The organism is Leisingera sp. NJS204, assembly GCF_004123675.1.
Taxonomy (GTDB): Bacteria; Pseudomonadota; Alphaproteobacteria; order Rhodobacterales; family Rhodobacteraceae; genus Leisingera.
On sequence record NZ_CP035417.1, the window covers coordinates 2,064,797 to 2,178,906 of the forward strand.

Here is a 114,110-nt window from a genome sequence, read left to right on the forward strand (position 1 = left end):
TTCTATGGAAAGTTCAATATTTAGAAGTGTTTGACTAAGACAATCAAACTCAATACCAAACCGTCAGGTTTACTTACTTCTGGCAGGGCGGCCCTGCGCACGCATTTGCAAACGCCCTCTGCCAGCTGACTATGGGATTGGTGACATGGAACTCTTGATCTTGCTCGGTATCGGCCTGACCATCGGCGGCGTTGCCATTGCCCTGGATGATGACGACGATGGCATTACCAAGGGCGACACCACCGCCGACGCCACAGAGGATAACGACGACCTGGCGGGCGGATCCGGCGAGGACACAATATTCGCCAAGGACGGCGACGACATAGTAGACGGCAATGCCGGAAACGACCGGCTGTTTGGCCAAGGCGGACAGGATCTGCTGGTTGGCGGCGAAGGTGACGATTTCCTGCGGGGAGGCTCCGACCATGATTCAATCATTGACGGCACGGGCAGCGATACTCTGATCGGGGATGCAGGCAACGATTTCATTGTGTCGACCAGCGCCTTTGATCCGGACAATGTCGTAGAAGCCGGCAGAGAAAGGGCCGCCAACGATGATCCGGATGTTGACGTGCAACTGGAACCTGAGCTGAACCACGATACCGACGAAGATGCGGATGTGATCCAGGCGGGCGGCGGCAATGACGATGTTATCGCAGGCAACGGCGACACAGTGAGCCTGGGAGAAGGCCTGGATGAACTGATCCTCGGCGATTGGATCGAGGCCGGCGATGAACCGGTCGTTCTGACAGACTACAGCCGCCTTGAAGATGTTATCGTCTATTCTCACGATGGCGAAGGCACGCCGCCAGAAATCACAGTTGAGAACACTCTTGACCAATTCGGTGATGAGGATGACGCTCTGCTGCTGGCAGATGGCGAGGTTTTTGCTCGTATCCAAGGCGCCGGTGGTCTGATTACAGCAGGCAACGTTATGGTGCTGACCCGCGCCTGAAATGAAATGCCGGAGACACTCCCCGGCATTTTCTTTCAATTCTCAGCCGGCCTGAAACTGCTCAGCGCCCTTCGAATTTCGCGGGGCGCTTTTCCATGAAGGCGGTGACGCCTTCCAGGAAATCGCGGGTCTTGCCGCATTGGCCCTGCAGATGCGCTTCTTCCGACAGCTGCTCGGCCAATGTGCGGCCAAAGCTTTCGCGCAGGGCGGATTTGGTGGCGGCAAAAGCCTTGCTGGGGCCGCTGGCCAAATATTCCGCGCGCTTCCGCCAATGGGCGTCGAACTCTGCATCCGGCACCGCTTCCCAGATCATCCCCCAGTCACAGGCCTGCCGGGCGCTGACGCGGTCGGCAAACAGGGCTGCCCCCATTGATTTGGCTAGGCCGATCTGGCGCGGCAGGAACCAGGTGCCGCCGGCGTCCGGGATCAGGCCGATTTTGCTGAAGGCCTGCATGAAAAACGCGCTTTCAGCGGCGATCACCACATCGGCGGCCAGCGCCAGATTGGCCCCTGCCCCGGCAGCGGCACCGTTGACGGCCGCCACAACCGGCACCGGGCAATCATAAATCGCCTGCAGCATCGGCAGGTACTCGTCGCGCAGCGTGCGTTCCAGATCCAGCTGGCCGCCGTTGCTGCCTGCGTCGCTCAGATCCTGGCCCGAGCAGAACGCATCGCCCGCCCCGGTCAGCACCACAGCGCGGGCCTCGGAAGACGCCATGCGCATCGCATGGGTGATCTCGGACCGCATCCGGCTGTTAAGCGCGTTCTTGCGCGCTTCTCGGTTCAGGGTGACAACCGCCAGCCCGTCCTGCAGAGAAAACAGGATTTCCTTATAGTCCATCGGAGTGCCTCACGTAACTTGCGTTCAGGGGCCAGAAACACGTGTGCCTGGCCATTTGCCGGTATGGTGACGGAAAGCCCGCCCGCCGGAAAGCCGGACCCGGCGTCAATCCTTCAGGATTTTCCGCAGCCGCTCCTGCTCGTCAGCGCTCAGCCCCTGCTCGGCGGCCTTGGGCGCGCGGGCGCGTCCCCGCACATAGAAGACGGCGATCACAAGCGCGGCCAGCAGCATCAGCGGGCCTGCAGCCCACAACAGCCAGTTGGCGCCGCCGGTGGTGGGGCGCAGCAGCACATACTCACCATAACGGTCGACGATAAAACTCATCGCCTCGCTGTCGCTGTCACCCGCAACCAGCCGCTCGCGTACCAGGACACGCAGATCACGGGCCAGTTCGGCGTTGGACTCATCAATGCTTTCATTGCGGCAAACCAGGCAGCGGAGATCCTTGGACAGCTCCCGCGCGCGGCTTTCAAGTGCTGGATCGGCCAGCACCTCATCCGGCTCCACTGCCAGCACCGGAGCGGGCGCGATGACAGCGACAGCAGCAAATCCGGCCAGTGCCAGGATCAAAAGGCGCAAGGTTTTCATTCCGCGGGCACTCCTGTTTCCGGTGCCTTGCGCGCGCCTGCAGCAACGCGGAAACGCCGGTCGCTAAGGCTCAGCAGCCCGCCAAGCGCCATCAGGATAGAGCCTCCCCAGATCCAATTGGCAAGGGGTTTGATATAGGTGCGCATGGTCCAGCTGCCATCGGCCTGCTGATCGCCCAGCACCACGTAAAGGTCGCGAGTGACACGGTAATCAATCGCGGCCTCGGTGGTTGGCATCCGGCTGACCGGATAGTCGCGCTTTTCCGGGAACATCACCGCTTCGGGCTGCCCGTTGCGTGTCACCTCGACCCGGCCTTTGGTGGTAAAGTAGTTCGGGCCCTGTTCCCGGCTGACATCCGTCAGCATCAGGGTAAAGGCACCAACGTCAAAGGGTTCGCCGATGCGGGCCACGCGGATATCTTCCTGTTCCCAGGCGGTCAGGCCGGCGATGGCAAAGATGGTGATGCCCAGCCCGCCATGGGCCACGGCCTTGCCCCAATCGGCACGCGGCAGCCGCAGCATCCGTTGCAGGCGGCCCGATTTGCCACTGCGCAGCCACAAATCAGCCAGCGCCCCGAACACCATCCAGGAGCCCAGGAACAAACCCACCGGCCCCAGCGCGGACTTGCCGGTCTGCAGAGCCCAAGCCAGCACACCCAGCGACACCGCCAGAACAAAAACATAACGCAGCTGCCAGGCAGTGCGACCGATCCGGCCGCGTTTCCACGGCAGCATGGCGCCAACCGGCATGATCAGCCCCAGCGCGATCATGAAAGGGGTAAAGGCAGAATTGAAGAACGGCGGGCCGACGCTTAGCTTTCGGTCCAGCAGCATATCCGCGAGGATCGGCCAGACAGTGCCGAAGAAGACCACAAAGCAGCTGACCGCCAGCAGGATGTTATTGGCCACCAGCGCGCTTTCTCGGCTGACCATGCCAAAGACGCCCTTGGCCTCCATCGCCTGGGCGCGGGCCGCAAACAGCGTCAGCGCGCCGCCGGTGAAAAACGCCAGGATGAACAGAATGAACACGCCGCGTTCCGGGTCGTTGGCAAAGGCATGCACACTGGTGATGATGCCCGAGCGCACGATGAATGTGCCAATCAGCGAGAAGCCAAAGGCCAGGATCGCCAGCAGGATGGTCCAGCTCTTCAGCGCCTCTCGTTTCTCCACCACAATGGCGGAATGCAGCAGCGCCGCCGCCAGCAGCCAGGGCATGAAGGAGGCATTCTCAACCGGGTCCCAGAACCAGAACCCACCCCAGCCCAGCTCGTAATAGGCCCACCAGGAGCCCAGCCCGATACCGATGGTCAGGAAGATCCAGGCCGCCAGCGTCCAGGGCCGCACCCAACGGCCCCAGGCGGCATCAATGCGGCCTTCGATCAGGGCAGCAACGGCAAAGGAAAACGCCATGCTCAGCCCGACATAACCGAGGTATAGAAACGGCGGATGGAAGGCGAGGCCCGGATCCTGCAGCAGCGGGTTCAGATCCTGCCCGTCAAACGGCGGCACTGCCAGACGCAGGAACGGATTGGACGTGAACAGGATAAAGGCATAAAAAGCCACGCCAATGGCTGCTTGCACCGCCAGAACCCGCGCCTTGAGCGTGGGCGGCAGCCCGCCGCCGAACACCGAGGCCATCGCCCCGAACAGGGCAACGATCAGCACCCACAGCAGCATTGAGCCCTCGTGGTTTCCCCAAGTGCCGGAGATCTTGTAGAGCATCGGCTTGGCCGAATGGCTGTTCAGCGTCACCAGCTTCAGCGAAAAATCAGAGGTGATGAACGCCCAGGTCAGCGCCCCGAAGGCAAAGGCGGTGAACAGGAACTGCGCCTGTGCCGCGGGTTCCGCCACGGCCATCCAGCCGGGCCAGCGTTTATGGGCGCCGATCAGGGGGATAACGGCCTGCACGATGGCTATCATGAAGGCGAGGATAAGGGCGAAGTGGCCAAGCTCTGTAATCATGTATTTTCCTATACGCCTGTCTGCTGCGGGCGCCAATGGCATTCGCCGCGCCATGCCGCCGCAGCCGCTAAAATGTGATCAGCCGCGACGGGCTTTCCAGGCTTCCAGCGCCGGATTTGTGTCCCCAGCCGTGGCCTGAAACCGCGCTGCGGCGTCGGTGCCGGTAGAGGCCGCCGCAGGTGAATCGGCCCGCAGCCTGTTCAGCGCGGCGATGTTTTCGACGGCCTGGGGAACCCGCGCCATGCTGGCCGCCAGACCATGCTGAAACTCCTGCGCCTTCACCTGATGCCGCGCCCCGAAATAGAAGGAGACAATAACGCCCAGCAGCCACCACAACGGTTCCGGCACCAGCGCGAGCCCCTGCATCCGGGCGGCGAACCACACCGGGTCGCTCAGCGCAGACACCATCAGCGCCAGCGTTCCCAGGGCCAGCAGAGGGCGCGGCAACCGGTTCACCCCATCCATAAGGTGGTCAAACCAACCTTTTGCGGGCTGGTGAAATTCGGTGCCAAACTGGCCAAGCGCTGCAATCTGAACGTCATGGGCACGGGCGGCACCGGCTTCAGCGTTTTCGCGAAAGACTTCGGCAGTTTCCCGCAAAACATTACGCTGGCTGCCAAAAATAAGCCCCAGAATGTCAGAGATTACCCCCATGCCGCGATCCTTTCCTGAAAGGCCTGCTGGTTCAGATGGTAGTTCGGCGAGATGAATTCCTCGGCCCGTTTGATCCAGCCGCCTTTGCCGCCCGCGCGGGTGCGGGCGTATTTGCGGCTGGCCGGCCGGCGGTCTGCCAGACGGAAGTAATAATTGCGCCTCGCGATGCCATAGGCGTCGCGCAGGCCCGTCGCATCAACGGTGGCAGCATCGGCGGCGGCGCCTGCCGTCTGCGGTCCGATTGTGCCGTCCACCGCAACCCTGTACCCCATATCGCGCAGCAACCGCTGCAGGATGCGCACAGCGTTGCTGCCGGCATTCACATACATATCAAAGACCGTGGCCTGGAGGCACTCCGGCAGGCTGGCAATCCGGGGCGCGTCGAAATAGTGGCGGATGAAAATGGCCACGGCTTGCGCGCGGGTCAGCGCCTTCACATCCCCGGCGTCCACATCCCCGTCGCCGGTCACATCCAGCCCCAGCCGCCGCAGGGTCCCGATGGTCACACCGTATTTGGTCGCGCCGCCGGGGTCATCCGGATCATTCACAAAGCCGCCTTCCCGCGCCACAATCTCAGCGGCGATTTCCTTAACACTCTGCATCGAACCTCACCCTTTTCTGGTGAGGCAATCATCATGAAAATACGAAAAGATCTCCTGACAGCGGCGTACGCATGCTGCGCAACACCGCCTCAGGAACGCTGCCGCGCCGCGCACCGCGCGGCGCCCGGCCCAACGCAAAACGCCTCCCCGAAGGGAGGCGCCTTTTGGGCGGGAGCCATTTGGTCAGAAACCGGTCTCAGGTTTCGGGTTCCTGATAGACCCCCTGCTCCTTCAACGCATCCATGACTTCTTTGGGCATATAGGTCTCGTCATGTTTCGCTAGAATTTCAGAGGCTTCAAAGACGCCATTCACGTAACGCCCGGTGCCGACCATGCCCTGGTTCTCTTCAAACAGATCCGGCAGCACACCGGTATAGGCGACCTGCACCGTCGCACCTCCATCAGTAACCGCAAAACGCACGGTTTCACCCTGGCCGCGCTGCAGCGTGCCTTCCTCAACCAGTCCGCCGATGCGGAACACTTCCGACGGTTTCGGCGGTGCCTCGGCCACCTGGCTGGGCGAGCGGAAATAGTTGATCCCGTCACGCATGGCATAGCCGATCAGGGCGGTTGCAACCACCAAAGCCACTGCGGCAACGGCAATGACCTGGATCCGGCGCTGTTTCTTCAGGTTCTTCATGGTGTCCTCATTTCAAGGTCCCTGCCTGCGCCGCCTCCCGGATCAGGGGAACAGCGGCGCCATCATCAGACCTTCGGTCTCAGTCTCACCTAACATCAGGTTTGCGTTCTGCAAGGCCTGGCCGCTGCTACCTTTTGTCAGGTTATCAAGTGCTGCAATCACAATGGTCCGGCCTTCGATCCGGTCCTGCGCCACACCGATATGGCAGAAGTTGGAGCCGCGCACATGGTGGGTGCTGGGGGCCTCGCCAAAGGGCAGCAGTTCGATAAAGGGCTCATCTGCGTAAGCCTTGGCAAAGGTGTCATGGATCGTCCGCGCGTCGCCTTTTACATAAACGGTCGCCAGAATGCCCCGGTTGACTGGCAGCAGATGCGGGGTGAATTGCACCTGTACGGGGCGGCCCGCGATCTTGCTGAACTCCTGGTCGAATTCGCCCAGATGCCGGTGGGTGCTGCCGATGGCATAGGCGTTATAGCCCTCGCTCAGCTCTGCATGCAGCAGGTTTTCCTTGAGCGACCGGCCGGCGCCTGAGACAGCGCATTTCAGATCCAGAATAATGTCGTCCAGATCAATGACCCCAGCCGAAATCAACGGGCGCAGGGCAAACTGACCGGTGGCTGCGTTGCACCCCGTGCCGGCCACCAGCCGCGCGGATTTGATCTCATCCCGGTAGAACTCGGTGAGGCCATAGACCGCCTCCTCCTGCTGTTCCAACGCGGAATGGGGATTACCGTACCATTTCTCGTACTCAGCCGGATCACGCAGCCGGAAGTCTGCCGACAGATCCACGATCTTCAGGCTTGCGGGCAGCGCCGCAATCACTTCCTGGCTGGTCTTATGCGGCAGAGCGCAGAAGCACAGATCAATGCCGGCGAAATCAATCTCGCCGATCTTGCACAGTACCGGCAGTTCCATATGGCGCAGATGCGGGAAAACTTCCGCCATTGTCATGCCGGCCTTGCGGTCGGCAGAGAGCGCCGCAATTTCGAGGTTCGGATGCTGGGCGATCAGCCGCACCAGTTCTGCGCCAGTGTAGCCGGAAGCGCCAAGAATAGCCACTTTATGGGTCATGTCAGACCTCGTCTTTCAATGTGATTTGCCGTTCCGCAGCCATCTGCGGAGAGAATTAGGAGGAAATGCGCCCGTGCACTTTGACCTGGAACAAGGTTCCGCGCGGTCTGTTCTCAGGCGGCCTGAAAGGTGATTTCCCGTCGGAGAAACTGGGTCGCCCGGTCGCTGACGCGGCCCGGGTTTCCGGTGGTGAAGAAACCGCCGGCACCAGTGCCGTGCATGTCGGGATGCCGTGTCAGGTAATCCGCCAGACTGTCCGCAACCAGGTTGCCCTGGCTGAACACTTTGACCCCGGGTCCCAGTGCCGCCTGGAAAGTCTGTTCCATCAGCGGGTAATGGGTGCAGCCCAGAATGGCGGCTTGCGGATGCGGCATTTTACGTTGCAGGGCATCCACATGGGAGCGCACCAGGGCCTCGGCGAGGATCATGTCGCCGTCCTCGATTGCGTCCACCACACCGCCGCAGGCCTGGGCCTCGACATCCACACCAATGGCGCGGAAAGCCAGCTCCCGTTGAAAGGCGCGGCTGGCGACAGTTGCAGGCGTGGCAAACAGCGCAACGTGTTTCACTTCGACTTCGCGCGGAGGCGAATTGTCGCCCCACTGGCGCTCTGTCAGCGCTTCAATGAGAGGGACAAAAACGCCCAGCACCCGTTTGCCCTTGGGCAGCCCGCCCTCCTGCATCCGGCGCAGTGCCGCAGCAGAGGCGGTGTTGCAGGCCAGGATCACCAGATCGCAGCCTTTGCTCCACATATCTTCGACCGCAGCCCTGGTCAGCTGATAGACATCTTCGGCATCGCGCACACCGTAGGGCGCGCGGGCGTTGTCGCCGTAGTAAAGGAAATCCAAATCCGGCAGACGTTTCTGCACGGCGTCAAGGACGGTCAGCCCGCCCAATCCTGAATCAAAGATGCCTACAGCCATGTCGCCTTCTCACGCGTGGTGTTTCTCTTCGAACTCAAACCCATACCCGTGGGATTTGAGCGGTACTGAAGAAAGCTCATACGTCGCTTTGCGAAAGAAATCCATAAGTGCTTTTGTCTCTTTGGCCATTGGCGCCGGAACGCTGCAAGTATCGTTGCGGCAAAGGCAGACCGGGGCGCTGCCCCGGACCCCGGGGTATTCAGGACCAGAAAGAAGCGGCGGAACGGCAAACGCCGCGCGTCAGCGCGGCGCCGGGCCCAACCGGGAAGGACCATCCTGCGGATGGCCCGGAACGGGCGGGAGTGTCCCGCCCGGCCCCTGGTTACTCTGCCGCGTGTTTCAGCGGCACGCCGCCCTGGCGCAGGGCTGCCAGCAGCTCCTCACGGCGCTTCGCGGCTTTCTGCTCATTTGCCATCTTCACCGGACCGAAACCGCGGATCGAGAGCGGCAATTCAGCCAATGCCAGCAGAGGCTCCATGATGTCCGGCGCCGCTTTCGGCAACCACTCCATCATGTCCGCTTCATATTGCTTGATCAGGGCGCGCTCCATCTTGCGTTCCTCGGTGTAGCCGAAGATGTCGAGCGGTGTGCCGCGCAAGCGTTTCAGCTTGGCCAGCAGGCGGAAACCGCGCTCCATGCTTGCACTGAACTTGCGTTTTTTCGGACGCCCGTCCGCATCGGTGCCGCCCAGCATCGGCGGCGCCAGGTGATAGGACAGCTTGAGGTCGCCTTCAAACTCCGCCTCCGCCTTGGCGCGGCTGTCGAGCAGCAGGCGGGCGACTTCGTATTCGTCCTTGTAGGACAACAGCTTGTGATAGCCCTTTGCCGCTGCCTCTTTCAGCGCGGGATCGCTGATACCGTCGAGCAGCCTAGCATAACGCCTGGCCAGCCCTTTGCCCTGATATGCCACCAGATGATCGGCACGGAAGGCGATCTTCTCCTCGAGGGTTTTCGGCTTTTCTGATGTGTCCGGCCGGCTCAGACGGGCCGCGTCTTCGGGGTGCAGCACCGCCCAGCGGCCGATATCGAAGGCGCGCAGGTTGCGCTCCACAGCGGCGCCGTTCAGCGTGATCGCCTGCTTGATCGCCTCAAAGCTGACAGGCACCAGGCCGCGCTGCCAGGCGCCGCCGAACACCATCATATTGGAGAAGATCGAATCCCCCATGGTGGCGCGGGCCAGTTCGGACGCATCGAACAGATCGACCCGGTCACGCAGGCGGGCCTGCAGCGCCACTTCCAGGCGGTCGGTCGGCACCTTGAACTCGGTGTTCTTGGTGAACTCGCCGGTGATGATTTCATGGCTGTTCACCACGGCGCCGGTCTGGCCAGTAGAGGTTAGGCCCAGGGTCTTGGCCCCCGCACTCACCACCAGGTCGCCGCCGATCAGCGCATGCGCCTCGCCGGTGGCGACGCGGATCGCCGAGATGTCATCGGGGGTGTTGGCAATCCGGCAGTGGATATGCACCGCGCCGCCCTTTTGGGCGAGACCCGCCATTTCCATCAGTCCGGCGCCCTTGCCGTCAATCTGTGCAGCTTGCGCCAGAATGGCGCCGATGGTCACAACGCCGGTTCCGCCAACACCGGTGATTACCACGTTGTGGGTGCCGTCAATGGCCGGCAGTTCCGGCTTTGGCAGATGCGGCAGGTCGATGTCGGCGGTCGCCTCCTTGCGGATCTTGGCACCCTCGACCGTCACAAACGAAGGACAGAAACCGTTGACGCAGGAGAAGTCCTTGTTGCACGACGACTGGTCAATCGCCCGTTTGCGGCCCAGTTCGGTGTCCTTGGGCACGATGGAGACGCAGTTGGATTGCACCCCGCAATCGCCGCAGCCTTCGCAGACATCGGTGTTGATGAACACCCGCTGGTCCGGGTCCGGGAACTGGCCCTTCTTGCGGCGGCGGCGTTTCTCAGCCGCGCAGGTCTGGATATAGATAATCGCAGAAACGCCTTCGACCTCTTCAAATTCGCGCTGGATCTTCATCATTTCGGCGCGTTCGTGCATCCGCATGCCGGCCGGGAACAGCGTGGCGTCGACGTCTTCCTTCTCGTCATAGACCACGGCCATGGTTTTAACGCCCATCGCGGTCAGCTCATGCGCGATCTGCTGCGCGGTCAGCCCGCCCTCGGCCTGCTGGCCACCGGTCATCGCCACCGCGTCATTATAGAGGATCTTGTAGGTGATGTTGGTGCCTTCGGCCAATGCGGCACGGATCGCCTGCACACCGGAGTGGTTATAGGTGCCGTCGCCCAGGTTCTGGAACACATGTTTGCGGTTGGAGAACGGAGCCTCGCCCACCCAGTTGACGCCCTCGCCGCCCATATGGGTGAAGCCGGTGGTCTCGCGGTCCATCCATTGCACCATAAAGTGGCAGCCGATGCCGGCATAGGCGCGGGAGCCTTCCGGCAGTTTGGTTGACGAGTTGTGCGGGCAGCCCGAGCAGAAGTAGGGCAAGCGGGATGCGATTTCCTCGGCGTTGTCGGCGCGGCGGGCCTCTGACAGGTTTTCGAGGCCGGCCCGGATGGCCTCGGTCTCGCGGCCTTCCTCAATCAGGATGCCGCCCAGTTTTTCGGCGATCATGATCGGGTCCAGCGCATAGCGGGTCGGGAACAGCTCCTCGCGGTGCATGCTGCCGGCGCCGCCCTTGTACCAGCCATAGACCCGGCGGCCCTGGCGGTCGTCAAAGATCGCTTCCTTGATCTGGATCTCGATCAGCTTGCGCTTTTCCTCGACCACAACGATCAGGTCCAGGCCTTCGGCCCAGTCGTGGAAACCCTTCATGTCCATCGGGAAAGTCTGGCCCACCTTATAGGTGGTAATGCCCAACCGCTCGGCCATGTTTTCGTCGATGTTCAGCAGCTTCAGCGCGTGCACCAGATCAAGCCAGTTCTTGCCGGCGGCAACAAAGCCGATCTTGGCGCCGGGTTTGCCCCACATGCGCTTGTCCATCTTATTGGCGTGGCTGAAAGCCTCTGCCGCGAAGCGCTTGTAGTCGATGATCCGGTCTTCCTGGCGGAAGCGGTCGTCGTCCAGGCGGATGTTCAGCCCATCTGCCGGCATGTCGAATTCCGGCGTGACCAGCTGCATCCGGTCCGGGTTTGCATCCACAACCGAGGTGACTTCGATCGTGTCCTTCATGGTCTTGAGGCCGGTCCACAGGCCCGAAAAGCGCGACAACGCATAGCCATAGATGCCGTAATCAAGGATTTCCTGCACACCCGCCGGGCTGACGATTGGCAGGTAGCAGTCCAAGAGCGACCATTCCGACTGGTGCAGCACGGTGGAGCTTTCGCCGGTGTGGTCATCGCCCATCGCCAGCAGCACGCCGCCGTGTTTTGACGAGCCGGCCATATTGGCATGGCGGATCGCATCGCCCGAGCGGTCAACACCCGGCCCCTTGCCGTACCACAGGCCGAATACACCGTCGTATTTGCCTTCGCCGCGGACCTCGGCCTGCTGCGCCCCCCACAGGGCGGTCACGGCCAGATCTTCGTTCAGACCGTACTGGAAGGTGACATCCGCCGCCTTCAGATGCTTCTCGGCCTTGCTCATCTGCAGGTCGACAGCACCCAGGGGCGAACCGCGGTAGCCGGTGACAAGTCCGGCGGTATTGAGACCCGCCGCCCGGTCGCGGTGCTTTTGCATCAGCATCAGCCGCACCAGCGCCTGGGTGCCATTCAGCAGCACCGGCGATTTCGTCAGGTCGTACTTGTCATTAAGTGAGATTTTCGGCGTGCTCATCGTGGCCTCCTCAACCGGGATTAGCTTGCACTTTCTGACCCCAAGAATAGGTCATAATTACTGACCTGAATAGCCGCTTTTTTTTCGTTTTTGCTCGCTTGCGTCACGGAAACTGATACATAACTAAGATTTCATACAGTCGGCCCCAAACGCACAGAAAGTAACGCATATGGATTGGGATAAGCTCAGAATATTTCACGCGGTGGCCGATGCGGGCAGCCTGACCCATGCCGGTGACAGGCTGAATCTGTCGCAATCGGCGGTCAGCCGCCAGATCCGGGCACTGGAAGAGAGCCTGAATGCGACGCTTTTTCACCGCCATGCGCGCGGACTGATTCTCACCGAACAGGGTGAGCTGCTGTTTGACGCCACCCAATCCATGTCCACCCGGCTTGAAGCCGCCTCTGCCCGCATCCGCGACAGCGAGGAGGAAGTGTTCGGCGAGTTGCGCGTCACTACCACTGTGGGTTTCGGCACCCTGTGGCTGGCGCCGCGGCTGACCAAACTGTATGAGCAGTATCCCAATCTGAAAATCGACCTTATGCTGGAAGAACGTGTTCTGGACCTGCCGATGCGCGAGGCCGATGTGGCCATCCGCATGAAAGAACCCAGCCAGGCCGATCTGGTGCGCAAGCGGCTGATGACGGTGCGGATGGGTCTATATGCCTCTCCGGCCTATCTGGAACAGCGCGGCACTTTGGAAACCGCTGAAGACATTTCCCAGCACCGGCTGATCTGTCAGAACCAGCGCTCCGCCCAAGTGGGTTCAGCCGCGGTTCTTGGTAAAATGCTGATGGCCCATAACCCGGGGTCGCTGCTGACCGTCAACAACTATTTCGGCGTGCTGCAGGGCGTGCTGCACAATCTGGGGGTCGGCATTCTGCCGGATTATGTGACCGAGGAATTCCCGCAACTGGTCGAGGTGCTGCCGGAAGAGGATCAGCACAGCGTGCCGGTCTACCTCGCCTACCCCGAAGAACTGCGCCATTCCCAGCGGGTCGGCGCGTTCCGCGATTTTGTGCAATCCGAAATCATGGCGCACCGGAAGCATATGAAAGAGCTGGGGAAACTCTGACCCGCGCCGACGCATCAGCGGGCCAAGTTCGCGCTGCAATGCAGCGTCGTGGCCGGTTTTGATTTGTCCGAACCGGTGCAGCGCCCCAAGCCATGCAATTTCCGCATACCAGCATTGACCCATCTTTGACATTAATCCCCTTGAAGGGGCAGGCCCGGCGCCCTAAATGAAGCTCATGAAGGCGGCGGCTTCGCCCCCCTTCATACCTCCCTGTTGGACTTCGGCCGAGCTTAGTGCTCGGCCTTTTTTTTGGCCGTAACACATTGACCCCAAAGGGGTATTGATCGACAGACGATCTGGACAAGCGTGCCCTGGTCCTGACAGCTTGCGGCGGCCCGCCAATGGGGCTGGACATGCCCTTGGATAGCAGCGCGGAAAAAACAAAGTCTTTTCTTTTCTTTTTCCAAACACCGCAGACTTTCGTCATGCTTGTAATTTCAGCGCTTGGCCAACCGCACGCCCGCAAATCTACCGCTTTGAAAAGACTAAAGCTTAACCCAGTTCAGCGGATCAGCCGCTGCGGCGCAAAGACGCCTCTGCCGGCATCTGGCCGGGAGCCGGCTGATTCCGCTTCCCCCGCGCCCCTCCTTGCCCTAAAAGGCGCGCAATCGCAGCCATTGGGGACGTTTACGGATGCAGGAACCCGCCATCACGCCTGAACTGATTGCCAATCACGGGCTGAAGCCCGACGAATACGATCTGATCCTGGAAATCATCGGGCGCGAGCCGACCTTCACCGAGCTGGGCATTTTCTCGGCGATGTGGAACGAGCACTGCTCTTACAAGTCCTCCAAGAAATGGCTGCGCACCCTGCCGACCGATGGCCCGCAAGTGATCTGCGGCCCCGGCGAAAACGCCGGCATCGTCGACATCGGCGATGGCGACGCGGTGGTGTTCAAGATGGAAAGCCACAACCACCCCTCTTACATCGAACCCTATCAGGGTGCGGCAACCGGGGTTGGCGGCATCCTGCGTGACGTCTTCACAATGGGCGCGCGGCCCATCGCCTCGATGAACTCGCTGTCCTTTGGCGAGCCGTCCCACCACAAGACCCGCCAGCTGGTCAACGGCGTGGTTGAGGGCATCGGCGGCTACGGCAACTGCTTTGGCGTGCCCTGCGCGGGCGGTGAAGTCCGCTTTCACCCCGCCTACAACGGCAACTGCCTGGTGAACGCCTTTGCTGCGGGCCTGGCAAAAACCGACGCCATCTTTTATTCCGCCGCGTCAGGCGTTGGCATGCCGGTTGTGTATCTGGGCGCCAAGACCGGTCGTGACGGCGTTGGCGGCGCCACCATGGCGTCGGCAGAATTCGATGACACCATTGAGGAAAAGCGCCCCACCGTTCAGGTCGGCGATCCCTTCACCGAAAAGCGCCTGATGGAAGCCACGCTGGAACTGATGCAGACCGGCGCGGTGATCTCGATCCAGGATATGGGTGCGGCTGGCCTCACCTGCTCGGCCGTGGAAATGGGCGACAAGGGCAAACTGGGCGTCAAGCTGAACCTGGAAGACGTGCCGCAGCGCGAAGAGAACATGACAGCCTACGAGATGATGCTGTCGGAATCTCAGGAACGCATGCTGATGGTGCTGAAGCCGTCGCTGGAAGCCGAAGCGCGTGCGGTGTTCGAAAAATGGGACCTGGATTTCGCCATTGTCGGCGAGACCATTGCCGAAGACCGTTTCCTGATCCTGCATAACGGCGACGTGAAGGCGGATCTGGTACTGTCCAAACTGGCCTCCACCGCGCCGGAATACGACCGCCCCTGGGTCCCGACCCCGGCGGCTGAACCGCTGACCGACGCCGACGTGCCCACCATTGATCCGATTGATGGCCTCAAGGCGCTGCTCACCTCGCCCAACTATGCGGGCAAGCAGTGGGTTTATGAGCAGTACGACACCACCGTGATGGGCGATACCGCCCGCCGCCCCGGCGCCGGTTCCGGTATTGTCCGGGTGCACGGCACCGGTAAAAAGCTGGCATTCACCTCGGACGTGACCCCGCGCTACGTGATGGCGAACCCCTTTGAGGGCGGCAAACAGGCGGTGGCCGAAGCTTACCGCAATCTGACAGCTGTGGGCGCCAAACCCTTGGCAACAACGGATAACCTGAACTTCGGAAACCCCGAAAAGCCCGAGATCATGGGCCAGTTTGTCGGCGCCATCAAAGGCATCGGCGAAGCCGTGGCCGCGCTCGACATGCCGATCGTCTCCGGCAACGTATCGCTGTACAATGAGACCGACGGCAAGGGCATCCTGCCGACCCCGACCATCGGCGCCGTGGGCCTGATTGCGGCGGGCGAGGAGCCGATCACCGGCGAAGCCCGCGACGGCCATGTCGCCCTGCTGGTGGGGGAAACCATTGGCCACTTGGGCCAGTCGGCACTGCTGGCCGAGGTCTTTAACCGCGAGGACGGCGACGCCCCGGCGGTCGATCTGGAGACGGAGAAGCGCAACGGCGAATTCATCCGCGCCAACCGCGATTTCATCAAAGCCTGTACCGACCTTGGCGACGGCGGCCTGGCGCTGGCGGCGTTCGAGTTGGCCGAGGAAGCCGGCGTCGGCGTGCAGATCGACGCGGGCGACACCCAGACCGTGTTCGGCGAAGACCAGGCGCGCTACCTGATCGCCTGCAACTTTGATCAGGCCGAGGCGCTGATGCTGGCTGCCGGCCAGGCCGGTGTGCCGTTGGTTACCGTCGGCAAGTTCGGCGGCGACATGGTTAAGATCGGCGGCTCCGAAGCACCGCTGGCAGAGCTGAAGGACATCTTCCGCTCCAGCTTTGCCGCTGCTGTCGCCTGATAAAAACACGCAATGCCCGAACCGGGCACCGTGGCAGACTGATGCATAGGGTGGGATGGCACAGCCGTCCCGCCCTTTGTTTTGAACCGGGGACCGGCCCATGACCCTTCCTGAGCTGACAGAGGATTGCAGCCGCTGCGCAGGTCTGTGCTGTGTGGCCTATCCGTTTGAGGCGCATGAGGACTTTGGCCTGCTGAAACAGGCAGATACCCCCTGCCCCAACCTCGCTCCGGATTTCCGCTGTAGCATTCATTCCGGCCTGGCTGCGTGCGGCTTTGGCGGCTGCGTCGCCTATTCTTGCGCCGGGGCCGGCCAAAGGGTCACGCAAGTGCTGTTTGACGGCGAAACCTGGCAGGATGACCCGGACCTGCTGACCCATATGACCTATGCGCTGCGGGTGCTGCGGCCCATCCACGAAGCTTTGCTGGTGCTGCAGGAGGCCGCCGCCCTGCCCTTGCCGCCGGAACTGCAAACCCGCTGCGCAGATCTGACCGCAGCGCTCTGCCCGCACAACCCCACCTCTGTTTGGGATTTTGAGGAAAACAGCGTGCAGAACGCCCTGGCGGCGGTGCCGGAATTTGTCGAAACCCTTGCGCCTTTTGCGCAGGACCGCGGTTAATCCCGCTTGCACAGCCCCCGGCGCCCACCTACATTTTTACCAAACAAGACAAAGGACTTCCCCGGATGCCCATGCAAGCCCACGAAATCGAAGAACTGCTGCGCGAAAGCTTCCCTGACGCTGAAATCCAGGTGGCCGGCACCGACGGCGTTCACATGTCGGCGATGGTCGTCGACGAAAGCTTCCGCGGCAAGAACCGCGTCCAGCAGCAGCGCGCCGTCTATGCCGCGTTGAAAGGCAAGATGGACGGCCCCGATGGCGAACTGCACGCCCTGGCACTGACGACAAAAGCGCCGGAGTAGGCCGGTTGGGCTGACTGCTTGAATTTGCGGGAAATCAAGTTTCTCCGGCTGCGGCCCTTTTATTGCTGCCCATTGTGGCATATCTCGCGCTCAACGACTTTCTGCCGGTCCACCCAAGGCGGCACGACGAAAAGGACATGAACCAATGACCGACGTAAAAACCCGCATCGACGAAACCGTCAAAGCCAGCGACGTGGTGCTGTTTATGAAAGGCACCAAGGAAATGCCGCAGTGCGGCTTCTCCTCGCGCGTGGCGGGCGTGCTGAACTACATCGGCGTGGACTACACCGATGTGAACGTGCTGGCGGATGAGGACATCCGCTCGGGCATCAAGGAATACTCCGACTGGCCGACCATCCCGCAGCTTTACATCAAGGGCGAATTCGTCGGCGGTTGTGACATCATCACCGAGATGACCCTGTCAGGCGAGCTGGACGGCATGTTCGAACAGAACAGCATCGCCTTTGACAAGGATGCTGCCGACAAGATCCGCGAAGCCAACGGTTAAAAGCTGAAAGCTCTTTTCATTACAAAGGCCTGCCGCATTCAGTTGCGGCAGGCCTTTTTTGTTTCGTGACCGATGCGGGGTTTTACGCCGCGTCGATCAGCACCAGGTCATCGGCGGTAAAGCTTTCGCCGGCCCCCTGCAACCGGGCCACAACCTCGCCCTGCTGCAGGATCAGCGCATCGCCTGTTTCCGCATCGTTTTCAACGCTGTAGTCGTCGGCATTCACGGCTTCGCTGCCATTGTCAAAGACCAGCTGAACCACGTCTTCGCCCGGTGTGTAATCGGTGATGGTGATGACACCGGTTGCGTCCTGCGACATATACAGGCTGAAGTCATCCTGCCCCTCGCCGCCGGTTCCGGTATCGCCGGCGCCCATCAGCAGGAAGTCATTGCCGGCGCCGCCATCCAGCGTATCCGCGCCGTCGTCCGCGTTGGAGAAGCCGACGTCCTCAAGCGTTGCACCCTCATCCTGGTCGCGCAGGCTGACAACCTCTTCCGGTGTCAGGTCCCGCGTCAGGTTTACCCCGCTCAGGGCATCATTGCCGGCGCCGCCATTCAGAACATCCGCGCCATCGCCGCCGATCAGGTCGTCATCCCAGGTGCCGCCATCCAGCGTATCGTCGCCAGCGTCGCCGAACAGAACGTCAATGCCGCCATCGCCCGACAGGGAATCGTTTCCGGCACCGCCATAGGCGATGTCGTGAAATTCGCCGCCGGAGATGGTGTCATTGCCCTCGCCGCCATCGGCCACGTCTTTTCCTGCGCCGGCAATCAGCACGTCGTTTCCGATGCCGCCTGTCAGGCTGTCATAGCCCAGGCCGCCAACCAGCGAGTCGTTCCAGTCGCCGCCGTCCAGCGTATCGTTGCCGCCTTCGCCGAAAATTGTGTCGAGGCCGCCGTCGCCGGACAAAAGGTCATTGCCGTTGCCACCGTAAATCAGATCATGAAACGCGCCGCCGGACACCGTGTCGCTGCCGTCGCCTGCCAGCACAGTGTCTTTGCCCTCGCTGCCCGAGATCTGATCATTGCCGCCCCCGGCCTGCACCCGGTCGGCCCCGGTTCCTGCGTCCAGAACATCGTCTTCATCCCCCAGGATCAGATCGTCCGGCCCATCCGTAGGAAGGGTCCCTGGCAGTACAGGTTCAGGGTTTTCATCAATGGGATCCGGCTCGGGCGCGTTATCATCGCCGTCATCAAAGCTGATCGCCAGGCCGGCAACTGCCAATGTGCTTAGAACAAGTGCGCCAATCATTTAGTCCCCCAAAAGTAGAAAGCAGAAATACATCACAACTCAGCTACGGGAATTCTTCAAATTGGTCCAGAATTTGTTGTTATTTTGCCTAAAAATTGCCTTAAACAATTTGTCCCCCAATGAGAAACAGTGAAGTCAGGTCTGCAATCGCAGGCGCGAAACCGGTGGCGCTTCAGGCCGGGTCAGCCTGAATTCGCGGGTGCATTGCCCGAAAAGCCCAGGTTTTCCAAGGCAAAACTGTCGCCGGCCCCCAGCAGCCTTGCAACCAGTTTGCCGTTTTCCAGGACAAGCGCATCGCCGCTGTCTTCCTCCCGCTGAATGCTGAAACCGCCGGTATTGCCGCCAGCAACCCGAACGGTATCGGTTCCGGCCTCAAAATCCTCAATCGTGATTACGCCGGTTGCATCCGGATCACGGTGCAGCTCAAACACGTCCTTGCCGCTGCCGCCAATGGCGGTATCCCCTGCCCCCAAGGCCAGGAAGTCGTTGCCATCGCCGCCGTCCAGCGTGTCAGCCTCATCATCCGCGGACAAAGCAAAAATATTCTCCGCGGATTCCTCGCCGTCGCGCAGGGATTTCAGCGTCCCGGCATCCGGCTCCGGGTCAACACTGACACCGAAAAGGTTGTCGTTGCCGCGCCCGCCGGACAAGTCGTCCGAACCTTCGCCGCCTGCAAGCACATCATCCCAGTCCCCGCCCATCAGCGTGTCGTCGCCGGTGCCGCCGAACAGGATATCCTTGCCGCCTTCGCCGTCCAGCACATCCGCGCCCGCACCGCCCAGCAAAATGTCGTGGAATTCGCCACCAGACAGCAGATCTGCGCCGCCTTCGCCTTGCAGTATGTCCAGCCCCGGGCCGCCGGACACCGTGTCATCGCCATCGCCGGCGCGCACCTGATCATTGCCTCTGCCGGCATCAATACTGTCAGCCTCATCGCCAAGCTGCAGGCGGTCGGAATTTTCCGTGGGTTCTGTATCGGGCTGCTCGTCTTCCGGCAGCGGCAGGTCAAAGTCATAAGCACTTGCCGAGGCGCCGGCCAGCAACAAGACTCCCAGGATCAAGGCTTCGTACATTCTGTGCTGCTCCACTGCGTCAGGACTTCTGCCCGTGCGGTGAAGCTATCGTAAACACCCGCCGCGGACGAGCGCCGGGCGGCCTGACTGCATGAAAAACAGTGTTTCCAACGGGTCCGGCAAAGGCCGGAAAAGGAACAATATTTTGCCGTTTTCCTTTACCCGGGCGCAGGCGCGGGACAATCTCAGCCCGCCGGCTGTGCTTTTTCTTCGATTTCCTGGGCCAGCGCCTCGGTCCGGGCGGCCAGTTCAGCCAGGCTCTCAGTAACCTGCGGCGGCACGATCGGGACTTCGATCCGCTCGGGTTCCGGTGCCGGCATGGCGCGCAACTCCGCCAGCTCCTGGTCGCGTTCGGCGAGAACGGCCTCAACCTCTTTGATCCGGTCCTCGACCGCGGCGGTCTTGTCAGCCAGCATCAGCCCGGCCATCAGCAGCATCCGGGCCTCGGGCATCCGGCCGATCTGGTCCGACAGCACCTGCGCCTCGTCATCCAGCATTTTGGCGGCGGAATGCAGATAGCTTTCCTCACCTTCCTGGCAGGACACCTCAAAGCCGCGGCCGCCGATCATTATGGTCACTTCGGGCATCAGACTTCCTCCCCTTCCGGCAGGTTGCGGGCATTGGCCAAGAGCGGCTCCAACTTGGCCAGCACCGCGTTGACCTGGGCCTGGTCGCTGGCCTGCGCCGCGCGCAGCCCCTCGATCTCGGCTTCCATAGCCGTGTTGATCAGCCCGGCATCGCCCAGGCTTTGGGCATTTGCATCGCGCAGCGCTGTGTTGGAGGCACGCAGCTCCTCGTTGGCCTGGCGCAATTGCTGCAGTTCGGTATCAAGCCGCAGCAGGGTTTCATTCTGGCGTTCAATCTCTGCGCCCCTGTCCTGGGCCGGGGCCGTATCCGCCGGTGCTGCCGCAGCAGCCGACGCCTCCTCCAGCTGGGCCTTCAGGCTGTCATTGGCAGCCCGGGCCTCAGACAGCTGGTCTTCCAGCGCTTCCTTGTCACTGGCGGCGGTATTTGCCGCGGCTTCCAGCTCCCCCTTCAGCCTTGCAACTTCACCGCGCAGGGCTTCTTTTTCCGCCGGATCCCCGGCTTCGTTGCGCAACAATTGCAGCTCGGCTTCCATCGCCGCGATATCTTCATTTGCGGCGGGAGCCTGGTTTCCGGCCTCCTGCAGACGTGCGCGCAACACCTTCACACGCTCCTCAAGCTGGGCGTTGGCGAGCTTTTCTTCTTCCAGCGCCTGTTCGATCTCAGCCGTCGCAGCCCCGGCAGCAGCCGCTTCCGCCGCCTTAGCGGCCTCGGCAGCAACCTCTGCGGCCTTGACCTTATCCGCTTCGCGCGCCTCCTGCAGCGCAGCCGTGCCGGTGCCGATACGCTCAAGTGCGGCCTGAATGCGGCCTTGCAATTCTTCAATCTGGTTCATGCCTGTCCCTCACCCGTCCACATCAGTGCCATATTCGTTCCGGCGCCCGCGCGAATCGCGCATCTGCCGCCGACATGGGCCAGTTCTTCCCTTTCAGGGATAAAACACCCCCCCTTGTGTTTCAACCACTTGCCGCGCCAACTTCGCGCAACATAGAAGACATAGGCGCAACCATGCTTGATCTTTGCGGCATCGCTGTTATTGAGCGCAGCAATTGCCTGTTAACGCCAAAGGACGATCCAAGTGGACCTGACAGCCCTGCGCACCGCCAATCCCGACCATTGGAACAAGGCCGCCGCCATTCGCGCGCTGGCTCTGGACGCCGTCGCCGCCGCCAATTCCGGCCACACCGGAATGCCGATCGGCATGGCCGACGTGGCGACCGTGCTGTTCGAAAAGCACCTCAAATTCGATGCATCCAACCCGCAGTGGCCGGACCGTGACCGGTTCATCCTGTCGGCGGGCCACGGCTCGATGCTGATCTATTCGCTGCTGTATCTTGTTGGCGACCGCCAGGTGACTCTGGATCAGATCAAGAACTTCCGCCAGACCGGCGCGCTGACTGCGGGCCACCCGGAAAACTTCCTGCTGGATGCGGTTGAAACCACCACCGGCCCGCTGGGTCAGGGTATTTCCAACGCTGTCGGCTTTGCCATGGCCGAGGAAATGCAGCGCGCCCATTACGGCCGCAAGGTCGTGGATCACCACACCTATGTGATCGCCGGCGACGGCTGCCTGATGGAAGGCATCAGCCAGGAGGCCATCGGTCTTGCCGGCCGCCACCAGCTGGGCAAGCTGATCGTGTTCTGGGACAACAACAACATCACCATCGACGGCACCGTTGATCTGTCCGACCGCACCAACCAGGTGCAGCGCTTCAAGGCGTCGGGCTGGCAGGTGCTGGAAATCGACGGCCATGACCCCAAGGCCATCGACGAGGCCATCGAGGCCGCCAAGAAGTCCAAGAAACCGTCGATGATCGCCTGCAAGACCCATATCGCTCTGGGCCACGCCGCACAGGACACCTCCAAGGGCCACGGCGCCCTGACCGATGCGGACCAGCTGAAGGCCGCCAAGGACGCCTATGGCTGGACCGGCGGCGCGTTTGAAGTGCCGAGCGAGATCAAATCCCAGTGGGAAGAGATCGGTGCGCGCGGCAAGTCCGAGCGCGAAGCCTGGGAAGCCCGTTTTGCCGAGCTGTCGACGCAGAAACAGGACCGTTTCAACCGTGCCTATGCACTGGACGCGCCCAAGAAACTGTCCGCCGCCATCAAGGCGCTGAAAAAGCAGGTGAGCGAGGAGCAGCCAAAGGTTGCCACCCGTAAATCCTCGGAAATGGCGCTGGCCGTCATCAACCCCTTGATGCCGGAAACCGTGGGCGGCTCTGCCGACCTCACCGGCTCCAACAACACCAAGACCGGCGATCTCGGCACCTTCGACACCGACAACCGCAAGGGCCGCTATGTCTATTGGGGCATCCGCGAGCACGGCATGGCCGCAGCGATGAACGGAATGGTGCTGCACGGCGGCGTGCGCGCTTACGGCGGCACCTTCTTCTGCTTCACCGACTATGCCCGCCCGGCGATGCGCCTGGCCGCCCTGTCGAAGATCCCGACCGTGTTTGTGATGACCCACGACTCGATCGGCGTTGGCGAAGACGGCCCGACCCACCAGCCGGTTGAACACCTGGCAATCTGCCGCGCGACCCCGAACACCTATGTGTTCCGCCCGGCCGACACCGTCGAAACCGCCGAGGCCTGGGAAATTGCCCTGACCACCAAAGACACCCCTTCGGTGATGACCCTGACCCGTCAGAACCTGCCGACCGTCCGGACCGAGCACAAGCTGACCAACATGGTCGAAAAAGGCGCCTATGTGCTGGCCGAGGCCGAGGGTAAGCGCCAGGTGATCCTGATCGCCACCGGCTCCGAAGTGTCCGTCGCGATGGAGGCCAAGGCCAAGCTGGAAGCCGAGGGCATCGGCACCCGCGTTGTTTCCATGCCCTGCATGGAGCTGTTTGCACAGCAGGACGAAGCCTACCGCCGCAAGGTCCTGCCCGCAGGCCCCGTCCGTGTCGGCATCGAGGCCGCCATGCGCGCCGGCGGCTGGGACCGCTGGCTGCTGGGCGAGCGCGGCCAGGAGAAGAAAGCCGGTTTCGTCGGCATGGACCGCTTCGGCGCCTCTGCCCCGGCAGGCGAACTGTTCGAGCGTTTCGGCATCACCGCCGAGGGCACAGTGGCCAAGGTGAAAGAGCTGCTGGGCTAAGTCTGGCTAAGACCCAAGAACGAAAGGGGAGCCTCCGGGCTCCCCTTTTCCATTACAGCACGTCTGTGGAACTATTAGACTCAAACTTGAAGGAAACACCTAGTGAACCAAAACCACAGAAGCGCCGCTGCGTTTGGCTAGTTCCTTCATCGAATACTGTCGCTTCTTTTTCAAAGGAAACGGTATTCCGCTCTCGCGTAAGTCAAAAGGATCTCCTCGAGTATACTCTTCTTCAGCCAAAATGTGTCGATTTGCGTTAACGCAACTGAACTCCCCGCCCGGTCTCTGCGTAACCGGGTTGTAAGTCAGCAGTCCGTATTTCCAGCATAGTCGCGCATATTTCGATCCGCCCACGGGTGGTTTCACGGTCCATTGCCCAATGACAACAGCCGTATTTCCCGGGTACCAAAGAAAGGTTTTACCGTCCGGGGCGAGGTACTCCACCTGCGTTCCATGCTGAACGCTGTAATCTAGAAACGTAGCCCCGGAGTAACGCTTCCGCATTCCTGCAACAGAAAAAGTTTCAGCTGGGTAACTCGCAATCTCAGCTGCCGAGCGTGATTGGAATTCTTGAACTTTTGCTTGGAACTGTTCTGGGGACAAGCCGGGAGAACACCCGCAAACAAACACCGTCACACCGGCCCAAACTACATGCTTTATCACCGGCACCACAGGTTCACACTCCACCCAAACTTTGAAAACTCAGCCGCAGGAATGGGTCTTCCTGCAGTTCCTTTCGGAACAGGCTGACCAAGAATTGGGCCGGGTGTAGTCGGCGCAGCATATTGACGGCCGACGGTGTTTCTTGTCACTTTCCGACCCTGGCAGACCGTTTGGCGCGCGATGTCCTGCCCCATCATAAAGGCAATGCTAGGATTCTCTCCGGTGCCATAAGCCGCAGCAAACTTTTCTGCAGTGTCGCGGTTTAGTGGCGACAAAAAAACGTTGGACTTGGTGTACGAAGTTCCCTCTGAAACTCTGAGGCCAACTTTTACTGGATAACCCGCGTGCGGACCGTTGTTTGAGCGTTTTGAGACCGTGGCGCTAATGTAACGCAGCCTTTGCTGTTCGGTTGGCATCTTAATGATCACACCAGTGCTAGCCAGGCCAGTGTTTGAGAAGGTCGGTGCTGGTGTGCTCGCTGTGTGTTCTGAGGTCGCACAAGCCGAAAGGAAAGAAGCTGAAACAACCAGTGCAGTGACTGCACGCTTTGATATTTTCCTTAACATTTTTTTCCTTGTGAAAACTGAGTGTTTGATTGTTCGTCTTAATGAGTAGGGTGTTGTTGTCGGTATTGGCCAATTGGCGGGGCAGCCTTCAGGACTTGGAAATCAAGGGCCCAATCACCTTGGTCGCCAGCGGGATCAGCACCAGGCCCCAGGCAACCCCAAACACCCCGTCCATCGCCGCCTTGGCCGTCCACTCTGCAAAGCCGGTCCAGGCGGCAGGCACTGCGTGGCCCACGGCATAGGCCCAGTCGTGGATCAGATGGCCCAGCCAGCCAAAGCCCAGTACCTCCAGCCCGTGAATGATGATGGAGCCGCCAACCCACAGCATCGCTGCGGTGCCGACCACGGACAGGATCCACATCAGAACCGGCATGAATTTCACCAGCCCGCGCCCCAGCCCGCGGCCGATGGGTGTCGGGGCATTCTCAGCCATATACAGCCCCACATCATCCATCTTCACGATCAGCGCGACAGAGCCGTAGACCGCCAGCGTCACCCCAATCGCCACCACCGCCAGCGTCGCCCCTTGGATCCAGACGTTTGGCGCCTCAATGGCAGCCAGCGCGATTGTCATGATCTCGGCGGACAGGATGAAATCGGTCTTGATCGCGCCTTTGATCTTCTGCTCCTCCAGATGGCCGGGGTCCTTGACGCTCATGTCTTCGTCAATGGCGTGACTGGCATGGGGGAACAGCACGTGAAAGATCTTCTCGGCCCCCTCAAAGCACAGGTACGACCCGCCCAGCATCAGCAAGGGCGTAATGAGCCACGGCGCAAAATTCGCCAGCAGCATCGCCACCGGCATCAACAGGATCAGCTTGTTGAACAGAGACCCGCGGGTGATGCGCCAGATGATCGGCAGCTCGCGCGCAGGCGCAAAGCCCTGCAGGTACTTCGGCGTCACCGCCGCATCGTCGATGATCACGCCCGCGGTCTTGGCGCCGGCCTTGCCCGCCGCCGCCGCCACATCATCGACCGAGGCCGCCGCAACCTTGGCAATCCCCGCCACATCATCCAGAAGCGCCAGCAAACCGCTCATACCCAATCCCTCAAATCCTGTCCGCGTTCGGGGGCAATCTGCCCGCTTCCGCGCCGCAGCACAAGCGTTAGCGCCACCGTCCGCACCCAGCCGATTTCCGTTAACGCCACCGCCGCAAACCGTTAGCGCCATCGTTCGCTTTTTGCGCTAACAGTTTCATTTAATGACGCTTTTACCTCTTTAGACCACATCTGCACCGGTCTATATGGCGATCAAAGGTTTTTGCTCGCTTGGAGACGTAACTCATGACCATCAAAGTCGGGATCAACGGTTTTGGCCGCATCGGACGCTGCACCCTGTCGCATATCGCAGCATCGGGCCGCGACGACATCGAAGTGATCAAGGTGAACGCCACCGGCCCGCTGGAGACCGCAGCCCACCTGATCAAATACGATAGCGTGCATGGCCGTTTCCCCGGCGAGGTCACCATTGGCGAAGGCACCATGAACCTGGGCCGCGGCGACATGCAGATGTTCTCGACCTACGACATGGCTGAGCTGGACTGGTCGGGCTGCGACGTGGTTCTGGAATGCACCGGCAAGTTCAACGACGGTGAAAAAGCCAAAGCGCATCTGGAGCGCGGTGCGAAGAAAGTACTGCTGTCCGCCCCCGGCAAAAACGTCGACAAGACCATCGTCTTCGGCGTCAACGACGACCAGCTGACCGCCGCCGACACCATGATCTCCAACGGCTCCTGCACCACCAACTGCCTGGCGCCGCTGGCCAAGGTGCTGGACGAGGCGTTCGGCATCGAGCACGGCATCATGACCACCATCCACGCCTACACCGGCGACCAGCCGACTCTGGACCGCCGCCACAAGGACCTGTACCGCGCCCGCGCCGCTGCCATGTCGATGATCCCGACCTCGACCGGCGCCGCCAAGGCCCTGGGTGAGGTGCTGCCGAACCTGAAAGGCCGCCTTGATGGTTCCGCCATCCGCGTGCCGACCCCGAATGTCTCCGCCGTGGACCTGACTTTCCGCGCTGGCCGCGATGTGACCCCTGAGCAGATCAACGCCGCCGTCAAGGAAGCCGCCGAAGGCCCGATGAAGGGCGTTCTGGGCTATGAGCCGGCACCGCTGGTCTCCTGCGACTTCAACCACTCGCCCGAGAGCTCGATCTTTGCACCGGATCAGACCCGGGTGCTGGACGGCCGCATGGTACGGGTTCTGGCCTGGTACGACAATGAATGGGGTTTCTCGGTCCGCATGGCCGATGTGGCCGTCGCGATGGGCAAACTGGGCTGATCCCGGCCTAACCTCTTGAGACTTCACGCCCGCTCAGGTTATCTGGGCGGGCGTTTTCTATTGCGGCGGAGCCCCGATGACCAACCGGATTGCCATTTCCCTCGGCGTGTTCCTGATTGCCGCCGCGGTGATCGACATCGCCATGTTCGGCGATCAGCACATGATCTTCCTGGGCAAGAAACTGTTTGCCCTGATCGACTGGGTCGCCTTCTGGCGCTGACCGGTCTGTGGCCGCCTGCCACAGGTTTCGACGCCGCCTGTGCCGGTTTTGCTTCTTTCTGGTCTAAAATACCCCGGGGTGAATTGGCCTGCGGCCAAGAGGGGCAGCGCCCCTCCCGCGTCAGCCTGCGGCCCGCACTGCACTCAGCGGGTTTACCCCACGCCGGTTCATGCGGTCTTGCCCAAACGCTCCAGCAGCTTGTCGTTGACCAGCGGAGTGACGAATTTCGACACGTCGCCGTCCAGCCGGGCGATTTCCTTGACCAGTTTTGATGCGATCGCCTGGTGCCGTGCCTCTGCCATCAGGAACACGGTCTCGATCGAACTGTCCAACGCCCGGTTCATACCGACCATCTGAAACTCATACTCGAAATCGGCAACCGCCCGCAGGCCGCGCACGATGATTTGCGCGCCGACGTCGCGGGCGCAGTCGATCAGCAGGTTTTCAAACGGATGCGCAACAATTTCGGTCCCGGTTTCGGTGCTGAGCTTGGCGCATTCCGCCTCGATCATCTCAACCCGCTCTTCCAGGTCAAACAGCGGCCCCTTGTCGCGGTTGATTGCCACGCCGATAACCAGTTTATCCACCATCGCGCTGGCGCGGCGGATAATGTCGATATGCCCGATGGTGATCGGGTCAAAGGTGCCGGGATACAGACCCACACGCATCGGCGGCCTCCTGCTTTGTCAAATTTCTGCACAGGCAAACATATTTGCAGCCGTCATTGCAAGAGGGCAGAAATACGGACACCGCCGCTGCGGCTTAGTGCCCCATGATCATGCCTTGCAGGGCATCTTTCTCCATTGCCACCTGCGCCAGCTGCGCTTTGACCAGATCGCCAAGCGTTACGATCCCAACAAGTTTTCCATCTTCGACAACCGGCATATGGCGGAAACGCCCTTCGGTCATCTGCTGCAGCACACCGCCGACATTCGACTGGCTGGTGCAGGTCACCAGCTTGCGCGTCATGTATTCGCTGACAGGTTTGCTCAGGCAGCCGGGCCCGCTGACGGCAAGCTCACGGACAATATCGCGCTCGGACAGAATGCCATCGGGTTTTTCTCCATCCGCGGAAACTACAACGGAACCGAATTTGTTCTCGGCCAAAAGCTTTGCTGCTTCCGACACGCTGGCATCCGGCTTGATCGTGACCACACCGTTGGTGGCTTTGGACTTCAAAATGACCTGAACGAGCACGTTGCAGACCTCCATAATATTGGCGCGTTTCGATTAAGTGTGCCGCAACGCAGCTTTAAGTCAAGGCTTCCAGCCGGGCCACCTCGTCGCGGATACCTTTCGACAACGCCTGGGCAAAGCGGTTCAACCGCTCGCTGCGCTGGTCGCCCTGGTGGCGCACCAGATGGAAACTGCGGCTGAGGCTGACCTTGTCGGTCAGGATCTTGCGCAGCATCCGATGCGCCGGCAGGCTGAAGTCATGCGCAATGCAGATCGCCGTGCCCTGGGCGGCCATCTTGATCTGCACTGACACGGAATTCGATGCCAGCGCCACCCGTTCGACCCCGATGTCGTTCAGATAGTCCAGTTCCTTGTCGAAAATCATGTCGGGGATGTAGCCGATCATCTTGTGGCCCTTCAGATCCGCCAGCCCGGTGATCGGCGGATGGTTCTTCAGGTAATGACGCGAGGCGACCAGATGCAGCCGGTAGTCGCAGATCTTCTGCACCAGCAGCTTGCCCGCTGTCGGCGCGCTGACGGTCACTGCCATATCCGCCTCGCGGCGGCTGAGGTTGATCACCCGCGGCAGCGCCACGATCTGGATGTCCAGATCCGGGTTTTCCTCGGCGATCCGGGCGCAGACCTGCGGCAACAGATAGTTGGCGCTGCCGTCCGGGGCGCCGATACGTATCTGCCCGGACATGGTGTCGCTGGGGCCGCTCAGCGCTTCGGTCCCGGCGCGCATGGCCTGTTCGGCCGCTTCGGCATGGACCAGCAGACGGTCGCCCGCGGCACTCAGCGCATAGCCCTGCGGCGATTTCACAAACAGCGGTGTTTCCAGTGCGGCCTCAAACCGGGCGACCCGCCGTCCCACCGTTGCGGGGTCCATTTTGAGGATACGGCCGGCGCCTGACAGGCTCGCCTCCCGTGCCACCGCCAAAAACACTTTCATATCATCCCACTGCGGATCCATTGGCCCGGGTCCTCCGTCTTGCTGCTAACGTTCTGTTAACCTTTTGCGTTCCTGCAAAGCCTCTTTGAAATCTTTCCTCTTTTCCGATGATTTTTGCAAGCCTAGGATTAAGGCAAGATGAACAGAGGAGGATCCGATGAAAGAACTCGGCCATTTTATTAACGGCGCACTGATCTCCGGCACCTCGGGCCGTTTTGACGATATCTTCAACCCTGCAACCGGCGAAGTGCAGTATCTGTGCCCGATGGCCAGTGTTGTGGAAACCACTGACGCCATTGAAAAGGCAGCGGCGGCACAGCCCGCCTGGGGCGCCACCAACCCGCAGAAGCGCGCCCGCGTGATGATGGCCATGGTCGGCCTGATGAACCGCGACATGGACAAGCTGGCCGAGGCGCTGAGCCGTGAGCACGGCAAGACCATTCCCGACGCCAAGGGCGACCTGCAGCGCGGTTTGGAAGTGATCGAATACTGCATCGGCGCGCCGCAAATGCTGAAGGGTGAATTCACCGACAGCGCCGGCCCCGGCATCGACATGTATTCCATGCGCCAGCCGCTAGGCGTCGTTGCCTCGATCATGCCGTTCAACTTCCCCGCCATGATGCCGCTGTGGCACGTCGGCCCGGCCCTGGCCTGCGGCAACGCCGTAGTGCTGAAACCCTCCGAGCGCGACCCCTCGGTGCCGCTGATGCTGGCCGAGCTGTTTGTCGAAGCCGGCCTGCCCGCAGGCGTGTTCCAGGTAGTGAACGGCGACCGCGAAGCGGTTGATACCCTGCTCGACAGCGAGATCATCCAGGGCGTGTCCTTTGTCGGCTCCACCCCGATCGCGCAGTACATCTATTCCCGCGCCACCGCCAACGGCAAGCGCGCCCAGTGTTTCGGCGGCGCCAAGAACCATATGATTGTTATGCCCGACGCCGATCTGGACCAGGCCGCCGACGCGCTGGTCGGTGCAGGCTTCGGCGCGGCTGGCGAACGCTGCATGGCGATCTCGGTTGCGGTGCCGGTGGGTGAGGAAACCGCCGACAAGCTGATCGAAAAGCTCATCCCGCGCATTGAGAAGCTGAAAGTCGGCCCCTACACCGCAGGCGACGACGTGGACCTGGGTCCGGTTGTGACCGCGGCCTCCAAAGAACGCATTCTGGGCCTGATCCAGTCCGGCGTCGATCAGGGCGCGGAACTGGTGGTCGACAACCGCGACTTCAAACTGCAGGGCTACGAGGACGGCTTTTTTGTCGGCGCCCATCTGTTTGACCGGGTGACCCCGGACATGGATATCTACAAGCAGGAAATCTTTGGCCCGGTTCTGTCCACCGTGCGTGCAGACAGCTATGAGGACGCGCTGAAACTGGCGATGGATCACGAATACGGCAACGGCACCGCGATCTTTACCCGCGACGGCGACACCGCCCGTGATTTCGCAAGCCGCGTCAACATCGGCATGGTCGGCATCAACGTGCCGATCCCGGTGCCGCTGGCCTATCACACCTTCGGCGGCTGGAAGAAATCCATGTTCGGCGACCTGAACCAGCACGGCCCCGACAGCTTCAAGTTCTACTCCCGCACCAAGACCGTGACCTCGCGCTGGCCCTCGGGCATCAAGGAAGGCGGCGAGTTCAACTTCAAAGCAATGGACTGACCTTCCGGCCAGGCCGGAAACAATCAGAGGCTCCGGATTTCCGGGGCCTCATTTTTTTTGATCAGACTTCAAAAATCCGGGGCCAATCGATCACTATTTCGCAGTTTAGGCTGAATTGACCCTGTTTTGGCGGGCCTGCGGCAGAATTTCACTTGCCCCACGCGTCTGGTAGTCTATCCGGTCTGCATCAGACAAATAAAACGGCAGGCGTATGAGCAACTCCCCAGACTCCACCAGGCCGCAGGCGGCCGAGAAAACGGCGCGCGACTGGGTGAAGGTCCTCGCGCAATACAGGGAACCCGATCACAGGCGCAGCGCGTTTGAACTGGCGGTCACGGTTGTCCCCTTTCTCCTGCTCTGGGCTCTGGCCTGGTGGTCGCTGTCGGTCAGCTATTGGCTGACGCTGGCGATCTCCATTCTGATCGCGGCTTTCCTGTTGCGCCTATTCACCATCCAGCATGATTGCGGTCACGGTTCCTTCTTCCGCAACCGCCATGTCAGCGATTGGGTCGGCCGCATCATCGGCGTTCTGACCCTCACCCCGTATGACGTTTGGCGCCGCACCCATTCAATCCACCACAGCACCCATGGCAACCTGGGCAAGCGCGGCATGGGCGACATCCACACGATGACCGTGGCCGAATACCGGGCGCTGGGACGCTGGGACCGGCTGATGTACCGGATCTACCGCCACCCCGTGACCCTGTTCGGGTTTGGCCCCGGCTACCTGTTCTTCCTGCAAAACCGCATTCCCTACGGTCTGATGAACCAGGCCCGCTATTGGATCAGCGCGATGGGCACCAATGCGGTGATCCTCACAGCTGTCGGCATTATCTGGTACTTTGGCGGGCTGATGCCGCTTCTGCTGATCTTTGTGCCGGCAACATTGGTCGCCGCAACAGCAGGCATGTGGCTGTTCTATGTGCAGCATCAATTTGAGACCACTCAATGGGAACAGGAAGAAGACTGGCAGCTGCATGACGCCGCCCTGCATGGCAGCTCGCACTATGTGCTGCCGCCGGTTCTGCAGTGGATCAGCGCCAATATCGGCATCCACCATGTGCATCACCTTTACAGCCGCATCCCGTTCTACCGCCTGACCGAAGTGCTGCGCGATCATGCGGAACTGTCCGAAGGCAACCGGATGACCATCCGCGAAAGCCTGGCCAATGCCCGGCTGCACCTGTGGGATGAAGACAGCAAGCGCCTGCTGTCCTTCGCCCAGGCCCGGCCGCTGTACTCCTGACGCCTCATAGGGCGGTATTGCGGAGGTGGCGGTGTTCCGCCGCCCCCCGCAACACAAGCTTGTGAGGCGCCGCAATTCCGCTATGCCGCCTCTAGGAAAATCCGTGCGCCAGCTTATCTTGCTGTGGAGTTTTAGAGCAGCACGGTTGAGGAAAAATGACCAAACTCAAAATCACCCGCCGCGCCACCCTGATGGGCCTTGGCGCCACTTTGGCCGCTCCGGCCGTCCTGCGGGCGCAATCGACGGATGCCTTCCCGCAAGACGAGCCCCCCATTCGCGAAGAGGTAGCGGTGCAGCGCAATCTGTCCGCCTTCACGCAGCAGGACTGGCAGGATCATTTCGACACGCTCGGCGCCGGCTGCTTGCTGGCCGATATCAGCTCCCGCGCGCTGCATTACTGGGGGCCGGACGGTGAAACCTACCGGCTGTTCCCCTCCTCTGTGCCGATGACCGAGGATCTGACCAAACGCGGCTACACCAAAGTGGTGCGCAAACGGGAAAACCCAAGCTGGACTCCGACCGCCTCCATGCGCGAGCGTGATCCAACCCTGCCCGTCCGGATCGAGGGCGGCGTTCCCGGCAACCCGCTGGGCACCCGGGCAATGTATCTGGACTGGCCGGCCTATCTGGTGCACGGGACCCACGACACCCGCAAGATCGGACGGCAAAGCTCCTCCGGCTGTATCGGCCTCTACAATCAGCACGCCGAGGAGCTGTTTGAAATGGTGCAGATCGGCACCCAGGTCCGGTTGCTGTAGCCAGAAGACCGGGTTTAAAGCTGCAAAACAAAACGGAGCGCAGACGTGACTACGCTCCGTTGCATTCCGCTAACCCGAGATCAGGTCAGGCTGATGTGTTCCGGCTTCAGACCTGCATTGACCCTCTCGAGGGTTTTTTCCATCAAGGCCTCGAAATTCCGAGTGAACTTTTGAGTGTCATACAGAGGCCCTTCTGCGATCCCCTGTTTGACCCTTGCTTTCACATCTGCAAGATACTTTTGATCCCGCGCCAGTTTGAGTGCAAGAGCCTGATATTTTTGAGGCGAACTGGCCACAAGTTCCTGCATTCCAACGTTATGGAGTAGACTGGCAGCGACACGCGCCGCAAACTGTTTGCCGATTTTGGTGACAACAGGCACCCCGGCCCACAAAGCGTCGCTTGCGGTGGTATGCGCGTTCACTGCAAAAGTATCCAAAAAGATATCTGCAAGAGGCAAGCGGGCCAAGTGATCACTTTGATCTGCAAATCCGGCGAAAACTATCCGGTCGGCGGGAACACCTCGCCTCTTAGCTTCTTTGACAATATTTTTCTGAGCTCCACCTTCATTGCAGTAGAACCAAAGGACGCTGCTCGGTACCTTCTTCAGGAGTTTCATCCAAATATCGAACTCTTCAGGCGATACCTTGTACGGACTATTGAAGGAGCAAAACACGAACGCATCCTCCGGCAATCCAACATCGGAACGGGATGGCTTGTTCGCTGATGCGGAGCGTTTATCGTCATTTGGCTGATAGCAATCGGGCATATACAAGATTTTTTCGGTATAGTGCTTTCGCAATTGAGCCGGGATCGTGACGGGATCAGCTACCATGTAGTCCATTTCCTTGACACCGCAGGTGCCGGGGTAACCCAAATAAGTAACATGCACAGGAGCCAGCCGCTCATTAAAGATGTTCAGGCGGTTGTCCCTTGTATACCCCTTCAAATCTACGGCAATATCCAGCCCGTCCATTCGCGCGATTTCCGCAATTTCATTGTTTTCTTTGTCGGCCACATGCCTATATGTGTCTGCCGCTTTTTCTGCTCTCCGCTTGCCCTCTTGATCTCTGTCCCTACCGTAGTCGTAAATATAAATTTCGAAACGCTCCCGATTGTGCATCTCAAATTGCCGGCCGATCAAGAACATTGTGGCATGATCAAAGAAGTCGCTGGAGAAGTATCCCAACCGGATCTTTCTGCCATTTGCACGCGGCCGGGCAAAGTCAACGTCTCCGGCCACCGTTTTATGTGTCATGGCAACTTTTACAGAGAGTTTCTTCTGGAGTTCCGGATCGTCAACCACTGACAAGGAGGCAAACGGATCAACGACCGCTTGTGTCTCTTTCAGCAGCTTCAGCTTTTTGTCCAGGTTAGCAAGATGTGTCCAATCGCACCTTCTTCTCTGCAAGAACAGCATCCTTGCAAATGCGGTCGCATTCTTTGGATCGAATTGATAGGCAGCCTCAAAGTAATTGATTGCTTCCTCATCCTGGTGAAGACGCATCAGATAACTGCCGATGTACGACATGCTGTTTGAGTCCGAAGGATCAAGGCGGAGTGCATCAAGATGAACAAGAAGCGCCTTACTATGCTGGTTTGTCATCTCCAGCGTCTCACCAAGAGCCGCGTGGATCTTCCGGTTCTTTCCGTCGAGCTCCAACGCCTGACGCAACAGGTATTCAGCATCACGGTATTGCCGTTTCAAGGCAAATTTTCTCGCCCGGTCGTAAAGGGCCATCGCCTGCGCCTCAGGGGTTCCCTCAGATTGCTGTACCATTCCATGCCGAATACCCAAGGCAAGAGCTGCACGTGCGTTGCCTGGTAAAACCTCAGGAAGTTTTTTATTCGATTTGGCGATGGCTTCGGAGGCCAGAAAATGCTGAGCGCCTGAATTCGACACTGATAGAACTCCTTTTGGAATACGTCCTGCAGGATTCACCTGCATGCTGTCTGTTTGGAACAGAGTGTCGCCGAAGTTTCTTAATTTTCTCCTCATCAGCACCACTGACGGCCTGCTATCCCAAATGTCAGGAGACGTTTGACATGGCTGTAATGCCGATGCGGTGGGCACAGGCTTTGCAGCGTTCAAAGATGACTTCCGGGCCATTGTGCAACGGCACGGCTGGGCTGGGGAGCAGAGCGAATAAGGCCGGTACTGGCGGATGCGGACCATTTACCGCACCAATATCCCTGCCAACCCTTCACCCTCAGCGGCGACCGTAAGCGCGGCCAGGATCCCCGGCACCTCTGACCCGACGTTGCCCGCATCATCCGCGAAGTGCAGCCGGAATGGTGCTTCTTTGAAAACGTCGCCGGCCATCTCACCCTTGGCCTGCAAGACGTCGTCGGCGACCTTCAAGGCATGGGCTGCCGGGTTGCAGCGCGCGTGCAATCGGCGGCTGAAGCCGGCGGGTCTCATATCAGGCAAAGGCTCTTCATTCTGGCCCACGCCGACCTACAAGCAGGGCGGCAACCGGACCTCGATCCGGATGGGGCCCGGCAGCTTCCTGTTTGTGGCGGATCAGAATCAGACCGGGGGTCAGGTCTCGCTGAGGACGGCGGGGCTGTGCTGGAAGGTGATGTGGGATCTGATGAAGGCCACCGGCTGGACGCCGGGGCCGCTGGCCTCTTCGCCCCGATGCCTGGTGACCTTGCTGGCTGGGGACGCGCACTCGAAGGGGGCAGCCCTGCTGCAGCAGAACCCTGCCTTCACCGACTGGATGATGGGCTGGCCTGCGGGGGGGACCGATCCGCTGCAGCCGGTAACGGGGTGGTCCCAATGGCTGCAGCGCGCGCGTATCTCGAATTGAGGAAGGAGTTCGAGGTGTGAGGCAAACCGTCTCGAACCCTTCAAAAATCGCAAAGCCCCCCATTAAATAGGTGTTCGAAACCCTCTGCCGCCCGGCGTTTTTTAACGTTTTGGGCGGCGGATTGCCGCGTTTTGCAACGGCAAGTGTCCCGCACTGCAACGCGAAGTGTCCCAAAACCGCAGCGTCAAAACGCGGAACCGGCGCGGATCCCGACTGGCAATACCCCGGTTTTGGGCTTGAAAATAAGGGATTTCGCGAAAATGAGTTGCTGCAGCGGGAAATGTCCCGAAATTCAACGCGAAGTGTCCCGCTACACCCGCCACAAACTGCACGGTGGCTTTGCATTTGCGCAGCTTGCCTCAGCCACGCGCGCCCGCTATTAAATAAACAACTGTTCAATTCATCTGAGCGACGGGAGGCGCGGCTCATGGATTTCGCACTGACAGAAGAACAGCAGGCCATTTTCGACATGGCCCATGCATTCGGCCAGGACAACATCGCACCGCATTCCCGCCAGTGGGAAAAAGACGGCACCATCCCCAAATCCCTGTGGCCGCAATTGGCGGAACTGGGTTTTGGCGGGCTGTATGTGTCTGAGGAATACGGCGGTTCCGGCCTCTCGCGTCTGGATGCCACCCTGGTGTTCGAAGCACTGGCGATGGCGGACCCCGCCATTGGATCGTTCCTGTCGATCCACAATATGTGCGGCGGCATGATCGACAAGTTCGGCTCGGAAGAGACCAAGCAGAAATGGCTGCCCGCACTCTGCACGATGGAGAAGATCTTCTCCTATTGCCTGACCGAACCCGGTTCCGGCTCCGACGCCGCGGCCCTGAAAACCCGCGCCGAGCGCAGCAACGAGGGCTACATCCTGAACGGCACCAAGGCGTTCATCTCCGGCGGCTCCTACTCCGACGCCTATGTCGTGATGTGCCGCACCGGCGAGGATGGCCCCAAAGGCATCTCCACCGTGGTGGTCGAGGATGGCAACCCGGGCCTGTCGTTCGGCGCGCTGGAGGACAAGATGGGGTGGAAGGCGCAGCCCACCTCGCAGGTGCAGTTCGACGATTGCGCGATCCCCGCGGACAACCTGATCGGCGAGGAAGGCAAGGGCTTTTCCTACGCGATGGCCGGACTTGACGGCGGCCGTCTGAACATCTCAGCCGGCGCGCTTGGCGGCGCCCAGACAGCGCTGGATCAGACCGTGCAGTATATGTCCGAGCGCAAGGCCTTTGGTAAATCCATCAACCAGTTCCAGGCACTTCAGTTCCGGCTGGCGGAATATGAAACCCGCCTGCAGGCCGCCCGAACCTTCCTGCGCCAGGCGGCGTGGAAGCTGGACACCGGCGCCCACGACGCCTCCAAGTTCTGCGCCATGGCCAAGCTGATGGTCACCGACACTGCCTTTGACGTGGCCAACGGCTGCCTGCAGCTGCACGGCGGCTACGGGTATCTGGCGGACTACGGGGTTGAGAAGATCGTGCGCGACCTGCGGGTGCACCAGATCTTGGAGGGAACCAATGAAATCATGCGCCTGATCGTCGCCCGCCAGCTGATTGCCGCGTAAACTGCAGCCGACATAATTACCCCGGCGCAACACCACGATGGAGCACCCAGGATGAGTGATATCCATATCCGCAAATCCGGCCAGGCCGGCCGCATCACCTTCACCCGCCCCAAGGCGCTGAACGCGATGAGCTATGAGATGTGCATGGCCATTGATGCAGCGATGCGGGAGTGGGCCAAGGATAACAGCGTCAAGCTGGTGGTGATCGACGCCGAAGGCGACAAGGCCTTTTGCGCCGGTGGCGACATTGCCGAGCTGTATGATACCGGCACCAAAGGCGATTACAGCTATGGCCGTACCTTCTGGCGCGATGAATACCGGCTGAACGCGCTGATTTTTGAATACAAGAAACCGGTGATCAGCTTCATGCAGGGCTTCACCATGGGCGGCGGCGTTGGCATCGGCTGCCATGGCACCCACCGGGTTGTGAATGAAACCAGCCAGATTGCCATGCCTGAGGTCGGCATCGGCCTGGTGCCGGATGTGGGCGGCTCCTTGATGCTGGCGCTGGCGCCGGATCATTTGGGCGAATACCTTGGCATGACCGCGGCCAGGATGGGCGCCGATGACGCGATCCTTGCGGGTTTTGCTGATTTTTTCATCCCGCAAGAGCAATGGCCCGCGATGATATCCGCGCTGGAAGAAACCGGCGCCGCCAAACTGGTCGAGGACGCCGCCCTGCCCGCTCCGCAAGGAAAGCTGCGCCCGGCGCTGGCGGATATCTCCCGCCACTTCGCCAAGGAGACGCTGGAAGACATTCAAGCCAGCCTCCAGGCTGAGGACAGCGATTTTGCCGCCGCGACGTTGAAATCCCTCAGCCGCAACTCGCCGCTGTCGATGGCCTGCACGCTGGAAATGCTGCGCCGCCTGCGCGCGGATGGCCCTGCCATCCGCCGGGCGCTGGATCTGGAATACCGCTACACCTTCCGCGCCATGGACAAGAGTGATTTCCTGGAGGGCATCCGGGCCCAGATCATTGACAAGGACCGCAATCCGAAATGGCAATATGCAAACCAGGCTGTACCTGCGCAGGCGATTGAAGACATGCTGGCGCCCTTGGGCGCAGATGCGCTGACATTTGAGGAGGAACTCACATGAAAATCGGATTTATAGGACTGGGCAACATGGGCGGGCCGATGGCCGCCAACCTGGCCAAAGCAGGCCACGAGGTCACCGGTTTTGATATGGCCGATGTCAGCATCGAAGGCGTGACAATGGCCGCCTCCGGCCCCGAGGCCGCAGCAGGCGCCGACGCCGTCATCACCATGCTGCCCAACGGCGCCATCCTGCGCCTTGTCGCGGCTGAGATCATCCCGGCAATGACCAAAGGCGGCGCCTTCATCGACTGCTCCACCGTCGACGTGGACTCCGCCCGCGCGGTTGCCGAACAGGCCGACGCCGCAGGTCTTTTGTCCGTGGACGCCCCGGTCTCCGGCGGCATCGGCGGCGCGGCCGGCGGCACGCTCACCTTCATGGCCGGCGGCTCGGCTGATGCCTTTGCCGCCGCCGAACCGCTGTTTGATATCATGGGTCAAAAGGCTGTGCATTGCGGCGAGGCCGGCGCCGGTCAGGCGGCCAAGATCTGCAACAACATGATCCTCGGCGTGACGATGATTGCCACCTGCGAGGCCTTTGCGCTGGCCGACAAGCTGGGTCTTGACCGGCAGAAGATGTTCGATGTGGTCTCCACCTCCTCCGGCTACAGCTGGACCATGAACGCCTATTGCCCGGCACCGGGCGTCGGCCCGCAGTCGCCCGCCGACAACAATTACCAGCCCGGATTTGCGGCTGAGCTGATGCTGAAGGACCTGGGCCTTAGCCAGCAAGCCGCGGCCAGCGCCGACGCCGACACGCCGATGGGGGAACTGGCCATGGCGCTGTACAAGAAATTCGTCGAGGACGAAGACGGCAAAGGCATGGATTTTTCTGCCATGCTGCCGCGGTTCGAGACACGCGGCCGCGACGGCTGAGGCTTGCCTCCTCAAACGCAGGCTTTGAACAAATGACCTGTCAGGCGGCCTGTTCCGGGCCGCCTGTTGTGCCCGGCGTTTTTAAAATACCCTTAAAATTCGAGTAAACTCCAGGATTTCGGCACCAGCCCGCCACAGTTCTGTCTCAGTTCCCCAGCATTCCGGTAAGCGATCGTAAATTCTCGCACACCCGGAGGCGCGCTGTCTGTTATGGCCACGGCAACGGAACTGAACATCAACTCCTCTGCAACCGCCACCCAGATGGCAGAGGAAATCTTTGGCGACGGCGTCACGGTTGAAAGTGCCAGCTACAGCGGCGACAGCCTGTCATCGGGCATCTACACTGGCGCTGATACAACCACACCAGGCGTAGCACCTGCAGATTCCGGCGTGATCCTGTCGACAGGTTACGCCCGCGACTTTACCAACAGCGACGGCAGCACCAACACAAACGTCCGCGGCAACACCAGCACCAATACCACCGGCGCCAACAACGACGCGGATTTCAACGCCCTCGCCGGTGCCGCCACCCGCGATGCCTCGTTTCTGGAAATCGACTTCACCCCGGACGGCGACCTGCTGACCATCGACTTTGTGCTGTCCTCCGAGGAATACCCCGAGTTCGCCAATTCGCAATACAATGACGTGGTCGGTGTCTGGGTGAATGGAGTAGAGGCCCAGGTCTCCATCGGCAACGGCACCGCGTCGATCGGCAATATCAACGATGGCACCGAAAACGTCTATGTCGACAACACCGGCGACCAGTTCAACACCGAAATGGACGGGTTCACCATCACCCTGACCTTTGTCGCTCCGGTGAATGCAGGGGAGATCAACACCCTCAAGATCGGCGTCGCCGATACTGTAGACAGCAGCTATGACACCAACCTGCTGATTGCCGGCGGCTCAGTGCAGACAGCGGTGGTCGCGCAGGATGACCAGGAAGATATCGCGATCAACAAGACCCGTGTGGTGGATGTACTGGAAAACGACACCACCACCGGCGGCACGCTGACCATCACCCATATCAATGGCCAGGAAGTGTTCGCAAATGATACCGTCACCCTGGCAACCGGACAGCAGATCACTCTGAACGCCGACGGCACCTTGACCGTCGTCACCGATGGCGACCTGGAAACCGTCTATTTCAACTACACTGCAGACAACGGTCTGGGCAACTCCGACACCGGCCTGGTCGAGATCAACCAGACGGTTCCCTGCTTCCTGCGCGGCACCCTGATCCGGGTGCCCGGCGGTGAAATCCCGGTCGAGGACCTGCGCCCCGGCATGGAGGTTCTTACCTACGACAACGGCCCGCAGCCCCTGCAATGGACCGGCAGCCGCCGCATCGCCTGCACGCCCGGGACCGCTCCGATCCGCTTTGCCAAAGGCAGCTGCGGCAACAGCCGCGACCTATATGTGTCGCCGCAGCACCGGATGCTGGTTTCCGGCAGCCGCGCCGAGCTGCTGTTCGGCGAGGGTGAGGTTCTGGTCAAGGCCAAGGACCTGGTGAACGACAGCACCATCCGCCCGGCGCTGGAGATGCAGGAAGCGCAGTATGTCCACCTGCTGTTCGGCCGCCACCAGATTCTCTGGGCCGACGGCGCCCTCAGCGAAAGCTACCAGCCCGGCCCGCAAACAGCGGCAGGATTTGACGCTGGCACCTTGGCGGAAATCCGCGAATTGTTCCCGGAACTCTGCGCTGAAACCGGCCGCGGGTACGGAAATGCGGCGCGGCTGGCCCTGCGCAGCCATGAAGCGCGGGTTCTTGCCGCTGCGTAACCGGCTGCAGGCGGGCCGCCGCCGCCGGCTTTACCGCCCTCTTGGATTTTGCGCCTGGCCCGTTATGTCAATGGCGACCAGGAAAGGACCCGCCGTAAATGGTACGCCGTTATTTTGTTTCCATCATTGTTCTCGCCGCCACTTGTGCAGTGGCTATTCCGCTTGCTGCAGGCAATGGCATCGGACATGGCAAGTCGGACCAGGCAGGCTTGCACTGCCCGGCAGGCCTGGCCAAGACCTCATCGCATTGCGTGCCGCCGGACCATGCCAAGAAGTTCTACCGCCGCGGCGACCATATTCTGGATGAGTACATCTGGATCGGGTCTCCCGGCGAATGGGCACCGGACCCATTTGGCAGCTATGTTCAGGCCGGCGGCTATGTCTATCAGGTGAACCGCGAGACCCAGAAAGTGCTGCGCCTGATCGGTGCCGAGGCGGACCTGGCGAACTGACCCGCCGCACTGCCTGCTAGCGGCCGCCCATAGCGGCCATCGTCTCCCGCGTGGCCTCATCAGCCGGAAACAGCATTTCGATCCGCAGCTCCGCCATCGCCAGATCCCCTGTGCCGCCGAACTGGGTAATGGTGGAAAAGAACGACAGCACCTGCCCGCCCATCCGGTAGCGGGCCGGGATCACCGCGGGCAGCTCCCCCTCAGGTGCGCAGCCCGAGGCCGCCACCATCCGCTGCAGCCGCTCTACCGCCTGTTCCAGCACCGGATCCTCGCCGAAATGGGCCAGCTCGGTTCTAAGCCGGGCCAGGCTCAGCCGTTCAACATCCTGCAGGTTCTCCAGCACTTCCCGCAGACCGGCGTTCTCCAGCAGAGCCTCAATCAGGCTGCAGCCCGCACTGATCCCTACGCCTTCAAGCATTAGGGCCGCAGGCCGGTTCAGGCGCAATAGCCGCCAATGCCGGTCGATCATCAGCGCCGGATACGGCTCATGCGCGATCATCATCTGTTCAGCGGCCTGCTTCAGCGGCGCCAATTCCGCATCGTTCAGATTCCTCCGTGAAAACACAGGTGCCAGACCGGCAGCCGCCAGCAGCTGATTGCGCGCCCCGCCCGGCACCTGCAGTTCATCGCTTAAGCGCAGCACCATGCCGCGGCTGGGCCGCGACCTTCCGCTCTCCAGAAAGGACAGATGCCGCGCCGAGACTCCGGCCTCCAGCGCCAGCGCCATTTGGCTCATCCGCCGCAGCCCGCGCCATTTCTTCAGAACCGCGCCGAAACCTTCCGCCATGAGCTGTCTCCTTTTCCCGCAGCATAGACAGGCACAATCAGAAGTTCACTTACCTCCAAGGTAATTGTTCCGCTTCCGTGCCTGACTGCATTCTGCGCGCAGACATTATCAGGAGCTTCCAATGACCCATTCAGCTGCAATCCGCATGCTCAAAACCGTCACGATACTCGCCGCCGCCTTCGGGCTGGCTATGATACTGGCGCTGGCCACCCCGCTCGGCACTGCACTAAGCCTATTCATCGATCTCGCCTTTCTGCCGGTGGACGGCGCCCAGGCGCTTACCCCCGGCGCGGCCGCCCTGATGACCGCCATCAGCGGCGGGCTAATGTGCGGCTTCTGCGTGCTGATCTACCTGGTGACAGAGCATATCTACAGCACCAACCCGGCTCTTGGCCGCCGCCTGCTGATCCCGGCCCTGCTGGCCTGGTACGTGCCCGACAGCCTCGGCTCCCTCGCCGCCGGCGCCTGGTTCAACGTTGTGATGAACACGCTCTTCCTGCTGTTGTTCCTGGTGCCGCTGATGCTGGCCCGCCCCGCCGCCGCGCAAACTGCATGAATAATGAGGGCGAAACCGCCCCCTTTCATCTTTCCAGAAATACTCCGGGGTGAATTGGCCAAAGGCCAAGAGGGGCTGCGCCCCTCATCCCAGCTCCAGTCTTGCTCCGCTAAACGAAATGCTTTTGCGGCTAAACAGCTTAAGGACCGATGGACACTGGCAAGCCGGCAAGAAGCCGTTTCCAATATCTGGCGCAGCTTGATAAGACCCGTGCAAACTCCCGATGCACATCAAGTGTAGACGGCAATAACCGCCACTCATCAATTCTGGCGTCTATCAGCCGGTCCCCAAGTTCTTTTCCCATCACAGGGTAGGCCCGAAACCGCAGCTTCTCTGCCAATTCCCTCCATTCGTCCATTCTCCGTTGTCCCGCGATTGTTGGCTCAGTTTCTAAAACTGAGAACAACGCGCTGCACTCGCAGAGTTCTAGCGCCCAGCTAAAACACTTCGGCGCACGCTCAGCAATTGCAAATGGGACTTGCAGCATCAGCACGAACCCGACCGCAAATCCCACAACTTTCACTCCGCCGCCACCTTCCGTGCCGCCAGAATGTCCTTCAGGTACCGCCCGGTGTGGCTGCGCGGCTCATCCGCCACTGTCTCGGGGGTACCCGCCGCGACAATCTCGCCGCCGCCATCGCCGCCCTCGGGACCGATGTCGATGATCCAGTCGGAGGTCTTGACCACATCCAGATTATGCTCAATCACCACCACCGAATTGCCCTGCTCCACCAGCTCGTGCAGCACTTCCAGCAACTTCTTCACATCCTCGAAATGCAGGCCTGTTGTGGGCTCATCCAGAATGTACAGCGTCCGCCCGGTCGAGCGTTTTGACAGTTCCTTTGACAGTTTCACCCGCTGCGCCTCGCCGCCGGACAGCGTTGTCGCCTGCTGGCCCACCTTGATATAGCCCAGGCCCACCCGCATCAGCGCGTCCATCTTGTCGCGGATCGACGGCACCGCCTGAAAAAACTCCTGCGCGTCTTCCACCGTCATATCCAGCACATCGGCAATGCTCTTGCCCTTGAACTTGATCTCCAGCGTCTCGCGGTTATAGCGCGCGCCCTTGCAGGTTTCGCAGGTCACATAGACGTCGGGCAGGAAATGCATCTCGATCTTGATGACACCATCGCCCTGGCAGGCCTCGCAGCGGCCGCCCTTGACGTTGAAGGAAAAGCGCCCGGGCTTGTAGCCGCGCGTCTTGGCTTCCGGCAGACCGGCAAACCAGTCGCGGATCGGCGTAAAGGCACCGGTATAGGTCGCCGGGTTCGACCGCGGCGTGCGGCCGATCGGGCGCTGGTCGATGTCGATCACCTTGTCCAGATGCTCCAGCCCCTTGATACTTTCGCAGGGCGCCGGGGTCTGGCGCGCGCCGTTCAGCCGCATCGAGGCGGTCTTGAACAGCGTCTCAATCGTCAGCGTCGACTTGCCGCCGCCGGAGACGCCGGTCACGCAGACAAACTTGCCCAGCGGAAACTCTGCCGTCACTTCTTTCAGGTTGTTGCCGGTAGCTTTCACCACCTTGATCTTCTTCTTGTTGCCCTTGCGCCGCTTGGGCGGCACCGCAATCTCACGGGTGCCGGACAGATACTGCCCAGTGATCGAGCCGGTGTCCGCAGCAACCGCACCCGGTGTGCCGTGGCTTACAACTTCACCGCCATGCACCCCGGCGCCGGGGCCGATGTCGAACACATAATCCGCCTGACGGATCATATCCTCGTCGTGTTCCACCACAATCACCGTATTGCCCTGATCGCGCAGGTTTTTCAGGGTGCCGATCAGCCGGTCATTGTCGCGCTGGTGCAACCCGATGGAGGGTTCATCCAGCACATAGAGCACACCCGTAAGGCCGGACCCGATCTGGCTCGCCAGCCGGATCCGCTGGCTCTCGCCGCCGGACAGCGTGCCGGAGTTACGGCTCAGCGACAGATACTCCAGCCCGACATTGTTCAGGAACCCCAGCCGCTCGCGGATCTCCTTCACAATAGCACGGGCGATCTCTTGCTTCTGCTGGCTCAGATGGTTCGGCACATCCTCGATCCAGGCCAGCGCCTCGCGGATCGACAGCTGCACCACCTGACCGGCATGGACACCGGCAATCTTCACCGCCAGCGCCTCGGCGCGCAGCCGGTAACCCTCGCAATGGTGGCAATGGCGGTTGTTCTGATAACGTTCGAACTCCTCGCGGATCCAGTTGGAATCGGTCTCGCGGTAACGCCGCTCCATGTTGGGGATCACACCCTCGAACGTGCGTTCGACCTGATAAACCCGCCCGCCCTCGTCATAGCGGAACATGATCTCTTCCTCGCCGGACCCATACAGGAACACCTTCTGCACCTTCTCCGGCAGGTCCTTCCAGACAGTGTTCTTGTCGAACTGGTAATGCTTGGCGATGGCCTCGATGGTCTGCAGGAAATAGGGCGACTTGCCCTTGCGCCAGGGTGCCAGCGCCCCGTCATAGACCTTCAGGGACTGGTCCGGCACCACCAGGCGTTCGTCAAAGAACAGCTCAACCCCCAGACCATCGCATTCCGGGCAGGCCCCGAACGGCGCGTTGAAGGAAAACAGCCGCGGCTCGATCTCCGGAATGGTGAAACCGCTGACCGGGCAGGCAAAATTCTCACTGAAGGTAATCCGTTCCGGATCGCCCTCCTTGGGCGCGGTTTCCAGAATGGCAATGCCATCCGCCAGATCCAGCGCTGTGCGCAAGCTGTCTGCCAGCCGCGTCTCCATCCCCTCGCGCACCACCAGACGGTCAACCACCACGTCGATGTCATGGCGGAACTTCTTGTCCAGCGTGGGCGGCTCGTCCAGCTCATAGAACTCGCCGTCCACCTTGACCCGCTGGAAGCCCTGCTTGCGCAGCTCCAGGAATTCCTTCTTGTATTCACCCTTGCGGTCGCGGACGATCGGCGCCAGCAGATAGCCGCGGGTGCCGTCCTCCATCTCCATGATCCGGTCGACCATGTCCTGCACCTGCTGCGCCTCAATCGGCTTGCCGGTGGCCGGGGAATAGGGCGTGCCTGCGCGGGCAAACAGCAGCCGAAGATAGTCATAAATCTCGGTCACCGTGCCAACGGTTGAGCGCGGGTTCTTCGATGTCGTCTTCTGCTCAATTGAAATCGCCGGAGACAGGCCGCTGATGTGGTCCACATCCGGCTTTTCCATCATGTCCAGGAACTGGCGGGCATAGGCCGACAAGCTCTCGACATAACGGCGCTGGCCCTCGGCATAGATGGTGTCAAACGCCAGGCTGGATTTGCCCGAACCGCTAAGGCCGGTGATCACCACCAGCTCATCGCGCGGAATATCCACATCGATGCTCTTCAGATTATGCTCGCGCGCGCCGCGTACTTCGATGGATTTCAGCTCAGCCATAATGCCCCCGTGCCCGCGCCTGCCAAACCAGCGGCAAACGCCCGCCATACAAATAGGGAATGCACCGGGAAACGCCAAGCCCCAAAAGAGAACATATCACGAACAGGACAAAACTTGCTGACAGCAGCTGGCAGCAGGCTGCGCCGGCCCCGGATCAAACCGGAAAACACGCGTTTTCCGGCCCGGATTTCAACCGGAATCCGGCGCGCCGCTTGCGGCGCCATGCCCAACGGGCGCCGGCCCCCGGACCGGGGGCCGGCGACGGGCGGGAGAGGCCCCGTTACGCCATGCTGCGCCGCCGCGCTGACAGCAGACCATGCACCGCAGTTCCGCTCAGGAACAGCACCAGCAGCACAGCCATCATGCCGCCAAAGCCGCCGCCGGCCAGTGCCAGCACCATCAGCGGCGTTCCGATGGTATTGCCCAGATTGCCCATCTGCGCCATTGCACCGCTGGACTGCGCCCGCGCGGCGGCACTGCCGTTCAGCTGCGGAACGGCCGCAAAGGAGCCGCCCTGCACCAGCCCCATGGCCCCCGCCATGGCGATACAGGCGGCCGGCGCGCCGGGCATGGCCCACAGCCACAGGGCGGCGGCGGCACAGGCCAGGAACCCCAGCTGCGCCAGCCGCACCCCCGGCAGGAACCGCAGCAGATACACCCCCAGGGTCATCGACACCGCAATGCTGGCCAGCGGCATCATCCCCAGCACAAAGGCGCGCATGTCCTCGGCGATATAAGGCGGGATCACCGTCAGCACCGCTACAAAACAACAAGTGTAAAACAGCCAGCCCGCGGCCGGCGCCGAAATCCAGGGGGACCGGTAAATGGGCAGATGCAGCCCGGGCAATTCCGCCAGACGCGGCAGCGGCCCCCTTTCCGGCACCGGAACATCGCGCAAGGCAAAGCCCAGCAGCAGCGCCAGCCCCGCCATTACGCCCGCATGGGCACCAAACAGCGCCAGCAGCCCCCAGGCATCCGCCAGCGGCAGCCCGAACCAGGCCAGCAGGGTAAAGGCGACGGCAAAAAACGTGCTCCACAGGGTCATCGCCAGCCCCCGTCCCCGCTCCGAGCTCAGCTGTGCAATCAGAACCGGCCCTGCCACTACGATACCCAGATGCGACAGCCCCTCAACCACACGGGAGGCCAGGAACACCCCGAACGGCAGATGCAGCGCTTGCAGGGCAGACATCGCCGCCCCCGCCCACAGCGCCCAGATCAGCGTGCGCCGGTAGCCGAAAGCGGCGACATACAACCCCGCCACAGCCCCGAGCAGAATGCCCAAAACCCCGACCAGCGACACGGAAAAGCTGATCGCGTTTCCCGCCTGCGGGTACAGCTCGGCCATCCGGCCAAAGATCACACTGATCTTGCCGTATTGCGCAGCCGCCCCCAGGCCTGCGCCCCAGACCGCCAGGATCAGCCCCCAGCGGGAATTTCCGGATGCCGTCATGGCTGCTGCCCCTGTTGTGTCGCTTGACAAGCCTCTGGTTACCCCGGACCCGGCGCCGGGACCAGAGCCCTGCCGCCAAAGAAAAAGGCGGCCCCTCACAGGGAGCCATTCCGTACTGTATGGCACGCGTCCTGCCAGCCTGCCGACCGAGAGGTCGGCAGGTATTTGTTTTTACGCCCTGATCTTGTTTGATTTTTCCGTCATCAGGGGCGGATTGGCGGGAAGTTCGAACTTCCCGCGGTGAGCGCTCAGTTGTGCCCGCTTGATTTCGTCGTGGGCCATAGTGGCCAATATTTGAGGTACGCGAGCTCTTGACCCAGAAACGGACAAAAGGACCGAACAAGGTGAAAAGCCTGGGGAGTTCATCTTCAACGGCGCCAACGGCAAGCCATCGCGAAAGGCCGGCCACAAAAAAGGATCTGTGCCGCGTGCACGCTCCGTCCGGGTAATCCACAAGCCCTGCAAAGGACTGCCTGGGGCCCGCTTTACAGTGTCGAGCGGGCATCGCCGTCAGAAGACGCGCGACGAGAACATCGAGATCTTGTCCCTGTTGGCCAATGGCACGGGCCTTCACGGCATCCGCCGCATTCTCCGTACGCCCAGGGGCGAGACGGAGCCGGGAATGTCCAGGCTTTACAATCGCATCTTCTGGCTCGAGCGGACGCTCTTAGCCTACGAGAAAGCACAACTCGCGAAGTGGCGCTAGCGTGTCGAACGGCAGCGTATCAAAGACGGCAAGCCCTGCACCCACACGCGCATCGCCAACGACGGCATCGTCGCCGGCGTAAACCGGCAGACCAAGCTCGACCGCAAAATCACGCAGCTGAACTGCCCGGTCAGTACCGCCATTCGCTCGGGCTATGACTTCCGCTGCGATGTGGATTTCGATCCGACCATCGACCCGCTGGAGGTCATTGAGGACGCCTCCTTCGGCGTCGCCCGGGGCTCGGCCCCTCGCAAGCTGTATCGGAACTCGAAAGGCACCTTCACCGCACCAAGGCTTCACTTCCAGCGGCCGGCGGCGCGGTTCGACGAACCGGCGCTCTTCTCCGCTGCGGAGAAGCGCCTGTGCCACTTCATAGGACGGACCGCCACAGCATTCGATGCCGCCGGAGAACCTCTCTCGCCGGAGGCTTACATGGCGACCCAGGCCGCCACCGCCCGGGCCGACGAGATCGAGCACCTGCGCGATCACTGGTTCAACCTCGTGAAGCACGAACGTGACAGCCGGAACGCCTTCAATGGCGTTATGACGCGCGGCACTTATACGAAAGCGATGGGGTGGACGCCCCCCCGGCGGCATCGAATGTGCCAAGGTAGCGGGCGTTGGAGCACTGCTAGGAGGAGAGCGTCCATGAACGAGGTTAGCATCATCGGCCTGGATTTGGCTAAGAACGTATTTCAAGCACATGGTGCCGGGGTGGACGGGTCCGTTATATTCAGGCGCAAGTTGTCGCGCGTGCAGCTGCTGAAGTTCATGAGCGAGCAGCCCTCCTGCGTCGTGGCGATGGAGGCATGCGCGAGTGCCCATTATTGAGGTCGGGCAATCAGCGATCTGGGTCACGGCCTCCGTCTGATCCCGCCCGCATACGTGAAGCCGTTCGTAAAACGCCAGAAGAATGACATGGCTGATGCAGAGGCCATAGCGCAAGCAGCATCGCGTCCGGCCATGCGGTTCGCGGCCGTGAAAAGCGAGGAACAGCAGGCGGCAGCGCTGGCATATCGCACCCGCGATCTCCTTGTCCGCCAGCGCACGCAGACGATCAACGCCCTTCGCGCCGCCAATGGAAACCTTCTCGAAAGGCCGGGATTTCGCGGCCTGGGTCGGGCTCACGCCGAAACAGCATTCGAGTGGCGGCAAGGAGCGGCTCGGGCGGACGTCGAAGATGGGTCAGCGCGACATTCGAAGGTTGCTGATTGTCGGCGCTGTGGCAGTTGTGCGATGGGCGGCACGCAAAGGCGCCCCAGAGGGCTCTTGGCTCGCACGAATGTTGGCGCGCAGGCCTAAGATGCTGGTTGCGGTGGCGCTGGCCAACCGCATGGCCCGAACGGCCTGGGCGCTGATGCGCAAGGGTGAGGATTACAGAGATCCGGCGATGGCGGCCGCATAGGTCGAGTTCGCCGGCGTGTCGCCGGGAATGTGAGCAGGACGGAGGAACGTAAGGGCAAACGGTCACGAGACTGGGCCGGGAGAACCATCATTGACGCCGATGCGCCTCCGAGCGCGGGTAAGCGAACTGGACCCGATCTGCATATCTCCATAAGGGCCCGCAGCTGTTGACAGGCTGCAACTTTGAGGCCGGACACACGACTGCACCTGACCACATGCACAAACAGTCTGAAAAAAGCTTGCATTCATCGGGGCAATGGTATGGACCCCGCCGCCCTCGGGCGGCGTATCTTCGAATGGAGATTGGAGGATCATAACATGCAAATCAAAAGGATCGGCCTGGATCTGGCCAAGTACGTTTTCGAAGTTCACGCAGTGGGTACGACTGAAGAAGTGGTTTTGCGGAAGACCCTCCGGCGAGACGCTGTTGCGCATTTCTTCGCAGAATTGCCGCCCTGTATTGTTGGTATGGAAGCCTGTTGCGGATCGCATTATTGGGCACGGCTTCTGACCGATTTGGGCCACGAGGTGCGGCTGATCTCTCCACAGTTCGTGAAACCTTATGTGAAATCGAACAAAAACGATCGCAACGATGCCGAAGCGATTTGCGAGGCTGCCGGCCGGCCATCAATGCGGTTTGTCCCCCCTAAGTCGGCTGAACAGCTTGAAATCCAAGCGGTCCACCGTATCCGCCAGCGCGTGGTCGCAAACCGTACCCGGCTGGTAAACCAAGTCCGCGGTTTGCTTGGGGAACATGGTGTCGTGGTGGCGCGGGACATCACCCGCATCCGGCGTGCCCTCAGTGAAATAGTCGATAACAATCAGGGCGAATTTGGGGAGATCTTCATTGATATGTTGCGCGACATGCGTGAGGAACTGGCCGAACTCGACAGCCGTCTTGCAGGCTGCAACCGGCGGATTAAGAATCTCTTCCGCGCCAATGAGATGTGCCAGCGCATTGGTCAAATCGAAGGTGTTGGCCCGATTACAGCAACGGCATTGGTGGCAGCAGTCGGTGATAAATCCTGCTTCAAGAATGGTCGTCAATTTGCCGCGTGGCTGGGGCTCGTTCCAAAGCAACGGTCAAGCGGTGGAAAAGCACGCTTGTTCGGGATCAGCAAGCGCGGTGACCGATACCTGCGCACACTGCTGATCCACGGCGCACGAGCTGTGCTTGGAAAGGCGGCCGGGAAAACCGATCCGCGCAGCCAATGGATCGCGCGGATGCGCGAACGACGGCATCCGAATGTCGTCTCGGTGGCACTGGCTAACAAGAACGCTCGGATAGTCTGGTCGCTCTTAGCGAGAGATCAGAACTACCGCCCAGAACCCGCCATGTCGTTCGCTTGAACGGCACCTCGGAAAGTCAATAAAGGAGAGCTACCCAGAATATTACAACATCTGCCAGGAGATGGAAAAGGGTCACGCCCGTTGCTTCTCGAACCTGATGTGTGGATCGGCAAGGTCAGCACCGATGCCTTAGGGGCGATGAGGAAGAAGCAAGAGGAAATCCATCGGGGCTCGCAGCAACGAAATATCGGGCCGCCCTAAGAAGCCGGATATACATCAGCAATCGCGACCTCGAAGCCGGAACCAAACAGACCGTTGCAATCAGGCGGGGTCCATATACATCCACACAGGCGTCCCTTGCCTGTCTCAAGTGGATGATCCCCAGCAGGAAGCTCACCCTCGTTGGCAGGCGGGAGGGGCAGATGGCGCGGGTCCTGCCGCACATTTTCCGCAAGGAGATCCTTGCGGACAGGTTCGAACGGGCAGTCATTGGCTTCAAGAAAGATGTGCAGATCGACCGTATCCGCGAGAAACAGGCGGTGTTTTCGAAGAGCCTCAAGAAATGGCGCGAGATGCATCCTCACTTAAAGCCTTGGGAAGCGCTACAGACTTGGACTTCCGCGAACCTGAAGCCTGCCTACCGCACCAACCCAAACGACCAGCCGAAAAGCTCGTGGGCGGGTCCAATCCCCGCTTCGGCCGCGTTCCCGCGCATGGGGGGTCATAGCCCTATCCAGATGGCAAACGAGATCGACAAGACCGTTGGCTTCCCGATCCTGTCAGCACGCTATCGTGCCGACTATCGAGGGCTCCGGATTGACGACCCGGAACTCCGTGCCGCCATCACCCGCCGGGTCATCCACGCGACGATCCAGCCGGCCTCCACCTTCATGAACGCCATTCGCAAGCGCGTCAGCATCGTCCAGCGGGCAGGTGGCCGCAGCTCTCGCGTAGGCGCCACATACATCAACGGCGCTGCCAGCAATCCGCGCGTCCTGATCGCCCTGATGAACATATGGCGCGTGCACTGCAACTTCTTCAATTGGAGGCCCTACAAGCTGCCTCTGGAGGCGGAGGCAAAACCTGGAGAAGGCCCAGAGGCGTGCGCTGTGGAGGGGGCTCCTGATACGGCAGAAAGTGGCGAGCCGTTCAGGCGCATATCGCTGTGCCGGGGAGAGACAAGGCGATCCTTGTGCCGAAGAGGCGTGCCAGCAAGGCCGTCCGCACCACTCCGGCGATGCGGACGGGTGTCCATCAGCCGTCGCAACCAAAGGGCTCGCAGCAGGAAGCAGACAGTGTCGAAAAGGCGGAGGCCTCCGGCGGAGCCTTCAAGAAGAAGCGAGACCGTCGGCGGGACGATCGCTCTCACCTGCCCAACCTCTTCAGGATTCTCTATCAACCGTGGCGGTCCCACGGCACGCCAATGTCGGCAAAACTTCAAGGTCGCTAAAGGCCCGAAAGGAAAAACGGGCGGCAGTTTCCTGCCGCCCGTGTCCTACAACTCGGAATGGCTCCGCCTCACAGGCCGCCTTTCCAATTTCCGCTCCACAGGCAACTTGCCAGGCAGCTTACATATGGATCACCCGGTCATAGGCATCGAGCACCGATTCATGCATCATCTCGGACAGCGTCGGATGCGGGAAGACGGTGTTCATCAGGTCTTCCTCGGTGGTTTCCAACTGGCGGCCCACCACGTAGCCCTGGATCAGCTCGGTCACTTCCGCACCGACCATATGGGCGCCCAGCAGCTCACCTGTTTTGGCGTCAAAGATGGTCTTCACCATGCCTTCAGCCTCTCCCAGCGCAATCGCCTTGCCGTTGCCGATGAAGGGGAAGCGGCCGACCTTGATGTCATAACCCAGTTCCTTGGCCTTCGCTTCGGTATAACCGACCGAAGCCACCTGCGGCTGGCAGTAGGTGCAGCCGGCAATGCTTTCGGGCTTTACGGCATGCGCGTGTTTGCCCGCGATCAGCTCGGCCACCATGACACCCTCGTGCGACGCCTTATGCGCCAGCCAGGGCGCGCCGGCGATATCGCCAATCGCGTAAAGACCATCCACCCCGGTGCGGCAGTATTCATCCGTCACCACATGGGTGCGGTCGACCTTGACGCCCAGCTCTTCCAGCCCCAGGCCTTCGACGTTGCCGACGATGCCCACGGCAGAGATCACGGTGTCGAACTCCTGCTTTTCAACCTTGCCGCCAACCTCGATATGGGCCGTCACTTTACCCTTACCGCGGTCCAGCTGCTTGACCATGGCTTTCTCCATGATCTTCATGCCCTGTTTGACAAAGGCCTTCTTGGCAAAGGCGGAGATTTCCGCGTCTTCCACCGGCAGCACCCGGTCCATCACTTCAACCACCGTGGTGTCGGCGCCCAGCGTGTTGTAGAAGCTGGCAAATTCAATACCGATGGCGCCCGAGCCGATGACCAGCAGCTTCTTCGGCATCCGCACCGGGTCCAGCGCGTGTTTGTAGGTCCAGACCAGATCGCCGTCAGCCTCAAGCCCCGGCAGTTCGCGTGCCCGTGCGCCGGTGGCCAGCACGATGTGTTTGGCGGTCAGCTCTTCAGAGCCTTTGTCGGTTTTGACCGACACCTTGCCCTTGGCAGGAAGCGTCGCTTCGCCCATGACCACCGCAATCTTGTTCTTCTTCATCAGGTGGCCGATGCCCGAGGACAGCTGTTTCGCCACCCCGCGCGAGCGTTTCACCACCGCGTCCAGATCATAGCCGATGTTCTCGGCTTTCAGGCCGAAATCCTTGGCCCGCTCCATCAGGTGAAATACCTCGGAGGAGCGCAGCAGCGCCTTGGTCGGGATACAGCCCCAGTTGAGGCAGATACCGCCCATATGCTCGCGCTCGACAATGCAGGTTTTCAAACCCAGCTGTGCGGCACGGATGGCCGCGACATAGCCCCCCGGCCCGGCGCCGATTACGATCACGTCATAAGATTGTGCGGCCATAGTGCTCCCTCGCCCTCGAACAGGTTCCAAAACTAGTTTACCGTTAAACTATTTTTTTCTGCGCTGCAATCATCCTCTGCTGCGGCATAGCGGCCATGCAAGAAACAGCGCAACGCCGTCTGAACAGGCTATGCTGCAGGCAAACAACCCGCCAGCAGATTTTTGCGTTCGCCTTGAAAAGGCTGCAACTGGCAGGATCACAATAGAAAACGCCGCACCCCTTTCAGGGCGCGGCGTTTTCTATTGCTTCAGACCCGTGACAGGACCGGGTTCAGCCCGCAGCTTGCACTTGCCGCACGGTCTCGCCGTAGCCGCCCGCCATCACGTAATCCAGCTCCGGCGCGGTGCTGGCGCGGTGCAGCGCCTCGTTGCGGTAAGGGAAGCGGCCGAACTGGCGGATCACCTCGCGGTGGGCCCGCGCGTGCAGCAGGTTGCTGGTGCCGGTCTGGGGCATCCGTTCCAGCATCAGCCGGATGCAGCGTTCCTGGTCGCACAGGTTCTCGGAATGCATCAGGGGCAGATAGAAGAACTGGCGCGCCGGTTCGTCGATCTTCTTGTCCCACTTCTTGTTGATCGCCACCTTGGCCGCCGACAGCGCCGCCCGGTCAGAGGCAAACGCCTTGCCTTCGCCGCGGAACATGTTGCGGGGGAACTGGTCCATCAGGAGGATATAGGCCAGGGTGCCGCTGGGGTAGGTCAGCCAGAAGGAAAACCTGCCCTCGCAGGCCTCCTCCCAGGTCTTTTGAAACTTCGTGCGGATCTCTTGATCCAGCGCGTCATCCTGCAGATACCATCCCTTTTCCCCAACCTTATCGAGCCAGAATGCAAGTATCTCTTCGGGACCAGTCATCGGTCGTAACTCCAAGTTTTTCCTGACCCTAACTTCAGGCCATTTTACATTACCTTTACAAGTAACCTTGGGTCACAAATTGCGACAGGCAAGCCCTCTGTGTGAAATAATCCTCACAATTCCGGCTGGTTAGCGCAATCAATTATCATCAGCGGCGGTTTCCTGCTCTTCCAGCTCGGTCTCAATCGCGTATTCCTGGGCAAACTCAACCGCCACTGGCGTCGAGCTCGGATACATCGCGGCAAAGCTCCCGGTCTCGTCAACCGGCGTCGCAGCACGCTGGGTCATCCGGTAAGCCGCATAGGCGGCCATCAGGAACATCAGCGCCGCAATCAGTGCAAAGAAGCCAGCCGGACCGAACACCGCGTCGCTCATCAGCCAGCCGGTGATCATCGGGCCGGCAATGGCGCCCAGCCCGTTGATGAACACCAGCCCGCCTGATGCCGCCGCCATGTCCTCATGCTCAAGGTAATCGTTGGTATAGGCGATCAGCAGCGAATACAGCGGGTTCGACAGGCCGCCGATGATAAAGGCCGCAACCAGCAGCATCTTAAAGTCCATGCCGTAGATAAAGCCCAGCACCGCGCCGCAGCCGCCTGCAGCCGCCACCATCATGATCAGCAGCCGCCGGTCCATCCGGTCCGAGACCCAGCCCAGCGGATACTGCAGGATGGTGGCGCCGATATAGAAAGTGGCGATAAACAGCGACAGGTTGCCCAGGCTCAGCCCCGCAGCGGCGCCGTAAACCGCGCTCATCCCGAACTGGGCGGAAAACACGCCGCCCAGAATGAACATGCCGACACAGCCCAGCGGTGAAATCCGCATGATCTCGCGCAGGGTCATCGGCTTGGTGGTGTCAAACGCCGGGGTCGGCGAGATCGACAGCAGAATGGGCGCAAAGGAGATCGAAACCAGGATCGACGCGATGATGAATGCCTCGTAACCGGCTGGATCTCCGACCTGAATCAGCCCCTGCGCTGCGATGATGCCGACCATCTGCACGATCATGTACAGCGACAGCGCCTTGCCCCGGTTGGAGTTGTCGGCAGAATTGTTCAGCCAGCTTTCCGCCGTCACATACACGCCGGAAAAGCAGAACCCGATGATCACGCGCCCCAGCCCCCAGGCGACGGTATTCGGCAGCACCGGATACAGGATCATCACCGCCGAAATGAACGAGGCCAAGGCCGCAAACACCCGCACATGGCCAACCCGGCGGATCATCTCCGGCGCCAGCCGCGAACCGCCCAGGAAGCCAACGAAATAGGCCGCCATCACAATCGACATCTGGAAGGTGGAAAACCCTTCCAGCTCGCCGCGCACACCCAGCATGGTGCCCTGCAGGCCGTTGCCGACCATCAGCAGCATCATCCCCAAGAGCAGCGCCCATGCGCTCGACAGCACCTGCAGCATTTCATGCCTCCTTTGAAAGCAAAGCAGCCCTCCACAAGGGACGGGCTGCCATCACATTTGAATGTTATGTCCGGGCGATCAAGGCTCGCTTGGCCGGTATCGCTGATTCAGATTTCAATTTCATGACCCGGATTGCGCAATCCGGAGCCATGGTTGCGGCGCTTGTCTATGAATTCGCGCCGCTTTTCTGAGGTGTATCCGCCTTAGCCGGGATCAAAAGCGACGCGTCGCCATAAGAAAAGAACCGGTAGCGGTTTCCGACAGCATGTTCATAGATCCGGCGGATCTCCTCCTGCCCCATCAGCGCCGACACCAGCATCAGCAGGGTCGATTTCGGCAGGTGGAAATTGGTCATCAGCGCATCCGCCACCTGAAACCCGAACCCCGGATAAATAAAGATATCCGTATCGCCTTCCCAAGCGTGGATCTGCCCGTCCTTGGCGGCGCTTTCGATCAGCCGCAGCGCGGTGGTGCCAACCGGGATCACCCGCTTTCCTGCGGCCTTGGTCGCGGTGATCTCCGCTGCCGCCTGTGCGCTCACCTTGCCCCATTCCGCGTGCATCCGGTGGGTGGTCACATCCTCGACCTTGACCGGCAGGAAGGTGCCCGCGCCCACATGCAGGGTGACATAGGATACGTCTACCCCGCGTGCCTTCAGCGCTGCCAGCAACGGAGCGTCGAAATGCAAAGAGGCGGTCGGCGCCGCCACCGCGCCGGTATTGCGGGCCCAGACGGTCTGGTAATCGGTCTTGTCCTGCTCGTCCGCCGCGCGTTTGGCGGCGATATAGGGCGGCAGCGGCATCGCGCCGGCCTCAGCCAGAGCTGCGTCAAAATCGGTGCCGCTCAGGTTGAAACGAAGATGCCCCTGGCCTTCGGAAACCGTTTCCAGCGTTGCGCTCAGATCGTCCGAGAAAACAATATCTTCCCCCGGCTTGATCTTTTTCAGCGGTTTCAGCAACGCCGCCCAGCTGCCATCGGCGCGCGGCTCCAGCAGGGTCGCTTCGATTTTGGCCGCCACCGGCCCTTGGGCGCTGTCACGGTGGCGCAGCCCGCTCAGCCGCGCCGGGATCACCTTGGTGTCGTTCAGCACCAGCCGGTCGCCGGGTTGCAGCCATTGCACCAGATCGGTCACCTGGCCATCATGCAGTTCCCCGCCAGCAGCCACCAGCAGCCGCGCCGCGCTGCGCGGATTGGCAGGCCGGGTGGCAATCAGATCGTCGGGCAGGTCGAAGTCGAAATCGCTGAGTTTCATGTCGCGCGCTATAGGCTGTGCTGCAGGGGAAATCTACGGTGTTTTTCGCCGTTTGTCAGGGTCACTTGTCGGCGCCCCGCGGTGTCCGGTACTGCCTGCGCACTTCTTGCGCCTCTTCTTCTTCCGCCGTAAAGGCGCGCTGCTGGCCTGGCACCTTTGGCGCCGGCCCGCGGAAAATTTCCCGCAGAAAACCCGGCGCCAGACCCGCCAGCGGGTTGACCGAGACCGAAGGGTCATCCGCCGTGCCGCGCAAGGTGAAGGTAAAACCAATCAGCCCCTCGCCGTCGCGCGGCGCCAGGATCCTGCCGATTGCGTTGACCAGGTAGATCGGCGAAATCACGCCGCGCATGTTCAGGCGGCTGTTGTTCAGATCATAATTGCCGTCCAGCGACAGCCCCATCGACGGACCCACCGCGCTGCTTTGATGCAGAATCAGATGCGAGGCGCCCAGCCGGAACCGCCCGTTCATGCTGGTGAACAGGATGCCCTGGCCGGTCATCTCATCCAGCAGCCCGATCAGGCTGATCGCGTTCAGGATCGCCGCCATTGAAGGTGCATTGCGGATCCGGATGTTTCGCACATTGACCTTGCCGTCATATTCGCCCGGCTTGTCTGCCGGGATCAGGGTCATTTCAAAACTGCCGCCGCGGCCATGCTCGAACATGCCTGCCGAGCGGAACACCCCGCCCGCGTCATTGGCCCGGATCCGGGCCGCGGTGCCGCCATTTTGCGGCACCACAGTGCCCGCCACCGGGGTCTGGCCGTTCAGGCGGGCGGTGAATTCGCCGTTCATGCCGCCTTGGGTGGAAAAACGGCCTTGAAAATTCTGCAGCCCGATACTGTCGGTCACCTGCAGGTTTTGCAACCGCAGGGTAACCGGGCTCGACCCGCCGCCGCTGCTGCTGCCGCCGCCGCTGGCTGAGGTAGCCGAAAACGGCGAACGGTTCAGATCAAGCCGGCCGCCGGTCACCTCGATTGCGGGCGGCGCGGCACCGCGCCCCCGGAACGTAACAGATCCGCGGAACCAATCCCCTGCCCGCGCTGATGAGAACACCGCCTGATCCAGCCCGCCGCCTTTGCGTGTGGACACCTGCCCGGTGGCGTCCAAGCCAGGTGCCTGCAGCTGCAGCTGCTCAACTGCGGCGGTCTCACCCAGCAGCGCCGAAACCGACAGCTTCCCCTTTGCCGCTTCGCCCTTGCGCCAGCTGATCTCGGGGATCCGCAGGCCAAGACCCGTCAAATCCGACTGCAGTTCCAGACGCGGCGGCGCCCCTGGGGCCAGATCTACCGAATAGCGCCCCTGGCCTTTGCCAAAGACCGCCCCGCGCGGCAGGCCAAGATTAAAGGCCTCCACCGCCTGCGCCGACAGTTCAATAGTCCCCTCCACCCGGCTGTCCGGCGGCGCGTCCTTGCCGATCCGCTGCTGCCAGCTGGCCGTCAGCGGAACACCCGACAGGCTGCCTGCACCGCTGAGGCGCACTTGGCTCTGATTGCCCTCGACGTCCAGCAGCGGGGCCGCCGCTACATGCCCCGGCACCAGTATTCTGCTTTCCACAGCGCGAATCGTGCCGCGGTAATGATAGAGGATCTCCTCCACCGGCACCTGCTTTTGCAGCGGCAGCGCCAGCGTGCCCTCCGCCTCCACCAGCCCCTCGGCCAAATCCACCGGCAGGCTTGCCTTATCCATCACCCGCAGCGGTTCCCGGTTCAGCAGCGACAGCGCCGCCGTGGCCGATCCGCGCGCCATGATCCGGGCAATGCCGGGGGTGCCGTCCTTGGCCGACACATCCGGAATGATGAAAGAGGTGCCAGCCACATCAACCGCGCCGCCCTGCTCGGCCGTCACCGTGCCGCCAGAAGCTGTCACAACAAAGCGGTCGCCGTACAGGCTCAGCTGGCCCGCGGCCCTGCGCACCGGCGGCATGAATTTCTGAAACAGCACCTCGGCGCCGTCAAAGGCCAGGTCCAGGCTGACAAAAGGCTTGCCGCTGCCGCGCCCGCGCATGTGAAACCCGACATTGCGCACCTCGCCGTCCCGCAGGTTCTCCCGCACCCAAAGACGCGGATTCGGCGCCAGCGGCTCCGGCCACAGTTCCTTGACCCGCTGAACAGACACCTGATCAACGCTGCCATTCAGATCGTAATCCCAGCCCTCGGGGCCAGCACCGATATCGCCGTCAAAATGAATGCGGCTGTCCCCGTCGCGCACCAGCATCTCGCCCAGGCGCAGCCGGAACGGGGCAAGGCTCAGGTCAAAATCCGCATCAACGCCGGGAAATTTAATGGGGGTTTCAAACAGGCGGCGCGGGTTCAACTCCAGATCGGAAAACCGCAGCTGCCCGACCAGCCCGGACAGCTGCCCGTTTTGCACCCCGGCCAGGCTCGCCTGCCCCTGCATCACCCCGGACCCCCAGCCGCTTTGCACACTGAGTTCCGAGAACTTCAGCAGCTGCTCTGCCGGGTAATAGGTGAAATAGCTGCGCGCGCCGGTAATCGGCACCGGCCGGGTCTGGGCGGCCGGCTGGATCACACCTTCGCCGATGCGCAGGCTGGCCTGTACCGGAGCAATCCCGCCGTCGCTGAACACCTCGCCGCGCAAGGAACCGGAAATCGGCGCCCGCAGCACCCCCAGCCAGCCAAGCGCCGGGCTTTGCAGAGCGATATCCTCGCTGGCGATATCCGACACCAGAAACCCGAACTCCGCCTCCGGGCTGCCGATCCCGGAACTGTAGCTGGCCTCCACCGTGCCCACGCCGCCGCGTCCGCTCAGGACCGAAAACACCGCCGACAGAGACACCTTGCTGCCGTCACGCTTCAAACCGATCCGGCCGCCGTCCAAGGTCCAGGCGCGGCCCAGCCGGTCGTCGGTGTAGGACAGCGTCAGCGCGCTGGTCTCCATGCCGGCAAGCGCGGCCAGCACCGGTTTTTGCATCTGACTGTCCCATTGCTCGATCAGCTCAGCCAGATTGCCTGCCTGCCGCGACGGCAGCCCGCCGCTGGCAAAACTGATCGCAAAAGAGCCGTCCTTGTTGCGCCGCAGCGCCGCAAACAAGCCGTTCAGCGAAATCTGCTTGGGCTGCAGCTTGCCGCGCAGCAGCGGCCGCATCGCCAGGCTGGCCTGGGCATCGGCCAGCTGTGCAAACAGGGTGCCGTCCGGGTGCCGCAGCACCACATCCTTCAGACTGACCCGCGGCCGCAAGCCCTTGTTCACCACCACATGAATGGCACCGAATTCGATCTGCAGCCCGTTCAGATGCCGCTCGATCCGGGTTTCCACCCGGCTGCGCACCCAATCCGGCGCATTCAGCCGGGTGCCGATCCCGAAATAGACCGCAGCGGCTGCCAGAAAGCTCAGCAGCGCCAGCATCCAGATACACCCGCGCAGCAGCCGCCAGCGCCAGCGGCGGCGCGCAGGCCGTTGCGCCGTGCCGTGACCCGGCTCCGAACCGCGTCCAGGCACGGCTTCAGCACCCGGCCCCGGACCCTTCACGGGCACCGCCTCAGCAGCAGCGCGGTTATTCTCGCCGGCAGGTTTGATCTCAGCTTTCCCTTTGCTGCTCTTGGGTTATGTTTGCCGCGCAGAGATTTTGCGCAAATGACCGGAGACAGGCCAATGCTCGACGTATCAGATCCCGCCCCTTCCTTTACCCTGCCCCGCGGCGGCGGCGGAGAGGTCACTTTGTCCAGCCTCCAGGGCGCGCCCGTGGTGCTGTTTTTCTATCCCCGCGATAATACCCCCGGCTGCACCAAAGAATCCATCGGCTTTTCAGAGGCTTTGCAGGCATTCGCCGATGCCGGCGCTCACGTTTTCGGGATTTCCAAGGACAGCCTGAAGAAGCATGAGAATTTCACCGCCAAACATAGCCTGACAACGCCGCTTTTGTCCGATGCTGACAGCACCGTTTGCGAGGATTACGGCGTCTGGAAGGAAAAGAGCATGTACGGCAAGAAGCATTGGGGCATTGAGCGTTCCACTTTCCTGATTGGCGCCGATGGCCGCATCGCCCGCGTCTGGCGCAAGGTCAAGGTCGACGGCCACGTGGATGAGGTGCTGGCCGCCGTCCAGGCGCTCTGATCCGACGGCCGGGGCTCTCCCGCCTGCTCTGGCTGCTCTTTGATAAGAGCAGCCCTCACCGTTGGGCCGGGCGCCGCCCGCAGGGCGGCGCGCAGCGCGCCAAGGCGCGCTGCCATGCCCAAGGCTGCCAGGGTGATCAGCCTGCTGATCACCCGCAGGCGCGGGAGCACCGCCGTTTTCCGCTCTGGACTCCGGCTGCCAAATCAGGTGAACCCGGCGCATCCCGCCGATTGAGGAGACCCGTATGGACACCCAGCCCCTTTCGCTTGCTGAACGCGCCGCCGAGGTGCTGACCACCGCAGATGGGCGCGCCAAGACCGCGCTGTCCCGCCGCCATGCCGCCGAGTGGTTCGCTTACCGCAAAGGCGATGCGCCGGAAATCGCCATCGGCACCGCCACGCCGCCGATGCACCCGGCCCGCCCGGACCGGCCACAGCTGCTGCACCCGCGCGACGTGCCCAAACGCAAACCGGGATCCGAGGCCGGCCGCATCGCCCTGCTGCACGCGGTGGCCCATATCGAGCTGAACGCCGTTGACCTGCATTGGGACATCATCGCGCGGTTTTCCCATGTGCCGATGCCGATGGGCTTCTTTGACGACTGGGTCCAGGCCGCGGATGAGGAATCCAAACATTTCAACCTGATGTGCGACTGCCTTGAAGCGCTGGGCAGTCATTATGGCGCCCTGCCTGCCCATGCCGGCATGTGGCGCGCCGCCGAGGACACAGCCGATGACCTGATGGGCCGCCTCGCGGTGGTGCCGATGGTGCTGGAGGCGCGCGGGCTGGACGTCACCCCGGGCATGATCGAAGTCTTCCGCAAGGCCGCCATCACCCAGGCCGTGGACGCTTTGGAAGTGATCTATGCCGAGGAGGTCAGCCATGTCGCCTATGGCTCCAAATGGTTCAATTTCCTCTGCGGACGGGACAACCTTGACCCGAAAGAAGTGTTCCACACGCTGGTACGCAAGTATTTCCACGGGCCTCTCAAACCGCCTTTCAATGAGGAAAAACGCGCCGATGCCGGCCTGCCGCCGGATTTCTACTGGCCGCTGGCCGATCAGGACCGGGTGCTGCCCGGCAGCTGAACCGGACCTGCGGCCTGCGGCCGCCGCTGCACCGAAGGTCCTGTAACAATCCTCACAACAAGGCCCGGGCCGGATCACCAACCGGTGAGATCGCGCCGCAGCGAATTGACGTTGCGGCCCCGGTCCCGATGTTCAGCAGAAGCAAAGCGCCAGCTTACCCCGCACAGGAGACCAACTGCCATGATGATGTCCGCCGATCGCCGCGCCCGTCCCGCCTGCCCCGGCTTCAATGTCCAAACCCTTGGTCTGATGTTCATTTCCGGCTTCTTTGCCACCAACGCTTTTGACCTTTGGGGGCAGGTGATCAGCCCTGGCCTGGGATTCGCCAGCCTGTCGCCGCACGGGCTGGCCCGCAGCCTTCTGGGCAGCCTGGGTCTGCCAGACGGCGATTTTGCCGGCTATTTTGTGCATTTCTATCTGGTCGGCCTGATCGGCTACCCGGCGGGCTGGCTGTTCATCTTTGCTCCCGTCTGGAACCGGGTGGCTGGCGGCACTCATTGGTTGCTGCCGTCTGCGCTCTATGGCTTTGGCCTTTGGGTTTTTGCCATCGGCGGCATCACCGCCATCGCCGGGCTGCCGTTCTTCCTGAACTTCACCGGAATCGCCTGGGTCGCCCTGGCTGGCCACGTGCTTTACGGGATTGTCCTGGTGGCTATCCTGCGCCTGATCGGCCGCTCCCCGGATTGAGAACCGGATGAAACCCGGCAACTTAGCCGGGTCTCCCCGGCGCAAGCCCCGGTTTCTTCGGCAATTTTCCGCCTATCACACGGCTCCTCCCGCCGCTTCCCTGCCCAAAGGGTCAACAGGCTTGCCCAATGGCGCCGCCCTGTCTATTCACTTCGCCCAAGGCACCGGCTCCGCCTTGAGGGGCCTGTGCAGAACGGGACAGGGACCAGACTTTGCGCACACGGCTCGCGATCAGAATCCACAGCTTTCTTGAACGCCGCTTCCCCGAGCGGCGGGTGTTCCTGAAGTCCGACAACGATACACGCTTCATCCGGCTGCGATCAGAAACCCAGCTGGCAGCCGTTGCAGGCGTTACCCTGTTTACCGCCTGGACCATTGTCGCCACCGCGATTGTGCTGATGGACAGTATCGGGTCAGGCAATTTCCGCGAATTGGCCAAACGCGATCAGCAGACCTACCGCGAGCGGCTCAACGCTATCTCCGATGAACGCGACACCCGCGCTGTTGAGGCCCTGGCGGCGCAGGACCGTTTCAATGCCGCGCTGACACAGATTTCGATGATGCAGTCCGAGCTTCTGGCCTCGGAAACCCGCCGCCGCGAGCTGGAAACCGGCATCGAGGTTATCCAGTCCACCCTGCGCGACACCATGCGCCAGCGCGACACCGCCCGCAAATCCCTGGCGCAGCTCAAGGCAGACACCCAGGACGAGAACGCCCCTCACGCTGTCATCGCCAGCGCTTCGGCGCAGATGGACCTGCTGGCAGGGGTGCTGTCGGACACCGCAGCGGAACGCGACCGGATCATGGCCGATGCCCGCGACGCCATCGGCCAGCGCGACGAGCTGGAACTGGAACTGCAGCTGATGGACGAGCGCAACAGCCAGATTTTCCGCCAGCTGGAAGAAGCGGTGGCGGTTTCTGTCACCCCGCTCGACAAGATGTTCCGCAACGCCGGCATGCCGCCTGAGCGTATTCTGGAACAGGTCCGCCGCGGCTATAACGGCCAGGGCGGGCCGCTTGCCCCTTTGGCAATGTCGACCCGCGGTGAGGAACCCACAGCCGAAGCGTTGCGGGCCAACAGCATCCTGGCCAAGCTGGATCAGCTGAACCTTTACCGCCTGGCCGCCCAGCAGGCGCCTTTTGCCACGCCGGTGAACCTGGGCCAGGTGCGCCAGACCTCGGGCTTCGGCTACCGCCGCGACCCCAAGACCGGCGGCCGCCGCCTGCATAAAGGGTCGGATTTTGCCGGCGGCACCGGCACCGATATCTTTGCCACTGCCGACGGCGTTGTCACCCATGCCGGCTGGCAGTCGGGCTACGGCAGGATGGTCACCATCCGGCATGCCTTCGGCATCGAAACCAGATACGCCCATAATTCGAAACTCCGCGTTACAAAGGGCCAAAGGGTCTCGCGCGGGGATCACATTGCTGATATGGGTAACACCGGACGGTCCACCGGGACCCACCTCCATTACGAGGTCAGGGTCAACGGGCAACCTGTAAACCCCATGATCTACATCAAGGCTGCGAGAAATGTTTTCTAAAAGCAAAATCAACGAGCCCGGGCCGAAGCAGGCCGAAGCAACCCCGGCTCCCACTGCTGCGCCGGCGGCTCCGGTCAGCGACTACAGGTCCAGCGCCCCCAAGGCCAAGCCAGCCGCGTCGCTGCTCAGCTCTGACCTGCACATCACCGGCAACGTTAAGACCACCGGCGACATCCAAGTCGAAGGCACGGTCGAAGGCGACATCCGCGCGCATCTGCTGACGGTCGGTGAAACTGCCACCATCAAGGGCGAGGTCACCGCCGATGACGTGGTCATCAACGGCCGTATCGTTGGCCGCGTGCGCGGCCTGAAGGTGCGCCTGACCGCCACCGCCCGCGTCGAAGGCGATATCATCCACAAGACCATCGCCATTGAAAGCGGCGCCCACTTCGAAGGCTCTGTGCAGCGCCAGGACGACCCGCTGAACCCGGGCGGCCGCAAATCCGCCCCCGCCGCAGCACCTTCTGCCGTTCCGGCTCCGGCCCCGTCTGCAGCCGTAAAAGCAGCGACTGCCGCGCATAAAGCCGAGGGCTGATCCGCCGTTACTGCCGGATCCGGCATGACCATTTCAAAAGCCGCAGGCCATCGCCTGCGGCTTTTTTGTACCCGGTCAGCTTCGCATTCTGCCAGTCCCGCAACGGTATCTTGTATTCCTTACCTTGCACCCGCGAGTTGAGGCCGATAGTTAACACGGAAAATACAGGACTGCGGCCCGGCACGCGGCACAACGAAAAGGGTATTTTTGGGAAATGGCGACAGTAAACTTGAATGATCCGAGCGGAACCTGGTCGCTCAATGACCTGAACTCTCCGGATTTTGCCAACGCAAGCATCACAACGCAAACTTCCAGCCTGATTGTCTTTACCGGCACCAACGGGGCTGGCTTCAGCCTGACCGGGGATTTTTCCTCCGCGTCCCCTTATTCCTGGACGCTAAAGTCTCTCAGCATCACATCCTACGGAACTCCAGTTCTTTCGTTCTCCGGCTTTTCGATGAATTTCTACACGTTCGCCTCCTCCAGCGGCGCACGTCTGGAAGCATCCATTCTGGCCGGCAGCGATACAATCACCTCCAACATGGCCGAGGGACAGCGCTGGCTCACCCATGGCGGCAATGATACAATCAAGCTTGGAACCGGTGACGACACGCTGTACGGCGGCAGCGGCACGGACCGCCTGATTATTGCCGACACATTCGGCAATGCGTCTTTCTCCTCAAACTTCAGTACGGTCACAATCGACTCGGGCGATGGCCGCGATATTGTGTCCTCGATCGAACAGCTGGAATTTTCCGACCGGACCTTTGCCCTGACAACCGGCAGCTACAGCGGCAATTCCCTGACCGGCGACACATCCGCCGGGCTTTCCAGCGACCTGATTTTAGGCGGCGCCGGCAATGACACCTTGTCCGGTCTGTCTGGCAGCGACTTGTTGCTGGGGGAAGATGGCAATGACCGCCTGCTGGGTGGCGCCGGTCGCGATACGCTCAACGGCGGCGATGGCGATGACGACCTTTGGGGGGGCAGCGGACGCGACATGCTGATTGGCGGCATGGGCGATGATCTGCTGATTGGCGGCAAACACGGCGACAGGCTGCTGGGCGGCGGCGGCGCCGATGAGCTGAAGGGCGGCCATGGCAAGGACGTTCTGATCGGCAATTCGGGCAACGACCTGCTGGTCGGCGGCGGCGGCAGCGATACACTGAAGGGCGAGTCCGGGCGCGACATGCTGCTGGGCCACAAGGGCAACGACGTGCTGACCGGCGGCAGCAACGCGGATACCTTCGTCTTCCACAAAGGCCACGGCAACGACACTATCACCGATTTCACCGCCGGAGAGGACCGCATCGCGATCGGCCGCGGCGCCTCCCGGCTGAGCCAGCTGGATTTTGACAGCCAAGGCGATGACGTCCTGGTCTCCTTTGCCAATGTCACCATTCTGGTGGAAGACATCACCGTGGCGCAGCTGCAGGACGCGGACAACTTCCTGTTCTGACCGCTGCAACCATTGACCTGCTCAAGGCGCGCCCCGGCGGCGCGCCTTTTGTCATTTCAGCATCCACCGCCCGTCCGGCCAGAAGGCGTGAAAGGCAAAGGCAAACATCACATCATGCGCCACGTCGAACCCGCTTGCGTCGCGCACCCGGACCGAGCCGATGTCCCGCCCCTTGGCCAGCGTGCCCGCATCCAGCGCCGAGGCCTGCCCGGCCCGCCAGCTGAGCACCACGCCCGCTTCCCGGATCTCGCCCGTTTTTGCCAGCCGCGCCAGCGGCCAGGCCCGGCTGCCGACCCGCACCACCCGGTCCAGCGGTGCCAGCCCATGCGGCGGCGGGGTGCCGTCATACAGAAACGGCCAGTCTGACGTGTCATACCCCCGGTAAGGGTTTTGCCCGTAGCGCCTGTTATAGCCAGGCTGCGCCATCACCAGACCATCCGGGTTGCGCGCTTTGAACTCTTGCCAGCTTTCGACCCAGCTGGGCAGACTGGCCAGCCGCTGGCCGCTCATCTCGCCGGCAATGCCGGTGCCGATCGCCTGCTGCCACCAGCTTTGGGTTTCGCGGTCATACATCACCATGTCGGAATAACGCAGCTTGCCGGTGACCCCGAACCGCAGCACCCCCGCCCGGGTGCGCCGGTCGAATGTCATCGCCGAATTGCACAAGGGGCAATAGGTCACCGCCACCGGCACGCCTGCCACCACATCGTTCACGATCTCATGCCAGGTAAGGTAACGCAGCGGATAGGCGCGGGCCGGCGCGCCCTCTATTTCCAGCGCGATCACCGGCTCCCGCGGCGTCAGCCGCCGGTCCCTGGCCGCCGCTGTGAACTGCGGCGCATCCAGCGCCGGAATGCCGTCCTTGGGCACCCCGCCGGAGCGGATCTGCCCCCAATCCCCGACACTCGTCCGGCTGAAATCGGTTTTCGGCCATTCACGTTTCCATTGGGCAGGCTCAGCCTGCGCCATCCAGGGCAAAAACATTGCCGCACTCATCAACAAACGTCCCAGCATACAAAACTCCCTGCTGAACCCCCAGTATTCGGGACAAGCCGGGACTGAACAGTGGGAAACACAGGCTTGTGACATCATGTCAGAGGCTTGGCACAGCGCAGGGCTGCAACGGCAAAGGCCCGCCCCCGGATACCGGGAACGGGCCTTGGATTTTCCGGAAAACCGGAGGTCCTTATTCGGTGACGGTCACCTTGGTCATGGCGTCGGGCTGGCCGATCACCGCGCCGTTTCCGCCTGTGCCCAGCTTGATCGCGTCAACCACATCCATGCCGCCGGTCACCTTGCCGACAACCGTGTACTGGCCGTTCAGGAAATGGCCCGCATCAAACATGATGAAGAACTGCGAATTGGCGCTGTTCGGGTTTTGCGACCGGGCCATGCCGACCACGCCGCGGTCAAACGGCAGGTCCGAGAACTCGGCCGGCAGATCGGGACGGCTGGAACCGCCGCGCCCGGCAGCACTCATGTCGCCGCCGGCCTTGCCGAACTCGACGTCGCCGGTCTGCGCCATGAAGCCCTCGATCACCCGGTGGAACACCACGCCGTCATACTGGCCCTCAGTGGCCAGTGCGGTGATCTGCGCCACATGTTTGGGCGCCACATCCTCAAAGAGGTCGATCTTGATGGTGCCGTTGGCCTCGCCCTCGACCTGAACTTCCAGGCCGGTAGCAAAAGCAGGCCCTGCTGCCAGCAGAGCCACCAGGGACAGGCTTTTAAGCATCCGCAGCTACCTTTACGCTGATCATCCGGTCCGGGTTTGCCGGCGGCTCGCCTTTGGTGATCGCATCCACATGCTCCATACCCTCAATGACACGGCCATAAACGGTGTACTGGCCGTTCAGGAAGTGGTTGTCCTTGAAGTTGATGAAAAACTGCGAGTTGGCGCTGTCCGGGTTCGCCGAGCGCGCAGCACCCAGAGTGCCGCGGTCATGCGGCAGCTTGGAAAACTCAGCCGGCAGGTTCGGCAGGTCCGAGCCGCCAGTTCCCGCCATGCGGATGTTGAAACCGTCTTCCATGTCGCCATTGGCCACGTCGCCGGTCTGCGCCATGAAGCCGTCAATCACCCGGTGGAAACAGACGTTGTCGTATTCGCCGGCACGGGCCAGTTCCTTCATGCGCTCGGCGTGTTTCGGCGCCACGTCGGGCAGCAGCTCAATCACGACGTTGCCGTCTTTCAGTTCAACAATAACGGTGTTTTCGGGATCTTTAATCTCGGCCATCTGGCTCTCCTGTCGTCGAAATTTGCACAGATACCTAAGGCCAGCGCCCGGAAATGCCAAGGGAGCATTGACTGATGCGCAAAAACCCCCGAAACAGCCCGCGGATTTACCTGCATTTTCACCATAAGGGGTCTCGCTGATGGGCTGGAAAACACTCGACGACATGGATCTGAACGGCAAGCGCGTGCTGGTGCGCGTGGACATCAACGTGCCGATCGTCGACGGGGTTGTCACCGACTCCACCCGCATCCGCCGCATTGCCCCTTCTGTGCGCGATATTCTGGCTGCCGGCGGCAAGCCGATCCTCTTGGCCCACTTCGGCCGCCCCGGCGGCGAGCGCCGCGAGAACCTGTCGCTGAACCAGCTTGTGCCGACGCTGGAGCGCGCCTTTGAAACCCGCGTGTTGTTTGCCGCCGATTGCATCGGTGCGGGCGCCGAGGCCGCCGCAGACGCGCTGCAGCCGGGTGAAGTGCTGCTGTTGGAAAACACCCGCTTCCACGCGGCCGAGACCAAGAACGACCCCGAACTGGCCGCAGGCATGGCGCGCCTGGGCGAAGTTTACTGCAACGACGCCTTCTCGGCTGCCCACCGCGCGCATTCCTCGACCGAGGCGATTGCCCGCCTGCTGCCTGCCTGCGCCGGCCGCCTGATGCAGGCCGAACTGCAAGCGCTGGAAAGCGCCCTGGGCCAGCCGCAGCGCCCGGTCACCGCGGTTGTCGGCGGCGCCAAGGTCTCCACCAAGCTGGAACTCTTGGGCAACCTGATCGAGAAGGTCGACCACCTGGTGATCGGCGGCGGCATGGCCAACACCTTTCTGGTGGCCAAGGGCCTGCCGGTCGGCATCTCGCTGGCCGAACGCATCATGAAGGACACCGCAGCCGAGATCCTGGCCAAGGCCGAGGCCGCAGGCTGCGAGATCATCCTGCCTTCCGACATCGTGGTCGCCAAAAAGTTCGAAGCCCATGCTGAGCATGAAATCCTGCCCGCCGATCAATGCCCGGACGACGGCATGATCCTGGACGCAGGCCCGGAAAGCGTCGCCCGCATCATCGAGGTGTTTGCAAACAGCAAGACCCTGATCTGGAACGGCCCGCTCGGCGCGTTTGAGCTGGAACCGTTCGACGCCGCCACCAACGCCGCTGCGCTGAAAGCAGCCGCGATGACCCGCTCGGGCCAGCTGATTTCCGTGGCCGGCGGCGGCGACACCGTGGCCGCGCTGAACGCCTCCGGCGCGGCCGGCGATTTCACCTATATCTCCACCGCCGGCGGCGCCTTCCTGGAATGGATGGAAGGCAAAGAGCTTCCCGGCGTCGCGGCACTCGACCAGTAACCGGAAACGCCCGCCCGGTCAGCCGGACGGGCGCCTTCCGCGGGTTGCGGGTTCAGGAGCCCCCTTCCGCTCCCGGCCGTGCCGAGAAAAATCACCCTGTGGACAGTTTTAGGATTCACAAGCCGATTCGGTTGTGGCATAACAGAGGCAGACGCCGGGAAACGGCGCAAAAACAAAAACTTGAGCAGTAACATACAGGCACCTCCAAAGTGACCCGAAGCAATCGCCCGTCGCTGGGCGCCATCGCCTTTTTTGCCATCGCCTTCGCGCTCAGCGCGTATTTCACCTTTGCGGCGGTGCAGGGCGACTTCGGTCTGTTCAGACGGGTCGAGATCCAAGCCGAAGCAGAAGAACTGCGGCTGGATCTCGACCGTCTCCAGTCCCGGATCGGCGGCATGGAAAACCTGACCCGCCGCCTGTCCGACGACTATCTCGACCTTGATCTCCTGGATGAGCAGGCCCGCTCGGTGCTTGGCCTTGTCCGCGCGGACGAGATTGTCATCCGCTAAGCGCCCTCCTGTCCGTCCCCCCTTTGCCGCGCTTGCTGTTTGCTGCGTGGCATTTTTGCGTTCCATGGGCGGATTTTTACGCGGCGGAAACCCCGCGGCAGAATAACACTATTCAGCCGGGCCAAAACCGGGTATCAATTGGTTTAACACTAAACTATCTAGCCTGCAGGGGGAGTCGACCACCATGGCCGCTAGGAAAAGCGCAAAGAAACCAAACGTTTCTGCCGAAGAGCTTACGAAACACTACCGCGAAATGCTGCTGATCCGCCGATTCGAGGAAAAATCCGGCCAGCTTTACGGCATGGGTCTGATCGGCGGCTTCTGCCACCTCTACATCGGCCAGGAAGCGGTTGTTGTCGGGCTTGAGGCCGCAGCTGAGGAAGGCGACAAGCGCGTCACCTCCTACCGCGACCACGGCCATATGCTGGCCTGCGGCATGGACCCGGACGGCGTCATGGCCGAATTGACCGGCCGCGAGGGCGGCTACTCCAAGGGCAAGGGCGGCTCCATGCATATGTTCTCGAAAGAGAAGCATTTCTATGGCGGCCACGGCATCGTCGGCGCCCAGGTGCCGCTTGGTGCCGGCCTTGCCTTTGCCGACAAATACAAGGGCAACGGCCGCGTGACATTCGCCTATTTCGGTGACGGTGCCGCCAACCAGGGCCAGGTCTACGAGACCTTCAACATGGCCGCCCTGTGGAAGCTGCCGGTGGTCTTCGTGATCGAGAACAACCAATACGCCATGGGCACCTCGCAGCAGCGTTCCACCTCCAGCGCCGAGATCTGGGAACGCGGCAAGGCCTTCGGCATTCCGGGTGAGGCGGTCGACGGCATGAACGTGCTGTCCGTCAAGGAAGCCGGCGAGCGCGCCGTGGCCCACTGCCGCAGCGGCGACGGCCCCTATATCCTCGAAGTCAAAACCTACCGCTACCGCGGCCACTCAATGTCGGATCCGGCCAAATACCGCACCCGCGAAGAGGTCCAGAAAATGCGCGAAGAGCGTGACCCGATCGAGCACGTCCGCGAGATGCTGCTGACCGGCAAACACGCGACCGAGGACGACCTCAAGGCGATCGACAAGGAGATCAAGGAAATCGTCTCCAAGTCCGCAGATTTCGCCAAGGAAAGCCCGGAACCCGCGCTCGAAGAGCTGTGGACCGACATTTACGCCGACGAAGTCCCGCAGGAGGCCAGCGCCTGATGCCGCATTTCGAAATCCACGCAACGGATGTTGAGGCCGCAAAGACCTTTTACAGCGGTCTGTTCGGCTGGCAGTTTGAGCCGATGCCGGGCGGCGAAGATATGGCGTATCACCTGATCGAAGGCGCCGATATCGGCATGGCCCATGGCGTGACCGGCGGCCTGATGAAACGTATGGGCGATGCCCCTGCCGCCGGCGGCCCGGTCCGAGGCGGCACCATGACATTTGAAGTCGACGACTGTGACGAGCGCTACAGCTGGGCGCTTGGCAACGGCGGCGCCGAGGCGCTGCCGCCCCAGGACTATCCCGGAATTGGCCGCTGCGCCTATGTTGAGGACGGTCAAGGCAACATCGTCGGAATGATCACTCCTGCGGAGAGCAACTGATATGGCAACCGAAATTCTTATGCCCGCCCTGTCGCCGACCATGGAGGAAGGCACGCTGGCCAAATGGCTGGTCAAGGAAGGCGATACCGTGAACTCCGGCGATATCATGGCCGAGATCGAAACCGACAAGGCCACGATGGAGTTCGAAGCTGTTGACGAAGGCATCGTCGGCAAGATCCTGATCGGCGAAGGCACCGAAGGCGTCAAGGTGAACACGCCCATCGCGGTGCTGGTCGAGGACGGAGAGAGCTACGACGCCTCTGCCGCGCCGGCATCCGCCGCCGCCAGCGAAGCGCCGGCGGCCGAGGCACCTGCGGCGCCCGCAGCTGCTGCCGCGGCTGCGCCGGTCGCCTCCGTGACCCTGGAACCGGATTATCCGGAAGGCACCGAAATGGTGCAGACCACGGTCCGCGAAGCCCTGCGCGACGCCATGGCCGAGGAAATGCGCCGCGACGAAGATGTGTTCCTGATGGGCGAGGAAGTCGCCGAGTACCAGGGCGCCTATAAGATCTCCCAGGGCCTGCTGGACGAATTCGGCGCCAAGCGGGTGATCGACACGCCGATCACCGAACATGGCTTTGCCGGCATCGCCACCGGTGCGGCCTTCGGGGGCTTGCGCCCGATTGTCGAGTTCATGACCTTCAACTTCGCCATGCAGGCGATTGACCACATCATCAACTCGGCGGCCAAGACGCTGTATATGTCCGGCGGCCAGATGGGCGCCCCGATGGTGTTCCGCGGCCCCAATGGTGCTGCCGCCCGCGTCGGCGCCCAGCACAGCCAGGACTACGCCGCCTGGTACATGCAGATCCCCGGCCTCAAGGTGGTGATGCCCTACTCCGCGTCCGACGCCAAGGGGCTGATGAAAACCGCGATCCGTGATCCCAACCCGGTGATCTTTCTGGAGAACGAGATCCTCTATGGCCGCGCCTTTGATGTGCCTAAGCTGGATGACTACACCGTCCCCTTCGGCAAGGCCCGGATCTGGCGTGAAGGCACCGACGCCACCATCGTCTCCTTTGGCATTGGCATGACCTATGCGCTGGAAGCGGCTGATAAGCTTGCAGAAGACGGCATCTCGGCCGAGGTCATCGACCTGCGCACCATCCGCCCGATGGACCTGCCCACAGTGATCGCCTCGGTGCAGAAGACAAACCGTCTGGTCACGGTCGAGGAAGGCTGGCCGCAGGGTTCGGTCGGCAGCTATATTGCCTCGGAAGTGATGCAGCAGGCCTTCGATTACCTTGATGCGCCGGTCATCACCTGCACCGGCAAGGACGTGCCCATGCCTTATGCAGCCAATCTCGAACGCCACGCGCTGATCACCACGGATGAGGTGGTCGCAGCCGTGAAGCAAGTGACCTACCGGTAAGGAGCCTCAAGATGCCCACAGAAATCCTGATGCCCGCGCTGTCTCCCACCATGGAGGAAGGCACCCTTGCCAAATGGCTGGTCAAGGAGGGCGACACCGTCTCCTCCGGCGACCTGATCGCCGAGATTGAAACCGACAAGGCCACCATGGAATTCGAAGCCGTGGACGAAGGCGTGGTCGGCAAAATCCTGATCGCCGAAGGCTCCGAAGGCGTGAAGGTCAACACCCCGATCGCGGTGCTGCTGGAAGACGGCGAAAGCGCTGATGACATCGGCACTGCTCCGGCCTCCTCTGAACCCGCCGCAGCATCTGCCGCAGCCGAGCCGGGGCCTGCAGCGTCGCCCTCTCCTGCCGCGGCCTCACCAGCCCCGGCAGCCCCCGCCGCGTCTGATGGCAGCCGGATCTTCGCGTCACCGCTGGCGCGCCGCATCGCCGCGGACAAGGGCCTGGACCTCGCCCAAATCAAAGGCTCAGGCCCCAAAGGCCGCATCGTCAAGGCAGACGTCGAAAGCGCCAAGCCGCAAGCCGCCGCTGCCCCGAAAGCAGACGCTGCACCCGCCGCCGCTGCCCCGGCGGCCGCAGCACCAGCAACCGGCCCCTCCGCCGATCAGGTTGCCCGCATGTACGAGGGCCGCGACTTCGAAGAGGTCAAACTGGACGGCATGCGCAAAACCATCGCCGCCCGCCTTACCGAAGCCAAGCAGACGGTGCCGCATTTCTACCTTCGCCGCGACATCCAGCTGGATGCGCTGCTGAAATTCCGCGGTGAGCTGAACAAGCAGCTTGAAGGCCGCGGCGTGAAGCTTTCGGTCAACGACTTCATCATCAAGGCCTGCGCCCTGGCGCTGCAATCGGTGCCGGATGCGAATGCTGTCTGGGCCGGCGACCGGGTTCTGAAAATGAAAGCCTCGGATGTGGCCGTTGCCGTCGCTATCGAAGGCGGTCTGTTCACCCCTGTTCTGCAGGACAGCGATATGAAATCGCTCTCTGCGCTCTCAACCGAGATGAAGGACCTCGCCAAACGCGCCCGCGACCGCAAGCTGGCGCCGCATGAATACCAGGGCGGCTCTTTCGCGATCTCCAACCTCGGCATGTTCGGCATCGACAATTTCGACGCCATCGTGAACCCGCCGCATGCCGGCATCCTGGCGGTTGGCGCCGGCGTCAAAAAGCCCATCGTCGGCAAAGACGGCGAGCTGGCGGTGGCCACGGTGATGTCCGTAACCCTATCGGTCGACCACCGGGTGATCGACGGCGCCCTTGGCGCGGAGCTTTTGAACGCGATCAAGGACAACCTGGAAAACCCGATGGTGATGCTGGCCTGATCCGCCTTCACTGCGAAACCTTAACAGCCCCGGCCAAGACCGGGGCTTTTCCTTTACCTCAAGACACGCGGTCAGGCAGCTGAACACAAACGAAAAAAGGGGCGCGCCCGCCCCCTTTCATCTTTCCAAAAATACTCACCTGCGCAACACCCGCCGCGCCCGCGCCACCAGCGGCGGCGCGCTGATCTCTCAATACTGAAAGCCGGGCGTCGAGGCCGACAGCGCCGCCTCATCCGCGTCCATCTCCGCCGCGATGCCATCGAACAGCGGCGTCGACAGATAGCGCTCGCCAGTATCCGGCAGCACCGCCAGCAGCACAGCTCCCTCCGGCGCGCTCTCCGCCACCTTGATCGCCGCCGCCAGGCTTGCACCGCCGGAAATCCCGGTCAGGATGCCTTCTTCAGCCGCCAGCCGCTTGGACCAGGCAATGCTCTCCTCGCCGCTCACCGGCTCCAGCATATCGAAATAGCCCTTGTCCAACGCCTCCTGCAGCACCAGCGGGATGAAATCCGGGGTCCAGCCCTGGATCGGGTGCGGGTTAAAAGCCGGATGCGTCGCCGCCGGCTCGCCCTCATCATTGCGCGCCTGCGCCTCACCCGACTGCACCAATGCGGCATTGGCAGGCTCGCTGAGGGTGATTTTCAGATCCGGCCGCGCGCCCTTCAGCACCCGCCCCAGGCCGGTGACCGTGCCGCCGGTGCCATAGCCCAGCACTACATGATCCAGCCGCTGCCCGTCAAAATCACCCAGGATCTCCCGCGCGGTGGTGGCCTCATGAATGTCGGCGTTGTCCTTGGTCTCAAACTGATGCGCCAGAAACCAGCCGTTTGCTTCGGCAAGCTCCTTGGCCTTCACCACCATGCCGACGGCCTTGTCCTCCTTGCGGGTCAGCACCACCTTGGCGCCCAGCATCCGCATCAGCCGCCGCCGCTCGACGGAAAACCCGTCATGCATGGTGATCACCAAAGGATAGCCCTTGGCGGCGCACACCATCGCAAGGCCGATCCCGGTATTGCCGCTGGTCGCCTCCACCACGGTCTGCCCCGGCGCCAGCCGGCCCTCGCGCTCGGCAGCCTCAATGATGTTCAGCGCCAGCCGGTCCTTCACCGATCCCGCCGGATTGAACGCCTCAAACTTCACATACATTTGAACATGATCCGGTGCGATCCGGTTCAGCCGGATGGCCGGCGTGTCACCCACGGTTTCCAGGATCGACCCATACAAACGGCCGCGGCCTTCGGTTGTGTAAATCATCGTCTTTCCCCCGTTCCTGTCGTCTCAGTTAGCTATTGCTTCCAAACATATGCCCATCGCCGCCGCTCTGATCAAGGAAAGACCGCCGCAGCCACGCAAGGAAAGACCGGTGTTCAAAGCGTTGCAGCCGAAGCAGAACCAGATGCTCTGCCAACGCCCCGGCGCAGACGGAAACAAGGCCGGAAATCCTGAGAAAAGAAACGGAACCCCAGTCCCTTACCCCAAAAACCCGGCCAACAAAAAAGGGGCGCCAAACGCCCCTTCATCTTTCTTGCAAATACTCAATTCCCGCGGCCGGCGCCAGATGCCTCACTCCGCAGCAGGAGACCCCGCCGGCACCACCTGATCCATATTGACCGAAGGCTGATCACAACCCGCCTCGCCGACAATCCTGGCCGGCACGCCCGCCACTGTAGTGCAGGGCGGAACCTCCGCCAGCACCACCGACCCGGCGGCAATCCGGCTGCAATGGCCAACCTTGATGTTGCCCAGAACCTTGGCACCGGCGCCGATCAGCACGCCATCGCCGATTTTCGGATGGCGGTCCTGCTCTTCCTTGCCGGTGCCGCCCAGGGTCACCGAATGCAGCATCGACACATTGTCGCCCACCACCGCGGTCTCGCCGATCACAATGGAATGGGCATGATCAATCATGATCCCCTTGCCGATCCGGGCGCCGGGGTGGATGTCGATGCCGAAAATCTCGGACGTGCGCATCTGAAAGAAATAGGCCAGATCCTTCTGCCCCTGCTCCATCAGGTAATGGCTGACCCGGTAAGCCTGTACCGCCTGGAACCCCTTGAAATACAGGATCGGCTGCAGCAGCCGGTGGCTGGCCGGGTCGCGCTCGTTGATCGCCATCAGGTCGGCACGGGCCGCCTCTACCAGTTCCGGGCAGTCCGCATAGGCGTCATCGACAATTTCCCGCAGGATTGTCATCGACATCTCGTTTGAGGACAGCTTGGCGGCGATCCGGTAGGACAGCGCCTTCTCCAGCGTCTTGTGGTGCAGGATACAGGCATGGACCAGCCCGCCCATCAATGGCTGGGTGGCCACGGCCTCCTCTGCTTCGCGGGTGATGCGGTCCCATACGGGATCCACTGGCGTTACGGCTTGCTGTGTTTTTGCCATGGGTCAACGTCCTTTCTCCGCTCAGACTACCCATCTAAGGTGGAATGCAGCAAACGCAAACCCGTGATGAGGCATATTTTTGAAATGAATGAGTCGGATCAGGCGCAGCTGAAACAGCAGATTACCGCCCAGTTGGCGCTGAAGCCGGCGGCGCACAGGTGTATCAGATGCGCTTCGGGCTGACAGGTTTTTGCGCCCGGAATCAAGCCGCAGGCGCCGGGTGAGCGCCTGCCCTTAGTTGCAATCCGCCCGCGCCGCCGCCAGGCGGCGCTGCGCCCAACGGCTGGCCGGACAGGTTCCCTGCCCGGATCAGCGGGCGGGAGCGCTCCGCTCCGCGTCCATCGCAGCCGCCAGTTCCCGCAGCACCAGCCGGGTGCAGCTTAGATATTCCGGATCATCCAGAAACGGCTCGGCGGCCAATGCAAACCGCCGGGCTGCCGCACTCAGAGACCCATCGCCCCAGCGCGGATGCAGACGGCCCATCAGGCGGCAATGCGCGGCCGCCTCCGCCGCACCGCCTAAGATACGGCGGCACAGGTGCAGCCGTATGTTCTCCGGCACCGCCAGCAGCGCCCGTGCCACGGCAGACACATCGCCGGGCAGCACAGGAAACCTCATCCCAGCACACATTTGGCCGCAGGTCCGGCGCCGAACCGGGCGGAGCGCTGCGCAATTTCCAGACTGTCGCCCGGCTGCACCCCGTCCGCTGCTTGCAGTGCCGCCGGATAGGTCCAGCCCCGCGTTCCGGAACTCTCCTCCCGCAGCACCGTGTTCCCGCGCATCACCCGGATGCGGTAGGATTCGATCTCTTCGCCCAGCGGCACCTCCTCCAGCTCCCAGCTGTCACCCTCAATCCGCGTCCGGCGCACCCAGGAAGCCGCAATGTCCGCCCCCAAGCCGCCTGCCAGCCGCAAATGCACCGGCGCATAGGGGCGCAGGCCAACGCCCTCAAACGCCTCCTGCAGATGCAGATAAGACGGATCCTCCAGCGCCCGCCGCGCCGGGCCGATCCGGTAGTGCCGCAGCCGGCGCCGCTGTTCCGGCGCCAGTTCCATCTGCACCGGTGTTCCATCCAGCAGCACCACAAATGATCCGGCAGGCCAGACCGCAGGCATCAGCGCATCCGTGCCCTGCTGTCCGCGCAAGCGTCCGCGCAACAGATACGTCTGCGGCGCAATCAGCTCTGCCTCGCGGAACTGGAACAGCTCCCAGTTTCCGGCCGAGCCATCGCCGATCACCGCCGCATTGGCACCATTCAGGACTGCCTGCATATCGCGGCTTTCAAGCGAGCCGGAGATCAGCTTTACCTGAAGATCCGCCCCCAGATCCCAGCGCCCGGAACCGGCGGCGAACAGCGGCGATTGTGTCACCCCGACCACCTGCCGCGCCGCAACCACCTGTTCCAGCGCGTAATTTTCATCCGCCTCCGCGCCGTAAACCGCTACGCTGCCTGGCCAGGCCTGCGCCGTCAGTGCCAGATGCGGTGCATGCGGCACCTCGTCGCCGCGCATCAAGGGCAAGTCCATGAACAAGGGCAGCACCGGCCCAGGGGCTGCAAAGGCATTGACCCCCGGCAGCTCCTCCGCCACCGCGGCCAGATCATAGACACCGGGCTCGATCCGGACCGCCTCCACCATCTGCGCTTCCGCCTGCTCCACCCGGTCGATACGGTAGAGCTGGTCCTTGCCCTCCACCGGCAGGGAGACCACATCCCCCGCCCCCAGATGCAGCATCGAAGGCGGCAGCGAGAACCGCGCCGTATCGCGTGAGATCCGCGCCTCGGCCAGCCAGCGGCTGACGGTCTGGCGCGCCTCGGCTCGGGTCAGCGCCAGCGGCAGCTCGTTCTGGCTGACACTATGCGTCGCCTCATCCGGCAGCACCGCCTCAACCGAACCGGCAGCATGGTCGCCGCCCCATTCGGTGAACCGCAGCCGCACCCGGCCCGCCAGTTCCGCCTCGCTGGCGCGGGCGAGCTCCAGGCTGCCGTCCATCTCGTCATTCCCGGCCAAATGCGCCAGCGCCAGCGCCTCGGCGCCTGTCCCTTTGCGCATCCGGAACTTCAGCAGCCCGTCACGTTCCACCGCATCAAACCCGTGCCGCAGCATCAGGGGCTGCAAAACCGTGCGCGCGTCGCTGACATCCGGGTTCGCAAACCCATGCACCACGCCATATAGGCCAGTGACATCAATGTCATACAGACCGGAGCGGTGGCAAACCTCCTCCACCACCGATCCCAGTGTCCGCTGCCCGGCGCGCCCGTTCAGCCAATGGCCGCGCAGATAGTTTTCGCCATCGTTCCAGATCTCAATGCGGCTGGGAAAGGCCGGAAACGGCCGCGCATCCCAGGCCCAGACATAGGCGTTGGCCATGTCCAGCATCCGCCCTTCGTATTCTTCTGACAGCGGATTGTTGGCGGCCTCTCCCCAATAGCCCAGAAAGGCCCGCAGATAGGCAATCTGCATCAGGTCGTCCCGCAACCCGTTGGAATACCTCGGCAGTTTTGATTCCGAGCTTTTCGGATCCAGAAACTTGTTCGGCTGATTGGTGCCCTTGTCGATGGCAGCGCAGCCCAGTTCGGTGAACCAGACGGGCTTGGACTGCGGCACCCAATCGGTGGGCGCTGCCTGCCGCACCCCGCCGATCCGCTCGTGATGCTCACTTGTCCACCAGCTGCGGATATCCTTGTAACGCCACACCCAAGCCTCATCATGGGCGCCGTCGGTGATCGGGGTGCGGATTTGCGCTTCGCGGGCTTCCGGCGAGTGGTAGTACCAGTCAAACCCCTCGCCGCCTTCGACATTGCTGCGCAGATAGTCCGGATCATAGATCGCCGGCACGCCGGATTGCGCGTCCAGATGGTCCTCGCCGTCGCGCCAATCGGACAGCGGCATGTAATTGTCGATGCCAATGAAATCGATGTTGCCGTCCGCCCACAGCGGGTCGAGGTGGAAATAGCGGTCCCCCTCCGGCGACTGATAGCCCCAGTATTCCGACCAGTCAGCGGCATAGCCGATTTTGGTCTCTGCACCCAAGAGCGCGCGCACCTCTGCCGCCAGTCCTTTCAAGGCCTGAACCGCCGGAAAGCCGGTGGCGCCGCGGATCTGGGTCAAGGCCCGCATTTCCGAGCTGATGCAAAACGCCTCAACCCCGCCCGCCGCCGCACAGAGCGCCGCATTGTGCAGGATAAAACGCGACAGGCTCCATTCCTGCGGCCCGTTATAGGTGACGGTTCCCTCGCCCAAGGTGAAATCCGCCGCAGTGACGGTGCCAATGAAGCCCGCAACTTCAGCCTCCGCCGCCGCCGTGCCATCGGGCGACCCCGGCTGTCCGGGCGCCGCAGACAGCGTGATCCGCCCGCGCCAGGGCAGATGCGGCTGGCCGACAGCCCCGGTCCAGGGATCGGTCAACGAATTGTCTTCGGCCTGATCCATCAGGATGAACGGGTAGAACATCACCCGCAGCCCGCGGCCCTGCATCTCGCGGATCGACTGGATAACCGAGGCATCCGCCGGGGTGCCGCCATAAAGCGGCTCGCCGTCCTTCTTCAGCACTTCCTCAGCCGCGGTGCGGATCACGCCGCTGACAGACCAGGGCATGCTGCCCTCGGCGTGCTTATGCTCCACCTTGGGTTTCAGCGAACACTCACCGCAGCGCAGGTCGCCGCCGAACCACGACACAATCAACGAAGCCGCACCGCAGGCCGGCAGCTCAGCCTCCAGCGCGTTCAGCGAGGTCTTGAGATCACTAAGGCCCGAGGGCGTATGCTCATTGGCCGGCTTGGCATCCCCCGGCCCGCCGGAATACTGCACAACATCCGATGCCAGCGCGTATTCGCCGGTGCCGGGCATCAGCGCCACCCCCTGCACCAGCCGGCCCAGATCCTGCGCATGGCTGCTGCTGGCGGGCTGCTCGGGGCGCAGCACATCAAATGAAAACTGCGGCACCCGGTTGCCAAACCGGGCAAGGTCCAGGTTCTCCATCACCACATAGGCGGTGCCGCGGTAGGCGGGCACCCGGCCTGCGCCTTCGACCGCTTCCATCACCGGATCGGCCAGCTGGTCCATGCTGCCGGTGTAGACGGTCATGTTCAGATCCTTGGGCGCCACTTCCTCGCCATCAGCCCAGACGCGGGACACATGCGCGACCTCGCCCTCGCACAGCGCAATCGCCAGCGACACGGAATAGCCGTAGCTGGTCACCTGCGGCTGGCTGGGCCGCCCCTTGCCGCCGCCGCCGCTGGTCTGGGAGGTTTCCAGAAAGCGCGAGGTCCAGATCACCTGGCCGCCCAGCCGCATCCGGCCATAGACCTGCGTCATCGGTGTGCCTTCGCTGGCCTGGGTCAGGCGGAAACGGTCGACCCTGCCGGTCTCCACCGGATCCGCGCCGCTGCCCAGCAGCCGTTCGTCGATCACCCGGCCCAGAGTCGCGCCCACCGCGCGGCCAATCACCGCCGACGACAGCCCCGCCACGGTGCCGCCGATTGTGCCGCCAATCGCCGCACCGGCGGCAGAAAGAAGAATGGTTGCCATCAGATCATCTCCTTTGGAAAGTGAAACCGCGCCACGATGCGGCGCTGCCAGGGCGGGCTCAGCGGGCTTTCGACAACCCCGTGGCCTGTGTAGGCGTGGATGAAAGCAGGGCCTGGTTCGAGAGCGTCCCGCACGCCAGCCCTCAGTTCTGATATGGACGACTGCACCCCCAGATGCTTGGCCACCGACCCATCGCGCATCCGGAACAGGATCACATCGCCGGCGGCAGCCTCAGACAAGGGTTTCGCCACCAAATGCCGCGCCGCGGCCTGCCATAGCGCCTCAGCCCCCTGCGGTTCGGACCAATCCATCGTATAGGCGGGCGGCGCCTCGGGCTCGGCCCCGTACAGCTCCCGCCACAGCCCCCGGATCAGGCCCAGGCAATCGCAGCCCGCGCCCTTGCAGGCGGCCTGATGCACATAAGGCGTGCCGATCCAGCCGCGGGCGGCCTGAACCACCCGGTTCATCGTCTGCTGCCCCCGGTGTTCATGCCGGACTGGCGCGGCACCGCCATCACCCAATCTTCGCCCGGAATATCGGGGAAGCCCTGAAAATTCAGAAGGTTATTGAACTTCAGCCGGCAGGTTTCCATGCGCTTGTCGCAACCGGCCTCCAGCCGGACCGTGTCCCCCGGTGCCACTGCCGAACGGATCGGTTCCCACAGGGTGATCCGGCGCCCGCAGGCCTTGGTCTGATCCGCCTTTACGGCGCCCCACAGCCCTTTTGCCGCACCGCTTAGCACCATCAACCGCCCGCCGGTGAACCAATCCGGTTCAAATCCCGGCAGCGCGTCCCAATGGAACACCTCGTTGCGCTCAACTGCGATGGTCTGCAGCTCAACCGCGTAGCCGGGCGTCTCCAGATCAAAGCGGCAGGCCGCATCGCCCAGCACCGCCGTGCAAGGTTTCTGATAGATCCGCCCAAGCGGCTGGTTCAGCAGCTCCGTCAGCCCGCGCAGCTCAGCCTCGAACGCACCGCCCGCACGGCGGATCTCGCCGATTGATCCGCGGAACTGCAGCCAGCGCATTGATGCATCCTGCCAGTTCACCAGCCAGCAGCGCACCTCGGCACCGTCAAAGCGCCCCGCTTCAATGTCCTGCTCGCGCACGGCGGCGTCGCTTAAAACCCCCAGCGCTTCGGTGTTGTCGACAGACAGACCGGTGGCTTGGCTCACGGCCCGTGCCGTCAGCCCGCTGCCTGGCTGAAAGTGCAACCCGTCAAAGCTCAGCACACAGTCGTGATCGGTGAAACCCAGCACCGTGCCGTCACGCCGTTCCAGCGCCCAGGCCCGGCAGAGCGTGGTGACGCCGGTCTTAAGGTGGGCCTGTAACGCGTTGGAAAGACTGCTCATACCCGGACCTCCACCACCGGCACCGCCGGCGCCTCACCTGCTTGGAACGACGCCACGCTGGTCTGGATGCCAGTGGTATCAAAGCGCACCGGCACGTCGAATTCAAAGCCGGCGTTGATGCTAAGGCCGACCTCCGGCGGATGCGCCAGGGTGATCAACCCGGTGGCGGTGTCCAGCTGGTAATCGACGCTTTCGCGCAGCTCATCCTGTTCGATGCCGACCCGCACAGAACCCGCTACCGGCTTGGCAATCGGGCGCTGATAGGTGAACTCCCCCGACCGGTAGGTCTTGGCCAGCTGGAACGTCACGGTGCTGCCGTCGCCGATGGCAATCACCTGATCGCGGAAATCCGCCTCGGCGCTGGGCCGGGCTGATTTGTAGTCGCTCCAGTCCTTCCAGCGAAAGCCGTACAGCTGCCCTTGGCGGGCTTCGAAGAAGGCGATCAGGGTTTCGATATCCTCCAGCGCACGCAGGCCCAGACCGGCATCATAACGGCGGCGGGAATGCGCCCAGGGGGTGTTGCGTTCTTCAAACCCGTTGGCAAGCGTCACCACATCGGTGCGCCGCTCAGGCCCGCCGACCGAGCCGAAGCTAAGCGAAGCGGGAAAGCGGACTTCGTGGAAATTCATCTGGTTACCCTCCATCCTTAACGGTTGCGTCCGCCGCGTGACAACGCGCGGGACAGCTGTGCGGCAATCTGGCTGCGGCTGCGTTCAAAGCCTTTGACGTCGGGGGTGGAGACATTCATCACCACATTGACCCCGCCGCCGCCCTGGCTGCGCACGCCAAGCGAGCCGTCAGCGCCGCGGGTCAGCGGCAGGATCGCCTCCGGTCCGGCCTCGCCCATCAGCCCGGTGGCGCCGCGCATCGGGAATGCGGTTGGTCCGGTGACAACGCCGCCCTTGGCAAACGGCATCACCTTGCCTTGGCTGAAGGCGGCGCCATCGGCAAAAGGCAGGATGTTTCCGATCAGCGAGGTGAGGCCGTCGGTCAGCAACCCGCCGGCATGGTTCATCACCGGTTTCATGGCAGCGTTGTAGGTGGTGCGGATCATCGAGCGCGCCAGCGTGTCCATCGACTCCGACAGGCTGTCGCCGTCGAACACCAACCCGTCAAAAGCACGCCGCAAGCCCTTGGAAAGACTGCGGTCCAGTATCTGCGCGTCGCGGCCGGTTTCGGAAAACCCTTCTTTCACACGGCCCAGCGTTTCTGCAAAGGCAGCGGCCATTCCAGAGGCACCGTCCAGCGCTTCTCTCAAAGCCTCGCCTTGCAATTCCAGTTCTGCCATTGATGACGAGTCAGCCATCTGTTGTCTCCTTTTCCTGAGGGCCCGGGATGTCGGGGAAGTCCTGCATCAGCGCCGCCAGCCGGTCCCGGCCAAGCGGCTGCGGTGCTGCGGCCTCGCCCAGCATCAGCCGCAGCTCTGCCGGGGTCAGTTGCCAGAAGTCGCGCGGCAGCAGCCTGAGGCCTGCCATGCCCGCGCGCATCAGGGCGGGCCAGTCGAGCGCGCTCATTTGCCTTCCGGCACAGCAAAGCTGCGCACCAGCAGCTCTGCCGCCACCCGCGCCGCCTGCATGGGACCGCCGGTGATGGTGGCAGCGGCAAGATCATCACGGCTTAGGTCATGGCCGCCGCCCTCAAGGCCGGCCGCCAGCAGCGCCAGCACGTCGCGGGCGGAAAACCGGCCCTGCTCAAACCGCTGCACCAGATCCACCAGCGCGCCTTCCTCCAGCGCGGCCTCCAGCCCCGCCAGCGCGCCAAGAGTCAGCTTCAGCGCGTAAGGCTTTCCATTCACGAGTAATTCCGCCTCGCCTGCATGGGGATTCACCATTGGTTAAACCGCAGCAAAGCTGAGCTGGCCGGCACTGGCCAGCGACAGCTCATAGGTCGCTTCGCCATTGTGGCTGCCGGCATATTCAAGCGCGGTCACCTGAAACGCGCCCTGCACGATGCCGAAATCCGGGATGATGACCTGGAATTCCGGCGTCAGCCCTTCGAAAAACAACTGCCGGGCGCGTTCATCCGTCGCCTCGTCCCGGAAGATGCCGGAGCCGGAGATACTTGCCGAGCGCACGCCAGCACCAGCCAGCAACTCGCGCCAGCCGCCCTGGCTTTCGAGGCTGGTCACATCGACGCTTTCCGCATTGAAACTGATCCGCGTGGCGCGCAGGCCTGCGATGGTTTCAAACAGGCCGGCGCCGTTCATGTCCACTTTGACCAAAAGGTCCTTGCCGTTTTGAACTGTCATGGGTTTTCTCCCGGTAATTCAATTGGTTTTAGGGGTGTCCTGATATTCAGACGTCATCCACCCGCGCACGGAACCGCAGGGTGATCTGGCGGCCGCCGGTGTTCAGCCGTTCCGCCTTGGCCCGATCGAACCAGAGGCCGGTCAGCTGGCCGCGGGGCAGTGGTACGGAGGCGCCAACCAGCGCGTCGCAGACCGCCGCGGCGGTGGCCTTGGCGCCCGCAAAACCGGCGGTGTCGGTGGTGACAGTGATGAAGAACCGGTGCTCGGCGCCGCCTGCCGTCTTGTCGGAGCGGTCAAGCACCTCCTCCGATCCCAGCGCCACATAGGTCTGCGGCAAGGGGCCTGCGGGAATGGCGTCATAGATCGCGCCGCCGACCAGAGCTGTGAGGCCCGCGTCACCGGTCAGATGGGTGTAGACGGCGGATTGCAGCCCGCCTGCGATGGCATAGGTCATCCGCTCACCTCCTCAACCGCGAAACACGTCAGGTAGCGGGCATCTGGATCGGATTCTGCAATTGCATCAATACGGTAGATCCTGTTTCTGTCGCGGAATCGCTGATCCGGACGGGGCCGGGATGCAAAGCCTTCGGGCGATGCACGCAGGGTGATCCTGTATTTTTGCAAAGACAGGCTGTCCCCGCTCAGACGCCCGGAAAGCGACTTCACCTCGGCCCAAAGGGTGCCAAGCGCCACCCAGTCCTCGGTATAGCCGCCGGCGCCATCGGAGCTGCGCTGGGGGTCTTCCAGCACCAGCTTGCGGGTGAGTTTCGGAGGGTTTTTCATACCAGGCCTCCCAATGTCAGCCGCAGGCTGCGGTAGCGTTCGATCAGGCTGGTCACGCCAAAGGGCATGCAGCCGCCGTGCAGGCCGGTGTCGGCCCGGTATTCGTAGTAATGCGCAGCCAGCAGCATCACCGCCTGACCCAGATCGGCGGGCAAACCGCCCCAGTCCCCGGCCATGCCACACTGCAGGGATATCCGCGCCAGACCGCCGGTTGGAATGGCCGGCAGAAGGCTGCCTGCCGGGCAGAGACGCGGGCGCTGGCTGTCGCGCTCCAGGTGATAAAGGGAGGCATCCAGAACCGTTTCGGTGCCGCCGGCGTCGCGTATCGCAACCCCGGTCACCGATTGCACCGGGGCGATGGGCAGGATCATCCGGGCGCGGTCACGCCAGTGACGGATCTCCAGCTCGAATTCGCGTGTTATCAGCGCCTTGCCGGTCCTAGCCTCAATCGCTGCCAGGGCGGCGCGCAGAAAGCCAAACAGCACCTCATCCTGCAGGCTGTCCTCGCCAAAGCCGGTGCCCAGACGCAAATGCGCCTTGAACTGGGCCAGCGGCAGGGCGGCCTCGGGCACGGGTGTCACTTCGCTCAGCATCATCATCTCACTCCTGCGGGCCTTCCCCTGCTGCGGCCCTGATCTGCTGTCCGGGTGGGGTTCGGCGGGCATGCACCATCCCTTGCCGCTCGGACGGAGGGGAGCAGCTGGACGGCAAAGGACTGTGGGGTGCATGCCCGCCGGCGGACCGGTCTGCCGGTCCGCCATCAGCGCAAAGCGTTAGCTCGCGCCGAATTTCATCAGCTTGATCGCAGCAAAGTCGCTGACGTCGCCGCCGACCCGCTTGGTCGCGTAGAACAGCACATGCGGCTTGGCGCTGAACGGGTCGCGCAGCACCCGCAGATCCGGGCGTTCGGCAATCGTGTAGCCCGCGCGGAAGTCGCCGAATGCAATCGGGTAACTGTTGGCGGCCGGATCCGGCATGTCCTCGGCGATCAGCACCGGGTAGCCCATCAGGCGTGCAGGTTCACCCGCGGCCAGGCCGTCGGACCACAGGAAGCGGCCATCGGCGTCTTTCAGTTTCCGCAGCATTCCCGCAGTCTTGGAGTTCAGAATGAAGGTGGCATTGGCGCGGTATTCCGCCCCCAGCGCATAGACCAGGTCGATGATCGCGTCGCCGTTGCCGATCTCACCGTCCACGCCGGTCGCCTTGTAGCCGATGCTGCCCCAGGTCCAGATGTCGTTTTCAGCCACGGTGTAATCAAGGAAACCGCGGGGCTTATCGACGCCGTCGCCGTTGATAAAGGCGTCGGCCTCGGACCGGGAGAATTTGTCGGCAATGCGGCCTGCCAGCCAGCCCTCGATATCAAAGGCGCTGTCATCCAGCAGCCGCTGCGAAGCCTTGGGCAGCGCGCTCAGTTCGTGCAGCGGGATCGAGATACGGTCGATAGTACCGGTGGAGGTCTCTGCCGCCGGGCCGGTTTCATTGGCCCAGCCGGCCCCCATTTCGCTGTGGTCGATCAGCACGTCATATGACGATGCCTCTACATGCACCACGGAAGCGACGGCGCGGATCGAGGCGGAGGCATTCAGCACCGCCTTGACGGTTTCCGAGGTCTGCGGGTCAACCAGATAGCCGCCGTCGCCGCCCACGGCAGTGGACATCGCCTTGCCCTCCAGTTCCAGCCCGCGCAGGCTGTCGTCGTCGCCGCTGCGCAGGTAGGCGTTGAACGCCTTTTGATGCGGCGCGCCCGCGTCCTGGCTGGCTGCCAGATGGGGGCGGTTCTGAGAGATTGTCTTACGGTCCAGCATGTTCACTCGCTCTTCTGCCTGTTTCAGCCTTGATTGCACGTCGTTCTGAAAGCCCTTGAATTCATGAAGAAAGCCGGTGACGGCCTGTTTCACTTCATGGGCCAGGGGCGCTGTGTCCCCGGAGGTATCCGGGAGGTCTTGGTTGCTCATGATTGGTGTCCTGTTTTATGTCCGGCCTGCCTTGAGGCCGCAGGTGATCTGGCGCAGGCCTGTGGCCAGTGCGCGCAATGCGTCTGCCTCGGCATCCAGGGCAAAAGATTTGCCCGCCACCCGCGCTGCGGGCAGCATCGGGAAGGTGACCAGCGACACCTCCCACAGCTCCACCTCGGTCAATTGGCGGGTGCCGTCCTGGCCGCGGCTGGATTTCACGGTGCGGTAGCCGATTGACAGCCCGTCGATGGCGCCTGCTTCGATCAGTGCAGCAGCTTCGGCGCCCTTGGGAGTGGCGGTCAGGATGCGGCCCTTAACGTAAAGCCCGCGCTTGTCCTCGCGCACCTCGTCCCAGACGCCGATGGGCTGCGCCGGGTCGTGCTGCCACAGCATCTTGACCGTGCGGCCCTGATCCTGAAGCGCCTTCAGCGAAGCGGCATAGGCGCCGCGCATCACCACATCGCCGCCCTGGTCGGTCTGGCCGAACAGGCTGGCGTAGCCGCTGATTTCTGTTGCGTCCTTCAGCGAGAGGTCCTCGCCGAAGCGTGCGAATTTATGTTCAAGCCGGGGTGGTCCCTGCATGATATTTGCCTCGCAAGTTGTTGTTGTTACGGCAGTTGAACCGTCAAGAAGGATTGAAAGGCCTGCGCCAGGATCACCGCGGCAACGCCGTAGACGGTGAGCCAGAGGCGTTTCTCCAGCCGTTCCATCATTTGTTCGATCCGGTCGAGCCGGCGGTTCACCGCCTCGTTCTGGATCTGGGCGACCCGCTCATGGGCGGACAGGCGCAATCCCGGTGAACAATCGAAGGCATGCATCGGGTGCTCAGTCATCCTGTCCGCCCCCCGCTTGCGGCGCGGCGGCGGCTTCTGCGGGCAAACCCAGCAGCTGCCGCTTTTCCGCGGTGCTGAGGAAATCCGCGCCAGACACCCGGCGCCACTGCGCCTCGCGTTCGGCCGCCAAGGCGGGCAATTGATCAAGGTCGGGTTTCAGGGTCAGAACCTCGCCGGTCCAACCGGTAAGCCAATCGGCCAGCGCTGCGGTGACCTTGGCCGCCAAGGGCAGCACGGTCAGCCGGTAAAAGGCGCGGTGGGCCTCTTGATAATTGGCGTAGGTTGCATCGCCGGGAATGCCGAGCAGCATCGGCGGCACCCCGAATGCCAGCGCAATCTCGCGGGCGGCGGTGTCCTTGGTTTTCTGGAATTCCATGTCGGAGGGCGAAAAGCCCATTGGCTTCCAGTCCAGGCCGCCTTCCAGAACCATCGGACGGCCGGCATTTTTGGCGCCCTGAAAGTTTGATTGAATCTCGTCACTTAGGATGCGGAATTGTTCCTCGGACATGCGGCCATGGCCATCCGATCCTGTCCAGACCAGCGCACCGGAGGGACGGGCCGCGTTGTCCAGCAGCGCCTTGGACCAGCGGGAGGCGGCGTTGTGCACATCTATCGCCATTGCCGCCGATTGCAGGGATGAAAGGCCATAGTGGTCGTCCTGCGGGTGGAAGCTTTTGATATGGCAGATCGGGGATTGGGCAGGATCACTGGCAAAGCGGTGCTTGCGCCCGCCCACCACATAATCAAAACCCGCGGGCCAACCGTCCGGCCCCGGCACCACGTTCATCCGGTCGGAGCGCAGCACATGCAGCTCTGCCGGGGCGCTGTTCTCTGTCGTCACCGCCTCAATGTAGGCGTTGCCGGACAGCAGGAGATGGCCATACAGCGCCTCCAGCAGTTCGGCCTGGCCCTGCGCCGGGTTGGGGCGGGCCAGAAGCGCCAGCCAGGGGTGGCTGTCATAGCGCTGGCGGCTGTCCTGCAGCACCAGCGGCACAGCGGCGGCGGCCTCGGCGATCATACGGATCACCCGGTGGCCGACCGGATTGCCGGCAAAACCGCTGCGGGTCAGGGAGACGCTGTCGCGCGGGCTCCAGGCGGTGCGGCCTGCGCCCTGCCAGGAGACCACGCGGGCGGTCTGGCTGGCCTTCTGTTCCAGGGCGGTTTCCGGGGTTTCGGGCTTGTTGCGCCGCAGCAGGTCAAAGACCATTGTCCGCTCCTCATGGTTGCTGTTTCTGGCGCTCTGTGCCGAAGGGCCTGTTGCGCCTTTGCTGAGGATGATTAATGACAGAGAGGCCTGAAGATTTGGCCAGCGGTGCGTACGCAGGGGGCGCAACACCTTGATGTAACCCGTTGTAAAAATTGAAAATGGCAACGTTGCACGCTGCCATTTCCTGGTCTTTCCTTGCCGCAGTTCCCCCAGCCTGCGGCGGGGCTGCGTCTACAAGACCCGCACCTGCGGAAGCTGCAGTTTCGCCGCTGGATGAATGATCAGCTCATGCAAGGCCCAGACCAGCGCATCCAGCCGGTCGGGCGAGCCGCTGCCGCGGTAACCTTGCGGGGTCATCAGGCACATCTGGTCCTCCAGCTCTCCCAGCCCCGGCAGGTGTTTGACGCGGCCCTGCTCATACAGCGCGGCAGCGGGTTCGGCGCGGGCGGACTTGCCTTTGCTTGCGTGCAAGGCGCGGAACGGCACCATGGGGTCGGCCTGGCGCAGCACGGTCTCCACCAAGGCACCGCCCTGATTGACCTCGGCCACAACCCGGTCGGCGCCATGGGTATCGCGGGCGGCAATTGCGGCCTGGGCCCAGGCCAGCGGCCCGACGCCCTGCACGGTGCAATCGGCCAGAACATAGGCGCGCCAGTCCTGCGGCGGGCCCTGGGTGACGGCGCCGGCCACCACGATGCCGCAAGCGTCCGAGGACTTCCCCGAACTGACCGCTGGATCCACCGCCACCACCACCCGGTCGAGCGGCGGTGCCTCTGCCACCTGCGCAGCGACCAGCGCTGCGTTTGTCCAGAGCGCCCCCTGCACATCGGTCAGCATTACCCCGTCCAGTTCCTGCCGCCCCAGACGGGTGCCCGCATAACGCGCGCGCACCTCCTCCAGGAAGGACGGTGCGAGGTTGGCACGGTTGGCCTCGGTCGCGGCGTGGGTCTGCACAGTACTGGGGGCGGCCAGCAGCCGTTTCAGCACCCGCGCATTGCGCGGCGTGGTGGTGACACAGACGCGCGGGTCCTGGCCCAGCCGCAGAGAGAATTGCAGCATGTCCCAGCACTCCTGCCCCTTTTTCCACTTGGCCAGCTCATCCGCCCAGGCGGCATCGAATTGCGGTCCGCGCAGGGCCTCGGGGTCGTGGGCGGAAAACGCCTGTGCCTCGGCGCCGTTGGGCCAGATCAGCTTGCGTTCGGAGGCTTTCCATTTGGGGCGGCGGTCGGGCGGCGAGCAGGCCAGAATGCCGCTGTCGCCATGGATCATCACGTCACGCACCTGGTCATAGGTTTCCGCCACCAGCGCGATGCGCCTTGCGGTGCCAGGATCGTGCGGGCGCGGCCCTTCGGCAAGGGTGCGGATCCATTCGGCCCCTGCCCTAGTCTTGCCGGCACCGCGGCCGCCCAGGATCACCCAGGCACGCCAGCCGCCCGGCGGCGGCCGCTGGTGGTCCAGCGCCCAGAAATCAAAGAGATGCGGCAGCGCGCAGAGTGCTTTACGCTCCAGCTCATTCAAGAACCAGTTCTGGAGCGAGAGCGGAACGCAGGCCAGAAAGTCCGCGCTCGACAGCTGCGCGTGCCGCGACGAGATCGAGTTCATGTTCGGATTTGAGCATGCGGGCGAATTCTGTGCTTTGTTCTGCAAGGAGTCTCTCCACTTTCTGGCAATCGCGGATCAGCTGTTCCAGTTTGCTGACCTGGCTTTTGGCGCCGGTCACTTCATCGGCGCCTTCCGCGTCGAGCTGCTCGCGCAGCTCCTCCGCCTCGTTGCGCAGGCGGTGGATGCTCTCCTGCAGGGATCGCAGGAGATCGGCGGTGTAATGCACTTGCCGCGTCAGCACAGCGGCGCCGTCCTGGTCTGTTGGGTGATCTGTCATGAATTTGTCTGCCTCATGCGTTTTTTGTCCGCACAAGAGAAAGAACGGCGGCCACCGGCGGAGGAGTCCGGGGCCGTCCTTGTTTCTTCCAGCTGCAATACAACCTATACGGGTTTTCATCGGAAAAGTCAAGGGGCATGGCGAGGCATGCGTACGGTAGGTGCGCAACGGGCTGCCGCAAACGCGGGCGGCACACATCCTTCGGCAAAGCAAGCCAAGCCCCCGTAAACGAGCGCGGCATAGGCGGATGCCCATAAATCGGAGGTAATTTAAATGATGTGCATCTTTCGCAAAATCACCCTTTTCGAAATGCAATCCAGGATTGTAGCGTCGACCCTGCACGACGCCGTGCAGAAACGTCATTTTTGATAACGAGGAACCGCACATGGGTTGGACCAATCACCAGATCGCCACCGCACAGGAATCGGCACCTGTCCAGGGGGATGCCGGAAAGATCTTTTATGATGCCACTCTCCACTATGTGAACATTCCGGCAAACGCCACAATTGTGATGTCCGGCGGCCCCAGCGGCGAAGGCCAGACTTCCGTTGACGATGTGGTCAAACTGACCATGACGGACCAAAGCGATCCGGAAAACACCGCAACATATTCACATGACTACAGCAATGGCTGTTCCGGTGTGGTGACGCCGATGCAGCCAGTGGACCTAAGCACGCAGTTCAGCGCGCTGGCTGGAAAAACCGTCAAGGCGACCATTGAATTCTATGATAAATGCGGCGGTTACCAGAGCGGGACGAATTTCTACATCTGTATCTACACGTGACGCCGGCCTGACTTGGGGGCGGCCCCAAGGCTTGCATCAAAAAGGGCGCCCCAAGGGCGCCCTTCCTGCTACCGGATACATCACCGCAGACTGTTTCCCGGCGCGAATTCCGGTGCGAATTCCGGCCCTGGCCTCAGCCTCAGTTGTTCTGCTGCTGGGCTTCGATCTCGCGCCATTTGGCCACATTCCTGTTGTGTTCGTCCAGCGTTTCGGCGAACGCATGGCCGCCGGTGCCATCGGCAACAAAGAACACATAATCCGTGGCTTCAGGGTTCACCGCGGCCTCCAGGCTTTCCATGCCGGGGTTGGCGATCGGGGTCGGCGGCAGGCCTTCGATCACATAGGTGTTCCAGGGGGTGGCCTTGCGCAGCTCGCTTTGTCGCAGACCACGGCCCAGGACACCTTCGCCCTTGGTGACGCCGTAGATCACCGTCGGGTCCGTCTGCAGCCGCATGCCGCGGTTCAGGCGGTTGGTGAAGACCGAGGAGACCACGCCGCGTTCAGAGGCAACGCCGGTCTCCTTCTCGATGATCGAGGCAAGGACCAGCATTTCTTCGGGGCTGCCGACCGCAGCATCTGCGGACCGGCTTTCCCAGGCGGCGTTGATGCGCAGCTGCTGGCGCTCCTGCATCTCAGCCAGAACGGCGGCACGGTCTGTGCCGGTGGTGACCTCATAGCTGTCGGGCGCCAGGAGGCCCTCCCCCGGACGTTCGCCGGGTTCGCCGTTCAGCACATCCATCGCCTTAAGCGCCTCAACCACCTGCCAGCTGGTCACGCCTTCGGCCAGCGCAATCCGGTAACGGGTGTCGGCCTCCTGGCGGGTCTCAGTGTAGGCAGCAGGAACCTCCCCTTCGCCGAGGATGAAGGCGGCCTTTTCCTCGAATTTATTGGTCGCCGGATCCAATTCGCGCACCACGGTCTGGGTACGGGTCACGCCGACGCGGTAGACAATCTCGGTGCCGCAAGTGGAGGCGCCTGAATGGGTGATCCCGTCGATGATCCGCTCCATCGAGGAGCCCGGTTCCAGCAGGAAGCTGCCGGCCTTCAGCTGGCCGGTCTTCTCGCTGTATTTGGCGCCGAGGCGGAAGATGGCGGCGGAGGCAACCGCGCCCTGGGATTCCAGATCGCGGCTGACCCGTGCCATGTTCGAGCCCCGCTCGACGCGCAGGCAGATCGCTGTCTCCAGCGGGCCTTCAGCGGTGTATTGCGATTTGCCCCACAGAATCAGGCCGCCCAGCAGGAACAAAGCCGCAATGAGCACTGTCAGCATGTTGGAGGCGAGGCTGCGCCACATCAGCCGGCCTTTCCGAAGATCACCGAGGCATTGGTGCCGCCAAACCCAAAGGAGTTCGACAGCGCAATCTCAACCTTACGCTCACGTTTGGCGTTGGGGGCCAGATCCACCTGGCTTTCGATGGCGGGGTTGTCCAGATTGATGGTCGGCGGTGCAACCTGATCGCGGATCGCCAGGATCGAGAAGATCGCCTCAATCGCGCCGGCCGCGCCCAAGAGGTGGCCGGTAGCCGATTTGGTCGAAGACATGGTGACATTGGCGGCGTGGTCGCCCAACAGCCGTTCAACCGCACCCAGCTCAATTGTGTCGGCCATGGTCGAAGTGCCATGCGCATTGATATAGTCAATGGCGGACGGCTCCAGGCCCGCGTTTTTCAGCGCCGCCCTCATCGAGCGTTCGCCGCCTTCGCCATTCTCGGACGGCGCGGTGATGTGGTAGGCGTCGCCCGACATGCCATAGCCCAGCACCTCGGCATAGATCTTGGCGCCGCGGGCCTTGGCGTGCTCGTAGTCTTCCAGCACAACGATGCCGGCACCCTCGCCCATGACAAAACCGTCTCGGTCGGCGTCATAGGGGCGCGAGGCCGCTTTAGGGTCGTCGGCGCGTTTGGTGGACAGCGCTTTGCAGGCGTTGAAACCGGCAATGCCGATTTCGCAGATCGCCGCCTCGGCGCCGCCTGCGATCATCACGTCGGCGTCGCCGGATTTGATCAGCCGCGCCGCATCGCCGATGGCGTGGGCGCCGGTCGAACAGGCGGTCACAACCGAATGGTTCGGGCCCTTGAAGCCAAAGCGGATCGACACCTGCCCCGAGATCAGGTTGATCAGCGCACCGGGGATAAAGAAGGGGGACACCCGGCGGGGGCCTTTTTCCTTGATCATCACGGCGGTGTCCGCAATCGACGACAACCCGCCAATACCAGAACCGATCATCACGCCGGTGCGCAGGCGGCTTTCTTCATCCTCGGGCGTCCAGCCGGCGTCCCGCACAGCCATATCCGCAGCAGCAATGCCATAAAGAATGAAGTCGTCTATCTTCTTCTGGTCTTTCTTGATGACCCAGTCATCCGCGTTGAATGTTCCCTCGGAGCCGTCGCCGCGCGGCACCTCACAGGCATATGTGGTGGATACACCGCTGGCTTCGGCGTCAAACAGGGTGATCGGGCCCGCGCCCGACTGGCCGTCCAGCAACCGGGACCAGGTTTCTTCGACTCCGCTGGCCAGCGGGGTGACCAGGCCCAGTCCGGTGACAACTACTCGACGCATTCCTTGCTCTCCTTTGCCTCGGCAATCCGTCCGTTCAAATAGCTTGGAATGGCGGCTGGGTGCAAGAGCGGGCTGATCTCCAGTGCCGCCGCGCGCACTGTGCATTTCACGGAGAAATTGCGGGAGTGGAGTTTATTGTTAACCAATACCCCTTAGGTTGATAGCACGATGATGACAGAACTCGGCATCCGTCCTCGTGGATTGCCAAAACCGGGCTGGAGGTCTGGGCCAATTTTCCTCCAGCCCGTCTTTTTTTCCCAACTATGCTGACAGCACATTGCTTATGCTCGTTTCACCGGCCATCCGGCCCTGACTTACTTGCTGCCTCTGCCCCGCCGGTTTCCATGTTGCTGTCCCGGTGTTGCCAGCCGCGGCTCAGATCCAGGCGCCGGCCAGCCGACAGAGACCGGCAAATTTCCGCCACTGGAAAATCAAATCCAAGGCCGGCGGAAACTTAGTTTCGAGGCGCCTCTGGTATCTGGAGCATCCCTGCGGCTACTGCCTGCGCCCTGTGCGCAGTGCCCTGTGCAGCCTGGACAGCCCCAAAAAGCCGCCTGCGTTAACGGCACATTTGGATTTATACGTCATTCTTTCAGTCCAAAGGCAAAAAGGAACGGCCCCGCCATGCGCAATTGGCTCCCGCTAACTGCATTTTTACTGGTGATTGGACTGCTGCCGGAACGCGCAGCCGCCAGTTGCACTGTGCATCAGGAACTGTCGAACCTGCACCGGGCGTCCAAGGGGTTTCTCGCCTATCTCAGCTCCGGCCAGAATGCCTTTTATGTGCAGCATCTGCGCAGCTGGATCAGCACAAACCCGCCCGCGCCGATGCGGCAGCGGATGAACGCGGTTGGCATTCAATCCGTCGCTGCCGGCATGCAGGAGCTTTTACAGCAGCAGCAGGTCCTGCTGAAAATCCTCTCCAGCCAGGGCCGGGCTGCCGCGCTTGAAACCGCGCGCCATATGGGCACCCCGGTGCTGACGTCGGAATTCGGAACCCGTGTCGAAGCTTTGCCCTGCGACCAGGTGAAGGAAAGCGGCAATGGCAGCAAGCTGGTTGCCGTGGCTGCGGGCGATGCACGGCAGAGCCAGCAAATCAGAAATGCCGCAATTGCCTGGCTGTCGTTTCTGGTTCTGGGCGGCAGTGCGCTGTATTTCCTGGACCGGATCGGCATCCGCAAAATCCGCCGCACAAAACGCTACCCCTGCGCAGTGCCTTGCGTCTTGCAGGCGGGCGGGCGGACAGTCCAAGCTCATCTGGTCGATCTGAGCCGGGCCGGCGCCAAGGTGCGCCCCGACAGCCCTTGCGAAGTGTCTGGGCGGGTGACCCTCGATTTCGGCGGATACACAATGGATGCCCAGGTCCGCTGGCAAACCCCCGGCTATTGCGGCGTCCAATTCTCCAAGGATTTCAACTTCATGCAATTGCACCGCCTGCTGGAGGCCTTCCCGCTTCAGGGCGACGGCCTGCGCGAAGAAGTGCGGCTCGGAATATAACAGCCGTTCGGCGTGCTAAAGAATCCGACGGGTCCAGCACAAAAACTTTGCAATTCAACTGCCCTTCCAAATGAAACCGGCTGGAAAAGACGCGCGAATCCGGCATGTTCCGCACCGCCTTGCCAGGCGGCAGGCGCGTTGCGTGTCTTTTCAGTTCCAAAATCACCGGCCAATGCCACAAACCATGATGTGCAACTCCGGACGGTGTTGCCGGTTTTGCGGTGAATTATACACCCGCATAGAGGGTGTTAACGGTATCCAATTATCCATTGGGTGGTTCTACTGCATCCAACACCGCGACTGCATTTCCACTCATGACCGGAAGGGTCCTGCATTGAGACACTGGCCATTGATTATCGCTCTATCGATTGCCCCGGCTGTGGTTTGCGGCAGTGCAGGCATGGCTGCCGCATCCTCCAGGGCGACCTGCATGCTGCAATCGGATCTCGCGCTTATGCGGCATGAGATGCGTGAGTTCCTGGATTATTTGCGGACCGGGCAACAGAACGGCCAGGCCAGGAAGCTGCGCCACTGGATGGCCGACCACCCGGCCGTGCCGCTGCGCATGCGGATGCGCAGGTCAGGCATGGGGGCCTATGAGCCGCTTGCCATGAGGTTGATTACACAACAAAAAGGCCTTCTCGAAGTATACCGTATCCATGGACGGGAACGGGCGGAGGTCAGTGCGCGGCGGCTGGGCGCACGGGCCTTGCTGGAGGATTTATCCAGACAGATCGTTTCTTTGCCCTGCGATTTCGTACCGAAGGACATGCAAACCGGTCAGGCACAGGCAAGCCTCGGCCCATTTCTGCCATACCGGCGGAGGACCGCTATTGCCAGTTCTCTCTTAGCTCTGCTTCTCTGCGGCGCCGGCCTGTTTTTGGCAGAGCGGGTCACGCGCAAACGCTTGCGGCTAAGGCGCCGTTACCATTGCTCTTTGCCGTGCACCCTGCACTGCCGCCAGCGCCGGTTCCCTGCAAAAATTGTGGACATCAGCCGGGTGGGTGCAAAAATCCGGGTGCTGGAGCAACCGCAGGAACCGCGTGAACCGCCGTTCAATATCAAAGAGGGTGTCATCGCCTCGGTGCCCGGTGTGGCGTCTTTTGACGCACAGATTCTGTGGCAAAACGCCGACTATTTCGGCATCAAATTCAACGCCAAACTGCTGCGTGCCGATTTGAAAGCCTTGCTCAACTCAAATCAACAGGATCAGGAACAACCGGAACCCGCCGCCAAGGAAGCATGATCCAGCAGCGTGCTGTCGGCCGTCCGGATCCCTGCCTTCAGTTCCGCGCGTTTCGGGGGATGGCCGCAACTGGGGCAAAAAAACGCCTGCGGACCAAAATCCGCAGGCATTGATTTATTGGAACTCGGCTACCGGCTCGGGTTCGGGCCGGGCGACTTCCAGAACTTCCTCGACAGTCACTGTTTTGCGGAACAGCGCCCTGCCAATCATCGCACCGGAAATATTGTAGATGTATTTCAGGCGCGAAACATCATCCGAGCTGCGCACAACACCATTGGCGATCACCGGCGTGCGGGACTTTTCCGCGAGGGCGGAAATCAGGCCAAGCTGAGCTTCGAGATCCGACATGTCGCTGTCGATATCGGTGACAATGATTCCCGCCAGCGGCGCGGAATCAAACGCCGCGATAAAGTCCTCGGGCGAGATTGCGCCGGACTGGCGCCAGCCATCGGTCATCACCTGGCCCTGGTATACATCCACGGCCAGCACGATCTGGTCCGGGTGGTGTTTGGCCAGTTCCTGAACCAGCTGCGGATCGCGCGCGGCCAGCGTGCCGATCACGACACGCCCTGCGCCTTTGTCGATCCAATGCTCGGCATGCTCGCGCGAGCGGATACCGCCGCCCAGCTGCACCGGAATGCCGGCGCCGCGGATGATGTCGCAGATCAGCTCCTCATTGCAGTGATCGCCTTCAATTGCGTTGAAGTCGGTCACATGCATCCATTCCGCCCCGGCGGCCGCAAAGCTCTTGGCGGTTTCCACCGGATCCACATGCCAGATCATCGGCTCATCCAGGCGGCCCTTTTCGAGGCTCACGCAGCGGCCGTTCTGAATCTCCATAGTGGGGTAAATCATCATGATGCCTATCTCCTAAGTTTTGCCTCTTGCACAGAGATTAGCACGGAACGCCGCCGCCGGAATGCCGTATCATGACGATTTATGGAACAATTGCGGCGCAGCGGAGCCACCGCTTGATAGCGCAAACAAACACCCCGCAATATTTCCGGAAAAATGGGAATCAGGACCCAGCCGGACAAACGAAAACGGCGCCTTCCCCGATGGGAAGACGCCGCTGGGTCCGGTTCTCCGGAAGCGTGGCTTAGGACGCTTCGGAGATGAATTTGACCGCGTCGCCGAAGGTCTGGATGGTTTCGGCTGCGTCGTCCGGGATCTCGATGCCGAACTCTTCTTCAAACGCCATCACCAGTTCCACGGTGTCCAGGCTGTCTGCGCCCAGATCGTCAATGAAGGAAGCGTTTTCGGTGACCTTGTCTTCTTCTACACCCAGGTGCTCAACAACGATCTTTTTTACGCGGTCTGCGACGTCGCTCATGTCTATTCCTCGTCTTTCAGGGCACTCTGCCCAGTTCTGCCCTTGCCCGTTCGGGCGGCGTGGTTATTGCCCGGAGCGGGCGTTGGTATCCCCGCCGGGCGGGGACAGTGCGGCGGCTCCCTTGGGGAAACACCAGTACAGATATGCGCCGCCTATAACATAGACCGCGGCCAAGGCAAACGGTTTCGCTTGGTCACAGCAGCCAGGGCCAGACGGCTTCTGGCGGCTATGAAGGGTGCAGATGGCCCCGTAATCAAGTGCTTGCAAGAGGCGCACAGCAAATTTTTCGCAAATCCGTCCCTTTTCAACTGCTTGGCAGCGAAACCTGCACTGTTCCTGCGGCCCGGTCGGGCCGGGGCAGACATTGAAAATCCCTGCAGACAGGCTGCAGGGCACAGGTTGGCGCGGGGCTTAGATCATTGCCATGCCGCCATTGACGTGCAGCGTGGTGCCGGTGACATAACCCGCTTCCTGGCTGGCCAGATACAGAACGGCTGAGGCGATTTCTTTCGATTCCCCCATGCGGCCGGCCGGGATCTGCGTCAGGATCGCGTCTTTCTGGCTTTCGTTCAGCTTGTCGGTCATCGCAGTAGCGATAAAACCCGGCGCCACCGCGTTCACGGTGATGCCGCGATTGGCGATCTCATAGGCCAGCGATTTGGACATGCCGACCATGCCGGCCTTAGATGCCGCATAGTTGGCCTGGCCCGGGTTGCCGGTGGCGCCCACGACCGAGGAGATGTTGATGATGCGGCCCCAGCGCGCCTTCATCATGCCGCGCAACACACCGCGGCAGAGCCGCATGGTGGAGGTGAGGTTCACGTTCAGAACGCTCTCCCATTCCTCGTCTTTCATGCGCATGAACAGGTTGTCACGGGTGATGCCCGCGTTGTTCACCAGAATGTCGACCGAGCCCATGGCGGCAGCCGCCTGTTTCGGCAGTGCCTCGACAGGCTCTGCATCCGACAGGTTGCAGGTGAGCACATGGGCGCGCGCGCCCAGTTCCTCGGCCAATGCCTTCAGCGGCTCTTCACGGGTGCCGGACAGGGCAACGGTGGCGCCTGCGGAATGCAGAGCGCGGGCGATGTCGCCGCCGATGCCGCCCGAAGCGCCGGTCACAAGGGCGTTCTTGCCAGTCAGATCAAACATTTTCTTGTCCTTTATATCAAAGGCCGGCGCGGCACGGGCGCGCGCCGGCTAAATTCCTTTATGCTTCGGAGGCAGCCTTGGCGTCTTCGGGGGCGCCCACCTGGCGGCAAACCAGCGCACGGTCGATCTTGCGGATCATGCCGGACAGGGCTTTGCCCGCACCGATTTCCCAGAATTCGGTCACACCATTGGAGGCCATAACCTGAACGCTTTCGCGCCAGCGCACCGAGCCGGTCACCTGCTCCACCAGCAGGGCGCGGATTTCATCGGGGCTGGTCACTGCGTCTGCCCGCACATTGGCGATCAGCGGCACGGCCGGGGATTTGATGTCCACACCAGCCAGCGCTTCGGCCATAGCGTCAGCCGCGGGCTGCATCAGGGCGCAGTGGAACGGGGCGCTGACCGGCAGCATCACCGCACGTTTGGCCCCCTTCTCCTTGGCGATCACCGCGGCGCGTTCAACCGCTGCCTTGGTTCCGGAGACCACCACCTGGGCCGGGTCATTGTCGTTGGCCGCCTGGCAAACCTCGCCTTGCGCGGCCTCCTCTGCCACGGCGCGCACGGCCTCAAGATCCAAGCCCAGGATCGCGGCCATGGCGCCCTCGCCCACCGGAACCGCGCTTTGCATCGCGAGACCGCGGGTGCGCAGGAGGCGCGCAGTGTCAGCCACCGAAATCGACCCCGCCGAAGCCAGCGCCGAATATTCGCCCAGGGAATGGCCGGCCACAAAGGAGGCCTTGCCGACGGTGACGCCTTCGGCTTCCAAGGCGCGCATGGCGGCCATCGAGGTGGCCATCAGCGCGGGCTGCGCGTTCTGGGTCAGGGTCAGGGTTTCAATATCGCCCTCCCAGATCAGCTGGCTCAGGCTTTCACCCAAAGCATCGTCCACCTCATCAAAGATGGCTTTGGCAGCCGGATAAGCCTCGGCCAGCGCCTTGCCCATACCGATGGTCTGGGCACCCTGTCCCGGGAACACAAATGCGATCGTCATTGAAGACCTCGTCTGTTTTAACGTTTTGCCTGATTTAGCGGGCCTTTCCCCTGCGTACAAGCAAAGCCGCACATTGCGCACCAAAGCTGTGCACCGGCTGACAATTCCTGCCGTTGCAACGCAGCCCGTCGCGGTTAGGTTAGAGCCACCGGAATTTGACAAGGAAAAGCGCGCCAATGTCCCGTGCCAACACGTTCACCTCTTACGGCAGTGTCGCCAAAACATTTCACTGGCTGACCGCCCTGCTGATTTTCTCGGCCTTTCCGCTGGGGTATGTCGCCAATGAGCTGGCGCATGAGATCCAAAGCCCCGGCTTTGACGGCAGCCAGGCGGTGATTGCACGGGCAACGCTGCTGTTCTCATTGCATAAGACAGTGGGGGTTGCGGTGTTCTTTACCGCGCTGCTGCGGATCCTGTGGGCGCTGAGCCAGCCGAAACCCGGCCTGCTGCATCCCGATCGCAAGGCGGAGGCGCTGGCGGCGGAAATGGTGCATTGGCTTTTGTACGGCTCGCTGGTGGCAGTGCCGCTGTCGGGGTGGATCCATCACGCCGCGACCACCGGTTTTGCGCCGATCTGGTGGCCGTTCGGGCAGAACCTGCCGTTTGTGCCGAAGTCCGACCACGCGGCGGATTTTTTCGGCGGCTTGCATTGGGTTCTGGTCTGGACATTGGCCGCTTCCCTGGGCCTGCATATTGCCGGGGCGCTGAAGCATCATGTGATTGACCGCGACGCCACGTTGCGCCGGATGCTGCCGGGCAGCAGCGATCAGCCGCAGCCACCCGCGCAATCCCACAGCCTGATGCCGGTGCTGGCAGCGCTGGCGGTCTGGGCCGGTGCCCTGGGCGGCGGCGCGGTGATTGGTGTCTTTGGCGGTCATGACCACAGTCACGGGAACGCGCAGGATCACAGCACGGAAGGCACCGTGGCTCCTGTTTTGGCAGTGGACCCTGCGGCCAGGGGCGGCTGGGCGGTGCAGTCCGGCACTTTGGGCCTGTCCGTCACCCAGATGGGCAGCGTCATTTCGGGCAGTTTCAGCGAGTGGACTGCGGTGATCAACTTTGAGGACCCCGCGGCCCCGGGTCCGGCAGGTGATGTGGAGGTGACAGTGTCGATCCCGTCTCTGGAATTGGGATCGGTTGCCGGTCAGGCGATGGGCGCCGATTACTTTGACAGCGCGAATTTCCCAACTGCCCTGTTCAAGGCGGATATCGAAAAGCTGGCCGAGGGGTATCAGGCGGCGGGTACCCTGACCATCAAGGGTCAGACGGTGCCGGCCACCCTGCCCTTCAGCCTGGACCTGCAGGGAGACACGGCAATGATGGCCGGAACGCTGACGCTGAACCGGCTCGATTTCGGCATTGGAAAAAGCCTGCCGGATGAAACTTCGCTGGGGTTTGCCGTGGAGGTGCCGGTGGAGCTGGTGGCCAAACGGGCAGAGTGATCCGGGCGCCGGCTGATCCGGGGCCGGAGCCCTCCCGCGCCTGCGGGTGATCAGCGGGCTGATCCCCCTGGCGGGCTTGGGCCGGGCGCCGCGCTGACGCGCGGCGCTGTGCCGTTTCAGCCGGTCTGTTTCTGCGCAACAGGTTTTACCGCATCCGGATGTCAGTGACGGTGCCGGTAATAGCCGCCGTGGCGTGTCCGGTGGCGGTGTATGCCGCGGTCATGGTTCCTGTGGCGGCCCGCATAATGGCCGCGGCCGCGATGGGGCCGGTAGTAGGTGCGCGGCTGATAGGAATGCGTGTAGCCGCGGTGGCGGTCATTGCGGTCATTCAGGTTCTTGGCAATAAGACCCAGAGCAATCAGCCCGGCAATGGCGCGGGCCGTATCACGGCCTGAATCATGAGCGGCAACAGGCGTTGTGAACGCCAGATTGGCAGCGAGGGCCAGTGCTGCACCGGCTGATAGGATGTAGCCTAGGCGAAACATGATGCCTCCTTTCTTAAGCGGCCGGAGGGGCCGGTTACAGCCTGCCGCAGCCGCCAGGAGAACACCAATGAACTTCTGTCACGCTTTGGCGAGGGGGCGGCGCCGGTTCCAACGCCGGATCTGTATCCGGGCTAGAAGACGGGTTGGTGGCCGGGCAGCAAAAAACCGCCAGCCCCGTAGGAGCTGGCGGCAATTCTTTCAAAGCAGAGGCTTAACTTAGCTGTCGGCCTTCATTGCTTCGATCGAGATCTTGATGTTCACCTCGTCGCTGATGAAGGGGGCGAACTGACCCAGGTTATAATCCGAACGCAGAACCGAGGCGGTTGCATCAAAACCGGCCCAGGGCTTTTTCGCCATTGGGTGGTCGCCGGCCTGGTTCAGCTTGGCGTCCAGCACCACCGGTTTGGTCACGCCGTTCAGGGTCAGATCACCGCTGATCTTCGCGGTATTTTCACCGGTCACTTCGATTGCGGTGGAAGTGAAGCTGACAGTTTCGTCTTCGGTCGCGTCAAAGAAATCCTTGGTCATGAAGTGGTCGAAACGGGCCTGCCAGCCGGTGAACATCATGCTGAGCGGCATGGACACCGAAACACTGGAGCCTGCCGGATCTTCCTGGTCGAACATGATCTCGCCTTCAAAGCCGGAGAACAGGCCGTAGGTGGTCGAGTAGCCCAGGTGGTTGTAATCAAACAAGATCTGGCTGTGGCTGGAATCCAGCACATATTTTTCCGGGGCGGCGGCAGCGCCGGTTGCAGCAGCAGCAGCCAGAGCGGCAGCAATCAGGGTCGTTTTCATGGGAAAAGCTCCGTCAGAATAAATCATGAGGCAACAGATGCGGCGCACGCCCCCAAAAGGGAAGCCCGCAAAAACCAACATTACCTGTGAACCGGCGAACACAAAACCCGCCGGGCAGGCCGGCGGATTTTCCTCGCGCAAACGTGAAGTCAGGTCAGGATCCGCACCGCACCGCTGAGCTGGTCGCGCAGCTGGCTGCGCATTGCGGCGGAACCGATGGGCAGCTCGATCAGCAGGCTGCCGTCTGTTTCATACAATTGCACCGACACCGCCGTCAGCCGCGCCCCGCCCAGGGTGTCATAGCTGCGGCGCAGAACAGTGCGCGGGCTGCCCCGGCTGCCGGCTTGCAGCACCCGCAGCTCGCGGCGTACCGGATCAAAGCACGCCTCGGGCCGGTTGCCGGGGTCATGCGCCGTCATCAGCACCAGCCCGATCAGCAGAAACACCACCGAAATACCGATCCGGATCAGGTTCATGTCCGGATCAGCGCCAGCGCCCGGAACCAGCCACAGCCCGGTGGAGCTGAGGATCATTGCCGCCCCCAGCACCCGCAGCAGAGCAACGCGCAGCTTCCAGTTTGCCTCCAGACGCAAGCTCAGCGGCACTGCGCGTGCCACAGCGCCAAAAGCATTGGCCACCGGGGCGCGGGTTAACTGCGGCGGGGTTTGATCTGTCACTGCCATTGGACTGCCCTTTCTGAAGCTGGCCCTTCTTAAGCTGCCCCTGCCGGATGCGCCGGCGCCGCGGCTGCTCCCCGCGTCAAGGCTTCGTTAATCAGTGAAGGCCGGTTTTGGGGCATCAATACGGCGGGCTTGCGGTATTGCGGCGGCGGCAGCGGCCGGCGGCGTGAAACCGCCCTTTTGCCTTGCTCTTTCAGCCGCAGCCTGTATAGGAGGCCCTGCTTCCGCGACATTTTCGATCCGCGCAGCCTCTCGTGACCGGGCAGCGGAAGCTTTGATGCCCGTTCTATGAAATGCGCCTAGACACAAACAGGAGTTCGCATGCCACTCTATGAGCATGTCATGATTGCGCGTCAGGACCTGTCCAACTCGCAAGCTGAAGGCCTCATCGAACATTTCGGTGCTGTTCTGTCCGACAACGGCGGCAAGCTGGTCGAGCAGGAGTACTGGGGCGTCAAAACGATGGCCTACAAGATCAACAAGAACCGCAAGGGGCATTACTCCTTCCTGAAGACTGACGCCTCTGCCGGCGCCATTCAGGAAATGGAACGCCTGATGCGTCTGCATGACGACGTGATGCGCGTCCTGACCATCAAGGTCGACGAGCACAAGGAAGGCCCCTCGGTCCAGATGCAGAAACGCGATGAACGCGACACCCGTCGCGAGCGCCGCTGATCTTAGCTTGAGAAAAGGACGCTAAACCATGGCAGCCAAACCGTTTTTCCGCCGCCGCAAAGTGTGCCCCTTCTCGGGCGACAACGCACCGGCGATCGACTACAAAGACACCCGTCTTCTGCAGCGCTACATTTCCGAGCGCGGCAAGATCGTACCGTCGCGCATCACCGCCGTTTCGGCCAAGAAGCAGCGTGAGCTGGCCCGTGCTATCAAGCGCGCCCGCTTCCTCGCCCTGCTGCCCTACGCCGTGAAGTAAGGAGATAAGCACATGCAAGTTATCCTTCTTGAGCGCGTTGCAAAGCTGGGCCAGATGGGCGACGTCGTCGACGTAAAGCCCGGGTTCGCCCGCAACTTCCTGCTGCCGCAGGGCAAGGCGAAAACCGCCTCTGAGGCCAACATCGCCTCTTTTGAGGACCAGAAAGCGCAGCTCGAAGCGCGCAACCTGGAAACCAAAAAAGAGGCCGAAGCCCTGGCAGCAAAGCTGGACGGCCAGCAGTTCATCGTGATTCGCTCCGCATCGGACGCGGGCGCGCTGTACGGCTCGGTCACCCCGCGCGATGCAGCCGATGCCGCAACTGCGGACGGTTTCACCGTTGACAAGAAACAGGTCGCCCTGATCGCTCCGATCAAATACCTCGGCCTGCATTCTGTCTCCGTGCGCCTGCACCCGGAAGTCGAAGCCGTCATCAATCTGAACGTTGCCCGCTCGGTTGAAGAAGCCGAACTGCAGGCATCCGGCAAATCGATCCAGGAGCTGGCCGCCGAAGAGGAAGCCGCTGCTGAATACGAGATCTCGGAACTGTTCGACGATATCGGGTCCGCCGCGTCTGACGACGACGACGCGCCGGTTGCTGACGCCGCTGGCGAAGAAACCAACTGATCCAACCGGATCGGCGAAACAGGGAAAAGGCCGCTCGATTGAGCGGCCTTTTCTTTTTTATCTTAACAGTTTGAAAAGATGTCCTAAGTTGTAGGAACATACACCTCCCCCATAAACCTCCCGTTTGCCTTCCTTTGGCAGGATGGTGCCGGGAGAAGGATTAAAACGGGGCCGTGATATGGAAAAATCATTGGAGCAAGAGGAGCTGGCCTTGCGCCGCCGGCTGTTGTTCCGTTTGCTGCGCGGGCACAGGTTCGACACGCCGGTCTTCAAAACCGAGGCGATTTCCGACCCGGTGCCGCAGGGGATGATTAAACCTGGAAACGGGCTATTCGCGCCTTCGGGGTCTGCTGGGCAGCCCCCTTCTCAGGGCAGATCCCGGTCCGGCGGGACAAGCTCTGGAATGCCGCCAGGCTGACAATGCACAAACCTGTTGAGCGCAACAAAGGCGCACGCCTGTGCGCGAACCAACAACTGCCCGGTTTGGCACGAGCTTGTTCCAGCTCCGCCTGGTTGGCGCTGAACGACAGCAAGACGCCGGGCAAAGCAAAACCTGATGTAGGCGCTGTCCTCCGCAGGGTATTCGGCACGGCAGACGGCGCGGTTGGCAATGAGTTTAGCCTAGCCTGCACTTGGCGAACACCAACAGCAGGAAGAACCGCGGCCATCCGGCGACCGGCGCGTCGTGCGTCGGCTGGGGTGGGTGAATGGATGTTTCAGGTAAAATCCGGCGCTTATAGGGACCGCGGAAAAGTTGGGAAACAGCCGCGGCCCCCTCTGCCCGATTTGGCCAGCAGCCCCACAGGCGTGAGGGGCTAACTGCCCTGAGGGTTGTTTCTGCCTCAATGCGCATACTCAATATGTAGTAGGAAACCATATTTAACAAATGTCTAATCATTAAAGTTTGATCCAGTCGGGAGTGTTCAGCGCAGGCTTGTTTGCACCGTAGAACGTCCGCCGGATTGGCGGTTCCCTGCCGGTTGCGGCATGGCGGCGGCAGGGCGCCGTTGCAGCCTGCTGCGACGCAGTTAAGCTGGGTGTAAACACCCTATTTTCGGAGGCTGCATGACGCGCCGGAACCTTTTGATTTCCTTTTTTGCCGCCGCAAGTCTGGCGGCTTGCGCAGGCACGGCCTCACCGCCCAAGCTGGTACGGCACACGCCGCCGCTCTACCCCAATGAAACGCCCGAACTGAGACAAAAGATCAATTATTGGGCCGATCATTACGAAGTGCCGCGCAGCCTGGTGCATCGGCTGGCTGTGCGCGAAAGCACTCACCGGCCCCATGCGGTGAACCGGCCCTATTACGGGTTGCTGCAGATCCTTCCTGCCACCGCGCGCTCGATGGGGTTCAGGGGCAAGCCCCAGGACCTGCTGGACGCGGACACCAACCTGCAATTTTCCGTGAAATATCTGCGCGGCGCCTGGCTGATCTCCGACGGCAGCCAGGACCAGGCAGTCAAACATTACTCGCGCGGCTATTACCACGAGGCCAAGCGCCGCGGCATGCTCAAGGAAACCGGCCTGCGCCCCTGATCTCCAGGCTCCGCAGGCGGCCGCAGCGCCCGGCGGGGCGCTGCCCGGCCCAACGGGACGCGGTGCTTTTCGCAGAAAGGCATCAAGGACGGGCGGGAGATTTGCGCTGTAAACAGCGGGAATTTTAGCAGAATTCTAACGGTCCTCCGTTTTACTGGCGCCATGCTGTCCTTGCTGAACCTCTTGCTGCCCGCATTGATGCCGTCCTGGCGTTTCTTCAAATCGGTGGACCCGTCGCCACGGGTGGAATGGGCCATGCTTGCCAATGCCGCCAGCACGCCAGCCCAATGGCATGAATTCCGGCCGCGCCCGCAGCACCTGGCGCCCTGGGAAATGGCCTGCCGGATGCTGTGGAACCCGCGCTGGAACGAAAACCTGTTCCTGGTCAGCTGCGCGGAACGGCTGACGCTGGCGCCATCCGGCCACAGCCAGCAGGAAATCCTGCGCCGCATCACCGCCGAGCTGGAGCGCACATTGCCGCCCGCTGCCCGGCTGCCCTATCTGCAGTTCCGGCTGGTTTTTACCGACCGTGCCGAGGATGGCCAGCTGGTCAAGGCTGTCACCTACCTATCCGACCCGTTTCTGATTGCCGGGATGGCATTTGCATGAGCCTGGAGATGGCCTTGCGCATGACCGAGATCCTGCTGGCGCTCGCTTTTCTGCAGCAAAGCGCCGAACATCTGGCGGGCTTCCGGAATGAACAAGTGATTTACGGGCCCCGCCTGGTATTGTCCGGGTTCCTGCTGTTCGGCATTGCCACGCCTTGGATGCTGCTGGGACTGCTCGGAACTGGCCTCATGATCCTGCAGCGCTTCCAAGGCCCGTATAACGGCGGCAGCGACAAGATGAGCCTTCTGGTTCTTTGCTGCCTCACTGCAGCCCGCTGGCTGCCCTCCGAACAGTGGCAGGAATACGCGTTCGCCTATCTCGCCGGGCAGCTGGTGATTTGCTACTTCATTTCCGGCCAGGTGAAGATCGTGAACCCCGAGTGGCGTTCCGGCCGCGCGCTTCAGGACGTTTTCCGCTTCTCCGCCTACCCGGTCAGCGAGGACCTGCGCGGGCTGGCGGACCGCCCGCGGCTGCTGTGGGCCATGGGCTGGGCCGTGATGTCGTTCGAGGTGCTGTTTCCGCTGGCCCTGTTCAGCCGCGAGGCATTGGTGCTGGCGCTGTTCACCGCCGCGCTGTTCCATCTGGCCAATGCCTGCCTGTTCGGGCTGAACCGGTTCTTCTGGATCTGGCTGGCCGCCTATCCGTCCTTGTTTTGGCTGCAGGACCGGGTTGTTCTGTAAGGCCGGCCGCAACGAAAAAGGCCGCCCCAAAGGCGGCCTTTCCGTAACGCGGTCGGCAGAGAGGATTACTCCTCGTCCAGCGCCTCGACAGCTTTCTGCAGATCGTCCTTGGAGACTTCTTTCTCCGTAACCTTCGCCTGCTCGACGATGTGGTCGACAACCTTGTCTTCAAACAGCGGCGCGCGCAGCTGCTGCTGCATCTGGGCGTTCTGCTGGATGAATTCAAAGAACTGGCGTTCCTGGCCCGGATACTGACGCGCCTGCGCCATGATCGCCTGGGTCATTTCGGCGTCGGTCACTTCGACTTCGGCTTTCTGGCCCAGCTCGGCCAGCAGCAGGCCCAGGCGCACGCGGCGCTCGGCCAGGGTGTTGTGCTCGTCGGTGGTTTCGATCTCGGGGTGATCGTGGCCTTCGACTTCCGGGTTGTCCTCGTGCCACAGCTGATGCGCGATCTGCTTGGCTTCGGCCTCGACCAGCGACGGCGGCAGGTCAAAGGAGACCAGAGTGTCCAGCTGGTCCAGCAGCGCACGCTTCATCACAGCACGTGCTGCACCGGCATATTCGGCTTCCAGACGCTCGGTGATCTGGGCTTTCAGCGCATCCAGATCGTCAGCGCCGAATTTGGTGGCCAGTTCGTCGTTGATCTCGGCCGCTTTCGGGGCTTTCACCTCTTTCACGGTGCAGGAGAACACGGCTTCTTTGCCTGCCAGATGCTCGGCGCCGTATTCTTCCGGGAAAGACACGGTCACGTCTTTTTCTTCACCGGCTTTGGAGCCGATCAGCTGCTCTTCAAAGCCAGGGATAAAGGAGTTGGAACCCAGAGCCAGCGGGTAGTCGTCGCCTGCGCCGCCTTCAAAGGCTTCGCCGTCGATCCGGCCGACGAAGTCGATCACAACCTGGTCGCCGTCTTCCGCAGCCGCACCGTCTTCGCGGGCTTCGAATTCCTTGGCAGTGTCTGCCAGGTTGGTCAGCGCTTCGGTGACGGCTTCTTCTTCTGCCTTTACAACCAGCTTTTCCAGCTCAACACCGGAGAAATCGACCTCGGGGATTTCCGGCAGCGCCTCGTAGGCCAGCTCGACGTTGACGTCGTCGCCTTCTTTCCAGTCTTCGTTGGTCATTTTCACGTCGGGCTGCTGCGCCGGACGGTCGCCGCTGTCCTCGAAGTGCTGGTTCATGGCGCCGTCAACGGCTTCCTGCATGGCTTCGCCGATCAGGCGCTGGCCGAACTGCTTTTTCAGCAGTGCCATCGGCACCTTGCCCTTGCGGAAACCTTTCATTTCGACTTCCGGCTGTGCTTCGACGAGCTTGTCGTTGACCTTCGCGTCCAGCTCGGCAGCCGTGACGGTGATGGCGTAGCCGCGTTTCAGACCTTCGTTCAGCGTCTCGGTGACCTGCATCCTATACCCCATAGAGATTCGGGGCGCGTGCGCACAGGCGCCCCCAGACAATTTGCGGTCTTCTATTTCCCCCGGCGCCCCGGCGCAAGAGGCATTGCCGGTTTACCGCGCAATCCCGCGGATTTCCGGGCCGCACAACAGAAAAACACGCCCGCAAAGGGGCGTGTTTTCCGTTCTGCAACCGAGGGAGGAAGGTTCAGAACTTCCAGCGGGCACCGGCCAGGATCACATTGGCATCCTGATAGGTGGCGGCGCTGGTATCAGCATAGGAATAGTCACGGTAGGCCAGATAGGTTTCGACATTGTAAGCGTCGATCTTCTGGACCGCGGCAATGCCCCAGGACTCGGCGCTGTCACCGGCGGTCACCATGTCCGAACCATCGTAGTAATCAACCGAGAACGCGGTGGAGCCCGCCGCGATCAGATCCGCCTTATAGCCCAGCTTTGCATAGGCATAGGTGCCCGCAATGTCGCGCTCGCCCGCAGCCAGGTTCAGCGACAGGCCGGTTGCCTTGTGCAGCACTGCGAAGGAGCCGGAAATATCGCGCTGGTCGGCCTTGCCGGTTTCTTCGGTCCAGGAGGCGCCGATGCCGCTGTCGATGGCAAAACCTGCCGCGTCGTCATTGGCCCAACGCACCGCCACGTCATAGCTTTCGCGGTCGTTTGCGTCCTTCAGCACGTCAGTGCCGTAAGAGGTGGACAGGGTGAATCCCGCAAGTTCCGGGGTGTCATAGCGGACCCGGCCCAGACGGCCGCCGTCCAGATCGGTGAAGGCATCGCCGATATCCACACCGCTGAGAGCGCCGCCGGTGGTGCGGAAAGCATAGCCGCCCGCGGAGTCGGCAACAGAGTTGGAGGCGCCAAGGCCGGTGCCCGAGAAATCCGCGCCGGTGATGCCGTCGGTTGCCATCGAGCCCTGACCTGCCGAGAAGCGGCCATAGCTGGCAGTGTCGAACTGGAAATCAACATGGCGGATGTTGGTGCGGTCCCAGCTGATGTTGTCGCCGGTGGTCAGCTGGCTGACCCCGTCGGAGCCGCGAAAGCCAAAGGCAGTCTCGAAGCGGAACCGCAGAGTGTTTTCGCCATAGGCCTGCTCAAGTTCAAAACCGATGCGCGAATTTGACGCCGCGTTGTCCACCAGGCGGTTAAAGTCTTCCTGCCCGTCGTCAAAAGACTGGAACGACGGGTTGAATTGCCCGTACCAGCGGAAGCTGCCGCCGGTGTCATTGGTGTAAGTCGGGCCCGCAAATGCCGGGGCTGCAAGCGCTGCTGCCAAAGTGGCCGCACCTGCGCGCGCTGCAAATTTAATGCTCATTTTCTTCAGGTCTCCTGTTCCGTCAGCCGCATGTCTCTCCATCCCTGAGACCGCCGCTTGAGCCAGGAGCTATCACGCGTTTTTTTGCCCCTTCAGGGTTGAAAATTCATCCCGGTACCAGGAGAAATGAATAGGCGAAATTTCGCCCACGGCAACTTTCAGCCTGCAAGAAACCGCCTATGAACAATATGTTAGGTGAAGAAGATCACTTTCACCCAATCGCCAGGCTCAGAGGGGGTATGCAATTTCTGCAACCCTGCGCACACGCTCATTACTGCAATTATTTTTGCACAGGACAGCGCAGCGGAGTCTGGCAAAAAAATGCCCCGGACAACCAGGGCATTTCAGTGCGCCGGGTCCCGCAAGGATCAGAACTTCCAACCTGCGCCCAGATGCACCTAGAAGGCCGGGCCAGCGCTTATGGCTAGCCGAAGGGGCTTAGCCCGGCTATCACTATCCAGCTGTCCAGCGCATCGCGCAATGTGGCGCCGCGTGCGGAAAACCCGTGCAGCTGAACAGACCACCGGCTTTCAGGCGCAGCTGTCTGTTCCCCGCGCACCAGCCTGACTTCGCCGCCCATCATGACAAATTGAGACGCCCGCGGGATGCCCTGAAGCTCGGACAGGATACGCCAGTCGGAAATACTTTGCTGAGTGTTTAATTTTGACATGCGGGAGTGCTCGGATTTCCGTCTGAGGCCATGAGTGCCGTCGAGGCTGTGCTGTCTGCGAAAAAACAGAAAGCTCTTCACGCTTCGCTGCTTCTGGGCTGGGGCACATCGGCAGAATAAACGCGGTACTTGCCGTTTTGATCGCCCCTTAGCGGGCCAAGCGGGACGACATTTGCAAAGCCTGAGGACTTGGCAAGCCGTGCGACAACCGGCGGAGACAGAAACACAAAACGTTCTCCGCCCAGCTCCTGCAGGAATGTCCGCAGCCGCTGCAGCACCAGCTGCCCTGCACCCGCGGCACCATTCGATGCAAACCTGGTGAGTTCCCAGACCGCGGGATCGCATGGCGGCTCTTCATCACACAGGTCCGTGGGCAGCCCTGGAAGCATGCCGCGGACCGCATCACGCACCATGTAAGTCATTTCGGATCTGCTAGGATGGCGGCCCCCGCGATCTGTGCGCAGCAGCCTCGCGCCGGCCAGCGCTTCGCCTGTGGCAGGATCAAATGCGATAATGTAGTAGGCGTCCAGATGGTCGTACTGATCCAGATCGCTTCGGCAGGACAGCCACACGCGCCAGTTTTTGCCTTCCGCAAACACGCTCTTGCGCAACGACATAAAGGCATCCAGCACATCCTGATCGGGACTTCTCAGTGACTTTGGCAGCCGCACCGGATCAAACCGGACAACCATAGTTTCAATACCCGTTCCGGCCTTGGCTTCGCTCCTGGCGTATCCGTTTTGCATAAATGTATCTCCAGTACAGGTTTCGACCTTCCCTGCTCAGAAATTACACCTAAAGGTAGATTCCCGGTTGTCTACAACTACCTTGCTGTTGCATTCTATTTGCAACTCTGGTCACATCAAATGCGACCTAGGTTGCGGGTAAGGCAACCGAGGTTGCCGGCAGAGAGACTTAAGTCGCAAGTCATTCGGGGTGGAAGATTGAGATGCCAAAATCTGTAATTACAACGAATCTGCCCTCGGACGGAGCAAACAGCACGAAGATTGCCGAGGCTTTTTCGGCCT

At 62.0% G+C, this 114,110-nt stretch carries 106 protein-coding genes and 2 pseudogenes (1 of these 108 cut by a window edge); 44 read left to right on the forward strand and 64 right to left on the reverse strand.

From position 1 onward, the window contains the following. Nucleotides 1–145 precede the first annotated feature (145 nt). Complete coding sequence (locus tag ETW24_RS10140) at nt 146–955, forward strand: calcium-binding protein (RefSeq protein WP_129370949.1); 810 nt, start codon at nt 146–148, stop codon at nt 953–955. Between the two features lie 61 nt (nt 956–1,016). Here ETW24_RS10140 and ETW24_RS10145 read toward each other — a convergent pair whose 3' ends face one another. From ETW24_RS10145 to ETW24_RS10190, 10 genes and pseudogenes are all read right to left on the reverse strand, one after another. Then, nucleotides 1,017–1,796: an enoyl-CoA hydratase-related protein gene (locus tag ETW24_RS10145; protein ID WP_129370950.1), complete on the reverse strand. Its 780-nt coding sequence runs from the start codon at nt 1,794–1,796 to the stop codon at nt 1,017–1,019. Nucleotides 1,797–1,901: 105 nt separating this feature from the next. Next, nucleotides 1,902–2,384: a cytochrome c-type biogenesis protein gene (locus tag ETW24_RS10150; RefSeq protein ID WP_205877400.1), complete on the reverse strand. Its 483-nt coding sequence runs from the start codon at nt 2,382–2,384 to the stop codon at nt 1,902–1,904. Continuing rightward, entirely contained in the window at nt 2,381–4,345 is a 1,965-nt protein-coding gene (locus tag ETW24_RS10155; RefSeq protein ID WP_129370951.1) for a heme lyase CcmF/NrfE family subunit, read from the reverse strand. Before ETW24_RS10155 ends, ETW24_RS10150 begins: the two co-directional genes overlap by 4 nt. A 78-nt stretch (nt 4,346–4,423) precedes the next feature. Further along, the gene (locus tag ETW24_RS10160; protein WP_129370952.1) at nt 4,424–4,999 is read right to left on the reverse strand and encodes a holin family protein; all 576 of its coding nucleotides are present in this window, start codon (nt 4,997–4,999) and stop codon (nt 4,424–4,426) included. Next, nucleotides 4,990–5,601: a holin-associated N-acetylmuramidase gene (locus ETW24_RS10165; RefSeq protein ID WP_129370953.1), complete on the reverse strand. Its 612-nt coding sequence runs from the start codon at nt 5,599–5,601 to the stop codon at nt 4,990–4,992. The genes ETW24_RS10160 and ETW24_RS10165 overlap by 10 nt, the downstream gene beginning before the upstream one ends. A gap of 196 nt (nt 5,602–5,797) precedes the next feature. Further along, nucleotides 5,798–6,241: a cytochrome c maturation protein CcmE gene (ccmE, locus tag ETW24_RS10170; protein ID WP_129370954.1), complete on the reverse strand. Its 444-nt coding sequence runs from the start codon at nt 6,239–6,241 to the stop codon at nt 5,798–5,800. A gap of 42 nt (nt 6,242–6,283) precedes the next feature. Next, nucleotides 6,284–7,312 (reverse strand): N-acetyl-gamma-glutamyl-phosphate reductase, encoded by a 1,029-nt coding sequence (gene argC, locus ETW24_RS10175; RefSeq protein ID WP_129370955.1) that lies wholly within the window; start codon nt 7,310–7,312, stop codon nt 6,284–6,286. Nucleotides 7,313–7,425: 113 nt separating this feature from the next. Further along, complete coding sequence (gene murI, locus ETW24_RS10180; protein WP_129370956.1) at nt 7,426–8,235, reverse strand: glutamate racemase; 810 nt, start codon at nt 8,233–8,235, stop codon at nt 7,426–7,428. Between the two features lie 9 nt (nt 8,236–8,244). Beyond that, nucleotides 8,245–8,367, reverse strand: a pseudogene (locus tag ETW24_RS24810) (lysophospholipid acyltransferase family protein); the annotation flags it as partial. A gap of 190 nt (nt 8,368–8,557) precedes the next feature. Then, nucleotides 8,558–11,977, reverse strand: coding sequence for an indolepyruvate ferredoxin oxidoreductase family protein (locus ETW24_RS10190; protein WP_129370957.1), 3,420 nt, complete (start codon nt 11,975–11,977; stop codon nt 8,558–8,560). Nucleotides 11,978–12,146: 169 nt separating this feature from the next. Between ETW24_RS10190 and ETW24_RS10195 the strand changes: the two genes are divergently transcribed. The 5 genes from ETW24_RS10195 to grxD all read left to right on the forward strand — a co-directional run bounded on the left by ETW24_RS10195 (nt 12,147) and on the right by grxD (nt 17,280). Beyond that, entirely contained in the window at nt 12,147–13,052 is a 906-nt protein-coding gene (locus ETW24_RS10195) for a LysR family transcriptional regulator (RefSeq protein WP_129370958.1), read from the forward strand. Between the two features lie 633 nt (nt 13,053–13,685). Next, on the forward strand, nt 13,686–15,851 hold the full coding sequence (gene purL, locus ETW24_RS10200; protein WP_129370959.1) for a phosphoribosylformylglycinamidine synthase subunit PurL: 2,166 nt from the start codon (nt 13,686–13,688) through the stop codon (nt 15,849–15,851). A gap of 100 nt (nt 15,852–15,951) precedes the next feature. Then, on the forward strand, nt 15,952–16,470 hold the full coding sequence (locus ETW24_RS10205) for a hypothetical protein (RefSeq protein ID WP_254695737.1): 519 nt from the start codon (nt 15,952–15,954) through the stop codon (nt 16,468–16,470). 65 nt (nt 16,471–16,535) lie between these two features. Then, nucleotides 16,536–16,772, forward strand: a complete 237-nt coding sequence (locus tag ETW24_RS10210) for a BolA/IbaG family iron-sulfur metabolism protein (protein ID WP_019297755.1) — start codon at nt 16,536–16,538, stop codon at nt 16,770–16,772. Between the two features lie 145 nt (nt 16,773–16,917). Next, the gene (grxD, locus tag ETW24_RS10215) at nt 16,918–17,280 is read left to right on the forward strand and encodes a Grx4 family monothiol glutaredoxin (protein WP_129370960.1); all 363 of its coding nucleotides are present in this window, start codon (nt 16,918–16,920) and stop codon (nt 17,278–17,280) included. An 82-nt stretch (nt 17,281–17,362) separates the two neighbouring features. Here the strand turns inward: grxD and ETW24_RS10220 are convergent, their stop codons facing one another. The 4 genes from ETW24_RS10220 to ETW24_RS10235 all read right to left on the reverse strand — a co-directional run bounded on the left by ETW24_RS10220 (nt 17,363) and on the right by ETW24_RS10235 (nt 21,025). Then, nucleotides 17,363–18,532 (reverse strand): calcium-binding protein, encoded by a 1,170-nt coding sequence (locus tag ETW24_RS10220; protein ID WP_129370961.1) that lies wholly within the window; start codon nt 18,530–18,532, stop codon nt 17,363–17,365. Nucleotides 18,533–18,714: 182 nt separating this feature from the next. Beyond that, complete coding sequence (locus ETW24_RS10225) at nt 18,715–19,605, reverse strand: calcium-binding protein (RefSeq protein ID WP_129370962.1); 891 nt, start codon at nt 19,603–19,605, stop codon at nt 18,715–18,717. Between the two features lie 185 nt (nt 19,606–19,790). Beyond that, a complete protein-coding gene (locus ETW24_RS10230; protein WP_129370963.1) occupies nt 19,791–20,192 on the reverse strand; it encodes a cell division protein ZapA in 402 nt (133 codons plus the stop codon). Beyond that, a complete protein-coding gene (locus ETW24_RS10235; RefSeq protein WP_129370964.1) occupies nt 20,192–21,025 on the reverse strand; it encodes a colicin transporter in 834 nt (277 codons plus the stop codon). Before ETW24_RS10235 ends, ETW24_RS10230 begins: the two co-directional genes overlap by 1 nt. A 243-nt stretch (nt 21,026–21,268) precedes the next feature. Here ETW24_RS10235 and tkt point away from each other — a divergent pair, with 243 nt between their 5' ends. Beyond that, the gene (gene tkt / locus ETW24_RS10240; RefSeq protein ID WP_129370965.1) at nt 21,269–23,290 is read left to right on the forward strand and encodes a transketolase; all 2,022 of its coding nucleotides are present in this window, start codon (nt 21,269–21,271) and stop codon (nt 23,288–23,290) included. 1,317 nt (nt 23,291–24,607) lie between these two features. On the opposite strand, the gene ETW24_RS10250 is transcribed toward tkt, so the two are convergent. Further along, complete coding sequence (locus tag ETW24_RS10250; protein ID WP_129370967.1) at nt 24,608–25,558, reverse strand: DUF808 domain-containing protein; 951 nt, start codon at nt 25,556–25,558, stop codon at nt 24,608–24,610. A 245-nt stretch (nt 25,559–25,803) separates the two neighbouring features. On the opposite strand from ETW24_RS10250, the gene gap reads away from it, so the two are divergent. Both gap and ETW24_RS24270 read left to right on the forward strand, forming a co-directional pair. Beyond that, nucleotides 25,804–26,805 carry a type I glyceraldehyde-3-phosphate dehydrogenase gene (gap, locus tag ETW24_RS10255; protein WP_129370968.1) on the forward strand — a complete coding sequence of 334 codons (1,002 nt, stop codon included), beginning with the start codon at nt 25,804–25,806 and terminating at the stop codon, nt 26,803–26,805. Between the two features lie 76 nt (nt 26,806–26,881). Then, nucleotides 26,882–27,025 carry a hypothetical protein gene (locus ETW24_RS24270; protein WP_027259049.1) on the forward strand — a complete coding sequence of 48 codons (144 nt, stop codon included), beginning with the start codon at nt 26,882–26,884 and terminating at the stop codon, nt 27,023–27,025. A gap of 167 nt (nt 27,026–27,192) precedes the next feature. Here the strand turns inward: ETW24_RS24270 and coaD are convergent, their stop codons facing one another. The 3 genes from coaD to ETW24_RS10270 form a co-directional block, all read right to left on the reverse strand. Next, nucleotides 27,193–27,693, reverse strand: a complete 501-nt coding sequence (gene coaD, locus ETW24_RS10260; protein ID WP_129370969.1) for a pantetheine-phosphate adenylyltransferase — start codon at nt 27,691–27,693, stop codon at nt 27,193–27,195. 94 nt (nt 27,694–27,787) lie between these two features. Beyond that, nucleotides 27,788–28,222, reverse strand: coding sequence for a CBS domain-containing protein (locus ETW24_RS10265; RefSeq protein ID WP_129370970.1), 435 nt, complete (start codon nt 28,220–28,222; stop codon nt 27,788–27,790). A 55-nt stretch (nt 28,223–28,277) separates the two neighbouring features. Then, a complete protein-coding gene (locus ETW24_RS10270) occupies nt 28,278–29,174 on the reverse strand; it encodes a LysR family transcriptional regulator (RefSeq protein WP_129370971.1) in 897 nt (298 codons plus the stop codon). Nucleotides 29,175–29,310: 136 nt separating this feature from the next. On the opposite strand from ETW24_RS10270, the gene ETW24_RS10275 reads away from it, so the two are divergent. The 3 genes from ETW24_RS10275 to ETW24_RS10285 all read left to right on the forward strand — a co-directional run bounded on the left by ETW24_RS10275 (nt 29,311) and on the right by ETW24_RS10285 (nt 32,814). Next, on the forward strand, nt 29,311–30,810 hold the full coding sequence (locus ETW24_RS10275; protein WP_129370972.1) for a CoA-acylating methylmalonate-semialdehyde dehydrogenase: 1,500 nt from the start codon (nt 29,311–29,313) through the stop codon (nt 30,808–30,810). A gap of 211 nt (nt 30,811–31,021) precedes the next feature. Then, nucleotides 31,022–32,056 carry a fatty acid desaturase gene (locus ETW24_RS10280; protein WP_129370973.1) on the forward strand — a complete coding sequence of 345 codons (1,035 nt, stop codon included), beginning with the start codon at nt 31,022–31,024 and terminating at the stop codon, nt 32,054–32,056. 155 nt (nt 32,057–32,211) lie between these two features. Continuing rightward, the gene (locus ETW24_RS10285; protein WP_129370974.1) at nt 32,212–32,814 is read left to right on the forward strand and encodes a L,D-transpeptidase; all 603 of its coding nucleotides are present in this window, start codon (nt 32,212–32,214) and stop codon (nt 32,812–32,814) included. An 80-nt stretch (nt 32,815–32,894) separates the two neighbouring features. Here the strand turns inward: ETW24_RS10285 and ETW24_RS10290 are convergent, their stop codons facing one another. Next, on the reverse strand, nt 32,895–34,811 hold the full coding sequence (locus ETW24_RS10290) for an O-linked N-acetylglucosamine transferase, SPINDLY family protein (RefSeq protein ID WP_254695751.1): 1,917 nt from the start codon (nt 34,809–34,811) through the stop codon (nt 32,895–32,897). 177 nt (nt 34,812–34,988) lie between these two features. Next, a complete protein-coding gene (locus ETW24_RS24490) occupies nt 34,989–35,174 on the reverse strand; it encodes a hypothetical protein (protein ID WP_205877426.1) in 186 nt (61 codons plus the stop codon). Between ETW24_RS24490 and ETW24_RS10295 the strand changes: the two genes are divergently transcribed. From ETW24_RS10295 to ETW24_RS10320, 6 genes are all read left to right on the forward strand, one after another. Beyond that, nucleotides 35,094–35,645 (forward strand): DNA cytosine methyltransferase, encoded by a 552-nt coding sequence (locus ETW24_RS10295; RefSeq protein ID WP_164982728.1) that lies wholly within the window; start codon nt 35,094–35,096, stop codon nt 35,643–35,645. The genes ETW24_RS24490 and ETW24_RS10295 overlap by 81 nt on opposite strands. Before the next feature lie 407 nt (nt 35,646–36,052). Further along, nucleotides 36,053–37,192 (forward strand): acyl-CoA dehydrogenase family protein, encoded by a 1,140-nt coding sequence (locus tag ETW24_RS10300; protein ID WP_129370976.1) that lies wholly within the window; start codon nt 36,053–36,055, stop codon nt 37,190–37,192. A 51-nt stretch (nt 37,193–37,243) separates the two neighbouring features. Continuing rightward, nucleotides 37,244–38,290, forward strand: a complete 1,047-nt coding sequence (locus ETW24_RS10305) for an enoyl-CoA hydratase/isomerase family protein (RefSeq protein WP_129370977.1) — start codon at nt 37,244–37,246, stop codon at nt 38,288–38,290. After that, nucleotides 38,287–39,162 carry a 3-hydroxyisobutyrate dehydrogenase gene (gene mmsB, locus ETW24_RS10310; RefSeq protein WP_129370978.1) on the forward strand — a complete coding sequence of 292 codons (876 nt, stop codon included), beginning with the start codon at nt 38,287–38,289 and terminating at the stop codon, nt 39,160–39,162. The genes ETW24_RS10305 and mmsB overlap by 4 nt, the downstream gene beginning before the upstream one ends. A 210-nt stretch (nt 39,163–39,372) precedes the next feature. Then, nucleotides 39,373–40,944, forward strand: coding sequence for a Hint domain-containing protein (locus tag ETW24_RS10315; protein ID WP_129370979.1), 1,572 nt, complete (start codon nt 39,373–39,375; stop codon nt 40,942–40,944). A gap of 98 nt (nt 40,945–41,042) precedes the next feature. Next, a complete protein-coding gene (locus tag ETW24_RS10320) occupies nt 41,043–41,396 on the forward strand; it encodes a hypothetical protein (protein ID WP_129370980.1) in 354 nt (117 codons plus the stop codon). Between the two features lie 16 nt (nt 41,397–41,412). Here the strand turns inward: ETW24_RS10320 and ETW24_RS10325 are convergent, their stop codons facing one another. After that, nucleotides 41,413–42,183, reverse strand: a complete 771-nt coding sequence (locus ETW24_RS10325; protein WP_129370981.1) for a helix-turn-helix domain-containing protein — start codon at nt 42,181–42,183, stop codon at nt 41,413–41,415. A gap of 121 nt (nt 42,184–42,304) precedes the next feature. Here ETW24_RS10325 and ETW24_RS10330 point away from each other — a divergent pair, with 121 nt between their 5' ends. Then, the gene (locus tag ETW24_RS10330) at nt 42,305–42,739 is read left to right on the forward strand and encodes an excinuclease ABC subunit A (protein ID WP_129370982.1); all 435 of its coding nucleotides are present in this window, start codon (nt 42,305–42,307) and stop codon (nt 42,737–42,739) included. Between the two features lie 519 nt (nt 42,740–43,258). Here the strand turns inward: ETW24_RS10330 and uvrA are convergent. Both uvrA and ETW24_RS10340 read right to left on the reverse strand, forming a co-directional pair. Next, on the reverse strand, nt 43,259–46,117 hold the full coding sequence (gene uvrA / locus ETW24_RS10335) for an excinuclease ABC subunit UvrA (protein ID WP_129370983.1): 2,859 nt from the start codon (nt 46,115–46,117) through the stop codon (nt 43,259–43,261). Between the two features lie 280 nt (nt 46,118–46,397). Then, nucleotides 46,398–47,567 carry an MFS transporter gene (locus tag ETW24_RS10340; protein WP_129370984.1) on the reverse strand — a complete coding sequence of 390 codons (1,170 nt, stop codon included), beginning with the start codon at nt 47,565–47,567 and terminating at the stop codon, nt 46,398–46,400. A 1,354-nt stretch (nt 47,568–48,921) separates the two neighbouring features. Here ETW24_RS10340 and ETW24_RS10345 point away from each other — a divergent pair. Then, a pseudogene (locus ETW24_RS10345) lies at nt 48,922–49,678 on the forward strand (IS110 family transposase). Between the two features lie 317 nt (nt 49,679–49,995). Then, a complete protein-coding gene (locus tag ETW24_RS10350) occupies nt 49,996–51,027 on the forward strand; it encodes an IS110 family transposase (protein WP_129370985.1) in 1,032 nt (343 codons plus the stop codon). 1,508 nt (nt 51,028–52,535) lie between these two features. Here the strand turns inward: ETW24_RS10350 and lpdA are convergent. The 5 genes from lpdA to ETW24_RS10375 form a co-directional block, all read right to left on the reverse strand. Further along, nucleotides 52,536–53,930, reverse strand: coding sequence for a dihydrolipoyl dehydrogenase (gene lpdA, locus ETW24_RS10355; protein ID WP_129370986.1), 1,395 nt, complete (start codon nt 53,928–53,930; stop codon nt 52,536–52,538). Nucleotides 53,931–54,201: 271 nt separating this feature from the next. Continuing rightward, a complete protein-coding gene (locus ETW24_RS10360; protein WP_129370987.1) occupies nt 54,202–54,780 on the reverse strand; it encodes a DUF924 family protein in 579 nt (192 codons plus the stop codon). Between the two features lie 138 nt (nt 54,781–54,918). Beyond that, nucleotides 54,919–56,193: an MFS transporter gene (locus ETW24_RS10365; RefSeq protein WP_129370988.1), complete on the reverse strand. Its 1,275-nt coding sequence runs from the start codon at nt 56,191–56,193 to the stop codon at nt 54,919–54,921. Between the two features lie 166 nt (nt 56,194–56,359). Next, on the reverse strand, nt 56,360–57,445 hold the full coding sequence (queA, locus tag ETW24_RS10370) for a tRNA preQ1(34) S-adenosylmethionine ribosyltransferase-isomerase QueA (RefSeq protein ID WP_129370989.1): 1,086 nt from the start codon (nt 57,443–57,445) through the stop codon (nt 56,360–56,362). A gap of 61 nt (nt 57,446–57,506) precedes the next feature. After that, nucleotides 57,507–60,905 (reverse strand): YhdP family protein, encoded by a 3,399-nt coding sequence (locus tag ETW24_RS10375; protein ID WP_254695739.1) that lies wholly within the window; start codon nt 60,903–60,905, stop codon nt 57,507–57,509. 153 nt (nt 60,906–61,058) lie between these two features. On the opposite strand from ETW24_RS10375, the gene ETW24_RS10380 reads away from it, so the two are divergent. The 6 genes from ETW24_RS10380 to ETW24_RS25105 all read left to right on the forward strand — a co-directional run bounded on the left by ETW24_RS10380 (nt 61,059) and on the right by ETW24_RS25105 (nt 66,832). Continuing rightward, on the forward strand, nt 61,059–61,520 hold the full coding sequence (locus tag ETW24_RS10380; protein WP_129370991.1) for a peroxiredoxin: 462 nt from the start codon (nt 61,059–61,061) through the stop codon (nt 61,518–61,520). A gap of 244 nt (nt 61,521–61,764) precedes the next feature. Continuing rightward, complete coding sequence (locus ETW24_RS10385) at nt 61,765–62,607, forward strand: ferritin-like domain-containing protein (RefSeq protein WP_129370992.1); 843 nt, start codon at nt 61,765–61,767, stop codon at nt 62,605–62,607. Nucleotides 62,608–62,787: 180 nt separating this feature from the next. Next, complete coding sequence (locus ETW24_RS10390; RefSeq protein WP_247676700.1) at nt 62,788–63,294, forward strand: hypothetical protein; 507 nt, start codon at nt 62,788–62,790, stop codon at nt 63,292–63,294. A 212-nt stretch (nt 63,295–63,506) separates the two neighbouring features. Next, the gene (locus ETW24_RS10395) at nt 63,507–64,838 is read left to right on the forward strand and encodes a M23 family metallopeptidase (protein WP_129370993.1); all 1,332 of its coding nucleotides are present in this window, start codon (nt 63,507–63,509) and stop codon (nt 64,836–64,838) included. Next, the gene (locus ETW24_RS10400) at nt 64,828–65,373 is read left to right on the forward strand and encodes a bactofilin family protein (RefSeq protein WP_129370994.1); all 546 of its coding nucleotides are present in this window, start codon (nt 64,828–64,830) and stop codon (nt 65,371–65,373) included. The genes ETW24_RS10395 and ETW24_RS10400 overlap by 11 nt, the downstream gene beginning before the upstream one ends. Nucleotides 65,374–65,587: 214 nt before the next feature. Beyond that, nucleotides 65,588–66,832, forward strand: a complete 1,245-nt coding sequence (locus ETW24_RS25105; protein WP_129370995.1) for a calcium-binding protein — start codon at nt 65,588–65,590, stop codon at nt 66,830–66,832. A 51-nt stretch (nt 66,833–66,883) separates the two neighbouring features. On the opposite strand, the gene ETW24_RS10410 is transcribed toward ETW24_RS25105, so the two are convergent. The 3 genes from ETW24_RS10410 to ETW24_RS10420 form a co-directional block, all read right to left on the reverse strand. Next, nucleotides 66,884–67,816, reverse strand: a complete 933-nt coding sequence (locus ETW24_RS10410; RefSeq protein WP_254695595.1) for a DUF3179 domain-containing protein — start codon at nt 67,814–67,816, stop codon at nt 66,884–66,886. Nucleotides 67,817–68,018: 202 nt separating this feature from the next. Further along, entirely contained in the window at nt 68,019–68,567 is a 549-nt protein-coding gene (locus ETW24_RS10415; protein WP_129370997.1) for a peptidylprolyl isomerase, read from the reverse strand. After that, nucleotides 68,560–69,066 (reverse strand): peptidylprolyl isomerase, encoded by a 507-nt coding sequence (locus ETW24_RS10420; protein WP_129370998.1) that lies wholly within the window; start codon nt 69,064–69,066, stop codon nt 68,560–68,562. Before ETW24_RS10420 ends, ETW24_RS10415 begins: the two co-directional genes overlap by 8 nt. Nucleotides 69,067–69,205: 139 nt before the next feature. Here ETW24_RS10420 and ETW24_RS10425 point away from each other — a divergent pair, with 139 nt between their 5' ends. From ETW24_RS10425 to ETW24_RS10450, 6 genes are all read left to right on the forward strand, one after another. Next, complete coding sequence (locus ETW24_RS10425; RefSeq protein ID WP_129370999.1) at nt 69,206–70,396, forward strand: phosphoglycerate kinase; 1,191 nt, start codon at nt 69,206–69,208, stop codon at nt 70,394–70,396. A 209-nt stretch (nt 70,397–70,605) separates the two neighbouring features. Further along, nucleotides 70,606–70,905, forward strand: a complete 300-nt coding sequence (locus ETW24_RS10430; protein ID WP_129371000.1) for an FtsB family cell division protein — start codon at nt 70,606–70,608, stop codon at nt 70,903–70,905. Between the two features lie 184 nt (nt 70,906–71,089). Next, nucleotides 71,090–72,106 carry a pyruvate dehydrogenase (acetyl-transferring) E1 component subunit alpha gene (gene pdhA / locus ETW24_RS10435; RefSeq protein WP_129371001.1) on the forward strand — a complete coding sequence of 339 codons (1,017 nt, stop codon included), beginning with the start codon at nt 71,090–71,092 and terminating at the stop codon, nt 72,104–72,106. Further along, complete coding sequence (locus tag ETW24_RS10440) at nt 72,106–72,492, forward strand: VOC family protein (RefSeq protein ID WP_129371002.1); 387 nt, start codon at nt 72,106–72,108, stop codon at nt 72,490–72,492. The genes pdhA and ETW24_RS10440 overlap by 1 nt, the downstream gene beginning before the upstream one ends. A gap of 1 nt (nt 72,493) precedes the next feature. After that, a complete protein-coding gene (locus ETW24_RS10445; protein ID WP_129371003.1) occupies nt 72,494–73,864 on the forward strand; it encodes a pyruvate dehydrogenase complex E1 component subunit beta in 1,371 nt (456 codons plus the stop codon). Nucleotides 73,865–73,875: 11 nt separating this feature from the next. Beyond that, the gene (locus tag ETW24_RS10450) at nt 73,876–75,189 is read left to right on the forward strand and encodes a pyruvate dehydrogenase complex dihydrolipoamide acetyltransferase (RefSeq protein ID WP_129371004.1); all 1,314 of its coding nucleotides are present in this window, start codon (nt 73,876–73,878) and stop codon (nt 75,187–75,189) included. Nucleotides 75,190–75,378: 189 nt separating this feature from the next. Here the strand turns inward: ETW24_RS10450 and cysK are convergent, their stop codons facing one another. The 20 genes from cysK to ETW24_RS10550 form a co-directional block, all read right to left on the reverse strand. Continuing rightward, nucleotides 75,379–76,443 (reverse strand): cysteine synthase A, encoded by a 1,065-nt coding sequence (cysK, locus tag ETW24_RS10455; RefSeq protein ID WP_129371005.1) that lies wholly within the window; start codon nt 76,441–76,443, stop codon nt 75,379–75,381. A gap of 309 nt (nt 76,444–76,752) precedes the next feature. Then, the gene (cysE, locus tag ETW24_RS10460) at nt 76,753–77,574 is read right to left on the reverse strand and encodes a serine O-acetyltransferase (RefSeq protein ID WP_129371006.1); all 822 of its coding nucleotides are present in this window, start codon (nt 77,572–77,574) and stop codon (nt 76,753–76,755) included. Between the two features lie 309 nt (nt 77,575–77,883). Next, nucleotides 77,884–78,192, reverse strand: a complete 309-nt coding sequence (locus ETW24_RS10465; RefSeq protein WP_129371007.1) for a DUF7742 family protein — start codon at nt 78,190–78,192, stop codon at nt 77,884–77,886. Continuing rightward, a complete protein-coding gene (locus ETW24_RS10470) occupies nt 78,189–82,103 on the reverse strand; it encodes a baseplate multidomain protein megatron (RefSeq protein ID WP_129371008.1) in 3,915 nt (1,304 codons plus the stop codon). Before ETW24_RS10470 ends, ETW24_RS10465 begins: the two co-directional genes overlap by 4 nt. Then, the gene (locus ETW24_RS10475) at nt 82,103–82,570 is read right to left on the reverse strand and encodes an NlpC/P60 family protein (RefSeq protein WP_129371009.1); all 468 of its coding nucleotides are present in this window, start codon (nt 82,568–82,570) and stop codon (nt 82,103–82,105) included. Before ETW24_RS10475 ends, ETW24_RS10470 begins: the two co-directional genes overlap by 1 nt. Beyond that, complete coding sequence (locus ETW24_RS10480) at nt 82,567–83,454, reverse strand: DUF2163 domain-containing protein (RefSeq protein WP_129371010.1); 888 nt, start codon at nt 83,452–83,454, stop codon at nt 82,567–82,569. Before ETW24_RS10480 ends, ETW24_RS10475 begins: the two co-directional genes overlap by 4 nt. Next, nucleotides 83,451–84,083 (reverse strand): DUF2460 domain-containing protein, encoded by a 633-nt coding sequence (locus tag ETW24_RS10485; protein ID WP_129371011.1) that lies wholly within the window; start codon nt 84,081–84,083, stop codon nt 83,451–83,453. Before ETW24_RS10485 ends, ETW24_RS10480 begins: the two co-directional genes overlap by 4 nt. Before the next feature lie 17 nt (nt 84,084–84,100). Beyond that, entirely contained in the window at nt 84,101–84,760 is a 660-nt protein-coding gene (locus tag ETW24_RS10490) for a phage tail tape measure protein (RefSeq protein ID WP_129371012.1), read from the reverse strand. Next, a complete protein-coding gene (locus ETW24_RS10495) occupies nt 84,753–84,968 on the reverse strand; it encodes a rcc01693 family protein (RefSeq protein WP_129371013.1) in 216 nt (71 codons plus the stop codon). The genes ETW24_RS10490 and ETW24_RS10495 overlap by 8 nt, the downstream gene beginning before the upstream one ends. After that, nucleotides 84,965–85,285: a gene transfer agent family protein gene (locus tag ETW24_RS10500; protein WP_129371014.1), complete on the reverse strand. Its 321-nt coding sequence runs from the start codon at nt 85,283–85,285 to the stop codon at nt 84,965–84,967. Before ETW24_RS10500 ends, ETW24_RS10495 begins: the two co-directional genes overlap by 4 nt. A gap of 3 nt (nt 85,286–85,288) precedes the next feature. After that, the gene (locus ETW24_RS10505) at nt 85,289–85,702 is read right to left on the reverse strand and encodes a phage major tail protein, TP901-1 family (RefSeq protein ID WP_129371015.1); all 414 of its coding nucleotides are present in this window, start codon (nt 85,700–85,702) and stop codon (nt 85,289–85,291) included. 46 nt (nt 85,703–85,748) lie between these two features. Continuing rightward, nucleotides 85,749–86,156, reverse strand: a complete 408-nt coding sequence (locus ETW24_RS10510) for a DUF3168 domain-containing protein (protein WP_129371016.1) — start codon at nt 86,154–86,156, stop codon at nt 85,749–85,751. Then, nucleotides 86,153–86,485, reverse strand: a complete 333-nt coding sequence (locus tag ETW24_RS10515) for a head-tail adaptor protein (RefSeq protein WP_129371017.1) — start codon at nt 86,483–86,485, stop codon at nt 86,153–86,155. The genes ETW24_RS10510 and ETW24_RS10515 overlap by 4 nt, the downstream gene beginning before the upstream one ends. Next, nucleotides 86,482–87,081 (reverse strand): head-tail connector protein, encoded by a 600-nt coding sequence (locus ETW24_RS10520; RefSeq protein WP_129371018.1) that lies wholly within the window; start codon nt 87,079–87,081, stop codon nt 86,482–86,484. The genes ETW24_RS10515 and ETW24_RS10520 overlap by 4 nt, the downstream gene beginning before the upstream one ends. A gap of 177 nt (nt 87,082–87,258) precedes the next feature. Beyond that, the gene (locus tag ETW24_RS10525; protein ID WP_129371019.1) at nt 87,259–88,440 is read right to left on the reverse strand and encodes a phage major capsid protein; all 1,182 of its coding nucleotides are present in this window, start codon (nt 88,438–88,440) and stop codon (nt 87,259–87,261) included. A gap of 15 nt (nt 88,441–88,455) precedes the next feature. After that, nucleotides 88,456–89,022 carry an HK97 family phage prohead protease gene (locus ETW24_RS10530; RefSeq protein ID WP_129371020.1) on the reverse strand — a complete coding sequence of 189 codons (567 nt, stop codon included), beginning with the start codon at nt 89,020–89,022 and terminating at the stop codon, nt 88,456–88,458. 26 nt (nt 89,023–89,048) lie between these two features. Further along, a complete protein-coding gene (locus ETW24_RS10535; RefSeq protein WP_027259106.1) occupies nt 89,049–89,273 on the reverse strand; it encodes a GTA head formation protein, RCAP_rcc01685 family in 225 nt (74 codons plus the stop codon). Further along, entirely contained in the window at nt 89,266–90,480 is a 1,215-nt protein-coding gene (locus ETW24_RS10540; protein ID WP_129371021.1) for a phage portal protein, read from the reverse strand. Before ETW24_RS10540 ends, ETW24_RS10535 begins: the two co-directional genes overlap by 8 nt. A gap of 231 nt (nt 90,481–90,711) precedes the next feature. Beyond that, nucleotides 90,712–91,998, reverse strand: a complete 1,287-nt coding sequence (locus tag ETW24_RS10545) for a DNA-packaging protein (RefSeq protein WP_129372899.1) — start codon at nt 91,996–91,998, stop codon at nt 90,712–90,714. Further along, nucleotides 91,991–92,746, reverse strand: coding sequence for a hypothetical protein (locus tag ETW24_RS10550; RefSeq protein WP_164982729.1), 756 nt, complete (start codon nt 92,744–92,746; stop codon nt 91,991–91,993). The genes ETW24_RS10545 and ETW24_RS10550 overlap by 8 nt, the downstream gene beginning before the upstream one ends. Here ETW24_RS10550 and ETW24_RS10555 point away from each other — a divergent pair. Beyond that, nucleotides 92,745–93,143, forward strand: coding sequence for a hypothetical protein (locus ETW24_RS10555; protein WP_129371023.1), 399 nt, complete (start codon nt 92,745–92,747; stop codon nt 93,141–93,143). The two genes, ETW24_RS10550 and ETW24_RS10555, sit on opposite strands and share 2 nt — an antisense overlap. 139 nt (nt 93,144–93,282) lie before the next feature. Here ETW24_RS10555 and mltG read toward each other — a convergent pair whose 3' ends face one another. Next, entirely contained in the window at nt 93,283–94,437 is a 1,155-nt protein-coding gene (gene mltG, locus ETW24_RS10560) for an endolytic transglycosylase MltG (RefSeq protein WP_129371024.1), read from the reverse strand. After that, the gene (gene fabF / locus ETW24_RS10565) at nt 94,437–95,702 is read right to left on the reverse strand and encodes a beta-ketoacyl-ACP synthase II (RefSeq protein WP_129371025.1); all 1,266 of its coding nucleotides are present in this window, start codon (nt 95,700–95,702) and stop codon (nt 94,437–94,439) included. Before fabF ends, mltG begins: the two co-directional genes overlap by 1 nt. A gap of 624 nt (nt 95,703–96,326) precedes the next feature. On the opposite strand from fabF, the gene ETW24_RS10570 reads away from it, so the two are divergent. Together ETW24_RS10570 and ETW24_RS10575 are read left to right on the forward strand one after the other, a co-directional pair. Beyond that, nucleotides 96,327–97,199 (forward strand): PilZ domain-containing protein, encoded by an 873-nt coding sequence (locus tag ETW24_RS10570; RefSeq protein WP_129371026.1) that lies wholly within the window; start codon nt 96,327–96,329, stop codon nt 97,197–97,199. 430 nt (nt 97,200–97,629) lie between these two features. Further along, nucleotides 97,630–98,445 (forward strand): PilZ domain-containing protein, encoded by an 816-nt coding sequence (locus ETW24_RS10575; protein ID WP_164982730.1) that lies wholly within the window; start codon nt 97,630–97,632, stop codon nt 98,443–98,445. A gap of 114 nt (nt 98,446–98,559) precedes the next feature. Here ETW24_RS10575 and ETW24_RS10580 read toward each other — a convergent pair whose 3' ends face one another. The 4 genes from ETW24_RS10580 to fabD all read right to left on the reverse strand — a co-directional run bounded on the left by ETW24_RS10580 (nt 98,560) and on the right by fabD (nt 101,918). Then, entirely contained in the window at nt 98,560–99,303 is a 744-nt protein-coding gene (locus ETW24_RS10580) for a HisA/HisF-related TIM barrel protein (protein ID WP_129371028.1), read from the reverse strand. Nucleotides 99,304–99,544: 241 nt separating this feature from the next. Next, nucleotides 99,545–99,778: an acyl carrier protein gene (locus ETW24_RS10585; protein ID WP_005982462.1), complete on the reverse strand. Its 234-nt coding sequence runs from the start codon at nt 99,776–99,778 to the stop codon at nt 99,545–99,547. Between the two features lie 411 nt (nt 99,779–100,189). Beyond that, nucleotides 100,190–100,927, reverse strand: coding sequence for a 3-oxoacyl-ACP reductase FabG (gene fabG / locus ETW24_RS10590; protein ID WP_129371029.1), 738 nt, complete (start codon nt 100,925–100,927; stop codon nt 100,190–100,192). Nucleotides 100,928–100,985: 58 nt separating this feature from the next. After that, nucleotides 100,986–101,918 (reverse strand): ACP S-malonyltransferase, encoded by a 933-nt coding sequence (gene fabD, locus ETW24_RS10595; RefSeq protein ID WP_129371030.1) that lies wholly within the window; start codon nt 101,916–101,918, stop codon nt 100,986–100,988. A 176-nt stretch (nt 101,919–102,094) separates the two neighbouring features. On the opposite strand from fabD, the gene ETW24_RS10600 reads away from it, so the two are divergent. Next, a complete protein-coding gene (locus ETW24_RS10600) occupies nt 102,095–103,360 on the forward strand; it encodes a cytochrome b/b6 domain-containing protein (protein WP_129371031.1) in 1,266 nt (421 codons plus the stop codon). A 161-nt stretch (nt 103,361–103,521) separates the two neighbouring features. Here ETW24_RS10600 and ETW24_RS10605 read toward each other — a convergent pair whose 3' ends face one another. The 3 genes from ETW24_RS10605 to ETW24_RS10615 all read right to left on the reverse strand — a co-directional run bounded on the left by ETW24_RS10605 (nt 103,522) and on the right by ETW24_RS10615 (nt 105,323). Beyond that, complete coding sequence (locus tag ETW24_RS10605; protein ID WP_129371032.1) at nt 103,522–103,845, reverse strand: hypothetical protein; 324 nt, start codon at nt 103,843–103,845, stop codon at nt 103,522–103,524. 216 nt (nt 103,846–104,061) lie between these two features. Next, nucleotides 104,062–104,640 (reverse strand): YceI family protein, encoded by a 579-nt coding sequence (locus ETW24_RS10610; protein ID WP_129371033.1) that lies wholly within the window; start codon nt 104,638–104,640, stop codon nt 104,062–104,064. Between the two features lie 149 nt (nt 104,641–104,789). Next, nucleotides 104,790–105,323, reverse strand: a complete 534-nt coding sequence (locus tag ETW24_RS10615; RefSeq protein ID WP_129371034.1) for a hypothetical protein — start codon at nt 105,321–105,323, stop codon at nt 104,790–104,792. Between the two features lie 318 nt (nt 105,324–105,641). Here ETW24_RS10615 and rpsF point away from each other — a divergent pair, with 318 nt between their 5' ends. The 6 genes from rpsF to ETW24_RS10650 all read left to right on the forward strand — a co-directional run bounded on the left by rpsF (nt 105,642) and on the right by ETW24_RS10650 (nt 109,700). Further along, nucleotides 105,642–105,995, forward strand: coding sequence for a 30S ribosomal protein S6 (gene rpsF, locus ETW24_RS10620; RefSeq protein ID WP_027259123.1), 354 nt, complete (start codon nt 105,642–105,644; stop codon nt 105,993–105,995). Nucleotides 105,996–106,023: 28 nt separating this feature from the next. Further along, entirely contained in the window at nt 106,024–106,251 is a 228-nt protein-coding gene (rpsR, locus tag ETW24_RS10625; RefSeq protein WP_005852865.1) for a 30S ribosomal protein S18, read from the forward strand. A gap of 12 nt (nt 106,252–106,263) precedes the next feature. Beyond that, complete coding sequence (gene rplI, locus ETW24_RS10630) at nt 106,264–106,875, forward strand: 50S ribosomal protein L9 (RefSeq protein ID WP_129371035.1); 612 nt, start codon at nt 106,264–106,266, stop codon at nt 106,873–106,875. A 1,065-nt stretch (nt 106,876–107,940) separates the two neighbouring features. Continuing rightward, nucleotides 107,941–108,411, forward strand: coding sequence for a lytic transglycosylase domain-containing protein (locus ETW24_RS10640; RefSeq protein WP_129371037.1), 471 nt, complete (start codon nt 107,941–107,943; stop codon nt 108,409–108,411). Between the two features lie 162 nt (nt 108,412–108,573). Beyond that, complete coding sequence (locus ETW24_RS10645) at nt 108,574–109,020, forward strand: hypothetical protein (protein WP_129371038.1); 447 nt, start codon at nt 108,574–108,576, stop codon at nt 109,018–109,020. Continuing rightward, complete coding sequence (locus ETW24_RS10650; RefSeq protein ID WP_129371039.1) at nt 109,017–109,700, forward strand: HTTM domain-containing protein; 684 nt, start codon at nt 109,017–109,019, stop codon at nt 109,698–109,700. Before ETW24_RS10645 ends, ETW24_RS10650 begins: the two co-directional genes overlap by 4 nt. A gap of 65 nt (nt 109,701–109,765) precedes the next feature. Here ETW24_RS10650 and tig read toward each other — a convergent pair whose 3' ends face one another. From tig to ETW24_RS10670, 4 genes are all read right to left on the reverse strand, one after another. Then, on the reverse strand, nt 109,766–111,097 hold the full coding sequence (gene tig / locus ETW24_RS10655) for a trigger factor (RefSeq protein ID WP_129371040.1): 1,332 nt from the start codon (nt 111,095–111,097) through the stop codon (nt 109,766–109,768). A 196-nt stretch (nt 111,098–111,293) separates the two neighbouring features. Beyond that, nucleotides 111,294–112,412: a porin gene (locus ETW24_RS10660; RefSeq protein WP_129371041.1), complete on the reverse strand. Its 1,119-nt coding sequence runs from the start codon at nt 112,410–112,412 to the stop codon at nt 111,294–111,296. 424 nt (nt 112,413–112,836) lie between these two features. Then, the gene (locus tag ETW24_RS10665) at nt 112,837–113,082 is read right to left on the reverse strand and encodes a hypothetical protein (RefSeq protein WP_129371042.1); all 246 of its coding nucleotides are present in this window, start codon (nt 113,080–113,082) and stop codon (nt 112,837–112,839) included. Between the two features lie 77 nt (nt 113,083–113,159). Continuing rightward, the gene (locus ETW24_RS10670) at nt 113,160–113,828 is read right to left on the reverse strand and encodes an acyl-homoserine-lactone synthase (protein ID WP_129371043.1); all 669 of its coding nucleotides are present in this window, start codon (nt 113,826–113,828) and stop codon (nt 113,160–113,162) included. Nucleotides 113,829–114,031: 203 nt separating this feature from the next. Here ETW24_RS10670 and ETW24_RS10675 point away from each other — a divergent pair, with 203 nt between their 5' ends. Further along, nucleotides 114,032–114,110: the start of an autoinducer binding domain-containing protein gene (locus ETW24_RS10675; protein ID WP_129371044.1), read on the forward strand. It continues 602 nt past the right edge of the window; only the first 79 of its 681 coding nucleotides appear in the window; it begins with the start codon at nt 114,032–114,034; the stop codon falls past the right edge of the window.

Coding starts and splice junctions, on each gene's coding strand:
- ETW24_RS10155 (WP_129370951.1), bottom strand. CDS start 4,345: ATGATTACAGAGCTTGGCCACTTCGCCCTTATCCTCGCCTTCATGATA.
- ccmE (WP_129370954.1), bottom strand. CDS start 6,241: ATGAAGAACCTGAAGAAACAGCGCCGGATCCAGGTCATTGCCGTTGCC.
- ETW24_RS10165 (WP_129370953.1), bottom strand. CDS start 5,601: ATGCAGAGTGTTAAGGAAATCGCCGCTGAGATTGTGGCGCGGGAAGGC.
- ETW24_RS10550 (WP_164982729.1), bottom strand. CDS start 92,746: ATGTGCGGTTCCTCGTTATCAAAAATGACGTTTCTGCACGGCGTCGTG.
- ETW24_RS10330 (WP_129370982.1), top strand. CDS start 42,305: ATGACCCATTCAGCTGCAATCCGCATGCTCAAAACCGTCACGATACTC.
- ETW24_RS10445 (WP_129371003.1), top strand. CDS start 72,494: ATGGCAACCGAAATTCTTATGCCCGCCCTGTCGCCGACCATGGAGGAA.
- ETW24_RS10640 (WP_129371037.1), top strand. CDS start 107,941: ATGACGCGCCGGAACCTTTTGATTTCCTTTTTTGCCGCCGCAAGTCTG.
- ETW24_RS10315 (WP_129370979.1), top strand. CDS start 39,373: ATGGCCACGGCAACGGAACTGAACATCAACTCCTCTGCAACCGCCACC.
- ETW24_RS24270 (WP_027259049.1), top strand. CDS start 26,882: ATGACCAACCGGATTGCCATTTCCCTCGGCGTGTTCCTGATTGCCGCC.
- ETW24_RS10465 (WP_129371007.1), bottom strand. CDS start 78,192: ATGAGGTTTCCTGTGCTGCCCGGCGATGTGTCTGCCGTGGCACGGGCG.
- ETW24_RS10360 (WP_129370987.1), bottom strand. CDS start 54,780: ATGACTGGTCCCGAAGAGATACTTGCATTCTGGCTCGATAAGGTTGGG.
- ETW24_RS10365 (WP_129370988.1), bottom strand. CDS start 56,193: ATGCTGCAGGTGCTGTCGAGCGCATGGGCGCTGCTCTTGGGGATGATG.
- ETW24_RS10270 (WP_129370971.1), bottom strand. CDS start 29,174: ATGGATCCGCAGTGGGATGATATGAAAGTGTTTTTGGCGGTGGCACGG.
- ETW24_RS10380 (WP_129370991.1), top strand. CDS start 61,059: ATGCTCGACGTATCAGATCCCGCCCCTTCCTTTACCCTGCCCCGCGGC.
- ETW24_RS10150 (WP_205877400.1), bottom strand. CDS start 2,384: ATGAAAACCTTGCGCCTTTTGATCCTGGCACTGGCCGGATTTGCTGCT.
- uvrA (WP_129370983.1), bottom strand. CDS start 46,117: ATGGCTGAGCTGAAATCCATCGAAGTACGCGGCGCGCGCGAGCATAAT.
- ETW24_RS10570 (WP_129371026.1), top strand. CDS start 96,327: ATGCGCAATTGGCTCCCGCTAACTGCATTTTTACTGGTGATTGGACTG.
- fabF (WP_129371025.1), bottom strand. CDS start 95,702: ATGCGTCGAGTAGTTGTCACCGGACTGGGCCTGGTCACCCCGCTGGCC.
- ETW24_RS10225 (WP_129370962.1), bottom strand. CDS start 19,605: ATGTACGAAGCCTTGATCCTGGGAGTCTTGTTGCTGGCCGGCGCCTCG.
- ETW24_RS10515 (WP_129371017.1), bottom strand. CDS start 86,485: ATGAAAAACCCTCCGAAACTCACCCGCAAGCTGGTGCTGGAAGACCCC.
- lpdA (WP_129370986.1), bottom strand. CDS start 53,930: ATGGCCGCACAATCTTATGACGTGATCGTAATCGGCGCCGGGCCGGGG.
- ETW24_RS10280 (WP_129370973.1), top strand. CDS start 31,022: ATGAGCAACTCCCCAGACTCCACCAGGCCGCAGGCGGCCGAGAAAACG.
- fabD (WP_129371030.1), bottom strand. CDS start 101,918: ATGACGATCGCATTTGTGTTCCCGGGACAGGGTGCCCAGACCATCGGT.
- ETW24_RS10525 (WP_129371019.1), bottom strand. CDS start 88,440: ATGAGCAACCAAGACCTCCCGGATACCTCCGGGGACACAGCGCCCCTG.
- murI (WP_129370956.1), bottom strand. CDS start 8,235: ATGGCTGTAGGCATCTTTGATTCAGGATTGGGCGGGCTGACCGTCCTT.
- ETW24_RS10575 (WP_164982730.1), top strand. CDS start 97,630: ATGCTGCAATCGGATCTCGCGCTTATGCGGCATGAGATGCGTGAGTTC.
- gap (WP_129370968.1), top strand. CDS start 25,804: ATGACCATCAAAGTCGGGATCAACGGTTTTGGCCGCATCGGACGCTGC.
- queA (WP_129370989.1), bottom strand. CDS start 57,445: ATGAAACTCAGCGATTTCGACTTCGACCTGCCCGACGATCTGATTGCC.
- cysE (WP_129371006.1), bottom strand. CDS start 77,574: ATGGCAAAAACACAGCAAGCCGTAACGCCAGTGGATCCCGTATGGGAC.
- ETW24_RS10350 (WP_129370985.1), top strand. CDS start 49,996: ATGCAAATCAAAAGGATCGGCCTGGATCTGGCCAAGTACGTTTTCGAA.
- ETW24_RS10300 (WP_129370976.1), top strand. CDS start 36,053: ATGGATTTCGCACTGACAGAAGAACAGCAGGCCATTTTCGACATGGCC.
- ETW24_RS10520 (WP_129371018.1), bottom strand. CDS start 87,081: ATGATGCTGAGCGAAGTGACACCCGTGCCCGAGGCCGCCCTGCCGCTG.
- ETW24_RS10615 (WP_129371034.1), bottom strand. CDS start 105,323: ATGGCAGTGACAGATCAAACCCCGCCGCAGTTAACCCGCGCCCCGGTG.
- rplI (WP_129371035.1), top strand. CDS start 106,264: ATGCAAGTTATCCTTCTTGAGCGCGTTGCAAAGCTGGGCCAGATGGGC.
- ETW24_RS10140 (WP_129370949.1), top strand. CDS start 146: ATGGAACTCTTGATCTTGCTCGGTATCGGCCTGACCATCGGCGGCGTT.
- ETW24_RS10450 (WP_129371004.1), top strand. CDS start 73,876: ATGCCCACAGAAATCCTGATGCCCGCGCTGTCTCCCACCATGGAGGAA.
- ETW24_RS10580 (WP_129371028.1), bottom strand. CDS start 99,303: ATGATGATTTACCCCACTATGGAGATTCAGAACGGCCGCTGCGTGAGC.
- ETW24_RS10485 (WP_129371011.1), bottom strand. CDS start 84,083: ATGAATTTCCACGAAGTCCGCTTTCCCGCTTCGCTTAGCTTCGGCTCG.
- ETW24_RS10540 (WP_129371021.1), bottom strand. CDS start 90,480: ATGGTCTTTGACCTGCTGCGGCGCAACAAGCCCGAAACCCCGGAAACC.
- ETW24_RS10500 (WP_129371014.1), bottom strand. CDS start 85,285: ATGGTGAATCCCCATGCAGGCGAGGCGGAATTACTCGTGAATGGAAAG.
- ETW24_RS10410 (WP_254695595.1), bottom strand. CDS start 67,816: ATGTTTTTGCCCTGGATGGCGCAGGCTGAGCCTGCCCAATGGAAACGT.
- argC (WP_129370955.1), bottom strand. CDS start 7,312: ATGACCCATAAAGTGGCTATTCTTGGCGCTTCCGGCTACACTGGCGCA.
- ETW24_RS10160 (WP_129370952.1), bottom strand. CDS start 4,999: ATGGGGGTAATCTCTGACATTCTGGGGCTTATTTTTGGCAGCCAGCGT.
- coaD (WP_129370969.1), bottom strand. CDS start 27,693: ATGCGTGTGGGTCTGTATCCCGGCACCTTTGACCCGATCACCATCGGG.
- pdhA (WP_129371001.1), top strand. CDS start 71,090: ATGGCCGCTAGGAAAAGCGCAAAGAAACCAAACGTTTCTGCCGAAGAG.
- ETW24_RS10190 (WP_129370957.1), bottom strand. CDS start 11,977: ATGAGCACGCCGAAAATCTCACTTAATGACAAGTACGACCTGACGAAA.
- ETW24_RS10220 (WP_129370961.1), bottom strand. CDS start 18,532: ATGATTGGCGCACTTGTTCTAAGCACATTGGCAGTTGCCGGCCTGGCG.
- ETW24_RS10415 (WP_129370997.1), bottom strand. CDS start 68,567: ATGCTTAAAAGCCTGTCCCTGGTGGCTCTGCTGGCAGCAGGGCCTGCT.
- ETW24_RS10650 (WP_129371039.1), top strand. CDS start 109,017: ATGAGCCTGGAGATGGCCTTGCGCATGACCGAGATCCTGCTGGCGCTC.
- mmsB (WP_129370978.1), top strand. CDS start 38,287: ATGAAAATCGGATTTATAGGACTGGGCAACATGGGCGGGCCGATGGCC.
- fabG (WP_129371029.1), bottom strand. CDS start 100,927: ATGTTTGATCTGACTGGCAAGAACGCCCTTGTGACCGGCGCTTCGGGC.
- ETW24_RS10490 (WP_129371012.1), bottom strand. CDS start 84,760: ATGGCTGACTCGTCATCAATGGCAGAACTGGAATTGCAAGGCGAGGCT.
- ETW24_RS10235 (WP_129370964.1), bottom strand. CDS start 21,025: ATGAACCAGATTGAAGAATTGCAAGGCCGCATTCAGGCCGCACTTGAG.
- ETW24_RS10340 (WP_129370984.1), bottom strand. CDS start 47,567: ATGACGGCATCCGGAAATTCCCGCTGGGGGCTGATCCTGGCGGTCTGG.
- ETW24_RS10665 (WP_129371042.1), bottom strand. CDS start 113,082: ATGTCAAAATTAAACACTCAGCAAAGTATTTCCGACTGGCGTATCCTG.
- ETW24_RS10510 (WP_129371016.1), bottom strand. CDS start 86,156: ATGACCTATGCCATCGCAGGCGGGCTGCAATCCGCCGTCTACACCCAT.
- ETW24_RS10645 (WP_129371038.1), top strand. CDS start 108,574: ATGCTGTCCTTGCTGAACCTCTTGCTGCCCGCATTGATGCCGTCCTGG.
- ETW24_RS10325 (WP_129370981.1), bottom strand. CDS start 42,183: ATGGCGGAAGGTTTCGGCGCGGTTCTGAAGAAATGGCGCGGGCTGCGG.
- ETW24_RS10195 (WP_129370958.1), top strand. CDS start 12,147: ATGGATTGGGATAAGCTCAGAATATTTCACGCGGTGGCCGATGCGGGC.
- ETW24_RS10285 (WP_129370974.1), top strand. CDS start 32,212: ATGACCAAACTCAAAATCACCCGCCGCGCCACCCTGATGGGCCTTGGC.
- ETW24_RS10420 (WP_129370998.1), bottom strand. CDS start 69,066: ATGGCCGAGATTAAAGATCCCGAAAACACCGTTATTGTTGAACTGAAA.
- ETW24_RS10505 (WP_129371015.1), bottom strand. CDS start 85,702: ATGACAGTTCAAAACGGCAAGGACCTTTTGGTCAAAGTGGACATGAAC.
- mltG (WP_129371024.1), bottom strand. CDS start 94,437: ATGTGGCGCAGCCTCGCCTCCAACATGCTGACAGTGCTCATTGCGGCT.
- ETW24_RS10530 (WP_129371020.1), bottom strand. CDS start 89,022: ATGCAGGGACCACCCCGGCTTGAACATAAATTCGCACGCTTCGGCGAG.
- ETW24_RS10205 (WP_254695737.1), top strand. CDS start 15,952: ATGACCCTTCCTGAGCTGACAGAGGATTGCAGCCGCTGCGCAGGTCTG.
- ETW24_RS10305 (WP_129370977.1), top strand. CDS start 37,244: ATGAGTGATATCCATATCCGCAAATCCGGCCAGGCCGGCCGCATCACC.
- ETW24_RS10425 (WP_129370999.1), top strand. CDS start 69,206: ATGGGCTGGAAAACACTCGACGACATGGATCTGAACGGCAAGCGCGTG.
- ETW24_RS10230 (WP_129370963.1), bottom strand. CDS start 20,192: ATGCCCGAAGTGACCATAATGATCGGCGGCCGCGGCTTTGAGGTGTCC.
- rpsF (WP_027259123.1), top strand. CDS start 105,642: ATGCCACTCTATGAGCATGTCATGATTGCGCGTCAGGACCTGTCCAAC.
- ETW24_RS10275 (WP_129370972.1), top strand. CDS start 29,311: ATGAAAGAACTCGGCCATTTTATTAACGGCGCACTGATCTCCGGCACC.
- ETW24_RS10390 (WP_247676700.1), top strand. CDS start 62,788: ATGATGATGTCCGCCGATCGCCGCGCCCGTCCCGCCTGCCCCGGCTTC.
- ETW24_RS10610 (WP_129371033.1), bottom strand. CDS start 104,640: ATGAAAACGACCCTGATTGCTGCCGCTCTGGCTGCTGCTGCTGCAACC.
- rpsR (WP_005852865.1), top strand. CDS start 106,024: ATGGCAGCCAAACCGTTTTTCCGCCGCCGCAAAGTGTGCCCCTTCTCG.
- ETW24_RS10585 (WP_005982462.1), bottom strand. CDS start 99,778: ATGAGCGACGTCGCAGACCGCGTAAAAAAGATCGTTGTTGAGCACCTG.
- ETW24_RS10210 (WP_019297755.1), top strand. CDS start 16,536: ATGCCCATGCAAGCCCACGAAATCGAAGAACTGCTGCGCGAAAGCTTC.
- ETW24_RS10495 (WP_129371013.1), bottom strand. CDS start 84,968: ATGAGCGCGCTCGACTGGCCCGCCCTGATGCGCGCGGGCATGGCAGGC.
- ETW24_RS10440 (WP_129371002.1), top strand. CDS start 72,106: ATGCCGCATTTCGAAATCCACGCAACGGATGTTGAGGCCGCAAAGACC.
- ETW24_RS10480 (WP_129371010.1), bottom strand. CDS start 83,454: ATGAGCAGTCTTTCCAACGCGTTACAGGCCCACCTTAAGACCGGCGTC.
- purL (WP_129370959.1), top strand. CDS start 13,686: ATGCAGGAACCCGCCATCACGCCTGAACTGATTGCCAATCACGGGCTG.
- ETW24_RS10400 (WP_129370994.1), top strand. CDS start 64,828: ATGTTTTCTAAAAGCAAAATCAACGAGCCCGGGCCGAAGCAGGCCGAA.
- ETW24_RS10605 (WP_129371032.1), bottom strand. CDS start 103,845: ATGTTTCGCCTAGGCTACATCCTATCAGCCGGTGCAGCACTGGCCCTC.
- ETW24_RS10660 (WP_129371041.1), bottom strand. CDS start 112,412: ATGAGCATTAAATTTGCAGCGCGCGCAGGTGCGGCCACTTTGGCAGCA.
- grxD (WP_129370960.1), top strand. CDS start 16,918: ATGACCGACGTAAAAACCCGCATCGACGAAACCGTCAAAGCCAGCGAC.
- ETW24_RS10320 (WP_129370980.1), top strand. CDS start 41,043: ATGGTACGCCGTTATTTTGTTTCCATCATTGTTCTCGCCGCCACTTGT.
- ETW24_RS25105 (WP_129370995.1), top strand. CDS start 65,588: ATGGCGACAGTAAACTTGAATGATCCGAGCGGAACCTGGTCGCTCAAT.
- ETW24_RS10555 (WP_129371023.1), top strand. CDS start 92,745: ATGGGTTGGACCAATCACCAGATCGCCACCGCACAGGAATCGGCACCT.
- cysK (WP_129371005.1), bottom strand. CDS start 76,443: ATGATTTACACAACCGAAGGCCGCGGCCGTTTGTATGGGTCGATCCTG.
- ETW24_RS10250 (WP_129370967.1), bottom strand. CDS start 25,558: ATGAGCGGTTTGCTGGCGCTTCTGGATGATGTGGCGGGGATTGCCAAG.
- ETW24_RS10600 (WP_129371031.1), top strand. CDS start 102,095: ATGTCCCGTGCCAACACGTTCACCTCTTACGGCAGTGTCGCCAAAACA.
- ETW24_RS10670 (WP_129371043.1), bottom strand. CDS start 113,828: ATGCAAAACGGATACGCCAGGAGCGAAGCCAAGGCCGGAACGGGTATT.
- ETW24_RS10290 (WP_254695751.1), bottom strand. CDS start 34,811: ATGAGGAGAAAATTAAGAAACTTCGGCGACACTCTGTTCCAAACAGAC.
- ETW24_RS10385 (WP_129370992.1), top strand. CDS start 61,765: ATGGACACCCAGCCCCTTTCGCTTGCTGAACGCGCCGCCGAGGTGCTG.
- ETW24_RS10470 (WP_129371008.1), bottom strand. CDS start 82,103: ATGGCAACCATTCTTCTTTCTGCCGCCGGTGCGGCGATTGGCGGCACA.
- tig (WP_129371040.1), bottom strand. CDS start 111,097: ATGCAGGTCACCGAGACGCTGAACGAAGGTCTGAAACGCGGCTACGCC.
- ETW24_RS10535 (WP_027259106.1), bottom strand. CDS start 89,273: ATGACTGAGCACCCGATGCATGCCTTCGATTGTTCACCGGGATTGCGC.
- ETW24_RS10475 (WP_129371009.1), bottom strand. CDS start 82,570: ATGAACCGGGTGGTTCAGGCCGCCCGCGGCTGGATCGGCACGCCTTAT.
- ETW24_RS10145 (WP_129370950.1), bottom strand. CDS start 1,796: ATGGACTATAAGGAAATCCTGTTTTCTCTGCAGGACGGGCTGGCGGTT.